This is a genomic window from Candidatus Lokiarchaeota archaeon (assembly GCA_014730275.1).
Classification (GTDB): domain Archaea; phylum Asgardarchaeota; class Thorarchaeia; order Thorarchaeales; family Thorarchaeaceae; genus WJIL01.
In genome coordinates this window covers 57,672-173,014 of sequence record WJIL01000132.1, presented here as the reverse complement: position 1 = coordinate 173,014, position 115,343 = coordinate 57,672, and the positions used below count along the sequence as shown (strand labels likewise).

Here is a 115,343-nt window from a genome sequence, read left to right as displayed (position 1 = left end):
CACTTATGACAGGCTTCTCCGCTAGGTGAAGAGCTGCAACCGCAGCTTTTGCCGCTTGTCTAGCTGAAGGAGTGGTTCTTTCGCCAATTAGATAGTCGAAAGCCTCTCCACGACCATGCGCTAACAGTCCGGCAGTTGCCACAATGTTATCATCATGACCTTCAATAATCCGTTCTCTGATATCAAGCGATTCTTTCCTGGGATGGTCATCTGGCACTACCTTGTCTGTGTTCATTGTAGATTTCCTCCTTCTGCTGAAATTGAAGTGACGACTATCTCCTCCTTCTTCCAATATTGGCGGAGAATATGTCTGGCCGTTTTCCAGTTTCCTTTACAGAGACAGAATACAGAATCTCCAAGCATGACCATGCCGCTCCAAGTAAAGCCCTGTGCCTTTAGGTCTGATAAGGCAGACTTCACACGAGAAGTTGCAAGACCAATAGCATCAGAGAACCGTTCTGAGCAAGACACAAACACATCCACTGTGGGATTAGACATTATTTCCTCCACTAGGCGCTGTCCTATTGCATTGATTCTCTTTCGATGCGTTGAGTCAGTAAGTATCTTCTCTGTTTCAAGACCGGGAGATCCTGCAAGAAGAACATGTATATCTTCAGGATATCCGATAGAAGCAGTCTGACCAATACCGGGAGCACCCGGTCTGGTTCTGATTTCGAAGCCACCGACTGTCTGGGCGATTACATCTCCAAGACCAGTGTGATTTCGGACTTCTGCCATATGAGCGTATCTCGCTGCCGAAATCCGTTCTTCAGATCCGAAAAGGATTTTCTGGAGAGCCATGGCTGTACCCAAAGCACCAGCGCCTGAAGCTCCAAAGCCAGCACCAACTGCTAAAGGCGATTGATGAGTCACATTGACTCTATATTTGCCACCTTTATCCGCCAGCATAGACATTACCACTTCCTTCGAAACGATTCCATTGATTGTATTTCCATTGTATTTGACACGCACACGCGAATCCGTTGACTTCAGAATGGATACGGTAGTGAGAGTCCCAGATTCCACAGAGAATCCAGCACCTAAAGAACCACACTGGAGCGGATCACTAGCATCGTCGTGTATGGTAAAGAACCCCGTTACATGCCCAGGAACAAAAGCTGAGGCCATGTTTGGGTTCGATTGTCCTTGTGTCAATTTCGCTTTCATTGCATCGTACGAGTATACCGTTATATAAATGACCATACAATTATGGTATCTGTATATAATGTATATATCCATCAGCTTTCAAACGGAACCAAGCTGGTGTACTTCTTGACACGTGGGTCATCAGAAGGTTCTGCAGGGTAAGCCCATCTCGCATCTATATCCCGGCCACTCAAGTCATACACATCGAAGCTGCCAGAAGACCATGTTAGTGGACTAAAACCGAGAAGTAGAGTTTGGGTGCGCCAGCTACTTACAACAAGATGGTTATGCATATTCGTCGTAGGAACAACAAGGAAGACATTTGACAATTCCATGAGAAGACTGGTGCTTATACGATAGAAGAAACTGTAAATTCGCCGATGCTCATCACTACCTCGTCTACGGAGGTCATCCAAATATCGAGAGATGGTCTCATCATGGACGTCGGGATCGATCACATCAGATAAATCGTCCACATCAACTACCACGGTAGTCTCGAAATAGTACGCTAACGGAAACTCAGTGATGTGAAAGACTAGAAACTTGTCCTGAGTAATAGTCTGATAGAGATGCTGAAAAATGGATTGCTTAGAGTAGAGCATACTGGGATCTAGATCAGCTGGCTCAAAATGGCCAGCCTCATCAGATACTGTGAGTCTGAACATATCATCTAGCATATCGCCATCATAACCGATTCTCACCAAATGATAGGGCTCTTCTCCGTTCTCGTCCATCATATCTTGTGAGACAAGCCATTTGTTGAAATCACGCTGAAAAGTATCAACTTCATCGTCATCGTCAACTACAAAGAGACTCTGACTAGGACTGCCAAAAGCCGAAACTGTCTTCTCATATGCCTGATAGCGAGCTCTCTTCTCTGGTGGTTCAGCCAATGAGAGTACACCTCCGGAATATCAAAAGCGAGTCCAGCAAGTCTTTAGCACCTACCAGCCACACATCACATCGGGCAAGCAACATTGCAATATTGCTGCTGCAATCAATCGATTTGTGCGATTCACTCACAGGCAACTCTAAATCAGATATATCTTGCACCAGCGATAACGTGGTGATTCAGTCCGCCTCATATATTCTTTGCCTTGGGAGGGGCAAGCTTCACCTCCCAGTCTAATCAGCAGTATGAAAAGAGACTGAGTTATGAAAAGAGACTGAGTTGAATGACCCAAGTCTGATACCGCTTGGGCGAATGCTTTGTAGCGGGTTTCCTTGTCCATTTGTTCAGTCACTAAGCCTGTCCCCCCTTAGTAGGAAAGCAAGTCAGCACGTGGTCAGCACCCACCAGTAAGAAGTCAATTAGACGAACTAGGACACATTGTGCTCTCTGCCGCAATCCCCCAATTCAATCAAATCCTCACTGATTTCTAGTCAAATGTATTTGCATGAAATATAAGACAATCCTCTCCATATATCTTCCTTGGGAGAATGAATGGGTGATAGCCCCGCTTTCTAATTCTAACGTGATTCATCTTTGTCACTCGGATGTGTCGCTCAGTTTATCAGTATGTAATTCATGGAAGTACACGGTTGCTGACCATGAAACACACTTCCAAAATGATTACAGGTAGCTATAGCAATGCCCTTGCAGGTAAGAAAATAGCTCTCTGTGTAACAGGTAGTGTTGCAGCAGTTACGACTACTTCTCTAGCTCGACTACTAATGCGTCATGGAGCAGACGTCTACTGTGTCATGACCGATGCATCCAGAGAAATTGTTCACCCATATTTGCTGGAGTGGGCTACCGGCAACGAGGTAGTTGCCCATCTGACAGGACAAATAGAACATGTCACGCTAGCAGGCAAGCACCCAGATAAGGTAGACTTGGTAATCATCTCTCCGTCTACTGCAAACACCATCGGCAAGGTAGCCAACGGTATTGACGATACACCAGTAACCACAACTGTTTCTTCTGCAATTGGAGCAAGCATACCGACATTAATAATTCCCGCAATGCATCAGTCGATGTATGATCATCCAGCTGTAGTAGAGAACATAGGAACACTGAGGAAAATGGGAATTAGGGTGTTATCGCCAAGAATCGAAGAGGGCAAGGCAAAAATCCCCACCACTAGAACGATACTAGAGCATGCAATTCAACTGGCCACTCCAAATGATATTGGCGACCGCAAGTTTGTCATAACTGCCGGTCCCACAAGAGCTTGGATTGATAGTGTCCGTTTTCTCACAAATCCCTCAACAGGGAAAATGGGAATTGCTTTGGCAGAAGAAGTGTGCTCACGAGGAGCAGAAGTTGATTTGATTATCGGACCCACGGATGAACCAACGCCGTCGCTTGCTAACGTAGTATCAGTTGAGACACCCGAGGAAATGCTGGACGAAGTTATGGAATCGCTTTCATCTGAAGACACGGATGTGTTCATCTCTGCTGCTGCTGTTTTAGATTATCAACCTAAACATAAGACGGAGGGGAAACTAAAATCCGAAAAGAAGCAACGGGAAGTCAAACTTGTTGCTACTCCAAAGATAATTGAGGAGGTCCGGAAGGCACATAGCAATCTATTCATTGTGGGATTCAAGGTTGAGGTTGGTCTTGAGGAGGAAAAACTAGAAGAAAGCGCCCGGGAGAAGATTAAGGCTGGCACCTGCAATCTCATGGTTGCAAATGATGCCGCTAAGAAAGGTGTTGCCTTTGGAACAGACACGAATCAAGTCATGCTGGTTGGAGAAAACGGTTTTACTCAGAAAACCCCCAAGAAGAGCAAAAGAGACATCGCTCGAATCATCATTGATGAAGTAATCAAAAGGCTTGAGTAGTACACCCAAGACCGTATTCAGTTCATGTGCTCATATATGCAACTACAGCACGTCAGCAAGGCTTTCAGCCATTCGTTGCATATCTACAAAGATGAGTCCAAGTTGGGCATCAGCCTTAGCTAGAACAAGTAATAGAGCACTATCGCCCACTGACGTCATCAAAGTGTAACCTTTGTCACCTTTCACATAAATCTCCATCAGATTTCCACGATCTAGTTCCCGTGTGGCTTTTTCACCTAGGGAAAGCATGGCAGCACTTATCGCCGCAACTCGTTCCTGTTCACTCTCGGGAAGTGCAGCTGATATCATGAGACCATCAAGTGATACAAGGGCAGCTCCTTGAATTCCTGGCGTAGTCTCGAAATCCTTTATGGCGTTATTGATTCTATCAACGCGGCTTGACAATGTTGGCTTACCTCTGTTATATATCAGCGCTAAGAATAGAAGATTCCACGGTCTATAAAATCTTGCTATGATTAAAGAGGGGTCATATTTAGCACGTTACTCAACCCCAAAGAACTCCTTGGGGTCAAATTCCTCGTCCTCTTCTTCCTTTTCTTTCTTAGTTTTATGATTTTTTGGCGGAGAATAGGTACTCCCACCGAAATCAACAATTTTTTCTCCCTTTCGACGTTTCCGGTAAGACCAAACAGCCAATATCACAAGAACAGCGATTCCAACAATGGTGATTGGTAGCCAAGGGGAAGGACGAATGTAGAGGTAGTCGTCGAAATGAAGGCTAAGAGTATCATAACCAAGTTTCCGAGCGGTCAAGACTAAATCATAGTAGCCGGTTCTATTACGAGTCCATTCTTCACCTAGCGTTATTTCGTAAAGTCCATCTCCTACATGTCCTACATCTACGGTGGTAGAATCAATCCTAGCTTGAATATCAGCATCTGAAATAGGGTTACCTTTCCTATCAGTAATAGAAATTGAGATGTCGACCCGGTCACCGCCCCAAATGATTTCCTGAGATAGGGCTATTTCTGTTAGCATCAACGACGGTTCGCGATACCACAGCGCAGAATTTTCGATGAATGCATCTTTGGAGTTTCCAGTAGGATCTAATGTCGTAAGAGCCACTTTCCCGAACCCGGATATGCCAGCAAGGAGGATAGGGGCACCATCTACACCAGCAAGTGGAGTAAAATTCGATCCGTAGCTCGTAAAAGCACCTAGGCAGGTGATGTTCTCGTCAATAGAGTTAGGTGTGGTTATCAGGGGATGCTGTTCCTCAGTGATGGAGAACTGCGAGCTAGCAAAACCATCAGAAAATGAGAAAGTCCACGGTAGCCAAGTTGCATTTGTATTTATGCCCATGATGATTAGTGAACCGCCATCTTGTACATATTCCTGGAAGTCTTGAGCATACTGGGTCATCCAATCATTGAATAACGACAAAGAAGCAGGCTCTATCAGAACAGCTCGGCGTAGATTGAGCAACCACATGAAATCGGAGCTATTAGAATCAGAGTAGAAATCGTACCCAATATCAGCAGTTTCGAGGCTGCTGGGCAAGTAATCTGTACTGCCTAGAGCCGCAATAGAAGCGACACCACGAGCCGGCGTATGAGTTCCATAGGTGTTAGAAGTAGGATCGCTGGAGGTAATCCGAGGCGTTGAATCTGGCTCATAGAGATTAATTTCGGGATCTCCAAACAAGATGTATTGATTGGCATAGTCTACAGGCTCATATCCAAGCGGATCAGAATAGTCCATAGAAACGGTATCAAGAGCAGATGTAAGGGCTTCTCCAGTAGCGGTGCCATTTGCTAGTGATTCTATGACAAGTGTTGATAACAGACCCGCTGCTCGAAAATAGACAGTTCTCGGCGAACCCATAACACCCACAGCACCGTGTTCCATCAGTTGAATTGGTAATTGGGAACCGCCTAACAAACAAGCGGTCAAAAAGACAATAGGTGATCCAATATTATCAACTGCACCTGACAAATCGTTGGTAGTTCTTATGACGTGGTGAGCATTTTCTGCGGTGAAGGCCACAGGGTTGACAAGTTGGTCCGCATCTTCACTACTCTCCCGATTTGATACACTTTCCTCAAATCCGTAAGGACTATCAACATCGCGGAATGAGAAATATCCGACACCATTGGGTCGGGCTGGAGGATCAGCGGGATATCTCGTGAGAGTTCCATGGGTACTGAATGCCCATAGAGATACCTGAGTGTCTAGGCTGTTGAAGACCTCGTTTACACCAACATGCATCAATGTATTGAATCCCATGTCCTGCAATGGGTCACGAGTATCTTCAATTTGGTAGATGTTGCGAACATTACCGAAATTGTCGAAATAGCTGGCTCCGTCCGTATATGCATAGAGCGAAAGCAGGGTATCATCTGAGGATTCTGCTGTACGGAACAAGAAACGGTGGAGAATAGCTTTTGAAATCATAACAGAAGCCAGTTCAGCATTTCTTGCGGGAATTCTCCCGGGTGAGAAATGGGTTTGCAATGATCTGTCAAAACTCGGTTTTATGAGATCGATTGGAGACAGTAATACCGTCGATTGGCCCGCTGATGAGTTGTAGGCACCTCGCGTATCTAGGAAACTCTCGAAAGTATCTACACTTTTGCGCATTGTGTACATATTCGGTATACGGTCGTCATACCAACCATTCTCAGTTCTTGTAGAATAACGACTGGTCACATAGATTTCGATTTCAGGACCTATTTTGTATGGAGCCCATGTGCTTTCGGCCATTGTGGTAACTTGGTTATCATCTCCGCAAAGTGAGAAGATTGGGGCTCCATGAAACGCTCCGGAAAGTGCAGCAGCGGGATAGAATTCATTGCTGGAAACCTGAGGTACCGTAGCAATAACATCATTCTGTCCTGAGAGGGTCTTAATCCAGTCAGTAACCATAGGATAGTTATCCAAAACGCTCAGGATGCCTGTGGTTTCCAGTTGGGACTCTACTTCAGTTGAGTGTATGTTATGAGGGTCGACAAGAATGACTACCTCAGCTCCTAACCGATTAGCAGCATCCAGTGTAACTGTCGGTACAGTTCTTTCGCCAGTATACAGTAGCGGCGCATTCATAAGAGATGCCAGTACCGCAGCGTTGGCACTGCTCTCGAAATATGAGTCCGGATTGGTTTCCATTCGCTGTATTTGCCAGCTCAATTCGACATTGTTCGTTTCGCCATTTGGATCCATCCAGGCCCCAACCGCTTTCCACGAACCAGGACTAGGATAAGGAACTTCAATGGAATCGCGACCAGCACCCGAAAGCAAGCTCCCAGCAGGTGCCCATTGAACCATTTTTCCCGAAGGGTCAATCAAAGCTAGGTTGATGTTAGTCCCTGCATTGTCCCAATTAGCCGTCAAATTGAGCCATTTAGCGTTCTCTGGAACATTGATTTCTTGCGAGAACCCAGGATAGTATGTAATATCACAATCCATGGAAACAGGCGCAGAAATGGGGGATCCAATCTCAACCTGCATCGTATATTCGCCTTCTAGCGTCTTAGGCAACCAGAAATGCAGTGGGACTAATTCATCAACGAAACTTGGATTCCGTTGATATCGAGTTTGACGCGCAAGAGAATAATCGACTGTATTGCCATTTGGATCAATCAATTTATGCGTGAAGTAATTTGTTCCACTCCAATCGAAAGAACCGTATAGCCACCCGGCATTGGTTGGTGGAGTAAATGGGATGGATGCACCACTACTGGGTTGAACTGTTGTAGATGTGTTGTAGGAAGCAGGACTTGAGCCATCCAATGAATGAATTGAATTTCCAGATGTTGTGTTGAGAGTGGATAAATCATCATTTGCCATCCCAATGACGACTGTATCTGAAGAAGCCCAGTCTGATATCGCAAGTTGCGCCGCAACTTCAGCTGATGAATCACCTTCTATATGGGGAAACACCTCCGTTCCAAAGGACTCTCGAAAAGCCATGCTTTCCTGAATCGAAAAATCCCCGATTGTCACCAGTTGTTCTAGGCCACCATCAACAGACAGATACTCTTTCCAGTCATCTATGAACCAATCTTCTGAATCTGAACTCGATGAAAGAACCACCGGGGATACATACTTCGTTCCATCATGACTGAACACACTAGTCGGTACGGCTGCCATGTAAGAAAATTCGTCAATGTATGAAGTTGAATCAGGGGACACGAACACGGAGCGACGCATTGCTGTGTAATTCTGTTCTTGTCCGTTCGCCATTTTGAACTGAACAGGATTCCTGGACTCTCTTACGGGCAAGGTTTGAGGAGAAAAAGCCGAAGGAAGAAAAAGGGTACCCAAAAGAAGAATCATCGCAATCAATGAATGAGGTGCCTTTTGTCGATCGAGCAATCTGGGGATTCTCCTGTCTTCAAGCAATCAGATTTGCCTGAGTACAAATAGCCTTTTCCCGGACCGGCCGGGGGAAGACGAAAGGCTAGGTGAAACAATCTACTGTTTCTTGTTGAAAATCTCTCAAATCTTAGATGCCGGGAATATCACCAAAATCGTCATCATCGTAATCCTCATCGTCATCTTCCTCTTCCTCAGGAAGCTGATCATAGATTGCATCAGTTATCTTTCTAAGTCGACGACGAGTGGCTTTTGGAATATCCCAATACTTGCTCTCGGCCCGCTCGATGACTTCTCGAGTAATCTCGAATAACTCTGCGTCGAAGTAGTTCTCTGCAGCTTCTGCGAAGTACTCGGCTGCCTTCTTCTGATCATTTTGCAGCTCGGAAATATCGCCTAACAACGACAGGGCATCACCAATGCCAGCTTTGTCATCGATGTCCTCGTAAATCTTCAGAGCTTTCTTGAACTCTCGCTCGGCTTTGTCCCATTCCTCTTGTTCTGCCTGAGCGTTGCCAATATCCATGCGTATGCTTGCCATACCCTGCATATTGTCCAAGTCTTTGTATATTCGCTTGGCTCGTCTAAATAGGCTAATAGCTTCATCAAACTCATCAAGCCCGAGCTTCGTGAGTGCAAGTGCATACATTGCATCTGCAGTTCCGCTGTCATCTGAAGCCTGTTCGAACATATCAATCGCAGACTGGAGGGTCTGCTCGGCTTCTTCCAGTTCTTCATTGTTCATCTGAGCTACGCCAAGATTGTACAAGGCATCGCCTCGACCTTCTGTATCTCCTAAACTCTTGAATAGTTCGAGAGCCTCTCCGAAGCTTTTGAGAGCCTCATCAAATTCGCCAATACTCATGTAGTAGTTACCGGCAGTATTGAAAGCACGAGCAGCCATTTCTTCTTCTCCGGCATCTTTAGCCGCTCTCGCCCGTTCCATCAGTTGTACCGGGTCGAAGTCCATTTCTTCTTCGCTCATGAGGCTCACCATTGAATTTCAGATTCTATCTTCTTTTGACTCTTTCTGCTTGTAACTAAGCCATTACAAGTACAGGGTTCTCTAACAACGGCATAACAGCATCCTTCACAAAGAACCGCCTGTCACCAACATCTACTTCTAGCAACTTCCTGAGCTCGAATCTGCGAAGGTGACCAACTGCTTGCTCACGAGAAATATTCAAATCAGACATGAGACCTTGTAGTCCGTCATCAGCACCGCTATACTCCGCGAATTTTGCGAAAACCTCACTCCATTGCATCATAGCCAAATAAAGCAAAGTCCTCAGAGTGTTTTCGACATTCTTACCTGTCTTGGCAGAACAAGGAATAACAGGAAGTCCAGCCAAGAATTTCATGCTTTCTCGAAGCTCATCCACTCTTCTAGCTTCTTCTAGGTCCTGCTTATTCGCAGCTACAACACAGGGAACACCAGGAAGAAAGAAAGCAATCTCTCTGAAGAAAAGCTTCGCTCGAGCATCAGCCTCTGGGTCAACGCTGTCCACCACAAATATTATTCCGTCTGCTCCGGAACTCAGAATCTTCCTCATTGTCCGAAACCGTAGCAGACCAGGTGTTCCAAAGAGGAAGACGTTTAATTCAGGAAGCTCGGCTACTCCATGATCCATGGCTATCGTGGTACCTTTACGCTCAATGTTGATGCAAGCACCATTGGTCAGACTGTGAATAATCTCGCTCTTCCCCGCGGAATGGCTTCCAGTGACGACAATTTTCATGAGTTTGCACCTATATGTGAAGCAAATTTCGTTCCAAGTTAGATGGAACGATGTTCACCGTTAGTTGAGTGGAACGGATTTCACATATTAAATGATTTGCCGTCGCTTACTTAATACGAAGACGAAAAATCCCGGGGAAATGAATGCTCTGTCGAAGGCAATTTCGATAATCGTCATACCTACTAACAAAGCAGTTATATCGTCAAAACACGTATTTTTACATAGAATATCATTTGGAGTGAAAATCTGAATGGCGCAAGTTAAGAAAAACCTGAAGCACGAATTCTGGCTGTTTCATGATGCCGAAGTTGCAGAAATCCTAGAGTTGCGGAAATTCATTCCACCTCAGGTCGATACTGAAGCACTTGAAGGTATCGATGAGCTCTTCGACAAGCTCAACCATCTTCTAGAGTGATTTGATTTCAGTTAATATATTCCGCCGCTTCAGAAACTGAGTGATAACCAGAAACGCGGTATCACATGAACCGATAGATATTGTTTCATAGTTATCGTGGTGAATTATTTAAACCGAACCCTCAATTTTTAATGCAAAAAAGGCATTGAGAAGTATACGAGCTTTATCTCGAAAAATGACGCTTCATAAGCCTTATAGCATGATTTACCTGAGCTTTAGATTGAATAGGTTTTGGTCACATTGAATGCGGAGAAAGTCGGTAATCTCACCTATGAAATTTCCAAGGGTACACAAGACTGCATGCGGGTTCCAGTACGAATCTACGCATCGAGCAAGCTAATCCAACAGATTCGTAGAGATAAAACACTTAACCAAGCCACAAATGTTGCCTGTCTCCCTGGAATCTACAAGCAGAGTACGGTGTTACCTGACGGACATCAAGGGTATGGATTTCCCATTGGCGGAGTGGCAGCAGTTGACTATGAGGAAGGTGTTGTATCCCCAGGAGGCGTTGGATATGACATCAACTGTGGTGTCCGCGTTCTGAGAACAAATATGGACGAAAAAGACGTTCGTCCGAAAATCAATGCACTCATCAATCGGCTCTATTCTGATGTTCCCACTGGTGTTGGCCGAAAAGGAAAGATCCGCTTAGATACAGATAGGGAAATCGACAATGTTCTTGAAGGTGGTTCGAAGTGGGCGGTAGAAAATGGCTTTGGTTGGGAAAGTGACCTTGAACATACAGAAGCTAATGGCAATCTCGAAATGGCTGATGCCAGCAAAGTTTCAGATCACGCGAAAGGCAGAGGCAAGCCCCAGGTTGGAACACTCGGTTCAGGCAACCACTTTCTCGAAATACAAAAAGTCGACCAAATCTACAATGAAAAAGCAGCTAAAGCTATGGGTATAACCCGAGAAGGGCAAGTAACCGTCATGATCCACAGTGGTTCAAGAGGATTCGGCCACCAAGTCTGTAGTGACTACATAAAGAACATGACCAGGGCCATGAAGAAATACAACATCGATGTTCCAGATAGACAACTTTGCAGCGCACCAGTAACCTCACCAGAAGGACAGGCCTATCTGGGCGCGATGGCTGCAGCGGCCAACTATGCTTGGGCGAATAGACAAGCAATGATGCATTGGACTCGAGAAGCTTTCTCCAAAGTCCTAGGTGAAGCCCCTGAAGATATGGATATGCAGCTCATATATGACGTTGCACACAACATGGCAAAAATCGAAGAGCATGAAATCGACGGTAAGAATCGCAAGGTAGTCGTACACAGAAAAGGTGCAACTCGGGCATTTCCACCGCATCATTCAGAGACACCGACCGCATACAAGGAAATCGGTCAACCAGTGCTCATTCCAGGAACCATGGGTACTGCATCCTATGTCCTCGTAGGAGATCATCGAGGTATGGAACTCAGCTTCGGTTCAACAGCCCACGGCGCAGGACGGATTATGAGCAGAACCCAGGCGAAACGCGACTTCTATGGCAGAGATGTGCAGCGTAGACTCGGCGGAGAAGGTGTCGTTGTTAAAGCTCAGAAAGGGGCGGTAATAGCAGAGGAAGCGCCGGGCGCATATAAGGATGTAGATGAGGTTGTGCGGGTCTCAGACGAGTTGGGTATAGCAACCAAGGTTCTAAGACTCACCCCGATGGGCGTCATCAAGGGCTAGAGTTCTGCCTTTGCTGAGCTTCCCTTGGTAGCAACTTCGAAGAGAACCAGTGCAACACCAATGAGAATGGTACAGAACCATAGGGCAGTGGTAGGATGGGGAATTTCATTCAAAAATATCATAGCAAGGATGGTAGCCCCAATGGGTTCACCAAGTACTGCAGCTGATACAACGTAGGCCGGAACAAGTGTCAGTAGATAGTTATTTACAGAATGGCCAAGAGCCGTTGGGAAAATAGCAAGGGCCAAGAAGATGATTACTTCTGTCGGTTCCAATATCATGACATTCACACCTGTGAGAAGGCAGAAACCAAGAGTCGCAATAGCTGCTGTGAAATACACCACTGAAGTATAGACAGAAACAGGTAATCCTTTGGCATATTTCCGTCCGCCTATGAAATAAAGAGCGAGAAAAACAGCACCTAGCAAAGCTAAAAGATCGCCAACAAGCGCCACCCCGCCTATTAGTTCGAGGTCGTTCCACGTCAACATGATTGCACCGACTACAGCTATGACTATGCCAATCCAGGATTTTTTCCCAAGCTTCTCGCCGAGAACAGAGGTAGAAAGCACAGCTGTGAAAATAGGGGACGAGTCAACAAGAACAACACTGGCAGCAACGGTAGTAAGGAACAGTGAAGTAAACCAAGTGGAGAAATGCAGGCTCAATACGATACCGATGAGAATGAGCCATTTCCAGTTTTTCTTCATGTGAGGACTCTGATATCGAGCAGTCTCACCTTTCAAAGCAGCTAAACCAGCCATGAGAATAGATCCGTAGAGTGTTCGCCAGAAAACAATAGCGAGAGGGGGGGAAGCGCTGAACCTAATGAGGATACTAGCACTTGACACCATGGAAACAGATAACACTAGAAGAAGGACAATTTGTGCAACATCACCTTCTTCCTTCAAACACTCACAACCCTACTCGGACAAATCTGCACCACATTGGACACAGTGAATCTTATTGTTTCTAGTGCTTGCGACGTCAGAAGGGCACGAGCTACACTGCTTGATTATGAGATTATGCAGATTCAGTCTCTCCAAAACACGGGTAATATCATCCAAATCTCCATACTCGAACAGAGCTTTGCCACTAGCACCAGACACCATGTACGAAAGCCGCTGAGCCTCGGCATGGCGGAATAGTAGGAGAGGCTTTCCAAATTCTATCGACAGCATGAGTTCCATACCGACTCCGTGAGATGCGTTAGAAACCTCAGCAATTACAAAATCCGCCGCCCGCACTTTTTGAGTATCTCTTTGAAAAATCTCAATAGGTTCAGAAGGACCAAGAAACTGTGGAGCAAAGACGTCTATCCCTTCATCACGTAGAAAATCGACAATATATTGGTAGAAATTGTCTTTTCGATTTTCTTTGTGGATAATTGGACCTGATAGATAGCATAGAGTCATTTCGCTCATTTCCAGGTTAGTTTTCCAATCAACTCTCATTGTTCTTGGTATTATTCAGGATTTCAGAAAGCTCTGGCAAGCCTGCATCGCCTTCCAACGTCTGGAACTCTCCAGACCTACCCAGCGAGAGCTGAATCTTTCCTTTGTACTCCTTTGCCCACCCGTCTGTAATTCGAAGCACTTGGCCAGCTTTGACATCAGAACCCGCTCCAAATCCCCATAGTGTGAAAACAGCCGTTCCAGTTTCATCACCCACGAGTACCTCCGTCAATTGTGTCTTCCTTCCGCTCCGAGTTCTAATGATACGAGCCGGTGCTACGGATACAACACGGACGGTCAATTCAGGTATGCCGCTATCGGGTTCGACGTCCTCAACTTTCAATGGAATCACTTGTCTTTATTCAGAGAGGTTCCTAAATCAGTCTTACGAGAGGCACATAAACGTACTTTTGAATAAAAATAATTAGTAGAAATGCGTCAAACTAATTCAAAGTTTCAAATTATGACTCTTCTACAGATCTATGATCATCGCCTGAATCGGATCGTTTTCTTACAGAATTAATATCATGCTGTAATTTCTTCTTTGAATCCATCTCGCCCAAGATTTGTTCCATCTCGCGGATGGCTTCTTTATCGGGTTCACTCGAGCTATCAGATTCCTTTTCACATTTAGGAGATCTGACAACGCATTCAATGTCTCCGAGTATTTCTTCAAGTTCTTCTTTCGTGTTTTCTTCAAGCTCGGCAGTGGTCTTTTCTTCTTCCTCTTCGGTGGGCAATGTTTCATCGCTGGAAAAGGCCTCGAGAGCCGCATCTAGTTCCTCACCGCTTGCTTTTTCTAAATCGGAGGCGACAAGATCGTCCGCATCCAGAGCTTCTGAAATAATCTCTTTTGCCATTTCACGACCGTTCTCGATGGCTTCTTTCTTTGTCTTCTGGTGATAATCGACTGCTCTAGTGTCCCACTCGGCTTTTTCTACAATGGAGGTTTCTCCAGTTTCTTCAGCTTCAACTATTTCACTCGTAGATTTCCATGATATGTCGACATGACCAGTTTCCGAATCTTCGGAATCAACCACTTCCTGTGTTGTTTCCAAGGAGAAAGCAATGGGCTCCTCGGTTCTGGAATGCCCATCTTGCACCGAAACAGCTTCTTGGTCATCAACGGTTTCATCCCCCATCTCAGAAACTTCGATTCCAGAAATTGCTTCAGATTCCGCGGACACTTCTGGGACAGGTTCTTCTGCCGGTTCTTCGTCCTCTACAACCTCGACGACCTCTTCGATAACTTCGTAATCTCCCTCAGCCTCATCAATGATTCGTCCCTCCTCATCAACAAGAACCGTCTCTACCACCTCAACCTCTTCTTCTTCGGCCTTAGTCTTTTCTTCTTCTTGTTCTTTGATTACTTCACTGGGTTCTGCATCTACGAAGGTAAGAACTTCTGAGGGTGGTAAATCAGGCACAGATACACCCACGTATTGGGCCGCAGCATTCATGAGAAGCCTCAGCATTTCCTCGCGGCGATCTTTGTCTATTGCAACCATTGGATATGTAGGCACACCAAGTATTTTCTGAACAACTTCAGGTTTCATCGCCTTGGGTTTGTCCTGTTTATTGGCTATAGCAAATACAGGAACCTTAGGAGCATCACGACGGATCATCTTCAGGATATCCTTGCTGATGATTACGTTCCGTAGTGTAGAATCACAAACAAGGAAGATTACATCGGCACCGTGGAAATAGAACTTCCATAGCTTCCTGAATCTCTCCTGTCCGGCAAAGTCCCACAAAACAAGGCTGTAGTTGCCGAAGCGAATGTTCTCAACCGTCTCCAAATTAAGAGCGATTGTTGGGACATATTGAAGCGGAGGTGAATCACCCAATAATAGGTGGAGCGTCGTGGTCTTTCCAACACCTCCTTCACCCACCAGAGCTATTTTGAGTCGCGTCGTGACTGCGTCCTCAATCAGATCTTGGTAGTTCTCGACAATGTAATCAATGCCTTTTTCCAAGTTATCGCTAAGGACCTTTTTGGCTTCATTCAAGCGATCGCGAATATTGCTTTCGTCTTCTGATTCGTCAGTTGCAAATATGAGAAGCAAATCTGATTCTATTTCAGTAGCCATAAATTTGTCATTACCAATACTGAGTGGCAGTTCTGGAGTTAGTTCATTCCCAGACTGTTCGCGAATCTCTTCTCGAGTCTCGATGAATTCGTCTACCTGTTCCTCTCTCACTTCTACTGGCCAATAGCTAGAATGGGCGATAATTTCGCCAGACGGATTCTTTACGAGATAGGTGTTATGAATCAAGCCTAATCACCGCTTGAGAGAGTTGCCTTTGCATGACATCAATATCATCTTTCTGAAGGCCAAATTAAATCTTCGTTGTCCATCGTAAACTTATTCGGTGGTGCTAATATTGCCTATGTAAGATTATAGGCAGAGGTAATCACCATGGTTGCTGACGGATTTATGATTCAAAGGCCCGTAGACAAATCCCTTAATCTAATCGCTGAAGAGATGGCAAATCTCTATAATGCAGTCGAAGGGCATGACAACCCTGACTTTCAACCTAAAGATGCAGCATTCTTTGAAAAGCTGTACGCGCCTCTCGATTTAGAAAAAGATCTTGTTCTTGCATGGAATCCTGAAGGTCATCTCGACGGAATGGCTCGAATATATCAAATGGATGCATCGGCCATCGGTATCTCGGTCAATGTGCGACCTAGTCGTAGAGCCGTAGGAATCGGCTCCAGACTTTTTGATGAAATACTGAAAGAAGCAATGTCTCGAGAGTATGCAAAAATCAAAACAATAGTTTCCAGCTATCGCCCATATATCATATCTCTGGCAAAGGAAAAAGGATTCGAGAGAGTGGACACGAAAATAAGAATGGAAACTGAAATCTCTGATGATCTTCTTGAGAACAAAGAAGACACAAGAATACAGATTACCGAAATGAAATCTGAAAACCATTTAGACCTCTGGAAGAAGTTGCAGGATTCGATATTCGCAGATTCCCCGACCTACGAGCCAATGTCTAGAGATACACTATACGCATTCCAGCAGAAATCTGGCTTCATTGGTCTTCTTACATACCAGAATGGCGAGCCTATTGGATATTGTGCAGGCTGGGAAACAAATCCAAACAATTTTTTCATTTTTGGAATAGGACTTCTTGAAGGGTATCATAACCAAGGCTACGGAACGGTGTTGCTTACCAAGGTTTTACACGAAGCCAAGAAACAAGGGATGTCGAAATCAAACCTCTTTGTTGAGGTGAATAATGATCCTGCAATCAACTTCTATAAGAAGAAATTCAAATATGAAGAGAAATACAGACGCATTTATTTTGAAATCGATAAATAGAACCGGGTACAAGCGACCAGAAAACAGCCGTCTCGTACCCGCAGGCCTTTTCCATCGTGGAGCGACCATTTTCTAAGATACGTGTGGTATGTTGCAGCTGAGAGTAATATCCCAACTGTGCAAGGGGACCAATGCAAGAAAACCTGTGCAAATTTTGGGACCGTGCGTGTTTCGCAACAGGTTTCTTCGTACGGGGAAAGCCACGTACCTCAGACAGCTACAGTTTCACATGGGTCAATAAGAACTTTACTGGTCGGTGGAGAGGCTACAGAAAAATTACCGGGGGAAATTGTCCCTGAGTAGCCGCAAATGCTGCTCTACAAGTTCCATTTGCCGGGTATCATCTGGATCTTTTTCCAATTCCTGTACTAGAGTCTGCAGGAAATATTCTGGGAAGAATAGTCGTACACGGATATCGTTGAGTAGGAATAACCAACGATCATATTCTCCAGACGGTTCCTTGCGGCGCTTTTCGGACACGACTCTGTACTTCTTCAGGGTCTGTATGGCTTGACGTAGTTCCTTCGGTGGGATTCCCAAGGTTGCTTCAAGCTCCGGAATGTTCACCGGTCGCTGCCGTAGAATGCTCAATATGTCATAACAGTCAGGATCCGACAGGATTTCGGCTATAGCGACTGTGTCTTCAGGCGTCTTTTGCCATTCCGTGAGAAACTCAAGCACTTCAGTCTTGTATTCAGCTGCAAGTTCGGGATCGAGTACTTCAGACGCAGTTTCCATAGCCAGTAGAGGTGGTGCCCGGAAAACTTCTAAGTCTTTAATCATGAAAACACAGGTTCTGCCAATCTCATCAACCCATTCGACTTTGGCTATTCCTAGCTCCTCAAACGGGGCAAGGATTGAATCGACACTTACACTTGGGAGGCCTGTTACCATCTTGAGCCATTCTTCAAGGTCTTCCTTTGAGATGCCGCCCTTCCAGAGTTTGGGGAATACAGCCCGTGAGACCTCGTCAGCAAAAAGACGAGCCAATCTTGACTCATCAGCCATTCCTGCGAGGCGAATAATCCGGCGGTAGGTGTTCTCAAGCTCTTCTTGCAGTTCCGCATCAGTCATTGAAACAACTGCATTCATCAACGGAGATACTACCGAAGTGATTGCTGCCTCGTATACCTTTGGATCTTCCGAAGGGCCAAGTAACAGCGAGATACAGTATTGTTCTTCCTCACGAACAATACCCGTATAATACGAAGCGACATTGTATTCTTCTCCGCCAATACGAACTGTCAGCGTAGAGAATCCAGCTGTAGCTTCTCCCATTGCGTGAGACGTGAAAATTCGCATGGCTTCAGTGTTAAGATCTTCTTGATAGTATTCCGCAAAATCCTCCGGCACCTTGGCCTTGAGAACTGCTCCTATTTTGCTATCCCAATCAATCAACAGCATGGCGACAGGCATTTTCTTCCCTCTTCGGACGTACGAACGGCTGGCCTGTTTAAACCTACGTTAGTACCAAACGTCAACTACGTTGCTATCGAACGTGAGCTACGATAAAAAGGTTGTCGATAATCACTTCGCATTATCTCAATCTCTTGGAATCCATTGTCATATCTAATAACACCAGACAATCAAAGCCCTTCTGTTGCAAATAGAGCGGCTCTACTATACGAATAATGGAAAAAGTTGTTCATATCAACAAGTAAGTTCCTGATTTTTCAGAGTAGAGCGGGCAGTTCTATGTTATGCTCGTTCTTGATTGTAAATCCGATATTCACAATTCCCTCTAATGGATTCCTGATTTGAAATATGAAATATGGCAAGTCTTATATTTTGGTCAATATCGTTGTAGGATAACATATCCTATAATTTGGTGAATTGCTATCATGAAACGGATGGTACTTGTCATTTGTTTAGTCCTAGTGATAGTAACTCCCCCTTCAACTACAGCGGATGGCAGTGCATCTAATCACGTGCCGGCTGCCAGTGGAATAACAGTGACCATCGAGTTTGGAAACGGAACAGAACAATCGTATTCTGAAGTAGAAGGACAAACTGTGCTCGAAGCAACTGAAAACGTAACATCCGTCGATGTCGACTGGTACGGGAATCAAGCCTTTGTAACGTCGATAGCAGGTGTGACTAACGATGCAGAATCAGGGTTATGGTGGCAATATTGGGTTAACAGTGAGTTGGGATCTGTGGCTGCAAACAGACACCAGCTCAATGACAACGATACGGTCGTCTGGCACCGAATTCCACCTGCATTTTCGACCCCAACGCAGAGTAGTAACGACCCGTCGACCCTAATCGCGTTGGCAATTCTACCAGTTATCGGAATACTTCTGATATCCATATTTTATCTCAGGAGAAAGAGAAAATGATCAATAAGACAATAATTGCACTAGTGATAACAAGCTTGGTATTCTCACCTCTGATGGCAAGCGCAGAATACCATACGAGTCTTGAACCCACACCTGACGGTAAGACCACTATTTCATGGAATATTGAAGAGAGCCCAGATGTACCATTTGAGTGGGGTTGGACTGGAGAAGGAGCCTGGATCGCAGAAGAAGGTTCTTCAATGACATTCAGCATCGACAACATCAGTGATGTCATCGAAGGAACATTGCATATTGGGAATCTCTCAGTAGATACGAACGATACCACTATTGCTAGAGAACTAGTAATAGGGGTTTGGGGCGTGACGCCATTCTTCCCAGGATTGGTTGTGCCAATCGGGGATGCGAATATGGAGAATCTCAATGAGACCGCCAGAGAATCTGCTGAAAGAGTGTCTGGAAATTACATGAACGGAACAATGAATTTATCCAAGAAGACTATTGAATCTCGTGGCTCGGAGTACGATTGTGTCACTTATGACTATCAACAAGACCCTACTGACTATGGTGAGCCACAAATTACGCACCTAGCATACGATTTAGAGACAGGAGTTCTTGTATGGGCAAACACCAGCTACTCATTCGGTACGCCTTACAATCTGTGTCTTTCCCTAGAAATGATAACGCCGCCATCTCCGAATTCGGTTCTTGCGCTGATAGGTATTGCAGTAGTCTCAGTCATTTCTCTAATCGTGATAATCAAAGTGCGAAAGTGAGTTCAGACATGAAACAGGAAGGGGAAACCCGGTATCGTATTCGGCGCACGCGGTATGTATCTATTGCCGCAATAATGACTGCATTGGCTCTGATAGGAATGTATGCTCTTGTAGGCATTCCCAATGTGGAACTTGGAACAGCCATTCTCTTCGTTACTGCGCTGCTATTCGGCCTTGAAATGGGACTGGGTTGTATGTTGACAACCGCAATTCTCTATGGATCCTTCAATCCATGGGGTGGCCTTATTCCACAGATATGGCTCAGTCAAGTGCTCGGTTGGTTGGTAGTTGTGATTGTCGGGAGCTTTATCGGACATCAAAGCCCGAAAACAGAAGAGTCCAGATACAACGGCGGAGTATTTTTCTCCCTCGGTGCTGTCTTAACAATCTATTTTGATGCCATGACCAATCTGGGTTATTCATTGGCAACAGGAATTCCCTATAGCACGGCGTTTATAGTGGGACTTCCCTTCATGATAATACACGTCATATCCAATACTCTCATCTTCGGATTTGCAGTCCCTCTTCTTGAGTCAATAATAAGAAGGGAATTTGGTAATGATATATGGGAACCCGTTACTAACAAAGACCGTGTGAATAGTTCAGGAACGGTAGAAGAATGCGTTTGATATAGGAGGAGATGAATTCGTGCATTGGAAGAAACAGGTTAGAAACTTGGTAAAACCAGCTGAGGGACGGGTGTCACCGTCTTTCGAGCCCCACCATGTTGCGGTTGCAATCGTAATGATTGGACGAAGACAGCCCCTCGGCCGATACGAACTGTGCGACAGTATGTCAATTGGTGAAGGAAGCACAAGAACTCTACTGAAACGTCTTGGAGAAGGAGACTACATCACCGCAGAGGGTAGGCAGGGACAGAAACTAACCGATGTTGGTCAGGAGCTCTTTGATGCAATATCAAATGATATTCCTAGGGGCCTCTATCTTGACCTCGAAGAGCTCACAACACATTCGAAATCCTACTGCAACTTGGTGAAAGGAAAAGCAAATGAAGTTACAGATGGCATCAGACAACGAGATGAGGCCATAATCAAAGGAGGTTATGGTGAAGCAGGGGCAACAACCCTAGTCTGTAGAAACGGGCTATTACTAATGCCTCCAGATGATTTTAACCCCCTTCTCAGATATGAAGATGAAACCCTCCTTATTATGGACAGCCTCCGACCTAAGGACAAGGATGTAGTCGTTATCGGTTCAGCAGACAATACCGGACTGGCTAGAGAAGTCGCGATGGCTGCTGCTATGACACTGATTGGTGAAGAGTAGTATGCAATCTGACATTTATGGGAACGTACCGGACGTCGTTATTGACGTTCATGAAACCAAAAGTAAGCGACAGAACTCTGTGAAACACTTGATTTCAATGCTTGAAGAGGAGGAAATCAACTACACGGTAGAGAAAATACCCATTGGTGACGTTCTGGGTACTGAAGGAATTGCCATAGAGCGCAAAACCGTGACTGATCTTGTTCATACACTAACTGGAAGTAAATCGGGTGTACCGCGCCTAAAGAAACAGATGGATGCCCTTCTCGAGTATGAACAACCGTATCTGCTCATCGAGAATTTACTCGCCATTCGTCGTGACCCTTTGAAAGGATGTATTTACGTTCCGTTTTCCTCGAAGAAAACTAAGAAGAAACATGGATATTATGTTACAATGGAACGAGCTAGTTTCATACATCCAAACTCACTGGATGGGTTAATTGATAGCATTCGTGATCGCGGAATTGAGATTCTAGAGGGTTTCAATGCACTGCATTCAGCGGGTCTTCTTTTTGGGATTCTTAAGGGTGAAGAAAACGATGATAGGGAAAGTACTAGGCTACCAGTAATCAGAACTCGAAAAGGTCTCGATTCCATGAGCGATGAGCAAGAGTTCTTTGTGGCTGGCTTTCCCAATATCAATGCCGTTAGAGCTAGAAGCCTGTTAGAGGAATTTGGAAGCCCATTTGAAGTCGTTACTCGTACGGACGAATGGCAGGAAGTTCACGGAATAGGGCCGAAAACCGTGGAGGGGGTACGTAAAATGCTCTTTTCCAACTACGAACCTGATAATAATGACAAGCCGTAGCATTTAATAAATGCCAACTATTTTATGACCAAAGAATAGTTGCAAATCAAGGATGATGAACATGGGCGATGATGTTAGAATTGCTATAGCTGGATTGGGCAATTGTGCCTCTGCACTCATTCAGGGTGTACATTACTACAAAGATGCCAAGGCGGATGAAGAGATTCCAGGTTTGATGCATGTTGATTTTGGCGGTTACTTCCCTAAGGATTTGAAATTTGTAGCTGCCTTTGAAGCAAATGAGCGAAAGATAGGCAAGGATATCTCCGAGGCTATTTGGGAGGAGCCTAATTGCTGTGCGAAATTCGCACCCGATCTACCCAAGACAGGTGTTGAAGTGTTACCGGGTCCCATTTCCGACGGTGTTGCGGACCATATGATGGACTCATTCTTCGCATATGACGATGATGTTGAACCCGTCGATGTGGCTGAAGAACTCAGAGAAGCAGAAGCTGATATGCTAATCAACTACCTGCCTGTCGGAAGCGCTGATGGTTCCCGGATATATGCAAAGGCTGCTCTCGAGGCTGGTGTGGGATTCGTCAATGCAATTCCCGAATTCATCGTTTCTGATCCAGAGGATCCAATCACCAAGAAGTTCAGAGAACGGGATATTCCTTGTGCTGGTGATGATATCAAAAGCCAGCTAGGTGCTACTATTCTTCACAGAGTGTTGGCACAACTATTCGATAAGCGTGGTCTGATTGTCAACAATACATATCAGCTAAATATCGGAGGGAATACCGACTTTGAGAATATGCAGGTTGAGGAACGGCTCAGCTCGAAAAGGGTCAGTAAGACAGAAGCAGTAACAAGCTGCGTTAAGTATCACCTGCCAACCAAGATTGGTCCTAGTGATTATGTCCCATTTCTTGACGATAATAAAGTATGCTACATTTCGATGAGAGCGAATTCTTTCGGAGACCTACCAGTTGATGTGGATTTGAAGTTGTCAGTCCAGGATTCGCCCAACAGCGCCGGAGTTATCATCGATGTGGCAAGGGCTATCAAAATCGCACTTGACCGAGGCATTGGTGGCGAGCTTTCCAGCATCAGCTCATATTCATTCAAGCATCCGCGCTATCAAATAGATGATTTCGAAGCACGGAAAAGAGTAGATGAGTTTATAGCTGGAGAAAGAGAGCGCTAGGGTACGCAAATCGTACCCCAGCCATTTTTTTCTATCACTAGTTATAGCTCGGTGAAGCTTTTCGCCGTTTTTTCATCAAGTCGTTGAATAACTTCAACAAGTAGCGTGACAGCATTTTCCACATCATTGAAGTCAAGCATACCATGATGTGAGTGAATATGCCTGGTCGGGATACCAATAAACAGAGAAGGTGCACCCATTCCAGTTATGTGGATTATACCGGCATCTGTACCGCCACTTCTCAAAAACGCTGGCTGATGTTTAACCCCAATTTCCTCAGCGATGTCTAACACAAACTTCCTGAATCGAGGATTGGGTATCATTGAACCATCGCCTGCTGAAATAGAGACACCATTCCCCATTTTCTGTACAAGATCCTTTGCACCAGGAACATCACCAGAAATGTCAACATCAAGGGCGAATCCTAAATCAGGCTTTATCATCTGTGCAGCAGTTCTAGCCCCCCGAAGACCCACTTCTTCCTGCGCGGTTGATACAGCATAGATGGTATTAGGATGACTTAGGTCATTAGTGCTAAGACGACGCAAGACCTCCAGTACAATGAAAACACCAATCCGATCATCAAAAGCCTTAGCGACCCCAACGGTAGTTTCATGGGTTCTTTCTTCCTCACCATCCTCATCCTTCTCCTTCCTGGTTCGTTCCATTGTGCGAAACCTTGCATGAGGGACAGCGGGATCACCTACTCTAACTCCTAATTCTTCCACTTCCTCCTTGGAACTGCAGCCAATATCCATATACATGTCCTTTAGTTTAACTGGCTTCTTTCGCGTCTCGGCGTCAAGTACATGCGGTGGAGGTGCCCCAATAACACCGATGATCTTTTCATCACCTTCAGACGGTTTGATGACAACCTCTTGAGTGAGGAGAGTCTGGTCCCACCAACCACCTAAGCTATGGAATTTCAAGAACCCGTTCTTCTTTATCTCGGTAACAACGAATCCTATCTCATCTACATGTCCGGCAAGCATGATTTTGGGTCCAGAATTCCCGCGTTTGAAAATGACAGATCCCATCCTGTCATACATGACCTCGTCCGCAAATTCTTGACCATAATCCCTAGCAATCCGTTGGGCTTCTTGTTCAAATCCGCTAGGTCCAAAAGCATTACAAAGCTTCTCTAGAAAGTCTATATCCAAGTCCATTGTTCAGCTTCATCCTTCGTGTAATATGACGCACAAACTCACGATAATTATGCTTATCGGCAGCACCAAACAGAGAATCACAGTTCAGATGAGCAAGTAATCAAGGTATCACATTTTCAGCAAGCATTTCGAAAGCTCTCTCAACATTCTCTCCGGAGAGGGCACTAGTCTCAAGATATCCAGCCAGTCCTTTTTCAGCAACATACTCACGGCCTTCATGAGTTCCAACAACTCGTTGATCCTCCAGGTCAATTTTGTTGGCTAAGACAATAATAGGAATAGAGGTGTTCAAAGCTTTCTTGGTTTCTGCAATCCAGTTGTCAAGTACTCGAAACGTACTTTGCCGAGTAGTATCGAATACGAGCAACGCTCCTTTTGCTCCCCTATAGTAACTGTGCCTGATAAAATCAAATCGCTTCTGACCAGCCAGATCCCATATGAGTAGTTTCACTCTTCTCTCATTGCCATTTGAGTCATTTACTGGTACAACTTTGACCGCAAATTGGCTTCCGATTGTAACTATATATTGGTCGGTAAATCGGTTCGTTAGAAAGCGGTTGACTAAAGCGGTTTTTCCGCTACCTCCAGCTCCAATCATCACAACTTTCCGTACGTAGTGGAAATCCTTGGCTGAACTTGACACTAAGGAGTACCCCATTTCAATCGTCCCATTAGGTTCCGTCTTGGACAATGCGTACTAGTCTAAGGGAAACGTTTTTGGTTTTCTTCTGGTACAACACATATAGCCTTTTTCGGGTCAGACTGTCATAAATCATTCAGAATGGCGCGGGTCTCATTCAAACCAGAAGATATTATATTCGCGCGTGAAGGTGAAAAGTCACGCCGGGAGGACCGCAAAGATGGACATAATTACAGTAAAGATGAACCAACTTTACATCAAATCGCTGGACAAACTCGTAGAAATGGGAATGTATCCCTCACGTAGTGAGGCTATACGAGTTGCGATTCGAGATTTGTTGCAGAAAGAGCTATGGCCTGAAGAAGGAATGCCAGCAAAACGAGAGCTACGGGCTGAAGCATCTGAATAGGATTTCCATCTGAAACAGTCAACACAATATACTTTAATCAATATGATACATAGACAGGAAACGGGGCAAGAGAATAATGAATCTAGGAATTCTTGTGAAGAGCATGAAACTGGCCTTTCGGTCGAAGAAGCGAGTCTTCTCATTCATTGTGATTTATGCAATCCTATTTGTGCTTGTAGCCAAAGGGATCCAAAGCTCAGCTGGGACCCTTCTTGAAATGTTCTTGTGGCCCCTCACCGCACTAGTCGTTGCAACGGTCTATGCCATACTAATCTCGCAGTTTCGTAAACGAGACGTAAGCATTCTGAAATGTGTCGGTTGGACAAATCATGATGTTATGCTCTTGGTTGTTGGCGAAGTAGTTGTTGTTTCAATAGCTGCCTTCTTTCTTGTTTTCCAAGCCAGCGTTGAAGTTCTCGGACTTGTTGCCTACTTCGAGGGGTTGGATACGGGGCTTCTACAAATGTTGGTGGACCTCATTGCTGTTGAATGGTGGCCAATGGTAGTTACTCTCATCTACATTGTTGTACTTCAGCTGCCAGGTGTCGGTCTTGCACACTATCGAATGATGAAGATACCACCCATGCAAGCATTGAGGGAGGAATAGAAAATGACGAATCCAATCTTGAGAGCGGAAGAAGTAAACAAAGAGTATGGGTCAGGCAAAAAGACAGTGGCCGCATTGAAAAATGTGAATATTGAAGTGACGCCTGGTGAATTTGTGGCTGTGCATGGACCATCAGGATGTGGTAAATCCACCCTATTGCATGTCATGGCCGGTTTAGAGCAACCAACTTCAGGACGTATTCTCATTGATGGCGTCGATGTCACATTGGTCAGTGAAAGGGATCTTCCACGCCTAAGAGCCCAAAAGATTGGTTTTGTCTTTCAATCATTTCTCCTCATCGAAGATTTAACCTCCTTTGAAAACGTACAATCAGTTCTCTGGCCTGATGAGGAAATGAATAAGAAAAACCAAGAATCCAAGGCGCTTCGAGTCTTACGAGAAGTAGATATGTTGGAACGCAAAGATCATTTCCCACGCCAACTGAGCGGTGGTGAACAGCAACGAGTAGCCATAGCTCGTGCACTTGTCAATAATCCACCGATTCTCTTCTGTGATGAACCAACAGGTAATCTCGACTCAGAAAGTGGCGAGAATATCATGAAGATTATTGCCAAGCTAAACAAGGAAAAGGAAATGACGGTGATTCTAGTTACACATGATAGAAGCTTGGCAAAATTCGCCGAGAGGATTCTCCATATGAAAGATGGCGTAATTACTTCTGACAAGTAGAGAAGCACATGTAGAAAACAGCTGATGCTTCGTAATAGCCAATACTTTAGAGCAGCAAAGAGAGTTCCTCTAAGAAAGAAGAGTGTGTAGAAATCCATGGCTATTGAGGATTGTAAGAAGGCTCAATCTATTGCAGAAGCAAAAGCAAACGAAGGCAACAATGAGCTAGCTATGGAATTGTTCTATAGAGCTGCTGAATGTTGGAACCGCTGGGAATCATTCGTTAAAGCTGCTAAAGCGTACGAAAGGGCATATGAGCACGGTATGCTCTGCCATGATTGCAATGCCGCAATTGACTATCTGTTGAAGGGAGCAATGGCATGGATCCGGCAAGGCGAATATGAGAAATTTGAGCTTGATTATCAAATAGCTGCAGAGGGACATATTATGGCTGCGGAAAAGGACAAGAATCCACATCATTTCATTGATGGAGCGTTCTGTGCTATAGTTGGAGGAGACATAGATCTCGCTAAAGAGCTCATTCATGCATCAGTAGAGACATTGAAGGGGACTGCAAAGGAGAAAACTAACCTTGCCTTGATGCTTCTCGAATATCAATTTGGAGATGCCCATAGATATATCCAATCTGCCTTAACAAGAGTACTTGATAGGGGCGGAGTTGAAGAAATCCAACAAATCTTTACACTAACTTTCGAGGGTTTTGTACGAACCTCTTTGGAATCCGAAGCAGCTGTTACTGTTGCTAGCCTTTCAGAAAGCACGGGATTATCAAAGGATAAGGTGGAATCACTAGTAAGGAGAGGCACGAGAAATGGACACATTCCTGCATTTCTTGATGAGGAAACCCTTGAGCTCATTGTTGATACGGACCGATTTGATTTATCGAGGTTAAGAAGAAGAAAGGGGCCAATTCAAAGCCGTGAACTAGAGGACCCAGGAGCATGGGACATGGATTTAGAGTGATTTTTCGAGAAAATGCCTGTTTTTCTGCGCTTTTTGGTCTTGTTAGAGTATGAAAACTAGAAAGATTTTTACTGTGCCTAAACCCGTTAAGACTGCAAATGGCAAACATGCAATAACGTTTTTAGTATGGATGTAGAATTGCGCAATAACTCGTCTGGTGATATAAATAATGCCTAGTGATTCCGGTGCAAAGTGGCTTCGATGTCCAGTTTGCAAGAAAACAATATACTGGAAGTTACCAAGTAAAGCCCTAAAAGAGGTCGAGCGCTTTCCAGCACCGATAGTAATCAAGCACGACGATCATTGCCTGATCATTTACGTTGATAGTCATTATCAACTAGCAGATACCGAAGTTGCGGTAGCTTTTATCGAAGGGAAAGGCGAAGAGGAATAGCTGAATATCGTTTCCTCCTTTGTAGCGTATTCTTAGATCAATATGCAAGAATCAGATAGCTAAATTTTGTCAAGACCGTTATCCAAAGCCCATTCAAGAACTTGTTGAGCTTGAGAGCTGGATAGTCTCCATCCCCGCAAATTAGACACCAGTTTTCGAATCCCACTAAGCCAGTCTCGAAGCACATTATTGACTCTAGCCCGAAGCGAATGGTCCTCAAGTTTCTCAATAATCGGCAGAAACTTGTCGACCAGACTTTGAGACAGAGCCAATATGGTTTCAACTCTTGCCAGCCATTCCTCCCTCGGAAGACCGTCAAGGGTTTGTGCCACAGCAAGATGATAGTCATATTGTGAGGTTAGGTATCGTAAACGCCAGCTTAAAGCTTCAATGAGTAAAGTGCGATGTGCATTGCTTGGAGCTGTTTTTACTACTAAATCGAGAAAACGTTGTGTCATGGCATCAGCAGACTGACTGGCATCGAAGTAAAGAGCCATCGCCTGTTGATATTCTTGGCTCGCCAGATAGCTTGCAGCTTCTTCAGAGGCATTCTTGAACCGCTGGATGACCTCCTTTGTTGGCTTACCTTCTGTGTATTCCATCTTGGTCACTCGCACTACTGCCGCTGTTGGTGAAGGTGATGAAGCTCGGTCTCCAAGACCATATCGAGCGTGTCCAACCAAGTTCGAAATTCGTTCATTTTATCCTCTGGAAATCCAGAGAAGTAACCTTCCCAGATACATCTATCACTGAGGGGACAGAATCCTGTTGAGTGTATGAGTTTCAGCTTGAGATTACGCATCCGTTTGAGTAGAAGATGGGAGGCGTCCTCAAATGAATCTATTGCGATACATACACGGAGTAAAGCAATCTCAGGATCTTCAATAGGAATCAATCGAATAAATTTGCTTCGTGTTCCAATCAGTAGGATACTCTCGCCTTCATTGATTCCCACATCATTTTGTAGCTCCCCGAGGTCGATTTTGCCATCCAGTACCGTAGTCAGGATGCCTTTCGTAAGCTCCTTCATTTATAGCACACTCCTTGCCCACCCTTTCGTAAATCAAATTCTCTACATCCATAGCCAATGTCACTCCGTTCAATGGGTTTCATTGTACCAACAGCGACATTCCTGTAATCAAGCAATTGCGCACTAACGAGCTCAGGTTCTCGATGTATACAAATACAATTCTATTCAACCTTAATAAATTGAATATGCTTATCCCTGCTTTTCAACCAATTGTTTAATCTAAGGAATCCTCCACATAAAGCGAGTCCAAATAAGTCAATGGTCGACTCTGGTCTATCGACGCCTTCAGAAAATCTACGGGCAATACGTAACTATGTTGTAGGAATAATACCTAGAGGGGTGGTTTGTTAAGACGCTTGTACTCGTCGGTTGCGTTCGTCCAGTTAAGAAAGTCTTGGCTTGGCGGCTTCTCTTCGTACAACTGCCTTCTGTGTGCTTCGAGGCAATTGACATTCTTTCCCGCGAGCTCAGCCATAGAAAGAACATCATGTCCCACTTCGTCTGCTGCATTCTTTACGGGCTTTAGCCAATGATTCCAGGTGAGCGACCGCATAAGATGATGATCCACAACAAGCTTTCGCGAATTATTCGCAAGCGCAACTAAACAGAAGAGAGCGGTGCTTCGGGCATCATCACCAAACAAATGCTTTGGCAAGTAAATCGGTGGACCACCAACTAACATTGCATCAGGTTCAAGAGACAACAGATGGGGCAAGCTTTTCTTGTTCGATGGTCCCTGGATATCCGGAGCAAATACGACCCTCACGTTGTCATACTCAACACAGGTAGCAACCACATAGCCTAACGGAGTTTCATCAGGTCCATGAGGCAGCGGCTCAGTGTATACCACAGTGGTATCACCAAAATCGAATTCTTTGCCATCTGTCCAGACCAGTTCCTCGGCAGTATCAGCCACATGTTTCCTGAAATAGTAGGCTCTTTTGCGTTGGGAGGGGTTAATATGGTCACGATGATCCTTAATTAGAACTCGCTTATCCTCAAACATGCGAATCGTTTCTTCTCGCGAGCTGAAATTATAGCGGTAGTTTGTATATGTTGGTCGAACATGGTCGTAATGATAGTGTGATATTGAAAGCACATCAGACTCTCTTGCCAATGAGACTATGTCTGCAAGAGATTTTTCTAATGCTTCATATTCTAGAGGGTGTGGCTCTAAACCAAAACGCATTGCCAAACCAGCTGACGGGTCAAATAGAATACTAACATCAGGAGTTGTAATATGGGTGCACAGCGATCGTACACCCATGCTCTCGGCCGCTACCGGATGAATTTTGATATCTCCTATTATCAAAACTATACCTTCCGAAAATACTCCAGTACATAGCCAGGTTCTAGGTTCACAAGCTCAGCCTCGTATGTTCGAGTCAATGAATTATCTAATTCAAATGCCATGAACATTTGCCAATCACTAGGCAAGAATTCATCTTTTTTCGCCCTAATATCATCCACACTAAAGAGAACCATCGTTCCTTCACGATGGTCTTCTTCAAAATCGTGAATCACTGCACTGCCAACGAAAATCAAAAAATGCTGTAGGAGAGTTCCCGCTGAATCAACAAGGCGTTCAGAAACGACTCCACGGTATTCGTATTTTTCTACAGATGTAGCCTTTGTCTCTTCTTTTACCTCTCTAATTGCCGCTTTCCTGATATGTTCACCAGGTTCGATTTTGCCACCAACAAAGCTGAACAGATTTTCATACGGAGCCTTGTTTCGTTTGATAAAGATATACGACGCATCGCATTTCAGAATCGTAATAGCAATGGGAGTAATGAGAGGCACCTTTCATCTTCTCCTATGTAACCATATGAATTCGACTACTTAGAAGGAGTGGACTGTGATTTAAACGTAAATGGTTTTTCACCTAACAAGTACTAGAAAGCATAAAGCTAAGATTCAAAGCGCATTGACTGTCTTCTTTTTGCTGGGTCGCAATAGTGGGTAATCTACTGGACAAAGACATCAGGCAAAGAATTCTAGAAGAAATCACACCCACAGAAGAAGAAATTCGTAATCAGAAGAAGATGATAGCCAAGCTATCAACGCAACTCAAAACGTATGGCAAAAGATTGGAAATCAACTACGAATCAATAGAAGCCCATGGTTCCACTGGAAAGAAACAAACACAGCTTAAGGGTTCATCAGACATTGATTTGTTCGTAACATTGAATCCGAAAGACTACCGCAAAATCATTTCCCTGCCCGAGGATAAGAGAGACAGAAAGCTTTCTGAAGTATTAGATGGATTTGTTGAGAAATGGTTTTATCCTGCATTACAAGAACTCGAGCCAACAAGAATTCAGAAAAGCTATTCGGAGCATCCGTATCTTTCGCTCCAGTTGGAGGAGCAGGAAATTGATGTTGTCTGCTGTTTCAAACTATCAAAAGATGAGATTGCCTCCAAAGGACCGATTACAGCAGTAGATAGAACACTTCATCATACAGAGTATGTGCTCAAGCATTTGAAAGGGACAATGCGTTCAGATATTCGGATACTCAAATCGTTCGTTAGAGCCGCGCATGTTTACGGAGACAAATGCGCTGTCGGAAGAATGGGTTTCACAGGATATGCACTTGAGCTCCTGGTCACAAATTTTGGCGATTTCGAAGGGGCACTAGATCGGATAATAACTCTGGAGAGAAATCCTGTTGACCCAGCAAATAGGTCACTCGATGAATTGAAAAAGAAACAGGAATTCCGTGATGACCACATATTCATCATCGATCCAACTGATCTTGATAGAAATGTAGCCTCAAGTTTCGATTCGAGAGGTTACAAGTGGCTTAGGCTTCGCTCTAGAAACCTAATCAATGCTGTAGAAAAGCAGAAAGATAAGGAACTAATACAATTCCTGCTTGAAGACGATATTCCTACGGACCCATTGCCAGATTGGTTCAAGCCACACGCAATCGCTGTCGAGTTTCAGTCTCAACAAATTGCCCACTACACGATTTTAAGAGACAAGCTGTATAAGCTAACAAAAAAGATTGTTGACCGAATGGAAAAAGAAAGGACGGGTGAGAAAAGATTCGGAAAAACAATAGGAGAAGTGTATTTCGAGGAAGATAGGTATGCCCTTGGCTTCCTTGTTGAAAGAGCCAGTATCTCGCCAGAATATGATCGAAGAGGACCACCAATAGAGATGGAAGAAGCTTGCAGGGAATTCTCCAAGGCAAACGCTAACGTTTTCGAGCAACATGGCCACTTGTGGTCCAAGGAAAGAAGAGAGTTCCAATCAGCAGATGCATTCTTGAATCACGTCATTAAAGAAGAAAACATAGAGGGATTGAGACCGGTGCAGCAATCTACTGTATCGGATAGAGTTTTGAATACGCTTTATCAGTACGTCATGAAGGTAGAGGATTTCCCAGTAGAAGAGAGGTGACCAAATTGACTGGAAAAGATTTGAGAATAGTAACCAACAGAGACATCAGCCTTCACCAAGCACCGTTCCCAAAGCCACATCTGGAGGCATTCGAAACACCGCTGAGGATAGATGTTATCGAGGACTACTTACTCAAGAGTGGTTTCATTACCGCTTCAGACATCGTAGAAGTACCCCGTGCGTCACCTCGAGATGTGCTTGAAGTTCATACATCCTATGTTCTGGACAGCGTCGCAGTCATGAGTGACCTTGGTAGCGGCGTACTAGGAGAATCAGCATATGCAAGTCCGGGGCTGTTGAGAAGTGCGCTTGGTGCAGTAGGAGGTGCTATTGGAGCAATGGAGAGGGTAACTCAGAGAGAGACGAATCATGCATTTGCACTCATAAGGCCACCAGGTCACCACGCTTCAACATCATCGCCGATGGGACTCTGTTTCTTCAATAACGCATCTATTGCCGTCGAGCAGGCCTTCCACCACGAGGAGATAGATAGGGTTTCTATACTTGATTTTGATAATCATCATGGTAATGGAACTTCGGAGATATTCTATTCCGAAGACAAAGTACAGTACATCTCCTTGCATGAATATGACTATGATATGTGCGGGACGGGCCACTACAATGAAGTAGGACATGGTGAAGCCGTAGGGACGAATGTAAACATCCCGCTGGTCGATGGATCCCCGGATGTTTCATACGAAGAAGCTATTGAAAGAATTGTCATACCATCCATCGAGAGATTTGAGCCATCGCTAATTGCGGTTTCAGCAGGCTATGATTCTCACTATGCAGATCCTGTCGGTAACATGAATGTCGATTCAAGCACCTTTTGGCGATTTGGAAAAAAGGTGGATTACCTTGTTGAAGAGACTAGTGCATTGGGCTCGTTCTGGGTCCTAGAAGGAGGTTATAACCCGCTTGTTCTTGGCCTCTCCGTTGAGGCGAGTTTACGTGGTCTCAAGGGAGAAAAAATGCCGGTCCGTCGAGACCAGATAGAAAGGACTGCAAATCAAGATGCAATCAAACGAAACAGGGACATCATAGATATTGTCCAAGAGACAGTTGAATTACACCGGTAACTAGCCTTTCAATTATCACACTAACTTAGCTGAAAGTCAAAGATTTTAAGAGGGCAACCGCAGAACAACGTAACAGAGGAACGTAATAGTGGCAAAGAAAAGACGATCCGGCGGAAGAAGTAAGAACAAGTCGGGCAGAACAGGAACAGTTCAATGTTCAAAATGTGGAGCAGTTGTTCCTGCTGATAAAGCGAAGAAGTATACAAGAACGGTATCTCCTGTAGATCCTCAGCTCGCTCGTGAGCTGCGTAAACAGGGAGCATACATACGGACAAGCAGAAGAACAGAATATTATTGTGTTAGTTGTGCTGTTCATTATGGCAAGGTGAATATCCGCTCTGAAGAGGATCGAAGAGATCTGAACGATAGATACCACAGGCGATAGATTTCAAATCCACAATGCTATTTGCGTCTGAACCAGCTTTAAACATATAATGCCCCCCATTGATAGTGGGTATGCCGTATGTTGAATGCTGTGTTCCTCAGGTTTCTCCTATATTTTCCGAACATGCCGACCAAAGGAGATTTCCTGCTTCGGGACCTTCCGGGTTCAGGCAATCGAGTGGATGTGCTCTGTAGGTGTCTTTCTGCTTGTTTTGGATGGGCACCAACAATAATCCCATCCAATGAAATAGAACTTCGTGCAGTTCTTTCAGATGAGCTGACTTTGCAGTTTCACAGGCCTGAAAGAGCAGAAGATATGGCAGAAACTGATTGGGCGAAAGACATCAGAGAAAGTCTCAATGGCAATCAACCAGAGTACATCTCCATTGATGATTTGGACTTCGAACAGAATATACAGCAGCTGGTCAATGATTCGTCAACAAATGTATGGCTTCTTCATGAGAAAAGTGAGAACAGCACCAAAACCTGGAATCCTGCTCTGCAGAACAGCTTCATCTTAGGTGACCACAAAGGTTTTGACTCACACTCACTCAAAATAATAAGAGAGTGTGGTATTCCCGACCTTTCAATCGGGCCGCTACCGTATCTGGGTAGCCATTGTATTGCTACGGTTATCGCAGAAGCAGAAAGGAGGAAGAATAGTGTCTGACGAAGAACTTATAGAAATGAAAGATTCACCAAAAGCAATTGATAGGCTCGTAGATTCAAATACGAAAGGAATGCTTTGGATCTATATACTTCGTCTATTGCAAGAAAGACCACATTACGGATATGAGATAAAGGAGCTTGTAACGGAGAGATTCGGATTCTCTCCTGCTACCGTAAGTGGATACGCGATTATCTACCGACTCAAAAGAGATGGACTAATTGAGGAGCAAGAAGGAAACGAAAGCACGCGGAAATACTATGGAATTACCAACAGGGGTAGTAAGGCCATGAAAGAAGCTAAGAGATTCTTTCAAACGACTCTTGACACTGTTTTTGATATGACATCCTTGGATGAAGAGTAGACTACATACACACATTCTGCCATGTAGTGCTACTCAGAATCTATCTACACTGTTTCTAATCCACCAAGCCCGGATTTACGAAGCCGCAATGCGTGCTTCGATTTGCTTCTTTGCATAGCTCAGTCTCTGTCCGACAGTGATATGAGAGAGAAGCCCAGCTACGACAACGAACAATGCCAAGATGTTTGGAATATCTAACGTTAGGATTACGAAATCAGCAATGGACGAGGGGAAAAATGTCATGAGTTGCACCCAGAGATTGGTTTCGGGTATAGCTAATAGGACTATTCCAAGCATTACTAGGATGAGCTTCTCTTGGCGCTCTGCAAGCCCAACAGCACAATCGTCCATGCCACCAACGGATTCTGCTTTAGCACGGGAAAAGCTTGCCATTATCATACCGAATAATGTGAAAAATCCCCAGAACCAAGGAACGTACTTTTCTGCTGAACCCACTGGACCCAACATAAGACCCAGAATGAAAAGAAACTCTGCATATCTATCCAATGTATGATCAAAGGTAGCTCCAAAGGGAGTAGCCAAATCAGCAGCCCTAGCAACGGCACCATCAAACATGTCAAGCACGACCGCGAAAATCATAATTGCCAAACCAATGAGCAGTGATCCCAGATAGAAGAAATATGTACTAATCAGGGCCACAAGAACAGTCAACCCGGTAATCATGTTTGGCGTGATACCAGTTCTTGCAAGGGCTCTTCCTACTGGCGTCATAGCTCGCTTATACTGTTCCCGAAGTTTTCCTAGTACCATTTGTTATTCCTGTCCTCTATCGTATGCGGCGCCATTTGAATAAGCAATATACATCTTACGGAGGGGTATTAGTTTCCCTTCAAAACCTCCTCTAGTCGTTCAACTACCCACTCTCGGCCCAGGAGATTTATGAACGGGCCCAGCCTAGGTCCATGTCTACGTGAAATCAGGAGTTTATAGAACACACCAAATGCTTTACCAACTTTGAGACCGATATCTCGTGCATTCTCAAAAACTGCACTCTGAATTTCTTCATCTTCCAGGGGGCCTCTCTGAAGCAAATCCAGCATTTCCTCCAAGAACTTTCTTTCTTCTGAAGATAGCTTCGCGCTGAATTCGTCTGGTACAGTTTCTCGGATTTTCAGCTTATCACGATCTGAACCAAATTGATTTACCCAATTCTTTGCTCGTTGTAGCCGGATTTGTATTTGCGAGATAGCTTTTTCAGACACACGGTCGATATCGTATTGCTTTTTGATAGCTTCTTTACATCGGCTTATAACAACCTCAGGACCTAGGAACTCTTCGAGTTGAGAGACTTCCTTTGCAAACTTGAACGGAAGTTTGGGGCAATAGCTATCCCGTACAGGATGAACTTGCGTTAGAGGATACACCAATTGAGCTACCTCCATTTCTTCTTCAGTCCCCTCTTCAAGCCCGTAGTACAGACGTTCAAATCTATCGTATTCATCAATGAGGTCAGGCAATCTCTCAGGTTCTATGTTTATTGCACGCCTTAAATCGGTCTTGAGCATAAGATATCTGTAGACCTCTGGGGGAGCGATTTCAGACCATGCTTTGGGAGTGAAAACAATACCTTCAGAAGTGGCCATATCGCGACCGCCAATTCTGACCCATTCATAAGCGACCTTCACGGGACCCTGCTCACGAAAGACCCTATGTGAGACCTCTAGGCCTGTATCATATGAACCACCTTTTACCGAATGGTCTTTTCCAGCCGGCTCACATGTGACATCGTAGATATGCCATTTGGCTGGCCAATCAACCCTCCATGTCAGTTTGACTTTGACTTCATCAAGAGGCAGTGTATCTGAATAGCCGCATTCCTGACACTCGAAGCTCACAAGATCCTGCTCTTCATCATAATCTGTTATTCTATTGGGTTCGATTGCACCCTTTGTGCCGGACTGAAGATGTCCACATTTGGGACACACGACCGAAGCAGGATACCATGATTTCATAGCTTCCAGATATTCCGCTCGCTGTTCTTCGTCAAAGTCACTGGCTACATATTCAACCATTATTTCCCGGATAGTGTCAGTATGACGAAGACATGTTCTAACAGCAGCCAGCATTTCCTCAGTTTCGTAGATTCTGCTTGTCCAAACAACATCTGGGTCCACCCCAAAATCGGAGAAAGACTCTATCAGTTCATTGGCATAATGGGCACCAAAGCTTTCGCAGCACCCAAATTCATCAGGGATCTGTGAATATGGAATACCGGACCATTCATCTATCGGAAGGGAAACCCCATCAGGAAAAGAGCGGATGGGATCATAGTCATCAACAACAAACATCATCCTTGCGTTTTTACCCAAATCTTGAAGTCTTCGCGTAATCACATTAGCGATGACCAATTCCCGCATGAAACCAATATGAATGCTACCGCTTGGACTCTTGCCCGTAGAGACTAGGTACTCATCAGTATCACGTTCTAACACTTCTGAAACAACGTCATCAATCCAGTGAATCGAGAATTCTTCTTCGGCTTGCGGGGGCATTCTTCATCCTCATGTTCGGGCTTTAAGATTCGCCTAAATACGTTCCTAAATAGAAAATTCGGATACTCTCAGATTTCGGGATTCAGAAGTAAATAGGAGATATACTGGAATAGCAGCCAGAACTACAACTAGACCCACCGCCAGTAACATTACTGCAACAGAGGTAGGAACATATAGAATCGTTGGAACTGCAGCTTCTGGGACAAGAAGGTAGATGCTGAAGAGAATTGCTCCAAATATGGCAGGAATTCCTGCTTTCATGCCAATTTCCAATCCTTCGGCAATCATCGTGCGAGCAATGAAACTTGGTTTTGCACCAATAGACCGCATGATGATATAATCTCTCAATCTGCCAAATACAGACACAAGCAAGTAGTTCACCAGACTCAAGAACGCGCTTGCTAGGGCCATTATTGCTAAGGGTTGTAGAAGACTCCAAAGACCAGCAACATAATCGATATTATCTTCAAGTGTTTCTTGTTGGTGATGAACAGCGAATCCATAATCAGAAGCGATGTCCTCGATTTGAGAGAGAATTGATGAATCATATTCATCAAGCTGCATCAAAAAGAGGTTGGGACCAGACACGTCCCAAATGTCCTGCATCTCCGAAAAAGAAATCATCGCTGCCATGCCCCCATTCAGTATGTCAAAGGCAATAGCCCCCACATCGAATGATGCGCCTGCAACACCTAAACTCTGAATCATAGGATCTTCAAATAGAGTATTCGCCATTCTCCCACCGATTGCAGTTTTCCTAGTTCCAGCGAATTCGTCAAGAGAAAGCTGTTCCTCTTCACCCTCGAAGTACCAGTCAGATATGCTGCTTTGCCAATCCACGCCCATTATTAGTGCAGAACCAGTTCTATCTTCGCCAATAAGTTCATACTCGTTCGTTTGAGGGTTCCAAATGTAAGCTGACCCCTCGGAGACACTAGTATAATCAACAAGCCGAGACTCTGATTGGATAACTCCGCTCATATTCTCAAGTTCAGTCACCAATTCATTCGGTATCAAATCGGCTTCATCCAAATAACTGAAAGAATCGTTCAGCGTACTACCAGAAAAGGAATATGCAGAATAATACCTATCTAGCAGCTCTTGATTTCCTATTGCAACAACATTAGTCCCCATTGCTCTTGATACATAGGCATCTGTAGTTGTTTGTACAACACCGCCGCCAACCCAGAGCAATGATGCAAGCGCAATACTCAAGCCAACAGCAACCAATGTTTTCTTTGATCCTGCAATTTTTCGACCAACACCTCGTGTTGCTACTCTGAAAGATAAACCAAAGGAATCAAAGAAGCCTCTGTTGTGAACGGTTGTAGCTGCGTTGGGATTCATCGCAGAAATAGGCGACTCATGTACAGCATCATAGATTGGTTTCTGGGCAGCAAAGTAGCCAGCACCAATGTAAATCAGTGCCAAGATCAGCAACTGAAGCCAAGGGAAGTTGAAAGTAAACTGAATACTAGGTACGACACTGCCAAGCCATATCATTCCAGCCAAGTAGAAAATGGTACCAAGGGAAAATCCGAGTACAAGACTACTAACTATCAGAATCATTGCCTGAGCCATGAAATGATCGAAAACAGTATCCATTAGGGTTCCAATTGACTTCATTAATCCAATATCTTTCCGTCTACTGCTCATTTCTAGTGAAACGGTACTGGTCACTACAACAGCACCAAGAAGAAGGACAAGTATCAATGAGGCCCATATGAATCCTTCAAAAAACACGGTTAGAGAAGAGGTTGAGGCTTCGGAAGTTATCAAAAAGGTGATATCTAGCAACACATTACCAAACAGGAACAAGAAGACGGTGGCTGCGACAACCGTGGTCATGGTTGCCATGACAAGAGCGGTACGGAGAGGCCTCCGCTTCAGATCCTGTGATGCATAGTCCTGCCTACTCATGCGGTCTCAGCGCCCCATTTTTCATTTCATATCTACGAGCGTCAGGAAGAGACAATAGCCGATGGTCATGAGTCATCGTAACTACTGTCTTACCTTCATGATTCAAGGCGGTTAGCAAGTCTCTTACCATCGTTGCACTTTCCGCATCAAGGTTCGCGGTAGGTTCATCCGCAAGAATCACAGGTGGATCATTAGCCATTGCCCGAGCTATAGCTACTCTCTGCTGTTCTCCTGAGCTCATCTGCCAAGGAAGGTGGTCTTCGCGCTCAGACAGTCCTACTCGCTTGAGAAGATTGGAGGCTTCAGAGCGTATGGTGCTGAGTTTTCGCTCAGACAACTGCATAGGAAACATCACATTTTCGAGTGCAGTTAGCGTTGAAATCAAGTTGTAGCTTTGGAAAATGAAGCCAGTATAAGTCAGCCTGAAGGTGGCTCTGAAGGCCTCATCATAATCGCCTATTGGCACATCCATCACGTATACTCTGCCAGAGGAGACACAGTCGATGCAGCCTATGATGTTGAGTAAGGTTGTTTTCCCCGAGCCTGAAGGTCCGCTAATTGCAACGAATTCACCCGGAGTAACTTCCATGGTCACATCCTGTACTGCTTGAATCTCGTGCCCATCGAGGTCGTAAATCCTGGATACATTATCTAGCCTAATAGCATAATTGGCACCCTCTAAGTCATCCAAGTCAAGCTCAGTATCCGCTTCATCGCTTCCTAGTATAGTGTCTTCATCCATGCTCTTCCGTCTCCACCGTCTGTGGTTTAACTGAAATCATCTATGTGTCATTATTGGATATAACTCAATACTACTCCAGAGCAAGGCCCAAATCGGCAATTGCTTTTACCGCCCATTCCTTAACAACCAAGGGCTTTTCTCTGCCGAATACCTTGAGCTTCTGAACGATATCCGCATCCAAGAGACTACTCACATAGTATGAAACCAAACTCTTGTCCAATGAAAGAACTCGACTGAGTTCTGCTTGTGTAATTTCAGATTCAGCCAAACACTGTTGGATAATAGAACGTACAGTTGCATTGCGAATCAAAGCTGCCAGTTCCATATTCCGTTCTTCGGACGTGAAACCATCAATAAAGAGATGGCGAGTGTTACCCATTCTGTGTGAGACTACCAATCCTGCTTCTTCTAAATTAGAAAGATGATATTGAAGTGCACCCATAGCACAATCTAGGTGGCGCCTCAATTCCCGAAGGTGAATACCGGGGAAATTCTCGATTTCATGGAGAATCCTAGCCCGCAGAGTATCATGTTTGTCTTCTCCTGCATCAACCGAAATAGTTCCAATAATCAATAGAGACGGGATGATGCTACCAAGAGTGTTGGTTATGGTATCTTCTAGTATTACTGATGTGCCCGTCTTCATCGATGAGAAACCGAAATCACAGTCAACGGTTGCCTGTTGCATGGTCGCAATCTCGCTAATTTCATTAGCTGAAATAGCTGTCGATCCATTCTGAACAGTAAAAATCAAGAAGACTGCAAGCCCCGACATCATGAGAGCCATTACTGTCGCAGCCAGAAGTCCTTTATTTCTTGTTCCAACACTCATTGCTTTTAACCAAGTAGCCAATAGGAGTATCTGCAATTAAGCGATATGTTTGTTACATTGCTGTACATATGGAGGCCTATCCTCGTGGAGGATAGCTCATCTTAATATGGAAAGTGCAGGCTTCATCACCCATTGCCATACACATTTCTTCTTCAATCTCCAGTGTCTCATACTCTATTCGATTGTAGTCCGTAAGGTATTCCATAATTGATTCAATGAAACCTCGTAAGTAATAACAAGCTGGTTCCTCTGAATCCATACCAGAAGCGTATGGGTTTTCCTTGATTTCGATTATAGCTTCTTCATCGAGAAATAGCTTGTAGAGTTTAGCTATCTCAATCTCTCCAAAAGGCACTATGAGACGTTCTAAGGCCATTTTGATGAATTCAATTATACCTTTGAAATCACCAGGAGGGGTTTGTTCTCCTATTTTGAAATACTCCCTTTGTGCCTCCAAGCCTGCTAGCCTTCCAGCGCTATAGTAAAGGTCCCTGACGCGATCAGGGAATAGAACCTCAATTCTCGCACCGAGCTTTGTCCAAGTTTTCGCGAAGAAGGCCTTCATGAGTTCATTAGAATCAAGTCGACCTTTCCACCATTCAATGACTTCATCTGACATCGGGAGCACTCCTTACTAAGTGATACTGCCATCTCATATGTGCTTTATTGTGATTACCACACTTAAGACATCACCAGACGAGACGCACATTCCATGTACAGCGATCAGAGCCCGTTGCTCGAGACATCTCTTGGAAGACTTTGGCATCGACGCCCTTGAGCTCCAAGATTGCCTCCAGAATACCGCTGAAAATCTCACCGTACCCAAATCCCCTCATCCCTTCAAGATGAACATCCTGACACCATACACATTCTTCGTCCGTGATTCGTACGCTTCCGCGGGCGGTATCCATATCAATCTCATCGGGCCTTCTATCATAAAGCTCTCTGAAAACTACCTCTACTAACTTTGACACGTCTTCCCTAGTCTGGATAGTCTCTTTTGTATTCTGAGCGACTTCGGTATTTAGATATAAATTGGTTGAGATGCTTCGGCCTACTTCTCGGAGTTCATCATTAGCTTCTTCAATACTGTCGGTCGTGGCCAAGACCTTGTCAACGATTCGAGAGTACAAAGTTACCAGTAAGGGATTTCTGACTCTAACCATTTTGGGATTACCTCAAACCTAATTGTAAATTACAGAGTCTTGCCAATCATGACAAGACCTTCTTTCCGGTATTTAGCAATTACTCGAATAACCTTGCTGAGAGGCTCTTCAGTTGCCTCAGCAATCTGTTCTGGTGTATGATTCCCATCACAGAGACTAATTATGTTCCGATCTTCTGTATCAACTTTCGATTCCTTGCCTTTGTAATGGGGACACTTGACAAACCGACCCATTGTGCGTTCGCCCCCTTCAGCTCTCTCTGCGCGAGGCAAATCAACAATCCGCTTTGCGGCAGCCCAACGCAACAATTCCATGATTCGTTCATGGGGTTGTAGCATAGCATCAGCGATATCCTCGACACTGGTTCTATCATCAACAAGCATCAAGACATCAAAACCGAAATTACGATACTTCTCTTTCATCTCTTTGTACAAGTCCGAGTCTAGAGACAATGCATGAGAGTATTTATCGTGACGCTCTGGTATAGTATCTGGCTTAACATTGAAATCTCCTGGTTTTAGCTCCTCTTCTGGCTCAGGTTCTGGTTCAGCTTCTTCTTCGAGTTCTTTTTCTACAGGTTCTGCCTGAGGAGCTGGTTGAGGTTGAGCTTCGGACGGGGCTGGTTCTGTTTCCGTGGAAGCTGCCTGTATTGCAATACTCTCCAAAACCTCCAAATTAGATTCCGCGGACTCCTCAAATTCATCAGGTGGAGGGGGGAGCTCAATGCCTTCTAGTAACCGAAGCACATTCTTTGTTTTAGCTATTGCAAGTCCAAGCTGCAGTTCCGGTTCATAGAGAACTGTAAGAATCCAGTTGCTATCAACCGGGGATAATACGACAAGCCCTCGTTCGGTATCAATAGTCATGAGACGCAAATCAGACTCGTAGAGAGCGATACTGTCCTTTACTCGTGGGAAAAGCTCATCAGGAAATGAGAAGCTAACAAATGGTCTGCCAACCTTCGTCATTAAGGAATAGCCAAGCACCTGTTCGTCGAATCTAAGCTTGGATAGAGCTCGCTCTAAATCACTAGCCATTTTATGTGCACCTCTTCGGGGGCAGTAGGACAGACATCAACCCGGATCTGCATTGCAATGCATCGGCGGCAATCTGAAAAGCATTGCGGTCAAGTCCTCGCCATGATAACAGTTTCAATCGGTCCTAATCAATGTAAAGGTGATATACCGGATATCAACATCAGTAAAACGGTAATGTCATACTGACAAAAGATTAAGAGGGGGCAATAATCACTCGGGTAGTACCAGAGAAGGTGGATATCACAGAATGAGAAACCTAATGGGGGCGATCACCTCAGTTGTGCTAGGATCGTATTTGGCAGTCGCACTCATGCAAGTAAGTGTTCCCGCATATCCGTCACCATTTGATACAATCGGGTTTCTTATTGCTGGAGGAGCTACACTCAATTCAGCGATATCGGTTATCCTGAATTCGAATGTAATCATAACCTACATTTCCATCTGGTTAATCGCTGGAATCATAGCAGGCATTTTTTCTGTATCAGAAGGCAATACTATCAGGACCGCTTTGTGGATAGGGGGGATTATCGGGGTGCTGTCAGTTTTATCGGTATTTTTGCAGAATCCGTCAATGTGGTTTGGTGACATGCTTGAACGAAATTCGTTTCTTTTATCTCAGTTCATTCAAGCTATGCCCACGGCAATTCTGTCAGTTCCAACTGCTGCACTTGTAGTCCATATCAAGGGAAGATTGGTAACTGAAGAAGAACCTGAGCCGCCTAAGCAAATCCGTACTGTATGCGAGTGTGGAGCCATCTACAAATCGAAACCTATGTTGTGTGCAGAATGTGGACGAGTTCTCCATGGTTCAGATACTGATATACCAAAACAAGAAGAAATCCATTCCTAACGTTTTCGAGTGATTGCTCCTCCCAAGACACCGCCAATAGTTGCTCCAATTATCGGGTAGATTGTTGCTTCTAAGAGGATCTGAAGAATGATTAGAGAAGCTGTACCAAAGATGGCGGCAAAATCAACACCTGGAGATATGAAGAAAACAAGCAACCAATTCAGAACAGCTCCTACAACAACAGCGAAAATTGATGCCATAACCGCATCTGGAATCCCGCGTGCTACAAGACCAGCCACCAATCCTGCAGTACCCCATGCCAGAAACATGAGAACACTGGCACCTTGAGCTCCGAAACCAAGATAAGAGCCCAAGCTGGTTGAGCCTAAAGCACTTGGAAAAAGAACGGTGCTTGTAATGGCAATTTTTAGCTCAAGGTCATTTCGTGTCAAGAAATCTGTGACTACTACTGAATCGATGACATCTTCTGGTACGAAGGTGCCGAAAGCAAGAATAGCAAACACAATTGCATAAGCTGTTACAAGACCAATGATGATGCCAAGTTTCTGTCCCAAAATTTAGGTCCTCCGTGCTTACAGAGATTCTTCCAACACCTACACATTTAGGGTTATTCTATACGGCCTTATTTGTAAAATGAAAGAGAACCGAAAATCATCCACCAAGGACAATTCCATTTATTAAATGGATTTGATTGTCCAAATACATGTTTCATCGCCCACAGCCTGACAAGACTCTTGATATGATTCACCCTTGAACCCGCGTAGATCAAGTACTGCCTGAAATACCCCACTCACGAGGTTGCAGTATTCCAAGCCAGGCATATCAGTTATTTCAACATCTTCACAGATTGGGCAATTGTTGTCCGTAAATTTAATCGTATTCTTGTCATCGCTAATCCAGATATCGGAGAAATCGTGGCCTGAATTAACCTTGTAGGCTAGATTAAGCGTCGATGCGAATTCATGAAATTCCCCTGCATGCTCACGTATTTTCTCCGCGTAGTCCATGAGCAAATGTTCACCTACACGAAAACCAATTTCCTTCAATTGGTGATTGATTACATCCACATTTTCGGATTGTTGAATTAGATGATTCATCAATTCTCTATACACCGATTGGAACAGTGGTTTAGCAACTTTATCAATTTTCAAGGCCCAAGCCAGTCTTCCTTTCAACCCCATAATATCAACCTCATTCATTTCTGTTGTATTCTATTCGTACGGACGAACTTCACGCTCTTGCCACGATAAGGAACGATAGCCTGCAAAGCCTGGAAGTACTGCAGGTTCAATTCTTCAGCGATTTCCTGAACTGTATGATTGCCATCACAAAGCTCAAGAACCTCTCGATGTTCCCGCTTTGCTTTTCCGAAATCGCCGCTGAAAACAGGGCATTCTACAATTTCTCTAGCTCCCGTCTCCTGTTCTGATGGACATTGTACCCAGACGACCTGTCTTGGCACAAGCCATTCAACTAAAGGAATAATCCTGTCAACTTGCTTGTCGAGCAATTCAGCTATCTGGAATATGGTCCGTTTCTCATCTACCATGAGAAGAACATCCAAGGCTAAATTGCCGAAATGGTCAGTCATGGCTTTTCGTAGTTCAGAATCGCTCATGGTAGCTTGACCATATTGCTCACCTTTGTGAACAATACAGCCGTGCCGAACCGTAATATCCTGAGGTTCCTCGGATTCCGAGACTTCACCCACCGGCTCCGAGGTTTTCTCGGTAGAATCTACAGAAGGTTGAGGTGGATCCGGAAGATCGGTTTCTTGTAAATCCTCAACTACATCCCTTGTGCTTTGAAGCGATGCACCGAGGGGATTTTCGGGCACAAATAGAACGCCAAGCACCCAATTTGGGTCAACTCTCGAAAGAACAACCGTACCAGCGCTTGTTAGAACATTCACCATTCTTAATGATGATGAATGGGCCTTCATAGTTCCCTTGAGCTGCGGGAGTATGGTCTCGGGCATCGAGAATGACAGGAATGGCTCACCATCATTGGTAAATAGCGAATATGCACTGACCGATTCATCGAATCGCAGCTTCCCAAAGACGTGATCCAAATCCAAAGTCGTTCCACTTCCATCCGGAAGAATAGACTACTATTGACTATATTCCGGTTCTTTGTTTAAGTAGCTTTTCTGATTGGCTCTTGCATAGGTGGAGGATTCTCAAGAAAGGAAATGACATCCTGAAGCAAAGGATGTTCAGTAGTGGATGAGTTCACATAAAGAGCTGCAACTGAATTTGCCAACAACAACCGCTGTTTCGCATCAAGACCTAACAGAGTTCCAAGAATGGATCCTGCATTCCAAGCATCTCCCGCCCCACAAACAACTCGGCTTTCCACCTCAAAGGCTGGCACACTAGTGACCGAATCGGATGTGACCGAAGCGCTGTAGAAAGGGGTGTGCAAATCAACCCGAATAGCACATCTAGAAGCCACCAATTCAGCAGCCTTCAGCCATTTGTTTGGATCGTGTCTAGCTTTCAGCCAGTCAACATCATTCGAAGGAAGATTGTTCGCAAAATAACAGATTTCATTCTCATTTGCGCTCAGAATATCTACGAGTCCCTTCAGTAATACGCGTTTGACAAGGGGTTCAACAATGGATGGATTGCTAGAGGGATCTCCCATATCCATGAAAGTAAGTGCATCCGAATGTTCGCGAATGGCACTATAGAGGTCTTCAGCAAGAACAGGTGCATTCCGATTGTGGTTCAGACAGAGGAGCGCCACAAGGGGGCTCGCGTAGATACACTCAAAATCACTCTTCGTCAAGTCACTAAATTGAAAATTAGCTGCTGCCCCACTATCGCTTACCATTAGATTGACATCTCGTTTGTCATAGGTTGTTTCTATTGATACCGTGTGTGAAAGCGAGCCGTCTGTATGAACATGATCTAATTTAAGGTCTGGATGAACAAGAGTTTTCATGAGTGCCTTTCCCCACTCACTTGTTTTCACAATAAGACAAGGTGGAACACCAAGTGCCAATAATGCAGAAGCAGTATTAACCGCATTTCCTCCCCGTCGGATGAACTGATCGGTACCCATGAGATTCCCCCCACCTTGAGCTGCTAAGCGGTTCAAGCCATCTACGAATCTATCGTATGATGGATAAACTACATAGTGATCCACAAAGAAGTCGGGCAATACAACTGGACGACCAAAATCGAACGATTGAGAGAGCGTGTACAGTAAAGAATCAAGTTCCAGCCTTATCACCGCCGAAATGCAAATTCAAAGCGGCTTGAATGACCTTAATTTTATCCTTCTATGTATTGTTTTATTTTTTCCACATTCTCAGAGTATTGAGTGCGACGCCTTAAATCAACAACGAGACCTATGGTGCGGGCTTGATGAACAGTAAGCCCTGCTTCGGAAATCTCCTTTCGGCTGAATCCCCGACCTGTTCTCAGAGATTTTGAATCCGGGGATTTCACAACTGGCCTAGTACTATCATCAAAACTCATTGTCTAAATCTCCTGATTTGTCATGGCACTGATGACTTGCCTATTATACTTTTCATTGTACTGAAAACAGGCTCAGAACTCGTCAATTGATGTCTGTTCTACTGAAGTATATTGAAGCATTCTTTCCAGTTTCATTTCTTGACGTTCAGTGATTCTTCCCAAGATTCTCAGCATCTGAAAAGCATTCAGAGGGGCATTGCCTGCGAAATGGTTGTTGAAATAACCTAAAACGGAATCCACTTTTTCTTGGAGATTATGAAGTCTAGGAACCCAATCCTTCAGCTCCTCAACCGAATAGAGATAATCGTACCAAGGATTCTGGCCATGACCATGCCATCGAATATACGTGAAGTCTGTGGTAGTACGAAGATCGATTGGTAGTTTTGGTTCATCTACTACAACATTCGCGATATTGTAGTCTTCCAGCAATGACCAAGTCTTCTTTTCTAACCAGCTTCTGTGCCGGAATTCTATGGCATACCGGTAGGATTCATCTAGTGCGGACAAGAAGGCTTCCAAATTGCCCATTGAGGACTTCTTCCAAGGGGGCAGCTGAATGAGCAATGCCTGCAGCTTGTTGCCTAATGGTTTCATCAATTTGAAGAAACGTTGCAGAACTTCACCAGCCGCACCATTGAGCCGCAATCGATGATCGTGTGTTACATCCCTGGGCAGTTTAGCAGTGAAAAACTTGCTCTCCGGGATTGCGTCTGCAAGGTATCGAATGAATGAAGGCTTGGGAAGAGCATAGAATGTAGAGTTGATTTCTGCAGTATCAAAATAGGAAAGATACTGCCTTAATAGCGCAGAGCCTGAATGATAGAATATACCCTTCCAGTCATCTTTGTAGGACCAACCACTTGTTCCAATATGAAGGCCGTCAATCATTGCATTCATCCTTATTCATGAAAGATTCCTAATCTTTCTTTTGAGCGAGCTTGTTACAGCACTGAAGGCGAAATTCATAAGGTCGTCTAGCAATGAAGGAATGTAAGGGGTTTTGAATGAAAGCTTCCAATATCAAGGTCAAGCTGGAGAATCTTGTCACACATCAGGGAGACTTCAGCGATTCCAGCTTCAAAATGAAATGCGATGCCTCATACGAGGATCTGATGCTCGTTTTGGAAGGCGATAAGCGAAGGGTAAGACTGCATGCCAGAAACATAAACAATGCACATCTTGAGAAGGATGCCCTTAGAATCAGTGGTATGAACTTCGAAGTTACGGAAGATGATAAACCAAGCGTTGTCAGTGGAGCAGTTCGCCTAGAACTGGGTGACGAAGCTGAGAAGTGGTACAACGAGATTTGGTGAAAGACAGTTTTATATCAACCATCAGTCCGACAAAGCACACAACTGGGAGCGTACCACTTTGCAGGATAGGATTGAATACGTAGAGTTCCGCTTAGCTGACATATATGGACAGCTCAAGGGTATGACTGTACCTTGTGAACCAGCAAAATCTGTTGAAGAACTCCTGAACGATCCAATAATGGAAAAGGGCACTAGTGTAGATGGCAGTTCCATTGCAGGGCTTTCAAGGGTAGAATCCTCTGATCTACGCCTGCAGCCAGAGCCTGCTACAGCTGTAGAACTACCCTATTCCGATGCTCGTACCGCAGCAGTAATGTGTTTTGTCAGAGAAAAAATGGGTCAGGGCAAAGAAGAGAAATACTACCCTAAAGATACCCGCGGTCGGCTTCATCAAGTTTGCGAGAATCGTTTGAAGGATAATATGCAACTCATGGTCAAGACCGAGCCTGAGTTCTACGCATTGACGCCAGAAGGACGACCTTTTGACGAAGGACAATATGCCGATATCTATCCAAAAAGCCCAACTCAATCGTATCTTCTTGGTCTTTCTAATGCGCTGAGATTCGTGGGCATGGACTTACGCGTCATTCATCACGAAGTTGGTTCTGCTCAACAAGAGATTGAAATCAACTACAGCGATGCAAGACATATGGCGGATACACTGCTTCTCTTCAAGAATCTCACCAGGGCTGTGGCACTAGAACAGGGAATCGATGTGACTTTCATGCCAAAACCATTTGAAGGGGAGGCAGGAAATGGATTACATTGTCACCTTCAGCTGTGGGAAGGCGGAGACAATCTATTTGGATCGGATGATTCAGGGAATCTTTCAGAAACAGCCAAGATGTTTGTCGCAGGTCTACTTGAGCATGCCCCAGCAATAACTGCGATTGCAAATCCAACTGTGAATTCGTACAAGCGACTTGTACCACATCAAGAAGCACCCGTGTATATCTCATGGGGCGACAGAAATCGTACAGCATTAATCAGAATTCCACTCTTCAGAGACAAGAATGATGCTGCCATAGAATTCAGATCTCCAGATCCCTCCACGAATCCGTATCTCCTGTTCTCAGCGCTCATTGCTGCGGGTATAGACGGTATAGAAAAGGAACTGGAAGCACCCACACCCGTATCAAAAGACGTATTCAGAATGTCTGACACAGAGCGAGAGAAAATGGGTATCGGTTCTCTACCTTCGACGCTGGGATCCGCACTTGGTCATCTGGAAGAGGATGAAGTTATTACGCAGGCAATTGGCGATGAAATTGCTGAAGAATTCATTGCCCTGAAGAGGAATGAGTGGCTGAATTACGTGAACCGTAGTGTGACCGATTTCGAGTGGCAACATTATAGAGATGTATAGAAAAATAGTCTTCGTTCAATGTTTGCTTGGCACAGACTCAATGTTAATATTGCTGAGCATACATATGTTCAAAGAGGTTCGCGAAGATGAGTGAGGAATGTGAAGCCAAGGCCCTAGGCGCACCCAGTGCAAAAATGGTACAGACTGAAGAACTCGATATGGAAGAACCACTCCTGGTATGTGGTTTTCCATCAGCAGGAGTCGTTGGGACTATAGCTGCAAATACCATAATGGATCAACTAGAAATGCAAGAAGTTGCCCATCTTCGTTCTAGACACCTTCCATCAGCAGCCGTATTTCTTGATGGTAGACTGAGACACCCATTCAGAGTATACGCAAGCAAGAATGAGAATCTACTTGTATTAACAACGGAGCTCCCAGTTGCCGAGGAAGGGATGTATGAAGTCAGCAGTGCAATTTTGGATTGGGCTGCGAGCGTCGGAGTAAGGGAAGCCGTAATACTGGATGGCATTCCTGTGCAGGGAATCCCATCGAAGCGGAAAGTATTGTATGCAACTGAAGAAGAGAAGCTTCAAGAACTTGAAGCCGATGATAACGTCGAAATGCTCCAAAAAGGCATTATAACAGGCATTGCAGGCTCCATCTTATCAGAAACGCTTTGCAGACCAATGGTTGGGTTCGCATTTCTAACTCCAGCTATCGCCGTTGTGCCAGATCCTGAAGGCGCGGCTTTGCTCCTAGAGACCCTTAACAGACATTATGACATAGATATCGATACAACGGACCTAAAAGAGAGCGCTGAAAATATCCGGAAGAAAATGAGGGAGATGGCTGAACAGGTAGAAGGTATGCGCAGAAAACAGCCAGGTGTTGAACACCCAGGCTTCGATAGGATTTACGCTTAATCAGCTCATTGCAAATCGTCTCCACACGTGAGCAAGGCAAGTTCAAGCATACACCTGAGCATGGGTTGCTAGAGATAGTATCCTAGCGCCCCCACTAAGCCATACTGTGAGATTGTGACATTTGAGATTATTCACTGCAATCTTCGTAGGCCAGTGCTGCTCCTTCGGCGTTACGCTTTCCTACTTTGCCGGGCCAATTCTCCTTGATTACTTCCTGTATGGTCTCAAGTTTGACCAACCCAGTGGCTTTTGAGAATGCACCAAGTGCAGGAGTGTTAACAACAGGGAGTCCAGACACCAACAACCCCAATTTCAGAGCAATACCTGTTCCGTCAAAAGTGTAAATTCTTCCACGCTTAATTCCGAGTTCGTCGGGTTCTTTCTGAGTGTTGACTATGACTTTTCCGTCTTTCTTCAAGCCTTCACTTACTTCTACCAAATCGATTATTGTCGGGTCAAGCACCGTAACTATATCAGGCTCGTATACTTGGCTTCGGACGTTAATCGGTTCGTCTGAAATCCGTGTGAAAGCCCGTACAGGAGCGCCTCTGCGTTCTGCGCCGAAGTGCGGAAACGCCATCACACCCTTGTACCCGTCTTTGTAAGCTGCTTTGGCAAGGAGCTCTGCTGAAGTAACGCCACCTTGGCCGCCTCGACCATGCCACCTGACTTCAATCATTTTTGAATCCCCAAAGGAGTCATGATGAGGGGGCCAAGGGTATAGTAAAACCTTTTCGCTGTGACACATGTTAAAAATCTTCGAGCAAAGCTTCTTTACCCCCTGTGCGGAGCGAGAAGCCTGCTAAAGGCCAAAACCAGTTCTGGCCATATTCCAACAAAGCAAATCAATCTGGGCTCGTAATGAAAGATTGCTTTTTGGCCTTGATACATACGACGTATGAATTGATTGTATTAAGGACACGAGATAGTTTCAAATGCATAGGAAGCGTAGAATGTTTCTTGGCAATAATATGGTGCATTGAGACTAAAAAGGCGGGAATTGCCATGATGGGGGAAAGACATAGTTTTCTAAAGTCAACTTTGCCGGTTATTCTCCTAGCTGCACTCCTTTCTTTACCATACATGTTTGAAATTAGGGGTCAATCAATCTACTCTGAATTGAGCTATTCCTTGATTGCTTACACATATACAATTGCAACCTGGGGCATTACACTTCTGGAACAACCTATTCGTCCATACGTCCTGTTCGGACATATTTATGATACAATCTTGTATTTCATCTTCATACTGGCAATTACTGCATACTACGATAGGAAGGTGACCTATAGAAACATCAAGATTCTTGGTGTTCTAACCATATTACCAAGATTGGTCCCTACTTGTGTTTATTCATTCTTCGTATTTGTCCTCTGGGGTGGCCACCATCTTCATCTCAGCTTTCCATTGCCTTTCGTCACCATAATTGGGCTCATAGCTGCCAGACGGAGACCTTCTATTACGGAAGAAGACACATGGTTAGAGGAGAACGAAAGGTAGCTGCGAAACAATGTCAAATGTCTTCAAGCAATGCTTCGGTAACACCACGGGCTGAACGTGCCGCCTGTTGGAGACCAACACCACTTCCAGCCGTGTCCGTGCCTACAATATAGAGCCCTTCGACGGGTGTTCTGGGGCCAGGTCGATCCAAATCGGTCTGTCCAGGAATAAGGGCTGCACGTGTTGCATATGAAGATTGCATATGTTCCATTTCTATGTGATCCAGAACATCTGGGAAATACTCAGCGAGAATGTCTGTTTTCACCCTTTCAACCAGTTCCTCGGGGGAATCATCAATCACAATGGTAGCCAATCCAAGGAGCTCTTTCCCTTCTGGGGCACACGAAGGGTCGAAACTGGATATCGAAACAATCCATGTCGCTGGCCGCGGATGAACAACAACCCGAGATTTGCGATCCCCAATCACTACTTCGTCAAGACCCAGCCATAGTGTCATTCCCTTGGTTACTCTGAAATCGCTCCACTGCTGGAAGAAGCTCTGTGTTTTTTCATCATTAGTTTCTACTACATCCGGCATAGACCACAAGGGAATATTACTCACAATTCGTTCGTGATCGATTTCCCTACCCCCTGCAATAATGCCTCTTACCCTTCCATCTTGAACACGAATCCGCTCTACAGGGGTATCAAGCACATAACTGCCGTTGATATTGTCTTTAACCCGCTGACGAATGCCAAGCATTCCTCCAATAACATATCCTTCGTCATATTCGTCCGAGCCAAAAAGGAGTTTCTTCAGCGATTCAAGTTTCGTGGTTTCTTTGTCTGTATCCTTCAATGTTCTAAGAGCTTCATAGGCAGATGCCTCTTCAACCGGAACACCAGCTGCCATGTAGATTGCACTCTCCATGACATCCAGTATCACCTGATTGTCAGCATTATGCTTCTCCATGAATTCCTGGAACGAGATATCCTTGTATTCCTTCATTTCCTCAAGGGTCATTGTCTTGATTTTTGCACCTATTCTGGCCAGAGTCAGACGGCCGCGAAGGGGGGTCAAGGGCCACCGTAGGGTTTCACCAACACTGGTTGGTATTGCTCCAACCTTGTCATGGACCCGGAAAAACCATCCGTCATGCAATACAAACTCGGGCGGCGGATCAAGATGCTCTCTGAGAAACTCTGTAAAAGCGCCTCTCTTGACACGAGTAATCACATGAAGACCATTGTCCACACGATAACCTTCAACATGATATCCGTGCCAAACTCCACCTAGGTGAGATTGCTTCTCGATAACAAGTACATTCATGTCTTCCGATGTCAATGAGAGTGCTGTCAGGAGACCACCTGCCCCGCCACCAGCGATAATAGCATCATACTTTGATGGGTTGACTTGGTCAATCGTTATTTCATCCATGGGTGGTCACTAGCATCCGCATAGTGCTCAGATTACTAAATATTTCCAATTTGCCATTGTGCTAGAGCGTAATCAAGCGGTCACTATCCGCTGATTTGTAGGCGGCATCAACGAGGCGATGTGCTTTGATGGCATCAATAAACGAAGGGTCTGCATCACCATTCTCCTGCACAGACTTGAGAAATGCATAGCTGAGAGCCGAATATCTCTCGGGGCCAACAGTAGTTATTGCTTGAATCTGATCGTTGTTTAGATCTTCTGATTTTAATTCTAGCTCATCTAGAAGGACACTGTTAGCCTCCTCCACAGAGACTCTAGTCGGACCTTCATCCTTCACGTGATACTTCAGAAAGCGTTCCCCCGAGCCAAGATGAATAGCAATGTAACCTTCTTGGAAGAAGAGTTCTATGAAACGCTCATTAGGACGGTCTACCCAGTGCCAGAGAGAATCCAAGGTGCTTACTGCACCGTTAGTATGCGTCAGAGTTACCGATGCATGATCCTCAACTTCCCTTTCAGAGAAGAAGTTCACACGAGCAAAAACATCCTGAACATCGCCCATCAGCCACAGCAACAAATCCAAATCATGGATACTGTGCTCAATCAGTGTTCCACCGCCGGCTATTGATTTATCTCCTCTCCACTGGCTGTAGTAGATGTAATTGATTGGAAAGCGTTGGTCATCACGAATATGAGCCAACATGGGCTTTCCGAGATTCTCATCTTCAATAAGCTGTTTTGCATAGAGAAGTAGCTGATCGTATCTTAAGACCAAACCAACACCGTTTCTGATATTGTGACCATTGACATGACCCAACAAATCCCTGGCCTGGGGGGCGCTATGGGCTAATGGTTTCTCACAGAACACATCTTTTTCCTGTTCCGCGACCGCTTTGACGATATCACGGTGGCGATTTGTGGGTGTACAGACATAGACCACATCTACATCATCATCAGAGACCAAATCATCATAATTCACGTAGGTGTTTGATACATCATAGAGAGTAGCAGCTCTATCTAAGGTCTCTTCATCAATATCGCAGAGTGCTGTAACATCCAAGTCAAGAAGTCGCGAATCTTTCAGGGCTGCTAGGCACATCAGATGAATATTGCCAATATTGCCTACGCCAACCAACCCCACGTTGATCTTTTGCAAGGCCAACTCAACACCAATCAAGATGTTGTAGTGATACAATATGAATCTTCTCTAGAACACACTATAACAAGTATTATGAGAACTGCTTGAACTAACGCAGCAAGGAAGTTGCATTCACCTCACGAGAGAGTGGATTCATGAAATCAGGCGAAGAAACAGTGAAGGCAGCAAGAGAAGCAATTCGGAATGGAAAGGCGATACATGCAGCCGAATTGCTTGAAAAAGCGGCCAACCAGCTTGTATCAAGCATGAAACCACAGTGGGCAAAGAATCTTTATATCGAAGCTAGTAACCTCTATAGTGAGGAGGGCGAAAAGCAGGCTTGTTTCAACCTTTTAGAAAAGGCGACACTAGCATTCATTCGGCAAGATTCTGATCCTGAAATACACGACGCAATTGTAGCATTGAATGAGAATGGTGGGATGATTGCTGAGAAACTAGAGGAATACCAGAAAGCCGCCGATTTCTATTTTCGAAGTAAGGATTTCGCGGCTGACGCCAAGGTGAAGGATAGACTTACCATAAGAGCAGCCGACGCCTTAGAAAATCTTGCAGATATTCATGAAGACAAAAATGAGTTTGATGAAGCAGTTGAACTTCTCAAGAAAGTGGGTCGTCTCTATTACACTGTAGATGATGAAGAGCTGGGGCATAGAATTCATGAGAGGGCAATTCGATTGGCGTCCCGATGGGCAGATATCTCAGAAGACAAGGGAGATTATCTTGCAGCAGGAAATGCTCTGGCAGAAGCTGCCCAAATCATGCAAAGTGAAGATGAGGCTGCTGAGGCTATTCCGCTGATGATGAAAGCTGGAAGGAAATATGAAAAGGCAGAGCTATTTGAAAAAGCAGGCAATATCTATGATGCAGCTCAAGAAGCATATGGATTTGAAAGGCTTTCAAGTGGTCAGAAAAAGGCAGCAACAAAAGCTGCAGAAGCATATACAAAAATGACTGGCGCCCCTAATGTTGTAGCACCTCTTTTGGTTAGAGCAGGTGAGCTCTTTCGGAAAGCTGGACGAGTTATGAAAGCAAGGTGGGCATACAAGCGTGCGGGTAACCTATTCGGTGAACTTGCTGATGCCGCAGCCCTCGAAGAGGACGACGAAACTGAGAACAAATATCGTCGCTATAGAGCTATGTGCTTAAGGGAATGGGGGCAGGAAGAGAAGGCCAATGAAATCTACGCGGAAGTCATTGATTTCTATCTCAAAAGGGCTCAGATAGAGAAGGAAAGAGGTAGGAAGGAAAGACAAGCCACATCATTCGAGGAAGCCGCCAAGGTAATGCGAGAAGCCAGCCAAGAAGAGAAAGCTAAGGAAACGCTATCTCAAGCACTTGGAATCTATGTCGAGCTTGCTGAGACAGCATCTGAAGCGGGTCAACCTGGTGAAGCTTCGGAGTATTTCAGTAAGGCTGCTGAGTGCTCAAATAGACTTGAATCTGAGAAAGATGCCTCTTCATTCCATGTGAAGGCCAGTGAAAAAGCAAAAGAAGCAGCAAATATGTATGAAGAGCTTGGCGTTTCTGAGCTCACCGCCATTTGGAACAGGACTGCGGGCAGAGAAGCACTTCGTTCCGGAAATTCGGAAACAATTGAACAAGGGATCCAATTATTGCAGGAATCTTCTTCAACTTTCAACCGCATCGGTGAGAAGGCTGACGCATTCGAGGATCTCTTTAGTGTCTTCGAGGGGCTTTTCCTTCATTTTCCCGAAAGGGAACAGGAGATCGAAAATATAGTACAAGCATTGGAGGAAATTGCACGAGCCGAAAATAAAGATGAGATTACAGCTCTGATTCCTGTGTTGAAGGCACTGAAAGAGAAGAACTTCACAACTGCTCTCTTGGCATTTCAAGAGAATGAGGACGATTTGATGGATAAATCTGAGCGAATACGACGATTGTTAGATAGTCTTCCGGGTGACAAGATGGGGCGCAGGACACCTGTGAAGAAATATGGGAGAATCGCGTAGTTCTTTAGGCCTGTTTTGCGGAATTCAATCTCGGTGAATATCTTGCCAACACAGCATGAAACAATCTCGTTTTCGACAGAAGGACACTGTGATATGATTGACATCACAAATGCAGTGAGCAAGAAGGTAGAATCCAGCGAACTTCACAATGGGATATGCACAGTTTTCTGCCCGGGATCAACCGGCTCTGTCATAACGATTGAGTACGAGGAGGGATTACTGGAAGACTTCCCTGCTACAATGGAACGGGTTGCTCCCAAGGATGAAGAATACAAACATCATTTACGATGGCATGATGGTAATGGCCATAGCCACTGTAGAGCCTCGACAGTTGGTCCATCGCTAACTATACCATTCGTGAACAAGAAGCTGACTTTGGGGACTTGGCAGCAAATAGCCTTTGTTGATTTTGACAACAAGGCCAGAAACAGAACTCTTGAGATAATGCTTATTGGTGAATGATTACGGCAATGCAGCATCGCTTGGTGGATCCCATTTCAATTCCCGCAAATCATGAGCTTCATCTGCTGAATCCAAAATCTTGGCTGCCAAGTACTTCATGCGAAGGGATCTGCGTAATCGATGAAGTTGGAAAGGTGCATTCCATCCAACAGGGCTATTACGATACTCGGTGCTTGCCATGAGTTCCCGTACGTTATCCAATTCCTTCTTTACCTGAGCCTTCACGTTTTCCAAATCTCGGCTTATCAAGAATCGCTCTCTATCTTTCATGATTTACTGCCCCGAGTACGTCGAGATAATCATGGTAGAAAAGAATAGAAAAGTGAGTAATACAGGGCAGACATAAGATTGCGCAAGTAGAAAGAGCAACGAATGGTTTTTTACTACTGAAGCAGAATACGCGTGGGTGTTTTTGCAAATGTCAGATAAATTCACCATGCCGCTAATCCGCAATTATGAGAAATTCAAGGCTTCTTGGGAGAAAAACGCAGCACAGCCAGAACAAACCATTTTACACTATCTAAATGCAGCGCTGCTAGCTGAAGAGAATCCCAAACTAGCCGATGCGATGATGAGCTTGATTGTCAGTAAAAATGAGTGTTATGATGACTCCTCCTCGCCCTCAGGCCTGAAATTGGGGAGGTCAGCAAAATACATGCTGGGTCAAATTCAGAAAAATCCAAACATCGCAAGGTCCTATGTTGGAGGTTCACCCGATAACAACTATGAATATGATGAGAATCGTCTTACGATGACTGTAGTGAGAAGGCAGAATCTGGCTGACAAAAAGAAGAAAATCTTCATCGATTCTGCAGGCAAGGATTTCGACACGCCAACACAGCTTGCGAAGAACAAACATGGCCAGTGGAAGCTAATCGAGTTTTCTTCCATTGCAACAGGTGTTCAAAAACCGAAATCAGAAGAAGGTGATTTCTAAGAAGCTCTTCAGCAGGTATAGTAGATTGCTAACAGCATAGAGAGAACCTCACTACGCTATGAGATACTATATCCGCTCTCTGTCTCTTGGAATCCGCTTCATTTTCGTACCACACACTGGGCATTGTCGTGATGCGGACAAGGAATTCTGATGTCCACATGCAGGACAGCGAAGCATCCATTTGATTTGATGGGTCATCTTCTTTCCGATTTCTTCTACAGACAAACCGATAGATTTCGCAGTATTGAGAAGAGCAAAATCGCTTGATACAATGGTAACATCAAATCCTTGGTCATCTTTCCAGATTCCCAGCGCAAGTAACTCTACGTCCGTATCTGATAAGACATCGAGATCACCAGTTCTAGAAGAAGCTGTTCGTACTTTCTTCAGATACTTAGGCAGAGGGTCCTGAACAGATAATCTGTTGATGTCTATGAGTCTTTGAGCTCTTGTCCTACTCGGCCGATTATGAAGCTCCTCAATTACACTATGAGTTGTGAGGAACTCTGCATCTTGTCGTGCTTCGGTCCATTTGCCCAGTAGGGCCCCAGTGTCGAGTACAAAAAGCCCCTCCATAGTGACCACCTGAGAGCTATAGCGTACGTGGTACGATTCTAGTATTGAGACGATCATAGTAGTTATCGGACATGCGTATGAATCGGGTAATCACGTCTGACTTTTTAATCCATACTGCTTCTCCAGGTTTGACATCCAACCTTCTCTGGCCATCAATTATAGCAAGCCCATGGGCCCCGGGTTTCACCAGTTCTAACTCAACCCTACTATCATCAGGCACAACAATTGATTTCAGTTCAAAACGAGGAGGGCAGACTGGAACAAATATCAAGCCATCCACATCAGGAGCTACGATAGAGCCTCCTGCAGCAAGTGCGTAGGCTGTTGAGCCCACAGGCGTAGATAGCATGGCCCCGTCAGCTCGTCCGTAATCTATTCGGACACCGTCTACGTACACCTGAAAAGTGAGTAGTCTCCCTGGTACTGATGAAGCAACATAGACCTCGTTCAGGGCATACCCGAATTCCCGTTCACCAACGCCAGAAACTAGATTGATGTTCTTGTCTATGACGCAATCATCATGCAGTATTTTCTTCAAAGAACTCACAGCTGTGGTCGTGCTGCTTTCTGTTAAGAAACCAACATTTCCACGATTCACACAGAACAGAGGAGTTTCGCGATCCTTCAGCTTAGAAAGTGTATAGAGGATGGTACCATCACCGCCAATCGTGATAACGAAATCCGCTTCAAATTCGGATATTGCACGCTCCTCCGCAACAGAATGTATGCCAACACATGAGCCCTCATCCACTTGAAGGGCAACATCTTGGGTTATTAAGAAGTCAGCAATTCGTTCGGCTATTTTCCGTGTATCAGGGCGACCAGGTTTGCAAACTATTCCCACAGCCGGTTGGTCACTCATTATCTGGGGATTTCGCTCTATCACTTTCGCTCCTTCCCGTCGTGGTCGATGGCATACTCGCCTCTTTATTCTTATTGTTAGTCGATGATATTGCAAAGCCAAAAGTTATTTGAATGCAGTTGTCCAACCCAGATAAGAAACGGTCTGCAAGATTTCATAGGAGTGAATTATGATGTCAATAAAGCGTACTGAAGTAAAGAGCTTGAAAGAAGGGTCATACATGCTGATTGATGATGAGCCATGTAGGATTGTAAGTATTGAAAAATCAAAACCAGGAAAACATGGTTCTGCAAAGGCAAACATAATGGCCGTTGGTTTCTTTGACAATAGGAAGCGAAATGTGGTTATGCCGGCAGACCGGATGGCGGAAGTACCGATTATCGATAAAAGAACGGCAACAGTAATTGCCGATCAAGGCGAAAGGTTGAACATAATGGACACTGAGAGCTACGAAACCTATGAAGTGTCCCGGCCAGATGATGAAGAGGTGTCATCTCAAATCGAGACCAACTGCACAGTCGAATACTGGGATGTCATGGGTACAAAAGTCATCATGCGCGTCAAGAGCTAATCAAACACATTTGTCGAGAGAGTCAAATAGCATTCTAGAAGGGGGAGTTCTGGGGCTGAAATGGTGCCGAATCACCCGGCCATCCTCAGCGTTTGACACTTCATGCAGTCTGCCCTTTGACTAGTAGAGATTAACACTGAAACCAATCAAACTATCCTGCCAAGGAGAGAGATAGCTCTTCTGTGTGAAGGTACTGTGAAAGGGTATCCAGTCGATATTCATTTATCAGATGCTGTTCTACCGGTACTCAATCAGTTACAAGGCAGGTGCCGTTCTGTCTCATGCACGATTTGGATTCTACAGACAAAAGAATCATCGAGATTCTCAAGAACAACGCGCGTAGCTCTTTAAGAGATATGGCGGATAAGAAGGGTATCAATCTTAGTGCCAGTTCGATTCGCAATAGGATGCTGAAGCTAGAACAAGAAGGCATCATCAAGAAATACACCGTTTCGGTTGACCATCGCAAAATGGGCTTTGATATCCAGATGATGATACTTGTTCAGGCGACACCAAAGAAAGTAGACTCAGTTCTATCAGAACTTGAGGAACACGAGAATGTACATGATACATATCGAACTAGTGGTTCTGTGAATGTGCTTTGTTTAGTGCGGGCAAGAAACATGAAATCACTCACTGACTTCCTAGAAAATAGCCTTCTGAAGATGGATGGAATCGAAAGTTACGAAAGCCTGCTTATTCTTGAGTAAGAAATGGTGCGGAGGGCGAGATTTGAACTCGCGAACTCCTACGAGATTTTCCCCTTTGCAGCGGAATTACGCTGGAAAGGCCTAGAGTCTGAGTCTAGCGCCGTTAACCGGGCTTGGCAACCTCCGCATGGTCAACCGACAATGGTCGTCTAGCCTTGGAGGCTCGCTCTTCTTTTTACGTTTTTGGATGATTGAAGATTTCGCCTTAGGAGAGAGTGCAATCGTGTAGATCGGCGATTCAAGAAAAGGGGGAAGCGCCGGATTGACGGCGCCTCAAATGCTAGACTATCAACGTTTTACTATCACTACCAGTAAGAGGATTACGACGATGCCTGCTGCAGCTAAGATAATCCATGTATCGATGCCAAAGATGGTCTCGGGGAGTCCGAAAGGCCCGGTACCGGTTGTCGGTGTCGTGGTTGTAGTTGTTCCCGTGGTGGTTTCGGTGGTAGTCGTGGTTGTAGTAGTTGTAGTGGTGGTACTCGGTATCGATACCGTGATATTCTCCACATTGCTCCAAGGTCCAGATACACCGAAGCTGTCCACCGCTCGTACCCGGAAGTAGTATGTCCCGTTTTCCAAATCGGTCAGGTCAACACTAAGGGAACCAGTAGACCATGAATCCAGGAGAGAACTGAAGGTTTCTTCGTTATCCATCTGCAAATCGTAATGATCAATGGTGCCCGTTGTATCAGCTGCTGCACTCCACTCAACAGTGAAATTGCCATCATCGTCAGTATCCCCAGGATCCGTGAGCGTGGAGGCCTCAGGAGCGTCATTATAGACATAGTCAATATCCAGACTGTAGATGTAGACACTATACAGGTGTGTGGCTGTCGTTAGATTAGCCTTCCATCTCAGGTCATTGCCGGTGTTGGTGAAGGCGTGTTCAACGCCAGGAGTAACTTCTTCCCAGTTTTCACCTCCATCAGCAGTTAACCAGTAGGTGAGATCACAATCTGTAGGCACCCAGCTCTCATCCGTGAGGGTCGCGCTGATTAGAGTCGCATTAGTGTCATCTACTTCCAAAGATTGGGCTGTGAAAGTGCCAATTTTAGCATTAGATGACGGGCTCTGGTAGATGCTATAAATCGACACGTGGTCGCCTGCCGCACAGTAGACATTATCGCCATGCATAGTAAGCCCTCTAACACCGACGTCCTCATGAGATGAGATGAGTTCGAGGGAGTTCGGATTCGTAGCATCGAATAGATGCAGCCCCTGGTCTGGTCGTGAGGCTGCTATATAAGGCCCGTCAACCCAGATGCCCCAGAAATCAGACATGAAAGCCAATCCGTCCAAGTAATCAACATCATTTGGCGGAGTCAGATTATAGGAAATCACAATTGTTGCATCCAGAGCATAGAGTATATCTCCATCTACAATTATCTCGTAGGTTTCTGCTGACAACTCGTGCGAATTCAACAGAACAGGATTTGCAATGTCGCGGATATCATATGTGTAGTAAGCTTCGCCATAGTCCTCACGGTATCTAGCAACATAGAGGTGAGGACCTTGCACCCAGAGAGTGGTGACATTGCCGATTCCACTGATAGAACTGATTTCGGATTGAGAGGAAGGATCACTGACGTTTATTATATAGACACCAAGAGTTCCATCAGCAACATAGGCAACCTCTCCTTTGACATCAACATCTGTTGCCTGTTGGAGCCCACCTCTGCCTATATGCTCGATTTCGGAAGGATTCTGCACATCGAATACTCTTAGGCCGCCGCCACTACCATAGTCAGCAACATATGCCAAATGACCCTGGACGTCGAGTTTCCTATAGTACTTTGTATCCCCAACAAGAATACTGTCCAGAAGAACAGGATTCAGTGGATCACTTATGTCCAGTGTATAGAGCCCATCATCTCCACCCACAACATATGCGATATCACCCTGAACTCGGATATCAAGAGCCTTCTTTCCGCTGTAGGTACCAAGTTCAAAGAAGTCGGTTTGATGCATAATCGTCAGAACTCGTACCCCATCGGAACTAGCGATTATCACGTGTTCTCCATAAATCTCCACGTCATAGGCATGGAACCCAATCCAATAGAAAGCGAAAATTGGCTCTGCGGGGTTTGAAACATCAAGAATTCTGATTCCCTGCTCACCGTCAGCAACAAACAACGAATTCCCTCGAACTGCCACGGTTTCAACGAATCCATCTGTATCATAATGACCGAGTACTGAGATATCGCTTGGATTGCTTGTATCCAGTATGTAGACTCCGTCATCACCAGCTGCCAAGTAGCCTCGATTCCCGTCAACTAGAATATCAGTCAAATTGGCTCCACTAAACGAGAGGTAGTCAATGGTTGTCGCACTGCTTGGATTCGATATATTTACAAGCCATAGGCCACCAGTGCCTTCAGCCAAGTATGCAACATCACCTTGGAGATCGATACCCCTTAATGTTTCTAGTGTCTGATATGGCGTGATTTCTACGGGGTTAGCTGGATCTTCTACATCATAGATTCTCATACCATCTGCATCAGCATCTCCATAGCTCGCAACATAGAGATGATGACCCTGTATCTCCATGTCCGTAACATTGCCTTTCGGCGCGAGGGAAGCCATGTTAACCGGTATATTGTGCGGGTCACTAACATTGTAGATTCCAATCCACGAAGATTCCCCTTCAGCTTTTCCAACAAAGGCTACATCGCCCCAGATTTCAACGCTTTGGAGGTATCTCGCACTGGGTCTTGTGTCGAGTGTGGCTATATTGTCTGTATCAGTAATGTTGAGAATCTGAAATGAGTCGGTAGCGACAGAACGGTACATTCCCACATAGGCTTTTCTGCCTTGAACATCAACGGACTTGATTGGATAGTCGGTCTCATATAGGTCAGTACCCCAAGAAAGGGACCAATTCTTTGGCGAACCGGCATAGCCGGAGCCCCAGCCAGCAGCTGTTGTATTGCCAGAATCTTGGAAAGCGCCACTCAGAAAATTCTCGGAGAAAGTATCCAAACTAGATAAGACTCTTCCCGGAGCAGAATGGTTTGATTCGGCAATCGATTTCATAGAGCTAGGTGTAGTTGCACATGGCAACAGCACTAGCATAAATAGTAAAATAGGAATTGCTATTTTTCTCATAGGAACCACCCATATTGGTTCAAGCGTGTCTATCCTTGTGCTAGGATAACGGGTTCCCATAAGCACGCGCTATCAATACAAAATGCTTGTCAATGAAAGCGGCTATGATGATGATTTCTTAGTAGGCGCACTGGGCCATGTTGGCCGTGAATACTAGCGTGCAAATGTGTATTCCCCACGCGGATTACTATTATGCAACACGTTTCTGAATTTAAATGTTGCAGGTAGATAATTTTTGCATGGAAGAAGCTAGTTTCGTTGCAACCTTGCGACATGTTTAGTAACGCGTCATCGCTAGATTGAAGAAGCACTACCTGTTCATTAACAAAACGGCTCCCGAGGGTGAAATTATGACACATGCAATTGAAGTGGAAGACCTCACGAAACGATTTGATGATTTTGCAGCTGTTGATCACATTAATTTCGAGGTGGAGGAGGGTGCTGTATTTGGTTTCTTAGGTCCGAATGGAGCTGGCAAAACAACTACAACGCGCATGCTCACAGGAATATCAACCCCAACGGAGGGAACTGCACGCATAATGGGGTACGATATACAGAAACAATCCTTTCGTGCTAAGGAGCAGATGGGCGTTGTAACTGATATCAGCAATGTATACAATGATCTTTCAGCATGGGAGAACCTCATTTTCACAGCCAAACTTTACGGCCTTCAGCGAAATGAGCGAGAAGAAAGGGCAAACGAATTGCTTGACATGTTTGGATTGGAGCAGGTTAAGGATGAGAATGTGCGTGAATTCTCGGGAGGCATGCGACGGCGACTCACCATCGCAATGGCGCTCATCAATAATGCCAATGTGCTTTTCTTGGATGAACCAACGACAGCATTGGATGTTCAGAGTGTGAGGACAATCAGGGAGCTGATAAGGGAACTAAATGAACAGGGCAAGACCATTTTCCTGACCACGCACAACATGGCAGAAGCCAATGAATTATGCACAAAGATTGCCATCATCAATCAAGGCCGAATTGGAACCATTGGCACCCCTGAGAAGCTGAAGCAAGCAATGGATAGGGTTCATTCAGTAGAGGTCGTATTTGAAGATCGCATTCCTGACCTCATTGAGGATTTGGGTGATTTGAACAGCGTAAGAGAAGCCGAAAAACGTGGTGATAAAATTCGGTTGTATACGACACAACCTTCAACTACTCTTTCTGAAGCTTTTAAGTTTGCAGAGCAACGGAATCTGAGACTGATAAGCGTCAACACCCTGAGCCCCACACTAGAGGATGTCTTTCTTGAGCTTACAGGAGAAAAAATTGTGAAAAGACAAGAAGGCAAAGGAAAAGGTCATGGAAGAGGACCACCCAAAAGGAGGAGATGATTAATGGAAAACAGAGATGGGTTACTAAATCGTATTAGAAAAGAAGCTTCACGAGCATGGGCGATAGGATGGAAGGATATTCGCGTCTACTACCTTTCACCACCAACCCTCATGTTCGGTGTGATGTTTCCATTCGCCTTGTTTTTCACATTCACAGTAGGAAGAAATCTCAGCATTGCACAAATGCTACCAGTTCTATTCTCGCAAACCGTTTTCTGGGCATCTTCCACGGTAGGGCCGGTAGTTATCCCGCTTGAACGGCGTATGAAAACCTTTGATCGCTATCTCTCAGCACCCATGTCCTTGCTTTCCGTTATTGTTGGCAAGTCCTTGGCAGGCATTGCATTCGGCCTTATGGTTTCGGTTGTACCCTTAGCAATTGGATTTCTATTCTTTTCGTTGCAAATTGCAGATATTCTCCTTTTCTCTTTGGGTATTTTGCTGTCATGCGTAGCATTTGCCGCCATGGGCATCATGTTTGCAAGCGTACCAACTGAGAATGTAGGCAACATCATGATGCCGATGAACTTCATCAGAATTCCTCTTCTCTTCATAAGCGGTATCTTCATTCCTATTGAGAGCCTACCAATTGCAGGTCAGATTTTATCTATGATTTCTCCTCTGACACATACGCTTGTGCTGGTTAGGCTTGGAATGGGTGTGCAGTCATTCCCTATTCCCCCCTCAGCAAGTGTACTGGCACTAGTACTAACTAGCCTAATATTCTTCGTAATCAGCAAACAATTCCATGAAATCAACAAGCGAAGAGAATAGCAGATACTGAGATGCAGTATGATGAATCTGTATCGACAGAGAAGCGAGGGGGTAAAGTGGGGGGGATATCACTCCAGCTTGCGTATTGTATCAAGCAGGGCGCTCATATCTGGACAGGCACCCTTCTCGCCTGAAAGCACTTCAATGTGCCTAAGGACTCCCTCTTTGTCGATTAGGAACACAACACGTTTTCCGTAACCCTTCTCTGGGACAAAGCAGTCGTACTTCAGGGTAACATCACCAAGGGGAACATAATCAGATAGGAGGGGGAAACCAAGTTCACCAATATCTTCGACCCACTCCTTGTTGGCATCCACTGAATCCATGTTGATAGCTAAAACTTGGGTGTCCAAGTTCTCAAATTGTTCGAGATGGGTTTTGTAGAAGCTTATGTAATCCTTACATGCTTCATTTAATTCACCTGGATGAAGCACAAGGAGAACGTTTTTCTCGTCCCTAAAATCAGATAGTTGAATTTCTTTACCGTTTTGATTAAGCAACGAAAAATCGGGCGCTGTTTCACCTTCATTCAAGCAAACATTCTGTTCACGCAATAGCAAATTAGTCACGTCCACATCAATTTGATATTATCATAAACACTGAACCCTTATGAATTTCACGATTGTTAATCAGTGTGTTGCATAGATTGCTTGGAATCTATTCAGGTATGGCCTAACGAAACCACAAAAAATCAGAATCAAACAAATATTCACTCAACAGAATCGTATTGTTACGACAATACGCCTTAAGTAACATAACGTGTTATTTAGTGATGGAAACATGGCAAGAGTAGAGGGATTAGGTGATTCTGAAACATGACAATTCAGAGATTTGGGGTTTCAGTACCCGAAGACTTACTGAAAGAATTCGATAAAATTGTTGAAAAGAGAGACTACGTAGGCAGATCGGAGGCAATTCGAGATGCAATGAGGCAGTTCATAGCACAATGGGAGTGGGAAAAAGAACAGGAAGGAAGAACAGCTGCGCTGAATATTGTTTACGAACATCAGCCCAGACTGATGGCAAAACTGATTGAGGTTCAGCACTCAGCAGAAGCACATGTGCTTTCAACTGTACACATACATCTGACAAAGAAATACTGCTTTGAGGTCCTCAGTATCGAAGGAAAGAAACATCATATACAACAATTGGCGGATAAGATAGCTGGGCTTCCAGGTATTGTGGCATCACAACTTTTCGTATATTCATTGGATGATGCAGAGGAGCACCACCATTAGGATAGTATTCGGAACAATCTAGTCCAAAAGTCGTTCTATCTTGAATACAACCGTGCCGCCTGGTGTGTATGGCTTACCCGGATCTAGACACTGAACGTAGTATGTATCAGTTTCATAAGAAAGACCAATTTCATGAGCAGGCACTCCAGAACGAATTGCTAGGATATAAGGCATCCATGAGGAGGAGGCCCATACACAGTATGCATCTGTCTGCTCAAGATTGAGTGAAGCACCTTCAATGATGATTTTGTCACCCTCCTCGAAGACAGGGCAGATGCCTTCTATCTCTTCAACTTCTATTTTGATTCCCTTCATGGCGATTATTAGTAATCACAATCACAAATAAACGACATGCTGGAAGTTGGGACCATGTACAAAGACTAAATACAGAAAAACGGGAGGGTTTATGGTGCATCACCAATGACCGACCCCCCGCCGCCCAAATGGATGAGCGAATCCAAGCAAATCATTGATGCAGCTCGAGATGCCGGGGCAACTCTACGTCTGATTGGTGGACTTGGTGTCCGTTCACACTGTAATGAGCTGAAATTCTGTGATCGTGAACACGGCGATATTGATTTGGCAGGCCTCAGCCGGGACTCAGGCAAAATCATCGAAATACTACAATCAATGGGGTATCGGGAAAGAAGAACGGTAACGTTCGCCTCGGGAGGGAATCGCCTCCTCTTCGAGAACAAGCAAATCGGTAATCATGTGGACATATTTTTGGACAAGCTTCGCATGGAACACGAAATAGATCTCAAGGAGCGACTAGAAACAAATGAGTATACAGTTTCAGTAAGCGATCTGCTTCTGGGTAAGCTGATTATTTACCACCTGACGGAGAAAGACTATCGGGATATTTTCACACTGCTGAAGGACCTCCAGGTTGGTGAAAGCGATGAAAAGAATATGCTCAATCTGAGATATCTTGCAAGCTTGTGTGCAAATGATTGGGGACTATACATAGATGTCCTTGCTTCCATCGAGAAATGCAAATCCTTCCTACCAAATTATGAGATGGACAAGAGAAATAGAGAAAACGTTGAGAAGAAGCTAAATCTGCTTGAAAAGCGGATAGAAACAGCTCCGAAATCTATCAGGTGGCGGATTAGGGCTTTCTTAGGTAACAAACTGCCGGTTAGGAGGAAAGTTGAGGAAGAAAATCTCAAATCAGAGTAATATTGACCGCCGGTCTATTCTTTCCAGTAGTACTCAAAATCACAGCAATCATCGCGTTCCATAAGAGTCTTTGAGCGTCTCAAACCAACATTAGGATGGATTGCAGAAGCCGCAGGAAAATCCTGTTTACAGTGAAGCAAATAGCCAATTTTCGTGGCATCAAGTTTTTCGAAAACAGTGGCATGTATGCACTGAGTAACCATGCATACCGATTTGGTGTTGTCTTCTTCTGTTATTTCAACTTCTTCAAGATTGTTCTCGTTGATATCATTAACCCATTGATGGAGTAATTTCTTTACATCTTCGAAGCTTTCAATGGGTTCTTCTAGCGATTCGACTATACTCCTAATATCCTGAACAGCTTGTTTTTCCGCCCAGTTAGAAACAATTTCATGAGCTCGTTCTTCACCAAGAGCATCTTCTAAAGCATGTACCAACGATACAAGTTTCGAGGCTATAGAGCTGAAATGCTCCTCAACAGTGATGTCCATTTTCCGTCGAAACCTGGAGTTGGCCATGTTCATCCCTCATGTGGTAATCTCTTGTATCATCTCATCAAACAAGTTGAGACCCTTCTCTAGAACTTCTCTCTCGCCACCAAAACCGATGCGCAAATACTTCTGGAAACCAAAATGTTCGCCAGGTACAATCAGTAAGTCCTTCTCTTTGCGTAGGCGCTCCACCAGCTCAAGTGAACTAAGTGGCAAATTGTGCTTCGGGAAGCATATACTTGCAGCCTCAGGCGTAACATAATCAAATACGTCACTATGAGCATCAAACCAATCCTGCATTGTTCCCCAGTTCTGACGAACAATTCGAGTAGCCCGCTTTAGAAGCCATTCTCTTTTATCGGGCTGTAATGCGATTGTTGCCAATGAATCACTAATCTTGCTTGGACAGATGGTTGTATAATCCGAGTAAGCCCATAATTCTTCAGCGTGTTCTTTATCGCAAGTAGCAACCCAGCCTAAGCGAAGGCCTGGGAGGCCATAGGCCTTTGACAGACTGTTTGTAACAAGCACTTTTTCATACTGATCGAAAAGCGTTGGTGTCAGTTCGCCATCCATCTCAGCTCCTTGGTATATTTCATCGGAAAGAATCCATATACCTGCATCCTTAGCAATATCAACGACGGGTTTCAAATCAGCCCGATTGAAAGTTGCACCCGTGGGATTATTCGGATTGCAAATAGTTATCGCCACGGTTTTAGAGCCCACTGCTTCTTTCAAAGCTTCAATGTCCAGATTCCATTGACCATTCTCCATCTTGAGATTCCACGATTTAACACGACCACCAAGAGTCCGAGTCACTCCATGAATTTGCATGTAGTTTGGTTGCATCATGATGATTTCATCAGCAGTATCAGACTCATTCAGAAAGTTCCAAATTGCAAGGAAATTGGCCTCTGCTCCACCATTTGTGACCAAAATATCTTCAGCATCTGCACCAGTGTACATTGAAGCTATTGCTTCTCTAAGTGGGATAGTACCGTTGGTCTGCGAATATCCCAAATCCATGCTAAGGAGTTTCTGTTGCTCCTTCTCAGAAATGAGCTCCTTGATACTCAGTGGTTCAACACCACTTTCAGTCAAGACAACGTCTACGATATGTTCCCACTTACTTTGAATCCTCTCAAGTTCAAATGGCTCCAGTTTCACAAGCGTCACCCGATTACTGACTATAACGTCTCGCGGTGGTATTAACCTCTTGTTATATGGAATTTCTAATGGACCAAATAACATTGGGAAAAGCAATCTACGAAATAATCTATGGCAGTGGATAAGAGGGTGAGTATGCTTGATGGGGCCGAGAGCGGGAATTGAACCCGCGGCTAGGGAGCCACAATCCCCAAGGTTGCCATAAGGCCTGCCCAATTGCAATGAGGCAGTCTACCCCATCTCGGCCATTACTAATTTTGAAAAATCTGGGAGGCTTATTATCTTATTCCTTCTTGGCAGCTGGACAGAATTCCTACCCTATTTCAACAACCATTCCATCGTAGGCGAGTTCAACATTCATTTCAGAAAATTGCTTCATTTTGCTCTTTCCCGCTTCAACATCCTCAAGCAACCATTTACCAAGATGAGTGAATATGATCCGCTCAGTGTATTCACTGAAAAAGTCTATCAAATCGGGGATACCCTTGTGACCCCACACATTACCTTTCTTGTCGCCAAATACTCGTCCACCTTCTCGAATGAAACTTCCGTCGGCAATTACAATATCCAAATCGCCGAACCTGTGATGATGCTTCTTCTCAATCCAAACCATGTCACCGGTGTAGAGAAAACGACTCTTGCCTTCTAGCAGATATGCTGTAGACTCAACAATCTTGCTGTGTATCGTTGGTATGGAGGTGACAGTAAAAGATCCAACAGTCTTTTCCTCAGAAATGACCTCAATATCGATTTCATCAGACTCCTCGGGAGCATAGATAGGTACATCAATTGAATCCACGGAGTTGTTGACAAAGAATGCATGGTCAGGATGAAGGTGAGTTATGAATATAGCTTGAGGATTCTTTTCCAAGAACTCGGATTCTCCAACATCGAGAAGGATACAACTATCAACTAGTACACCAGAATGTTTCGAATGTCTTGGAGTTTTTACGTCAGTATTCGCCCGCGTTCCTAGAAACTCTATTCTCGTCATTTTCGGCTACACCATTTAACACTCTATTCAGGTGATGGGTTTTTCGGAATACACACTGAGACGATATCAATATCAGAATAGTGGGTCCGATGGTAGTCAAACGAATTTGAAATAAACATGCTGTTCAGAGAGAGATAATCACTGCATTCCACAAGCATTATACCAAGCTATCTCCTTCGAAAAAGTGTGGTCTTCTACGGAGTAAAGAAAATGTTCGAAGAAGAAGGTCTGGATGCAAGACGGGTATTCAAGGAACTCGATGAGATACTCGAAGCAGATACAAGCTATGAAGCAGGGACCCCCATTGCTTCAATGTCATCAATTCCACATAGAATATCTTCAAGAATCATGGCCCAACATGTGCAAAGAAATCTCGGGCGCAAGCACACATTTCCGGGTTCAGCCAAAATTGAGAGAAAAGTTGTCCAGATGATTGGTGATTTGGTTCATCTTGCAAACCCGTGCGGGACCACAACCTCAGGAGGAACCGAATCAAACATTCTCGCAATGGTTGCTGCTAGGGAAACAGCCCAAGTGGACAATCCAGAAATCATTGCCCCAAAAACAGTGCATTCATCTGTGGACAAGGCTGCCTGGCTTCTGGGAATAGAACTGATCAAAACATCTGTCGATTCACAGTACAAAGCTGTACCCGAAGAAATCGAAGAATCTATCAATGAAAACACAGCGGGTATCTTCCTTACTGCTGGCACAACATATGTTGGTCAAATAGATCCAATTGATCGAATTGGGACAATTGCCATCGACAACGGACTACCACTTCACGTTGACGCAGCATTCGGAGGTTTTGTGATTCCGTTTCTCGATGATTTGGGCCTTGGAAAGTATCCTTTTGGGTTCGAAGTACCTGGTGTGACAAGTGTCAGTGTAGATCCGCACAAAACAGGGTTAGCTCCAATTCCATCCGGCTGTCTCTTATTTCGAGAAGAGAAACACCTCCAAGCCATAACAAGAAACGTTCCTTACATTCCCTTTGATTCTAAGATTCCCACTCTACTCGGTACACGTCCTGCCGCCCCAGTAATAGCAACTTGGGCAATAATGAAACACCTTGGCAGAAAAGGATACCAATCAATCGTAAAGGATTGCATGTCTGTAACAGAGCTAGCGCACGAAAGGACTAAGGAAAATCCCTATTTACAATGTGCAATCGAACCCGTGTTGAATATTCTCGGAATAACAAGCGAGAAGATAAGTATCGATGCGATTGTTAGAGAAATGGAGGAGCGAGGATGGAAAATGGGAAGTTCTCCACTCCCTGAGAGTTTTAGGATGGTTATTGTGCCGCATGTAGATGAGGAAACAGTTGATTCATTCTTCAAGGATCTAGAGGAAATCACTCAGTCCATCAACTAGATATCAACCTCATGTTTCATTTCCGTAATTTCATCCTCAAGATCGCTCACACGGTCGGACAGCTCAAGGATTTGGTTAAGTAGAACTGAGATTATGTAACCGTAATTTGCACTATAGCCTTCCTCACGGTTGATAATCCTAGCTTCTTCCAAACGCCTTGCAGCATTTGTAATAGATTGCTTGGAAAGATTTCTTTCCTTGAACCATTCGTTGACCTGGTCGCGCACATCCATTGGAGCCTGTGGTTCTCCTTGAAGAGGATCTAGAAGGCTATAGAGAACCATCAGTCCAGCACTCATCCTTGGATTCATTAACTTGGCAAATGCTAAGTCGAGATCTGACCTCAATACCACTCGCTTCCTTTAGTATTTGAGTTGCTTGCCAGAGGTAAACGCAGTACAAGTAAAAAGCTTCCTCAAATTGAAAAGAAGCCACAGGAGATTGACAATAGTAGACAAGAGGTTCCGAACGTTTACCTCGAAGGAGTTACCATAGGTCTAGGAAGCAGAAAGGTGAAAAGCCGTATCTTTCTTTCTATCAGTGAGGCTCACTCGGTGACTGATGAACTCGAGCGGATACATTTCCTGCCGGTAATCCACGTAGATAAAGCGAGTGTAGATGAGGCTCGTGAAATTGTGCATAGGGTTCAACCCGATGTTGTAGCTGTTGAGCTTGACAAACAGCGCTACAATCAGCTAATGGAGGAGAACGAGGAATTGCTTGATAAGGAAACCCCAAATCAGATGAACGTGGCAGAAGGGTTTCTGAACCAAATAGCTCTCCTTGAAAAGAGTCTAGGACAGATAACAGGATCCGGAGCAGGGGAGGAAATGAAAGCGGCTATTGAAGAAGGGAGGAAAATCGGTGCCAAGATAGCGCTGGTTGATAGACCGCTTGGGGCAATCATGAATTCCTTGGCAGAGGTACCACTTGATGAGATTTATCGCTTTGCTAGTATGGTACCAGACTTGGAGGAACTACAGTCAGAAGAAGGAGAATTTGACATCCTTGCCTTCCTAAAAGAAGAGGGTACTATTCCAGAGATGATGGAACAATTCCGGTCAGAGTTCCCGAGTTTAGCAGAAGTCTTAATCGATGAAAGGGATGAATATGTCGCCGAGGCGCTCGAATTCATCTTGAAAGATGTCGATGGTGAAATCGTGGCAGTTCTTGGGGCAGGACACATTGACGGGGTAAAAGAGAAGCTAATCGAGCTCTTGGAAAAGAAAGCTGCAGCGTGAGCTACAATTCGAGAGCCGGTATAACTTCTTGCACACCATCAGCATTCTTAGCACTTACCCGGAACACAGGAATGTTTGCATCAACTTCTCTAACATCTTTAACTAGTCCATCAACATCAAAGCCGATGGCATCAGCGAGGTCAACTTTGTTAATTACGACCATGTCAGCTCGTTTGATTGTTAGTGGATGTTTTTGAATCATATACGGTCCTTCCGTTATGCTGACAACGACTACTTTCTTCTCAACTCCAAGCGGATATCCGGCTGGACAAATCAGATTACCAACATTTTCGATGAAAATCACATCGTACTTGGACAAATCAACCTCGCGCAGGGCTACTCTAACCATTCTGGCATCAAGATGGCAAGCTGTTTCAGTATTGATTTGTACTGTATCAATACCATGAGAAGCTACTCTGTTTGCATCAATTCGTGTTGCGAGATCCCCCGCAACCATCAGAATCCTATATTTGTCAGATAGCTCATCACACAATGCCTCGATAAGCTGGGTCTTGCCAGTCCCAACCGACCCCATGATATCAAATGCTCGTACCCCGTGCTCTTCGAAAGTTCTCGTGTTTATTTCCGCTGCCTCTTCATTTGCCCCGAAGAGATCCTTGCGGATATTGATTGAAATTGTGCGTTCTTTCATCCCGTGTCATCTCGTATTTTGGACCCACTAATGTCCGTTTTAGCTTTCTCATAGATGTAATTGCCTATGATTTCGCGAATGATCTTCTCTACAAAAAGAGCAACAGCTGCCCATAATCCGGCTTGGAAAGCGTCTAGTAGAGCAAATATGATAGCCGCCTCGAATGATTCAGTGAAGAAGGCGAAAATCGTAACACTAGGAAGAAATCCACCAATAAGTGCACCACCCAAAATTACCATAATCCTATAGTGGATAGAATCCCTGTCTTGGGCTACTTGGATTACCCAACCAGTTCCAATACCAAGAAAAATATTCCCAATCATGGGCAGAAGGAATGGCTCGCCTCCAGCTATGGCACCCCCAATCCCAACAATTGCACCAACAAATACGCCTCCTGCAATACCACCTATGATGCCGCCCAGTTCTGAAAACATGAAGCCGGGAGTCAGCTCTAGAAGGCCAGCAATAACAGGTATTTTGACAAAAAGCCGGGTCCAAATACCCATTGCCGCAAGTATTGCAAGAGTTGTTAGCATAACCGTATTTGTGGTAACCTGATTTGAGGGCATTTTCCTGTTACTCTATGAGCTCGGGCCATTCGTTCAGCAAAAACCTTCTGGTCTGTTCATACCAGTTGTCCAACTGCTTCAGTATCTCATGCTTCACTGTTTCTTCAGAAACTGCACGATACAGGTAATAGTAACCACCACGTTCCAGGTGTTTTTCCTCGCGCATAACAAGCCCAGCATCAAGCAGCTTGGCCAATACCCTCTGAACAGTGCTTCTATCTCGGTCTATGCTCTCATCTGTTGCCAATTCCTCTACGCTCTTTGGTCCAGACAGGAGTGCAAAATAGACATCAATTTCATTTTCTCGTAAACCAAACGCACAACAGAGGAAATCCGAAGGGCGCTCAAAGGCTTCAGAGAAGAGACCTTCCAGCGATTTGTTCAAAGGCATAACATGGTAAATCTATAGTGAAACCAAGATAAGGGTTGTGCAACAACAAGCACAGCCGATTTGGAAAGCATAATACTGGCTTTCAAAAGAAAGGATTGAATTGCTGTCAGTGAGGTTGCATAATGGACTTTCGTAGTGTCGTAAATCCAGATAGCAGGAATCAAGAATACGAGACAAATCGAAAGGGAGAAAGCCAGAAGTGCATAAATTTGGCACCGCTCAAAGGCATGCTCGAATCAGATCCTGTACGGTCGAAAGTCCTGCGACTTCTCATCGAAGATGGAGGATGGGTCAGTACGACCGACTTGCTGAAGGCAGCTAGAAAAGCAAGACCACTCATAGGTGCAGTAACGATAGGAACAATTCTCACTAGCATAAATCAACTCGTTTCATCAAGACTTGTTCTAAGCCGTACATCACTCTCTTCAGGGATTGAGTGGGCCGAGTGGAGGTTGAACCCTGACTGGATACGGCCTACTAGGAAGCTCATTCAGATGTTGAGTAGACGTCAACGGAGACTGGATCAGGGAAAAAGAAATCAAAGAAGCCGATCTGACGACGATCATCAGTAATTGCCCTCCTTATAGACGCATTACGAAAAAGCAGTTATCAAATGTTTATCACATAGTACTCAAAAGTGAGTAGTTTATTTACATTGGGTAAACTATATATCTTGGGGGGTGGGTGCATGAAGCATGCAATCGCAGAGTCCGTCCGAGGAAAGAATTGAAGAGAATGAGGATTTTCTAGAAAGCAGCGATTTCACCCGCACAACCAAGAAGATAGCAGTTGCGGGGGTACTGGCTGCGCTTTCAGTAGCAGTAGCACCTATTGTTGCCTTCATTCCAAGAATACCTGGATGGGGAATAGCACTATTCGACCCAGTATCCATATTCTGGATTATCGCGTTTCTAATAGGTGGCTTTGCAGTAGGATTGACCAGCATGACAGTAGGAACAATTGCACTGTTTTTCTATGATCCCACCGGTCCAATCGGTACATTGCTCAAACTCATCGCGACTATTCCCATGATTGTCATACCTTGGTTAGGTGTGAAATTCGCTGGTGAGACAACTGCGGGAAAGGAACTAGGAGATGTCAAAAAATACGTCACCTTGATGCTACTTGCAACCATTGTACGGATAATCATAATGATACCACTTAATCTTATCATAGTGCCACTGTTCTTTGGGCTAGATGACACAGCCTTTCTGATTGCATATACGGTAATCCTCAACGCAGTTCAAGCATTCTGGGATGTCACCATTCCATATGTAGTAATCCATCCGACTTCCCTTTTTGATGAATTTGGCCTCTGGTAGATTGGATCCGAAAAATGATGGGCAACCCAATAATTGTTTAATAGGGAAACCTATCACTTCAAAATGACTTGGTATTCAATCAGGTATTGACGAGGTCATTTGCATGGTGAGAAGGTGTGAATTCTGTGATAGTCCCGTCCCGGCAGATGCTACTATTTGCCCAATATGCCACGAGGAAATCGCAGTAGAGACACTCGAAAGAGTTCTACCCATGCTAAAACGCCCCGAGCCATCCGACGTCAAGGCTATGGGTCCACTGAAACGCATATATGGAACAATGAGAAGACCTGCAACAACATTCAGAGACATAGCTCAAAGACCAGATACAGTTGGGCCATTCCTGATAATCATCATGAATGCACTCGTCATGGCAGGTTTCTTCTTAGCAGTATCATCCAAGTTTACAGTAAGCGTGGTTGTAAACCAGACAACGGGCAGAACTGCAGCAACCAGCATTTTGTTTACCGAAGCAGGTACGGCATTTCTAACTACAGCCCTGTTTTCAATACTACCGAATCTGTTGCTTGGAATGTTATTCCTTGTCCTTGGTTCGATTTTTGCCCATTTGGCTTTCAAGGTTACAGGAGGGACAGGTAGCAAAGGAAAGACCGTATCTATTGTTGGATACAGCATGTTTCCAGTGGTGCTCATCAGACTGATAGGGCTGATACTGGTACTGGTTTTCATACCCGCAATCAATGTAGAGAACCCGGGCGCTTGGGCTACTATCGTTCAACAGATCTACAATTCAGGGATATGGATGACCCTCGATTATCTGACCACTACATCATTTGTGTGGGTTGGATTCTTGCTAATTTTTGGAATTAGAGAAGCACATGAAACGTCTACGGTCTGGGCGTTCGTTGTAGCTGTTCTGTGCATGATTGTTCTTGGCTGGACCTTCTGGCAGGTCCATTAGGATTCATAATATGATACCGTACAGTGGAATCATCACAAATGCAATTAGACCAATAAGAGCTCCAATTTTGTCTAGAGTACTTCCTATGAGCAAGCGTCGATCATTGCTCGGACCTGTAAGAGGAGCAATTGCAGCCCCAGTAACAACTCCTGCACCCGCCAGAAGAAGGGGCCATAAATCCCAGCTAGCAAATCCTAAAAGCCAAATCAGAGAATAACAGAGAACGCCAATCATATTCAGTACTGCAGCTACCCCAGCAGCTACCCTATATCCATAAACTCTCGCAATTGTTCTAACATCCCGCAGCTTGTCACCCTCGACATCTTCAGAGCCTTTTATTGTCTCTCGGGCTTGAAGAATCATGAAAGCGGTCAGGAAGAAGAGCCATGAAGGAATCGGTATGAAGAGATGGCCTATTGTCTCACCATAGATAAAGGACCCGTAAATAACACCAAAAGCAAAAGAGAAAGCGACCATAAAATTGCCAGCCAGTCCGAGCTCTTTGACCTTCGATGCATATGCATAACCAATAATCTGGAAAACAATAACAATAATGGTACCAAGTGGGCCATTCAGCCATGCAAAAAATACACCAAGTGTACCAAGAAAGACTACATATGCCCAGGCTTGTCGTATCGTCATTCGTCCACTAGGTAATACTCGTTCAGGTCGATTTATCCGATCTACTTCCACATCAAAGATGTCATTAACAACATTCCCGGCCGCCGCTACGAAAAAGTACGTCAAATAACCGAAAAGAAACGCATCCGCAAACGAAGAAAGCGGGGTGCGAGCGGGCATCGAATTGTATCCCATGGCTATCCCGGCCAGAACTGTCAAACCTCCAATGATGCAGTTCTGGGGGCGAATAATCACCAGAAGCGCTAAAGGGTCAAATCGGTTTTCTGGATTTAGTTCGGTGGTGATACCGTCCTCAGTCATATCTGACAAGTTCTCCACTAATAGCCCGAAATTAGTTTCTGATTAAAGCTTATCGGCAGTAGGCTCTCACCCAACTGTTCTCAAGAAGATGTCAATCACTAGGCGCTTACTCCTTCCCCAGCCCCTGAATCAGGTTTTTGCCCATGTCTGTTAGTGATATCAATCCTTCTTGCAAAAGAGCAGTTAGTTTTCCCAGATTGAGACCATCACCAAGCGGTTGACCTAGTTGCAACAATCCAATCTGATTCATTTCCAGTAGTAGCTGTACTAATGCTCCCAATCGATACAGACCAAAAATACCAACGCACTTCGTCAAGGCCCGCTTAACACCCTCAACAACGCCTTTTCGAGGGTCCTCGAACTCTTTTAGTGCAGATTCTATTTCCAAGAAGGTACAGCACATCGTTTTGCTGTCCTCATCAGGCGATTCCAGGAAATGACCAGGTGCCTCAAGCAAGAAAGGGTTCGCCAAGTATCTACGAATCTTGAACTGGGCAGATTTCTCGGGAATTGAATACCATGCATCCAGATGTTGATCAGATAGAGGCTTAACCTCAAGCTTGGAATCCGCATTAGCAGGACGTAATTGGGGAGCAGGCAAGAAAGAATGCCAGCCCGGAATCATTCTCAAGCCAGGCCCATCTCTTTTGGAAGATCCTAGTTCAAGACGACGCGCACAATAATGGACAAGATCATAGATGGCATGTCTTTTAGTACCGTCAATATATACAAATATCGGCTCATAGTCGGCCTCGTGAGCTGGTACCGCCTGATAGTCCCATACATAGAGGTATTGTAGACAGGTACCGCCGCGCGGACCTGGGAGTTCTAGAACCCGCCCAAAGACATCGATAAATTCCGTTGAATTCAGAGCCTCGACAGTCGATTTCGGAATCACTTTTCCCAGTGTTTTGACCAAGGTCTGATCCCCGGTCATAACACCCTGTGTTAGAGGGAGGTGTTCTTGGAGAAGACCTTGATTGAACTCTGCCTTGATGCCGGCTTCATGATTGTTGAAAGTCATCTTGTGTGGTTTGGTTCTGACTCGGAGATGCTCACCAAATCGTTTCTCGACCATCTTTGTCATTTCCTGCGTAAATGCAATCTAGTGTGATTTCTCCTCACCCAATGACTCTTATGAGGGTTCGCTAGTCTCTTGGAAGTAGGTGGCGACCTTGGAATTTGAAGACCTCCCAAAAAAAGAGCTTCTAAAAATCATTGACGCTTATGCAAAGGCTTGGCAGGCAATGGACGGTGCCTATTTTCTAGCGCTGGAAGACAAATACGGAATGGATACAGCAATCGAAATGGACAAAGAAGCATGGAAAACATTCTCCCCTATCGAAGCAAGACGAATTATGAGAGAGTTTGATGTCGAGCCAAACGGGGGACTTGAATCGCTGAAAAAGGCCCTGGATTACAGGGTTTATGCTCGACTCAATAAGCAGTCTTCTGAATTCAAAGATGAGAATACACTTCTTTTCAAAATGCATGAGTGCAGAGTTCAAGTAGCACGAAAACGGAAAAATTTGCCTGAGTTTCCGTGCAAGCAAGTAGGCATTATCGAATATAGCTATTTTGCGGAGACTATAGATCCACGGATCAAAACTCGTTGTATTGCATGCCCACCGGATGATCATCCCGATGATTGGTATTGTGCATGGGAGTTTACGCTGGAAGAGTGATAGCGCTGAGTAGAATACGATTCGGACCTGCAGGCTATCCAGCTGAAGCCAAGGGAAAGCTCGATGAAGTGTTTCGAATCCTCACAGATGGAGGATTGAGCGCACTTGAATATGCAGCTACATACGGGCTTAGAATAGGAGAGAAGAAAGCGCTAAAGCTAGCGACTTTGGCAAGCAAACATGACATAGCAATGAGTATGCATGGAGCATATTACATCAACCTGGCATCCAAGAAAGAAGAAACACGCAAGCGATCGAAAGCTCGTTTAGTGAAAGCATTACAATTTGCACCTATGATGGGTGTGAAAAGAATAGTTTTCCACCCAGGTACCTATGGAGGATTATCTCCAGAAAAGGCATTCACCATCATTCGTGACGGAATGAAAGAAGCAATGGAGGAAGTAGGACATGAAGCTGGGGATACAGTATTAGCACCAGAGATAGCGGGTAAGAAGAACATGTACGGTTCTCCGGGACAAATCATCCGTTTATGTCAGGAATTGGATTCTACTATACCATGTATCGATTGGGCTCACCTCTATGCTCGTACTGGCGGAGATATTGGGGACAAGGACAGCTATTCGCGAGTGTTGGCAATATTCGAAGATGCACTTGGAGATACATTCACAGACAATATGCATTTCCATGTTAGTGGTATTGTCTTCGATGAAAAAGGCGAAAAAGCACACAGGCCTCTGGGAGGCGATTGGGGGCCAGACATAATGCCATTGATGGAGCTCGTACTGGAAAACGGTTACAGGCCGACTTTCATATCGGAAACACCAAACCCACTTAGGGGAGCCATGTATACAAAGATACTTCGCGATAAGTTGAGTGAGTGAAAAACAATGACCGATTACGCTTTTGTCCTCGGAAAGAATTGGACCCTTTCAATCGCAGAGCTGTTAGAGTACCTTACAGATAGAGCGATTGACTATGAAATCGTGGACTACTCACGAACCGCAATCATTCTCGACCTGCACAGGTATTTTGAACCACGTGAGCTAGGTGATATTCAGGAGGCCCTTGGGGGCTGCTATAAGATTGGCAAGGTAGTATCCAATTTCAACAAAGATCTCGCCGTCAGAGCATTTCCAGCAGAAGGGAATATCCATAGAGATGCAAGGGGTCGGCTTCGGGAATGTCCTTGGGTTGACAGGATATGGGGAAATGTCAAGGGGAAGAAAATCAAATTTGGCTTCAGCACATATCCCTTAGTGAACTATGAAAGTGACATAGATTTGAAGAAGCTCACATTAGGTCTCGATGAATGGACCAAAAGAACGTTGAGTGAGAAAGGGGCAAGAAGAGCAGTCTATTATGCGTACGATGATACAGACCCGGATAATCCCGATATGCCAAATATGGCGTTATGGCCCCAAACGGTTGCTGAACAGACGCTCTACAAGCCGCCCAACTCCGAGATACTCATCCTTCTCACAACAAACAGAATGTATATCGCAAATACAATTGTGCTCTATGACTCAATGCTTCAGAAATATCGTGATGAATCGCGGCCATATGTTGCAGCAGAAATCAGTACAAGCCCTAAGATTTGCAGGACATTGTTGAACTTGGCAGGGGCTCGTAGGGGTGATACCATACTGGATCCATTCTGTGGAACAGGCACTTTACTTATGGAGGGGGCTTTGTTAGGAATGCGGGTGATTGGAATTGAGCTGGATGGAAATACAGCACAAGGAGCACGATCGAATCTCAAGTGGCTTGGCAAGGATTTGGGAGAACACCTAGATTACAAGGTAGTCAAGGGTGACGCTAGAGACGCCAATAAGCTGATTCAAGAAACCGTAGATGCAGTCGCATTCGAACCAGAGCTCGGGCCGGTCTTCGATAATCCGCCACAACCAAAGAAGGCTAAATCTATTATTGATGACCTCATCAAGCTATACAAACAAACACTCAATGCCATCGCGACGCGACTAAGGCCCGGTGGGAGGGTAGGAATGACATTACCGGTTATCAACGCGGTAGGTAACCAAGTGAATGTTGATGTATACAGAATGACAGACGGGACACCATTTACTGTCAGAAAAATGCTTAGGCGAAGTCAGCTTGGTAGCCAAGAAAAAATCGATGACCGTGTTAAGCTCTATCCTAACAGGGAGACCCTGCCAGAACGAAAGAGGGGACAAGTAGTACAGCGAGATGTGTTGATGCTAAGCAAGAGCTAGAATTTCAGAAAAGATGCCTGATAACGTCATCAACAATGGCGTAAGTTTCCAATCGGTCTAAGTCTCGCTTTACATAGGGCATCGCATGGTCGAAAATCATCTGCTTGAATCGCTTCTCGCCCACCATTTCTCTGGTGGTGTTTGCAACCACTTGAAGGACTTCTTCGAGCGCCTTTCTAAGGGTACGATAGCCAATATTGTCTACATCTAGGCAGAATACGTCAATACCGCTCTTGTCAATCTTGATTTCTTCCAACACAGAACTACTTTCGCGCATTGGCTCGATTTCACGAATAATGCGCTCTAGCAGATTTTTTCTCTTCTCCTTGTCCTGTTCAGCTTTAAGAATCGAATGATACAAGTGACTATAGACAGATAGACAGTCCATTGCTTTCCCGGTCACCAGCCGCTCATCGCTTTGTTCATATTGGCTTACGAGTTCGTCAATGAAAGACCCGAATTCATCAAAATCTCTTGGAGTGCCATGCCAGTATTTCAATACTGTTGCAACATCTTTTCCGTCTTCTTTCATCCGGCGTTGAAACTCATCTAAAGCATACTTGAGAAGAAATCGCATGTGAGAGATCCTAGTTGATTTGGCCACAACCATGACGAACAACAGGTAATCATTCGCCACCCAAACATAGCGATTTCCTTCTGTATCGATGGTTTGCAGCTCCTCTGCAGATGCTCGATCGATGAAGGTATGAGTTGCTGAAAGAAACGGAGCAATAAGATCCATGTCAATTTCAATATCGGAGTATGCTCTGGCAACTAGATAGCGTCCGGTTTCACGTTCAAGAAGCCAAACGCCGTGTATGTCTCGTTTTGCAGGCAATATGGGCGAATCTCCGCAAGAAGCACTTCATCTTTTTCAGTCTTAAGATTATTCAGTTTGCATCTCTTCAAACTGTCATCTACTATTACCAAGAGATGAGATTTTCAGTTTTTCTACCATTTCCTTGTAGCGATTGCGGACTGTTACTTCGGTAACCCGAGCCGTTTCTGCGATTTCAAGTTGTGTTCGTCTGCTCTGTGTCAAAATGCCAGCCACATATAAAGCAGCGGCCGCCATGCCTTTCGGGTCTTTTCCTACTGTAAGATGCTTCTTCTTGGCCGCATTGAGAATGTCGATTGCTTTCTTTTGTGTTTTTCCTGGCAACCTCAAATCGGTCCCAAACCGGGAAACGTAATCATGCGGTTGGGTTATGATTTTGAGGTCTAGGTGCTGGAGAACAAGGCGAACGCAAAGACTCAACTCTTTCCTTGTTATGTGAATGTGATCGCAGACCTCTTCAAGTGGTCGTGGGACCTTATGCACTCGACAGGCTAAATATAATGATGCAGCAACCATGCCCAGAATGGTCCTGCCGCGGGTAAGGTGTTTGCGAAGGATTTTTCGGTAGATGACTGCCGAGGTTTCGCGTATAGAATACGGAATACTGAGCTGGCTACTTATCCTTGACAAGTCTGCCATAGCAACAGCAAGATTCCGCTTATTTGAGGAGTGAACCTTAGTCCGAATCTGCCACTTTCTCAATCGATGAATTTGTGCTCTTCGGGAAGAGCTAAGCTTCCTACCAGAAGCATCGATATTCTTGTGGCCAATCATTGTAGTAAGGCCCTGATCAAACTTGGTCAAGTCATTCGGGCTGCCTACACGACGACGAGCATCTCTTTCCTCCATACTGAATGCACGCCATTCAGGTCCCGTATCAATGGAATGATCGGATAGCACCACCCCACAGTTCGCACAAGTCACTTCGCCTCGTTGGTGGTCAATATGAACTTCCTTAGAATTACAGGAGGGGCAAATGTACTTGATGGCATCTGTTTTGTGGTCCAGTTCATTGGTTTTAGGGGTCACCAGTGCAATCCTCTCCCTGGCAGCCCAATATGTAGATATTGGGCTACTGCCAGAAATGCCGTTTTGTTGCAAGTGTATGTCTCAACGTATGTATCATGTAAACGCGTTCTTGATACATAGCTAATATGCGGAACCAACGACAAGCTATTCAGCTGTAATTCATAATAAACCTTTCCACAAATTATCTAGAATGATTAAAACATATCTAATTAAAATCGTTCGTAATGCAAATCAATCCATCAGAAAAATGAGAGGGTAGTTTTCAGTCAAATACTTGCAGCGCTTGATTTATCAGATAAACAGAGAAAGAAAAGCACGTGACCGAGATGAGTGTAAACCCGTGGAAATCCGCATTTGATGAAATCGTCGAAATACTCGTCAAAGTTACCCACTTGGAGGCAGAGGAAATCAGACTATCCATAGAAGTTCCTCCCAATCCGAAGATGGGGGATTTGGCTTCAACGGTTGCTTTTACTCTTGCCAAAAAGGAGAGGAATAACCCCGCAGAAATCGCGGCTAATCTTCGTAAGAAGCTCGAAGAGGAAGTTTCCAAGAATCCAATGATTCAGCGAGTTGAAACAGCTGGACCTTATACTAATTTCTTCCTTGATAACGGAGAATTCGCAAGACTGACACTAGACTCGGTTCGAACTACTGACAATCAGTATGGCATGTCCGACAAATACGAAGGAAAGCGTGCCATGATTGAGTCGCCTGCGGTGAATCCATCAAAACCCTGGCATATCGGGCACGCACGTAATGCAGTTCTGGGGGATACACTAGGAAGGGTATTAGAAGCAGTAGGGTATGATGTTGTCCAACTTGACTACATTAACGACCTCGGACTGCAAATCGCCCAGCTTACTTGGAAACTGCAGAAGATAGAAGAAAGTGAGACTGAAGAGAAATATGACCATTTCCTTGGAAAACTCTATGTAGAAGTCCAGAAGGAGTTTGAAGAGCGTGCAGATGTAGAGAAGGAGGTACGCGCCATCTCAAAACAGCTGGAGGATAGAGATTCCAAAGCATCTAAGGATAGCCTGGAGATGGTTCTTCGCTGTGTTAAGGCACAGAATGAAACGGCATACAGATTGGGGATTTACAAGGATTACAAGATTCTGGAGAGCACCATCGCCCACAGTGGATTGCTTGATGTTGCCAAGGAAATGATGCTCAAAAGCGATAGCATAATGAAGCTGGAGAAGGGAGACAAAGCAGGTTGTATTGTCGCTAAACTGGACACCATTGAAGAGTTCCAAGAGATGAAGGATCCATACAAGGTTCTCTTCCGTTCAGATGGTACAAGGACATATACGGGGGCTGACGTTGCATTCCAAATGTGGAAATTCGGTATTGTACATGACCCATTCAAATACGTGGTCTTAGAAGAGCAACCAAACGGAGAAATTGTCTACAGGACATCTTTTGAGGGAAAAGACAAGAACATGGGGAATGTGAATTTGGTTTTCAATGTCATCGGTTCAGCTCAATCACATCCTCAACGGCTGATATACACAATTCTACACCTTCTAGGCTATGACAGAGAAGCTAGTAACTCGCATCACGTTGCGTATGAGTTTGTCGGGTTAGAGGGTGCTGACTTTTCGGGACGTAAGGGAACATGGATTGGCTACACCTGTGACGATATCCTAGACAAAGCAACAAATCTTGCATTGGAAGAGGTTGAGAAACGGAACCCTGATGAAACTGAGGACTTCAAGCGAAAAGCTGCTGCACAGGTGGGAACTGGCGCTGTAAGATATCTCTTGCTAAAGGCCTCACCAGACAGGAGAATAACCTTCCGATATGAAGATGCTTTGGACTTCAATGGAGATGCAGCACCATATCTGCAATATTCACACGCACGAGCCAAGAGGATTCTTGAAAAAGCAAAACACAGACCCGCAGATGAACTGGATTACAGCAAGCTTGCATCTCCACATGAGCTGGCCTTGATCAAGAAAATAGCAAAATTGCCAGACGTTGTGCTAAACGTTGTAGAAGGGATGAAAAAGGAAGTCTGGGGTACCACATTTCAGACTAATGCGATTGCAACCTACGCCTTCGAACTAGCCAATAGATTCAGTAAGTTCTATGATGAATGTCCAGTTCTCCAAGCACCCAAACAGATGAGAAATGCACGGCTTGCACTTGTTTCAGCCTTCAAGATTACAATGGCTAATTCACTTAGACTACTTGGGATTCCAGTAGTTGATAAAATGTAACTAGCCGGAGGTGACTCGGACATCGTCTACGACAATTGAAGGAGATATCACGGACATAGTGGTTCTCACATCATTTCCAACACGAATCACCTGTGAGAGTAAATCGCGCATATTGATTCCGATAAGGGTATTCTTGAGGGGATGCTTGATTTCACCCTCTTCTACATAGAAACCCTCCATAATCATCGCGCTGAGCTCTCCAGTTGTCATATTAGGGCGATCAGCTGTATTCCTACATACAATTGCCGAGTTCATTTCTGAGATGAAATCATCGAGCGTATATCGATCCGGCTCAATTACGAAATTCGACGTTGCTATTGCTGGTGTCCCAGAGTAGGAGTCTCTGGAAGCATTCGCTGTGTTTTCTACACCTGCTCTATTGGCAGTATATGAATTATGCAACAAATTCTTCAATACACCCTCAGAAAGGACAACAGTCTTCCGGGAGGGGACACCTTCAGCATCGAAGGGGCGGCTGCTTATTCCCCCCGTGATTGTGGCATCATCAACTATCGAAAGCGTCTTTGATGCAATTTGATTTCCAATGTCATCACTAATGTAAGAACGCCCATCTTGTACTTCCTCTGCATCTATTGCTCCGCCAAAACCATATCCGATGACCCGTCCAACTGCTAACGGTGTGAAAATGACGGGCATGCGTCCTTCATCGACTGTCTTTCCACCCAACCCATCTAATGCCAATTTGCCTGCCGAGCTACCAACCCACTCAGGGTCTATATCATCTAGCGAGCGTGATATGTGATACTCATAGCTAGAATTCTGGTCGTTTTTGGCCCTAATAGTAGGAGAACTAAATAGAAAAACAGCAGTAGATTCCTCAAAGCCGGATATCCCCCAAGAATTGACAATTGCTCTTGATAGGGATGTTGCTGTAAAAGAAGCTTCAACTGCGGTCTTTGTGGATTTCGTTGTATCTAATGTAGCATCTACGGCTCTAAGGATGTATTCCGCTGCATCATCAGGCACTAGATTCTTGATTGATGGGTCGAAAGTACCATCAATACGAGGGTAGTCCTTGTCAGGAGAGGGGAGCGTTTCAAAATCGGAATCGGGTAAGGAAGCACGAGCAAGTGCTACGGATTCCTCTGCTATTTCCCGGACATCAGAAACCTCAAGATTAGTCACATAAGCAAATCCAACCTTCTTCCCAATCACTGAGCGAATACCACAACCCATGTCACGGTCATGACTTGCTGCTTTGACTGAGTTGTTTTCTACTTCAATGGAAACCGACTTAGAAGCTGCTGTATATGCCTCGGCCTGGTCGGCACCCTCTCGTTCAGCCAATTTTACCGTTTCTTCGGCGAGATGTAAAAGCTCATCCTTCTGCATTCACATTCCCCCAACTGGCACTTTCCTTATTCGAGCATGAGGTCCACCATTCATGTCTGGAACTTTCTGACCTGACTTCCCGCAAGTCCCAGCATCCATTTTGAAATCATTACCAATAGCATCAATTCTAGGGAGCATATCGAGAATTTGCCCCGCAATTGACACATCACGAACCATTGGTCCCACTTGCCCATCTGTAATCTCAAAACCATGACTTGCTTGAAACATGAATTGACCTTTTGCTGGATCAGTGTATCCGTAGTTGAAGCTACAGAGAAGTAGTCCGTTACCAGTATCTTCAATCATCTCGTCTACTTCCCACTCTCCAGATTCCATGAAGGTATTGCTCATTCGTGGAAGAGGACCATACATGAAAGACTGTGAGCGCGCGGCTCCATTCGGGTTCTTATCGAGACGAGATGCTGTCTCCAAACTATGCAGGAGTTCTGTTAGAATACCGTTCTTAACAAGCGTACGACGGGTTGCCTTAGTTCCTTCCCAATCATAATCAAACGATCCGCGCATTCCTGGTAGCGTGGGATCATCAACGATGTTTAGATTTTCAGGACCAAGCCGTTCACCTAATTTGTCTTCTAATACTGTAGTATGGGCCGGCCAATTATCTGCTTCACAGGCATGACCGAAAGCCTCGTGAATCATCACGCCATTGAGAATCGGGTCCAGAATAACATCGTAAATGCCACCCTGAACAGCTGTTGACCTTAGCATTCGTACGGCCAATTCAGCGGTTTCAGTTCCTAGAGTTTGTGGAAATTCACCCTTTAATTCTTCAAACCCTCCGCGGGCACCATATGACTTGAAAGCCGTCCTACGGTCGCCGTTTCCTTTAGCCGTTACAGAAGAGATTACTCGCGGCAAGCTGTTTTCTACGGTAACACTGGTACCAAATGAGTTTGCGACATGCAAAACACAGCTGAAATCTCCATATACCGCTCTTGAGTTTGAGATGCGGTCGTCGTAATCCTGAGCTTGCTTGTCGATACGCCGCGCAAGATCAACCTTTTCTTCGACAGGGACTTCTTGGACATCCTCAGATACATTCATCCTGCAAGTATCCTCATAGACCGGGGCATCCAGCTCGAATTTTTCCGAAGCTCGTTCCTCAATAGCTAGGGCAAGCTTGGCAACGCTTCTACCGCGCTCCTGCATTGCCTTGGGCATCAGCGTATTTACCTGGCCAAAAGCCCAAGCCCCGTTCTTGAATGCTCTAATACCAGCTCCCCGTAGCCGGGATGTGGCAGATTTTTTCGTAACGCCATTACTGATTTCGATGGTGGTCAGATGTGATTTTTCAACTCTGACATCCGCAAAATCAGCTCCGGCATGGAGAGCAGCCTCTATAGCTTCGCGGGCCAAGTCTTCCATACCGGTTTGTCATTTCTTTCGCGTTATAACTACTATGGCGCAGCAGCCTCACACCGGCTATTACTCTCGTGATACAACGGTATTTCTTGTATTCATCACCCAATAACAATGCTACATGACCATGGAGGCCATATATTGAATCTAAAAAGAGAATCAGATAGTTGCGAGAATTGCAGTACTGCAGAAGCCACTCACATGTGCAGGGATTGTGGAGAAGCTATCTGTGCTGATTGTATTGAAATTGATAGTGCAGAATACATGGTATGTAGCAATTGCCACCACACCACAGACAGCAACAATTTTGAAGAAAATCCTAGCGAGTGTCCAGAATGTGGCTCTGACAAGCTAAACAAGGGAACAAGAAAAATTGAGCGATGTCCCAACTGTCATTCAACCCGCCTTATTCTTATTGAGAAAAGGCGAGGTGAACTATCCAGAGAAATACGAAAATCGATTATGAGCCTACAGTATGGCCACACCAAACTCCGTGAATTCGGAAATGAACTGGACAAAATCAAGAGAGAACTTGTTTCTCTCCGCATGTCAAATTTCCTACATTACAAGTGGCTTGAAAGCAAAATTGAACAGATTCACGAGGAAATGCCTGCAATAAAAAAGAGAATCGGAAACAATGCTGAAATGGTTGCAAAACAGATAGCAGCAGAAACTAAGGGGTTGATGACATCAGAGAGATGGAATCCCTCCCAGTTCTCGTTTATCGATGGAGTGAGCAATAGAATCAGAGAGTTGGGATCGCGCTACAAGAACCGAGTAGACGAAGCTTTGGGCCAAGTAAGGAGTATATTGAATGACGTAAAGACACAAATAGACGGTCTTAACTATTACAGAAAGAGATTCAGCGGCTTCTATGAGAATGCAGAGTTTTCAGTCAAAGAATTACCAGTATGTGCACTTCCTGAAATCAAGTTAGCTGGTAGTGACTTTCTCAAGAATGACAAAGCATGTGGTACCCTATATATCACCAATAAGCGTCTTGTGTTCATTGCCGAGACTGGTCATATTCGTAAGAGTATGGAAGTCATTTTCGATTTTCCTCTTGTCTATCATACAGGCTTCTCTGAAGAGGGGCGAATAAGAAAAAGAATGGTGATGAAGTTCAAACAGGGTGATTTAAAGCTCGATTGTTCAGAGCAAACTGAGAAAGTCCTTCCGGACTATATTCAGATAGCAAAGCAATTTGACAAGTATGTACAAACGGACTTGGAACGCGTGCGGAAATTAGAGCAACAGAAAACCAATTCTGGCGAAGTGAGACTCCAGATTGAAAGGCTTGTATACCAGCTCCTTTCTGGGAGGAGAGAAAAACAGCGAAAAACTGGGGGTGAAAACAATCTGGGGAAAAGGACACATATTTCACCCGATATTCGTCCAAGCCGTGATAATTATCAGAAACGCCGAAATCCCGGCCCTATTGGTGGGAATGATTCAAGAGAAACCGATGGTTTGTTTAGAGACATACGGGACCATTATCATACACCTGGAAGGAATCAAGAAAGAGAAAGGTATGATACCAATCGTAAAAATTTCAATGAAGAAATACGCGAAACTATCAGAATGCTACGAAATGGCCAGATAGTTCCAGAGGACTTTATACGAAGATATCGCAGTCTCATGCGCCAAGCCTATGAGAATAGACATCGATTAAATTCCCGGGATTCACATAGAGACTTTTTCAATTGGTGAATCATACTCCGAGTTCATTTTCAAGTGAGCTGATGTCTCTCTCCAGCCGATCAAGCTCAGTTGCTTCCCTCGAAGTAGTGCTTGATCCTTCAATACCGGCCGCATGGTCTATTTCATCGAATGCCGCTGCCAATTCATCTGAACCCTCAGATCCCCCTACTGAAACAGCAAGGGCATCTTCAGAAATCTGCGCTTCAATTTCGTATTCCTCTATTCTTCTTGATATTTCATCCGCATGATCTATAACACTAGTTATGTCAGATGCATCTCCCAATACACTAAGCACCTTTGAAACATCAGCCAATGCATGATTGGCCTTTGCATTGGTCTGTGCTCGTGTAACGTGTGCAAGAAGACGGAGCATCTGCATTCGGGACTTCTCGATAGAGAGAATATATCGTCGAAAACGCACCATTTCTTTTGTATATGTTCTATAAGCTGGGGTTCTCCCTTCTTTCCGGGCTTTGATAGCTCTAGCTCTTGTCTCTCGTTCCTCTATCTCCAGTTTGTTTCTCTGTCGCTCAAGCTGTTTGGCCATCACCCGAAGATCACTTTTGACCTCTGCAATATTCGGCTTGTGCCGGCCCCACGATAATGCTTTCCTAAGTGAATCGAGAACTCTTACCATAGCTATCACAGAGGGGTGCGATTAATCATTTTTAGAACCATGTAACACCTCAAACGGCGGTGACAGCAAGAAAACACACACCTTCTTAATAGGTTCAAACTAATCACCCATTGAGTTCGTATGCCAAGTGCTGTAAGCAATATAGATGAGAATCTCAAGGAATTGCTTGAGACCGCAGTAGATCTAGATGCCAAAGGCATGGTCAAGGAAGCAAGTGAATACTACCTGAGCGGTAGCAAAATTCTTCTCAAGCTTGCGAAAGCAGCTTCTCTTCCTAGTATTCGTAAACACTACTACGAACGAGCTCAGGAATGTGTAAAACGGGTACGAGAGATTTCGGGTATTAGTGAGCCTTCCGGAGAGCAGGAAGTGCGGACCATATCACATCAGGAGAAGAACAGCGAGTTTGATAGTAGAAAGAGGGCAACAAGTGCATCCACAGAAGACGATCAGGAAAGGGCAAAACTTCAGGATATGATAAAGAGGACTATAACAACCAGAAAGCCCAACGTGAGAATGTCGGATGTCGCGGGTCTCGACGAAGTGAAAAATACCATTCACGATGCGGTTGTTACGCCAATAAAGCATCCTGAGCTATTCAAGGGAAAAGCAAGACAACCTTGGAAGGGAATTCTACTCTATGGACCTGCAGGATGTGGTAAGACCTTGATAGCCAAGGCGGTAGCAACAGAAGCCGAGGCCACTTTCTTCAATGTCTCTGCGGGAAATATGGTAAGCAAGTGGCTAGGAGAATCAGAACGCTTGGTAATGACGCTCTTCGAAATGGCCAGAGAACATCAACCTTCTGTCATCTTTCTCGACGAACTAGATTCCATAGGCGTGTCACGAAGCGCAAACGACTTGGGCGGAGAAAGAAGGCTCAAGACACAGTTGCTCACTGAATTGCAGGGGCTTTCCAGCGATATCAATGAACGTGTAACACTCATAGGTGCTACGAATCTTCCGTGGGAAATTGACTTTGCACTCCTATCAAGATTTGAAAAAAGAATACTAGTTCCACTTCCAGACGAACGAGCTAGAGAACGGATATTTCACGTTCACATGGAAGACATTGAAGTTGCATCAGATGTAGAATTCTCGGAATTAGCAGAATTAACAGATGGGTTCAGCGGTCGAGATATCAGTGTGGTCTGCAGAGAAGCCTCAATGGAGCCAATAAGAGATCTCAAACGCGAAGGCAAGCTTGAGCAGGAAGACGCCATAACCGAAATCCGGTGTGTAAAACGACAAGATTTCATCAAAGCGCTTGAAACAATTAAACCAACCGCAAAACAAAATCATCTCCAGAAATACTCCACATGGGCGGAGGATTACAGCCGGTGACTGTCAGAGAGAAAATAAGAGAGAGAAAAGAGGAAGAGGCTAAAAAGACAACTGTCAAAGAGAAGGAGCAAGAAACTACTGAATCCTCCCAGGTTTTGGATAAGAAAACCGAGAAGCAACAGAAAGAGACTGTAAGAGGTCAATCCCGTAAGGAACAGGAAATTAAGGTTAGTGAACAGATTCAAGTCCTGAGGACATTCATGCCCGAATGGGGGAGCTCTGAGCAATCTCCTTGGATGTATTTTGTGCCTGCAACCGAAGAAGGAATTAGAAAATGGACCAAAGAATGGCATGATTTTTTGATAGAGTGGGCATATCATAACAAACAGCATGTCTTCTCGTTCTCGACATTCATCAGAGAACCCCCATATTGCGAAATGCGTAACAAAAGAGAGGCATTCTCTGAGATAGCTGAAACAATGGTGCAACAAGGATTAGCTGAGTGGATAGATGAGCAAAGAAAGAAGCTAAGACTGATATGGAAATCCAAAATCGAAATGGCTGATGATCTTTATCAGTGGGCTTTGGAGAGAGGAACGAGATATCTGGACCTTAGGAGCTTGGTGATACAAGAAGAATTCGATTTTGGTGGCTTACCACAGGAAATCATCAGAGATATTCTAGAGCTAATAGTTCAAACCGGAAGAGCAGAATGGGTTGACAAAGAGCGCGCTACAATCAAGGTGAAAATCTAACCGGCTTTTCTGCCACTATCATGGTCGGAATCCGAGCGGAGTCCGGGAAAGTAGTACTTCCCGCCACTACTGAACTTGATATCTGCGACGGCAATTCCAGCCTCTACGAGACTACCCAGAACCTGACGTGCGTGGTCTTCCGACCATCGAAGCTCCATCATGACTTGCTCAAGGGTAACATAACCGTTTGCAGCAGCCAAATTGATGACCTCCGCTTGATCCCCTCGTAGCTCCAACGGACGCAGTTCCACAACCTTCACTCCACCGCGGAGTGTTCTAATTCCAGGAAGAAGACCGTGTTCAGCAACACGATTAACAGACTCAATAACATCATTATAGCTGACTGAATTCAGTTCTGGAAGTCTGCGGACAACCCGCACAATCAATTCTGCGAGGCCCATCAAACCTTTCGATGCATTTGCGGTGACCACATCAAGAACAGCTAAGCCTATTTGATCGTAGTATTCATCCTCCGTCATTCCCCCCGGGGGGCCATTCGAACCTTCGGAGAAGAACTGTAGTAGCTCGGCAGCATCTGGAAATCGATCCAGAATGCGTTCACCATACATGAAATCCTGCACATCTCGCCCTTGATGGCGCATGCGTTCTATGTTAGACTTGACATCCATCATTAAGGCCTCAGATTCGCGACGATAGGAACGCACACCCACCACACCCATATCATACATCTTCTTTAACTGATCGAGGGTAGCTATTGAAGCGTATAATTCTGATTCTACGTGGAACTCCATTGGCAAGCCATCACTATCCGGAATGTCTCAATGCATCTAACGAATACAGAGATAGAAACCCGCTCTTTAAGAGAGAGTATTACTTGAGTTATCTCTATGGTGTGAGACGATCGCGATCTCGAGGTAAGAGAGCGGCTTCTCGTATGTTATCCAAATCCAGAAGCTGCATGGTTAGCCGTTCAACACCAAGACCAAGGCCACCATGTGGAGGGGCACCGTACTTGAACGGCTCCATATAGAATTCAAATTCTTCAGGATTAAGTCCCTTTTCTTCGAATCTCTCCACCAGAAGGTCATAGATATGGATTCGCTGGCCACCTGTTGTAATTTCCATTCCTTTGTAGGTCAAATCAAAGCTTTCTGTGAGACCGGGTTCACTCATGCTTGGCATAGTGTATGCAGGTCGTAGCTCTGAGGGATAATGCGTTATGAAAACGAAGTTTGAGCCCAATCGCTTGGGAAAAATCTCCCCGAGCATCCGCTCGCTTTCAGGATCTAAGTCCTCCCCGAAGGGAAAATCCTTTCCTTCCTCATTGAGAATATTCACTACTTCCTCATACTTCACCCGCGGAAATGGGATTTTAGGCACGTGTAGATCTACGTCGAATGCCTTTTTATCCTCTAGAAACCGTTCACGAGCCTTAGCAAAGGCATAATGAAGCATACGTTCCTCTAATTTCATGATATCATCCATATCGCGAATCCATGCCATCTCAATGTCAAAGGAAGTGTATTCATTGATATGACGAATGGTATTGTGTTTCTCAGCCCGGAATACAGGACCAATCTCGAAGACCTTCCCAAACCCGGCAAGCAACATCAGTTGCTTGTAGAACTGAGGGCTTTGAGCTAGAAACGCAGGACGATCAAAATACTTGACTTCGAAAAGGGTGGCACCGCTTTCGGTTGCTGAAGCCACTATTTTTGGTGTGTGTATTTCCATGAAGTCATTTTTTTCGAGGTATTCACGACAGAATCTTACAATGCTATGCTGTAGCCTGAACATCGAGTTAAGACGGGGTTTCCGTAGGTCAAGTATGCGATTATTTAGCCGGGTATCCAAATCTATGTCTACTTTGCCTTCAACAACGTCTATGGGAATGCGTTCAGCTTTGTTGATAACACGGATTTCATTCGGGATGACTTCCACACCAGTTTCAACTTGGGGGGCTTCCACAACTTCCCCCTTGACAGCAATTGCATATTCGGACTTCAGGTCCTCGGAGAGCTTGAATACATCAGCTGGAACCTTCTTCTTTGGAAGCGTGACTTGAACAGTACCCTTCTCATCTCGGAGTATGAGAAACTTGATGCTACCCTTGTCACGTAGAATATGCACCCATCCAAAGAGGGTAACTTCTTTACCTTCGGTCCCGGGTTGTATCTCTTTTGAGAAATGGGTACGTTGCCAATCGTCAATGTCACTCACACCATACTTGCTGTAAATATCCATAGGGGGAGCTCCTTCTCAACAAGAGTTCTCGGTTCTCATAAGGTTATGAGGGTTTTGGAGCGGGAGATGCACTCCCGCCTGTTGTTTTCAGATTACATCGGGGCTGCAAGGAGCTCATATACTACCTTCCGCGCATCATCAGCATGCTCCTCGTCATCAACAAGCCCGAGCTGTTTGAGCCTATTCAGACCATAGTTAACAGTACGAGGGGGCAGAAAACTCTCTTCAATAATAGCCTGACGTGACATGCGTCGCTTGTTCTTTAGCAACACATAGAGAAGTTTAGCGGAAGGAGGTAGTTCTAAGAATGAGCGCCTGGCAAACGCGATCCCACCTGATTGCTGTTGCCATATACACTTTTGCCTCCGTTTTCTTTTGTCAAGCGTACCGAAGGACGCACATAAGGGTTATTATGACGACAGCGGGAAGCTGAAAACAGTTAGAGAGGAGTTCAACCAGAGAAGTTTTCCACCCGAGAATATTGCGTTAGTTCCGTTTCAGAATCACAAGGCTTTCTTCTGAACTACGGTTGTCCTTCATGTTTGTGGCTGGGTTTACGCCATATGAAAACATCCGTCTAGAGACGATAGTATCAACAAGAGTGCCTTCGTGTTTCCAGCCGAGTTCAGTGAAGTGTTCCTGTAATATGATATCGATTGGAACTGGGCGGCCTCGCATGCTGGGCCGACCCACAAAAAAGAACAGACAATGATCAACATCTTCAGACAGGCGTTGAAGGGCCTTCGTGATACCCCTGAAGTAATTATCATAGACTTCCTGAATATGATCTTCTTCAACACTCTTTCTCATTCGTCTATAAGTTTCAGAGTGGATTTCGGTTTTTGAAACATCGCGGTACGGAATCTCCATTCTACTGAGTGCTCGAACTTCTTCATCTGAGTAACCTAGCCAGAAGAGGTCCATCTTAGCCTGCCGCATGTATTCCTGGGATTGCATATACGGAGGAGATGTGACAAGAATATCGCGATTATCGCGAAGATCAGAAGTTAGAGAATCGATGCCGGCATGGATAGTAGAATCTACATCCTTGGGCCTAAGCGAATAGTATTCTTCTTGCCGTTCAAGTAAATCTGTTATTTCATCCTTCAGCATTGAATAGAAAAGAGTCTTCCAGTCCTTCTTGAGAATATCTCCAACTCGTTTCTCTGATTTTGGAGATTTGGACAGCTTCATTCGGCCCATGTCATCATAGGAAAAATGCCTGCTGACTTTCAATAGCGGAACAGCAAGCACGTTCCTTATTTCTTTTTCATCAATGGCATGATAGCTCCCCCAAACCTGCTGTAGGAATGCCTTGAATGGATCAGCAAACCAATAGTCATAATTGCCCCATTTCGGGTTGTACATGGCCTCATCAGCGGAAAGACGTTCCATCAAATCATCAACATCATAAGATTCGGGAGGTGCTATTGCGACTCTATGCAACAAGTCTAGAATTGGATTCAAATCCCATAGCTCATACTCAAGCCCATACAGACGCGCTACAAGCCCGGTTGTTCCACATCCTGCAAACGGATCAAACACAGTCATGTTCGATTGTGCATACCTTTCCAATACATATGCAGGTACTTGTGGAATGAATTTTGCCGGATAGTTGTATATACCAAAAGTTGCATACCCTGTTGAGGGAAAATCAACAAGATTTCTCAATGATACATCAAGTCTTTCTCCCGGTTCTAGATCATCTTCAGGAAACTCTGTTACGAATTCAGGTTTGTTTCCACTATTCCCTGCATCCTTCTTAGCCGGATGTTCTTCTCTCCCATCTGGCATGTCGTTCCTCATCTAAGAAACATCATCGCCATATACATATTCCTTGGCTTTTGGGCTTCTAGCTAGCTCTTCGGTTCGAATTGACGAAACAGTATGAAGAAAATGGGACTATTCCGTGATATGGAACAATCCCCTTTCTTCCTGCGTCATAGATAGAGTGAGGCCGGGTTTACGTTGATTCGGATATTGCCTTGTCTAGGCGATCCACCGCATCATCCATTTCATCTTCAGTGATTACATAGCTTGGAGTCAAGCGGATGCAGTTCTGGCCGGACCCCAAAATCCAAAGCTTCTGTTTCTTGACGGCGTTCTTGATAATCTGGTTTCTCAAACCTGGGGCCTTTTCCTTTGACCTTCTATCTTTTACAAATTCAAGCCCTACCATTAGACCAGCCCCACGAACATCTCCAACAACATCATGTTTGTCCTTCAGTTCGTGCAGACGTTCCAAAAGATACTCGCCTTTCTTGGCATTCTTCTCCAGGTAGTTATGTTCCTCTAAGTACTTCAGCAGCCATAGAGAAATCAATGCCATCTTTGGCTCTGCAGAGAATGTCTCAGAATGACGAGCCCGGCCTGAGTACATTGGTGAGGGTCCTACAGAGGCACCCATTGGGTATCCACCGCCAAGAGCCTTTGCAAGTGCTACGTAATCAGGAATAACATCATGGAGTTCGATTGCACACCAGTTGCCTGTTCTACCCATTCCAGCTTGGATTTCGTCAGAGATGAAGTACCCTCCATTCTCCTTGGTAACCTCAAACATTCCCTTGACAGCTTTAGCTGGTGGCAAAATCAGTCCACCTTCTCCGCAAAGGGGTTCCATCACTGTTGCTGCGATATCATTCCCCTCTACTTCCAGAGCATATCTAAGTGCTTCAACACATTCAACATTGCAATCCTCAACGTTTTGGCCATAAGGGCATCTGTAACAATAAGGATACGCTACTCGAATGACATCCACACCTTGTGGAAAGCCGCTCTTGTGGGTACTGTTGGATGCTGTCAATGACAAAGCATAACCGGTACGACCATGAAAAGCAGGCCTGAAGCCAACAAAGCGTTGTTTTCGTGATAAATCCATTGCTGATTTCATACAGCCCTCAACTGCGCGACCGCCTGAAGTTGTGAATACAACGCGTTTCTTACGTTTACCTGGCACCGTATCAGCAATAGCCTCGGCAAGAAGCGTTTGAGGGATAGCATCGAAATCCATCCCCGGTAGCTCATGAATCACATCGTTTATTCTCGCCTCAAAATCAAGAAGCGGCTTGAATCTGAGACCTAATGCCCTTACCGCAACTCCGCCTGTAACGTCAAGGTACTCTGTGCCTTCGATATCATAGATTTGTAGCCCACTGCCCCGAGTGTGATCGAGACAACCATATACGTCTCTTTGTTGAGTAGTCAGAGCAAGGCTTTTAGAAGCCCGTTGGGTCCAGTATTCATTCGTCATCTTCGATTCTTCGAGTTCTTCTAAGCCAAGTTCCTTCAATATTTGAAGGCCTTCCTTATTCATTTTAGTCCCGGCTCCACCTAATTCCATAGCCAAAAATCGATACATATACAGTTATCGATGGCGGCCCCTCGTGGGGTCAAACCATAACTAAAGGTCTACACCCTTCACGATACCAACCTAGAAGACAAGGAGAATTGCTCCAAGTATTACGAGAACTGCTGCAAGATTCCCGCGGAAGGCATACATGAGTACCCCTAGTATTAGGAGGACAACCCAGTTTCTCTTTAGACGTAGTGATTTTACCTTAATCGTACCATTTGTAGCGAGAACTACTAATGAAAGAACAATCAATACGATTCCCGAAATAAGAAGATCAAGACCTTGTAAAATCGGGAGGTCGGGCAATAATACCCATCTTGAACCTAGCAAAGCGAGTATACCAAAGAGGAGGCCAACAATACCTCCTAGACTGATGAGTATCTCTCCAACTTTCTGGGCATCCGATTTTCTTCCCATTTGAATGTAAACCCCCACTTCTAGACCATTAGCAGCAAGCCTGCTAGAAGTATCATTAGTCCAGCAAGCGTACCAGCATTGAGCAGCCAACCCAAGAAATCAAAGCTGAGATTTCGAAGTACAATCATGATTGCTATGAACCCGAATAGAGCCAGTAAGGCACCACTTTGTCGGATCTTCCAATAAACAAAACCACATGCATCAATCGATAGTATCACCATTAGAAACAATGCAACTGCAAGTACTACATCTATGACTGATTCGAAGTTGCCCGCTAGAGCACCGTCAATACCGCCAAGCAACATCTGAATGGCGAAGATGAATAGTACGGTGGATCCCAGAAGTGTATAGGCCTGCGCGGCTCCTTTTGCCTTAGTTCCCAAAATTATTCTCTCCAAGCTCTGGACTGAAACAATAGAAGAAATAGCTTTCGCTGATAGTGCGCCTACAGCACAATGTCGCTTGTGTTCTTCAAGTAATACACAGGATTGTATGTGTATGATAATCACCATTTGACAGAGACCAGACCAGCTATGAGATGGGCGTCATGAGATACCATGAAAGAACCTCGGCATCCGGAAGAAAAGAACCGCAGCGTCCGGTAAGACTAGATGAGACCGAAGGGATGGTCGTAATCGAAGGGAGAGCCTATCCGGCCAAAGAAGTAGTTGAAGCTCTTACAAACACAGGATATACTCAGCTTCGAACCGCTGGTAATTCATTGATTCTAGGTAAGAAACGAATTACACCCATTTTCAAGTCTCGACAAGAGAGAGCGATGGCATCTCTTTGCCATGGCAGTCTTGCGTTCTGTTGCCCTCTCTCGAAGAGATGTCCTCAAAGAGACAGGGCATTGGAAGTACTCGGTCTGACACCTGATCAATATAGAGAACTCAAGAAGAATGCTCATAGCTCCTTCATGGAAGCAGCAGTTGGCATTCCCGAGGTTTCTCGGTGGTATGGGCAAGAGCGAGAGAGATCCGTCAATAGACCAGCTATCGATAGAGGATATGGAGCAGATGATTATAGACGGGATTTTGATGAGCTGGATCGCGCGATTAGTTCTTCGGATGATTATGATAGAAAGGAATACTACCATTCCCGGGGAGAGGATGCAGATTATAGAAGAAGAGAGAATCGACAAACGGAACATGACAAGTTTGGAGCAAAGCGTTCCTACCAAGATGATGAACGTAGCGAGCGTTGCCAATGTAGTACTTCTTCTGGTTCAATTCAGAGAATAAGAGATGAAAGCGAGGAGTCTATTGACGGAATAGGGGCTCTATTTCAACAAGATGGCCTGAGTCCCTTCAAGGAAGAAGCACATAACGAGGCGACAAGCCCCGCATTTTGCTTTTCCTGTGGGCGTTCAGTTGAGCCTTCAACCAGTACATGTCCTTATTGCGGAGCTCGCCTGTAGTAATAGGCTATCTTCCTCTAGTAGCTAGGCATTGCATTCTCACGATAGTCCGAGTAGTTGGGAGGATATCCCAGGGTTGCTGCTACCCGATTTGCTCCAACTTCGTTGGCCAATGTCTTCAGAGCCTGGATTTCCTGTAAATCGTCTACTGCCCATCTGAACAAGGTTACAGTTCCACCCCGTCTATTAAAATCTCGAACGAAATACAGGGCCTCAACAAGTTTCTCGTATTCTTTGGATCCAATGGAATCAAGTCTAGGTGACCATGGATACAGATTCACAAGAATACTCCCGGTCAAATCTCTGATTCTTGAAAAATCATATCCGTTATGATTCTTAGAGCCTTCAACCAATCCTGTGCTAGGATCAATCAGTACCTCGATGGAAAGCCGTGGTGAAGAAACATCATCCTCAGTAGGTGCAGGTGCAGTATTAGCTTCATGCAGAGATGCGATTCCATCAACGAATTTCTCTCTTCGCCATTCACGCCACGCGTCAAGTTCTGACGGGTGATCTGCGAGGTACTTGTATGAAAGCTGTTCTGGATTTATCCCAACTTTGGATGAAAATTCCTTTCTACAAGTATCACAGAAGCAGAATTTCTCGCTCAGATAACCAGTACCGAGAACAAGAATCTCATCTATAGGAAGAGCGCTTAGTTCTTTCACCACACCAGCACCATATTCCCAAGTTTCTCGTCTGTTGGGACAGACATGATGTAGCGAAGCATTCCCACTCGAGTCCAAGGTTTGAACCTCTGGATTCTGGGCGTATTTGGAGTCGGCATAGTAATTCATAGCAACAACGGTATCTATTTCAAGCGCATTTGATAGCTCAATCCATTCCTCAAAGAATTCAGTCATAGAATCGTCTACCGGAGCTTCGTCACTCTCATAATACACATGACCACTAGCAGCTTTCGCAGTAATTGCTGCCTCCTCCATATATGAGGCATATTTGGACATGAATTCCCTCGCTCCTGTGTCGATTTCCTTTGGTTCGAACAGTATGAGAGCTTTCTCCATGAGCATCTCTCGGATAATGTCGTCAGCCATTTGCAATTCCACCTTTATGCAATATTAGGTACCAGCTTTATCTTTTGGCCGCTACGCTATAAGAATTTCCTAGCTCAACCGGAAGAAACAATCCATCGGGAGAATAGACTAAATGCGCATTTATCTGCACATATCACCAATTATGGAAAAGATAATAGATCAGAAGAACTGGTCAAGCGTAGTAAAACCAAGTAATTCCTCAAAATCGAGACCAACAGAATCCAATACCTGCTCAAAAACACTTCTCAGCGTATCGATGTACTTCTCCTGGTCCAACCAATATGCGGTGTCTTTAGCTAGTTGCACAGGCATGACTCCCTGTTCATCCTTCGTTTTGATATACTCAATTATCGTTCCTGACGATACTTCATATCCTGCATCTCTAAGCATCATGGCGGCACGAACGTGTTGGGGAGTAGTTTTTCCATAATCGTCGATTGACTTTGTCATCTGTACTCTGAACGCAAGTTCTTCTGGGCTATACTCTTCAGCCTTACCTTCCAGACGATCAATCACACAATTCACGATTTCTCTGATTTCGTCTTTTGCCTCTTCAAAACCTTCGGGATTCTCAACTTCGCTAAGAACATCAAGCATATCCCTAAATGCTTCTTGAACAAACGCCGGGGTATTCCGCTTCTTACCAGTAAGACCTTTGACATCAACATGTCCTGAAGGGTAGACGCCGATGTAGTTCTTCTTGCGATCAGACAATGCTACATACTTGTAGGTCTTCTCAACCTCAAGATCGATTCCCAGTTCCTCTTTGGACCATTGAACGAGCTCCCGCTGTTGTTCAGGTGATGGATTGTCCAGAAACACCGAGTCAGTATCACCGTAAATAACTTGGACTCCCATAGACTCGGCTTTTTCTTTGGTACGAATGATAGCGTCGCGGCCATAGGCGGTTACGCTTTCAGCCGCAGGCATACAGAAAAGCTCGAAATGCTGTGCTCCCGTTACTCCGTATGCTGCGTTAACAAAGACTTTGAGAGCCTTCTCGACCACGGTATACCAATTGCGTCGCTTTTCCGGGGTTTCATCAGATCTGCTCTTGGGTTTGAACCATTTGACACGCGTATCTCTGAAGAAACCGATAATCTGACTAATCATGCCTCGGCGCTTCTTGCATATCCAGTGATCAGTTTCTGGTACGCGGTTGTCATCAGCTACTCGGCATTCCTCGTGTGGGCAATCAACTGTCTCATAGCTGATGTTATACCGCTTCATAATGGAGGGGTATAGACTTGCAAAGTCAAGGACTGTGGCATTGAAATGAACACCGGCCACAGGTTCAATTACAATGGCACCCTTGAATCGTTTGTCCTTGATGACCGCTTCAGTATGGGCTACATTCTCTTTCATTTCTTCTATTTCGTCTTTTCGTGGAATAATGCATTCACGAGTTCGGTGCTCTTGTCGAAACAGCGATTGTATCCAAGTGGATATGTAGTAGCGGGTGAGGTCTTCCATCGAGAGCCTAGAAATACGCATAAGGAGAATAATAAGCCGCATTACCAAATCGTCTTGAAACGTAGTGATTCGCAGAGTTATGTTCGCGTCTCGCCAACAATAGTGAGCAAGCTCATAATATGATAGATCCGAAATCTCGTCTGATAACTCAAGCTTGCCGACACCAAGTAGACCCTGAGCTATAGTTTCCAGATTATTACGATCATAAGCTCCTGAGAGGGCATAGGACTGTATTGAGGGGTTCTTCAAAAATCGATAAAGATCTACATGAATACCTCCATCCAGCAAAGCAATTTCTCTTCCCAGGTGTATTGGACAGTATTTATCCATATCAATTCTAAAACGCTTGGCACGGTGATAGAGGTAATTCAGGTCAAATGCATCACCAACAAAAGTCAATACAACCGGATAGTCATCAATTACCTTGAATGCTTCAATGAGCATCTCAACTTCATTTTCAAAGTATACAAGCTGTAGATCCTTAGGATAGTTCTCTCGTTTCTCCCCCGATTGAATCACATCCCGCCGAAGTATGAAGCACTTCTCATTGCCTTCATTATCGGACAAACCTATGGCTGTAACCGGGTATTCTGCTGCTGAAGCATCGGGAACTCTGTTGGAAATCGGGGTATAAACTTCAATGTCTACGGCTAGTCGGCGGATATCAGGTACTTCAATGAAGAACATTGGTGCATATTCGTCCAAGATTCTATCCAAAGCCTCTTCTTCGAGGGTCTTTTCAAAGCCCTCCAATGTGGTTTCATCAAGAGATGGAGGGCTCGGAATCAAATCCCCGCCTTCTATCTTGTATACAAGACCGGGCACGAACTTAGTATCATATGTATAGGAGTTGTGATAGCGAATTCGAGCTTCCCAAGCATGATTCTCGTCATTTCGTTTCAGGTATTCTCGAATCGAATCGGAACGCCCACCAATACTGAGGGGATCGGTTGCTAGAATCTTGGTCATCTGGCAATCTTGGTCTCTTAACAAATCGTGCAAGGTCTCAGATTTCGCATCCACAAAGCCATGGTGGTTAACGATGCTACCGATGCGTTGGATTTCTTGGGGGGTATAGTCAGTATAGCAATATGGTTTATGACCCGTATTGTCGAACCAGAAGTACAGCTTCTCGTCTTCGGGGTTGTATAGCTTCAAAATAGCTTTGCCAGCATCACCTGCGTAATCAATCGATAGAAGATATGAAGGGGGTAATTCATCCGGGGCTTTTCGCTCACCAATATCAAGAGTTGAGATTAGGGTCTCATCTTCGTAGTCATCGCCATATTCATATTCATTGTCTTCGGTTGCCAGCGCAACAGCTTCTTCATCAAGCGCGGTAACAGGTTCTTTTTTCTGTTTCTTGGGCGATTTCCTTGATTCTTTCTCCGGTTTCTGACTCTCAGATGGTTCTTTCTCGTAGAAGTCATCAAGAGTTGACTGCTCATCCATCGGCTTCGTTTCCCCAAATATCCTTGTATGTTGAAATCGGTTCAGACTGATAAGCACTTCCCAACAACTAATAGCTGAGGGGGATTCGCGGTTTTCGAGTGGTTCATTAGTTGGTTGTATACTGCATTATTCAGCAGGGATAATCAATGGTTGGTTCGATTTCTACAGAGCTTGATCAGATTGTTGTTGCCAGACTAGAAACTGGTGAAGACATACTGGAGAAAATTGAGGAAGTAGTCCGCGAACATAACATCAAAGCTGGCGCTTTGAAACTCATTGGAGCAGTTTCAGAGGCTACGTTTGGTTACTTCGATCGCGAAAATAGGAAGTACAATTACTTCGAGGTTGGTGAAGGTGATTTAGAGGTTGTCTCTTGCATGGGAAACATCGCAAGACACGATGACGAAATCGTCATTCATGCCCACATGGTTGCCGCCGACCATGAAGGCAATTGTTATGGCGGTCATGTGGCAGAGGGCTGTAAAGCTGGCGCAACTATCGAGCTTATCATCTGGGCTTTTGATTCCGAGTTGTTCCGTGCCAAAGACAAATCCACAGGCCTACATCTTCTTGACATCCTCTAAGCGTTACCAATTTGTTCAGCGAGTTCGTTGAGTTGGTCCCGTGGCGTTGGCTCATCACGATAACCTTCCGGATACCGGAAACCAAATTCATCACCGTGTCTGCGTGGAATAATGTGGATATGCAAATGCGGGATTTCCTGACCCGCCCCTCTGCCATTTGCAATCACATTTAGAATTCCAGCTGGTTCAATAACACGGTTTACCTTTTGATTCAGTGCGATTAGTTTCTCGGATAGGTAAGACATCACCATAGGATCTGCATCCAGTGTATTCTCAAAATGCTTCTTCGGAATGAGCAGACAATGACCTTCCGCGACGGGGTATATGTCCATGAAAGCCATGCATATGTTATCTTCGTAAACAATGCTAGCAGGGATTTCACCGTCTACCATCTTACAAAATAGGCAATCAGTATCATTCATATGATTCCTGTTCAAAACAACCGAAATAAGCAATTCGAAAGACAACGGCACAAGTCTCATTAGCAAGCATGATACGTTAAGCAACTAAATATCTCAGCGAGTTGTTGCCTAGTGAGTCCAAGAAAGCTTGCCTTCTTCGATGAAACACAAAATGAACGCGGGAAGCTCGATTCCACCTATTCGGACCTCGGCAAGCTTCTGCGCGATAATGGTTTCGATGTTCAGCCATATACGGAATACATGATTCTGCCGGATGAAATAGAACGAGCGGATGTCATGGTATTCGGATGTCCAAATAGCTCAAAGTTAAGAAGAGAAGAAATCGCCGCATTAGAAAAATTCGTCGAAAATGGTGGTGGATTGATTCTGCTTTCGTTATCGGGCGGGGACAAAGGACTGATGAACAATCAGACAAAACTATCTCAGAAGTTTGGCATAGGCTTTCAGAACACGGCTGTCAAAGATTCCAGAAATAATGCTGGACTACCAACCATGGTCATAATTGACAATGTTGTAGATCATCCAATCACAAAAGATGTTAACGAACTCCTCTATCCGTCAGGGTGCAGTTTACAGACTGCAAGCGAAGCGATACCAATTGCAACGACGTCGGGTACAGGCGATCCGGCAAACGAACCAGTTGCTGCAGTAACAGAACATGGAGAAGGCAGAGTATTATGTATCGGCAGCTATGAGATTTGGAGAAATGGAGGGGGAATTCAGCATCAAGGGAACAAGGCTTTCGCTGTTAATGCGTTCAATTGGCTGACGGCTCAGGTACCGCTAAAGGCAGATGTAGCGAGAGAAGAACTGGAGGAGCCCATGAATAAAGCCAAATCAGAGCCAATTGGTGAGTACGGGAAAATTGCAAAAGATACCGAAAATGCACTTAGACGACTCATCTCAACTGTATTTGAATTACAGGATTCCATTGAAAAGACACAAGAAAGAGTTTCTGCTGTGAATGAAAACATCGAGAACCTGCGAGAGGAATTCAAGTCCTTTGCGGAGTCCACACAGTCTCAGCTTGGTTTGGTTATACCAACTGAGCAATTCAAGAGCCACGAAACAAGCACTAGAGAAACTATAGAAGACGAAATAAAATCAATCGAGAAGGAAATGGACTCTATAACTAAGCTGAAAGACCATCTAGAAAACAGGCATTCCTCCGGAGCAATCTCAAAAGAAGTATTTGAAGAACAAACAAAGAAACTGGCTAAAAGACTCGAAGGACTCGAAAAACGATTAGACAAGAAACAGAGGGAGCTTGAATCTTCAGAAGCAAATAGCAAGTAGAATCCAATTTTATTGTAACTAGCTGAATAAAGCGGATTCTTAACTATCTATGAATACGTATCAAAGAAGATAGACGATTCTTGAAAAAGCCATATAATTGGCCCAAAGGTCTATGAAACAGGTAAACCAAGAAAATCAAAAGAAGGAAGCTCAAGTAGACATTTCTGCTCGGAATCAGCAATAGTATAGTCATTAGCAACGGATTGATTATGCTCATTATTCTTGACTTCGAAATAGCAACATTGCTTGAGCACATATCTGATGCGGAGAAAATGCAGAGAAAGGGAATGACAACTATAAGATAGTACTTGTAAATCCCTCGAGGAGACCACAAGTGAAGCCAGATTATGAGTAACATCGTCAGGAAGAACATTCGCTTCCAGTAGGAGCGAAGACGATCATCATTCTTCTTCTCGAAAAGCATGAGAGCAAATAGTGGCAACAATCCTACGAGAAGGCCTATCGAGTAGTAATTCATCAGATTCACAATTTGTGTGATTTCAGGGGGAGCGCCTAGTACAATCAAAAGCACAGTGAAAGTGATGGGTTGATTTCCTGCAGGCGGTGAAGATAAATCCTCAAGGAGGGTAGCTCCTGCGCGCTGGAAAATATACTCAAGATAGGTGCCAGGATCAAGCAAATACGGAAAAGAAGCGATGGAAGCATAAGCAACTGCCAGAAGTGCAAGCTTCACAAAACCGAAGAGATCTAGCTCATCACCAGCCTCTTCATCATTCTCCTCAGTATTACTATCAGATTCTGGTTGTTCCAACCCTCTTTCAGGGGCGCGTTTCAGCAAGTATGCAATCAAAGGCAGTCCAAAGAAGAATGCTGTTTGTTTGAATAATGCGGCAGTTATTACAGCAAGAGTGCCAGAAAGACGATGCTGTTTCATCAACAAGTAGAATCCCAAGAATATGAAGAAAACAAAGGGAGCAGGATTGAGCCACTCGAATGTCGTATGGTAAAGCACTAGAGGATTAAACAAGTATGCCGCGGCAGAAAGCGCGGCCCGTGTTCTATTATTGGCCAAGTAGTTGGCGATACCATATACCGGAAATGCAGTAATGAATCCAAACAGGGAAATCAAGGCACCAATTCCATATGGATGAATTGGAAGTAGAGCCCCCACAACACAAAGGTACAGAAATAGCGGAGGAAAGAAGTAAGGAACCGCGTATTCTCTACTTCTCACCACAATAGTCTCGAAGCTTTCAGTATACGGCATGAGGCCCTTGAGAAACTGGTTCGCCCAAGTAGCATAGTAGTAGTCATAGTCGGCCCATCCTTCAAACTCATAATGAAGCGTATAACCAAAAATATCGATTGAGCCGGCACCGTTCCACGCTGCTCGAAATGGTCTAACACCTTGTTCGAAGTAGGGTATTGCCTGATTAAAGACCCAAGTCCAGACTATGGCGGCAATGACTAAGATTAGGATAAACAGCCTATGAGTTGAAATGAAATCGAAAACAGCATCAAGGACCCTCTGAAATCTACCTTTTTGAATGAAGTTTCGGGAAGAATTTGTAGCCATTTTCATGATCCCCTATTCACGAAAGCGGGATAATATTCGATCCGAAAAAGATTGCGGAACCAGTCTCTTGAAGGGTTTAGTGACCATCTGCCATAGCTTTCCAATAGGACCGGCAAATAGATAGCAAATAAACAATGCTAGAACAAAGATGAGGTAGATATTTCGCGGGGGAATCAGAATGAGCAAAGTTGCAACGAACGGAAACCACATCATGGAGAGTGATACATTGACTTGGTCGTCACATTGCTGAATCATAGATGCTGAAGAAAAAATCGAAAAGAATGGGATAAACAACGTGAAGTAGTACTTGAATACTCCCCTAGGTCCCATTAAATGCACCCAGAACAGCATGAGCATCATCAGGAACAGGATTCTCCCAAGATACTGTTGCACATGACCCTCTTCCTTGTCTTCAATCAGCATCAGACCAGCAAATATGACCACACCAAACCAGAGAAGAGCACCACTTGATATGATTTCATCGAGTATCATTGCAAGACCAGGTCTACCAGCTACGACGGGAAGAACCTGAAAGCGCATTGGCTGCCCATAATTTGGAGGTTCAGTAAATGATTCTAGTGGAAACCCACCAGCAGCAAGCAAGAGAAATTGAATCATCTGAGGCTGAGCCAAGTAGAAGGGCAATAGAACCATAGCAGCGTAAATACAGGCTAGCAATGCGTTTTTCGCAAAGCTAAGAATGTCAATTCTACTGATGAGATATTCCAACCAAGATTCTTCAGATTCATCGGGGGGTAATTCCAGTCCTTTCTCCTCCGATGCCGGGCGGGGCTTAACCAAAAGGTGCATAACAAGTGGGAAGGCAAAGAACCACGCCGTCTGTTTGAACAATGCAGCGGTTACAAGACAGAAAGTTCCCAAGGATTTGTGATTCCGCAGCAGGAGACAATAGCCCGTGAAGAAAGCCAATATGAAGGGGGCAGTATTGGTCCAGAGATAGGTGGTATGATACAGAGTAAGTGGATTGAGCAAGTATGTTAGAGCTGCAATCTCACCAACCCGCCTATTTGATGATAACTCCTTGGCTATTCCGTACACAGGAAATGCAGTAAGGTAGCCGCAGACGGCGATTAGTAGACCGATCCCCCAATCATCAACAGGAATCAGAATCCCAAGACCGTAGAATAGAGCCGTATATGGCGGAAACATGTAGAGTCCATTGTTATTCTCCACCCCATCAATCACAATATGACCGAATTCCTCGCCGTAGGGGAGGACACCCCGCAGGATATTGTGACCCCAATGAGCGTAGAAGAAACTGTAGTCTGTGTATCCTTCAAACTGGTACGGTATAGTGAAGCCGAATAATTGGAACTCACCTGGTTCAACACCTGGGCCCAGCCAGACACCCCGTCTATTCCAGATTGGCGTCTCCAAGTAATGAGCTACGGCAGTAGTGAACACCCGTACCCAGACAGCTAGCCCCACCAGTAGAATCAATACAAGAGGGCCGTATTTGAAGATGAGTTTCTTGGCCCGATTTCTGTAGCTCATGTACTCTACAGTTGGTATCAGCTACATTAACCTTTTTTCTCAAGTAACAAAAGAGAGAATTCTACATCTGGAGAGTTGCGGTACTCGTCTTACCGCTTTTTGTGATATCGATTGTGGGTACCCCTTCCCACTCCTGGACATCGGTATGGGTTATCAACATAATCTGCTCAAAGCTTTCATCATTGACCAGAGTCCGTACTACAGAGCTTCTTCGTTGCTCATCCAAACCACCAAGTGGTTCATCCAGCAGAACTGATCTCACCCGAGGAGCTATAGCAGGACTCTCTTTCAAGGGACGAATACCGCTCATTGTTCTACTGATGCCTAGTCTCAGACCTAGACTTATCGCAGTCCGATCTCCAAAACTAAGTTGAGATGCGTTCTTTCGAGCATTGTCGCGATCATCCCATAGAACCAGAGAAAGGCCAGGTCCAGACCTACCTCTTGCAGCAGTTGGCTCTAAGTCAACATTGGTGTACTGACCGCCAGTGAATGCCCGTACATACTGGTTTGTCGCACCTCGAATAATACCGATAAGTCGTTTTTGAAACACATAATCAGCGACGAATCCTTTGACCAATTTTCGCCGAACATATTTGGCATGAGTGTTGAGTTCTTTGAGGCGATCTATTTCTTTGCCGATATCTTTCATCTTAGACTTTTTCTGTTCAAGCTCAGATATGCGTTTGTGTTCTTCCGAAATATTATCCTCAATCTCATTGTAATTTCTCTCAAGGGATGAGACACTACTGCTGAGAACTGCGATTTTCCGTTGCAATTCAACAATACTTTCGACATCGTGCTTATCAAGCAGTTTGTCAATTTCATCAACGCCGATATCAGCAACAGCCTGCTCTAATTCCTCGGACAACTTTGTAACCACCTCTGAAGCTTCATCCACATCCTTCTGCTTCTCCTTTATTCCGGTTACTGCTTCAATTGCCTTTGTTACTTTTTCCAACCTTACATCAATATCTTCAACTTCTGATTTTAGACTAGATCGCTTTGCTTTCAGCTCTTTGTACCTCGACTTGCCCTCGTTGATTCGCTTATGATAGTCGCTCAGAATGTCTTCTTTCTCGTTCTCAGAGAGAGGCTTAGAACAGGTCGGGCACACGCTCTTTCCTTCTTCATCTGTTTCAGCAGACCCCTCAAGCGTATTGATTTTCTTTAGAAGGTCCTTTCTTGTTCCCAGTATCTCGCCCATCTCACGGTCAATTGAGGATATCTCATTCTCAAGCTCCTTCCGTCTAGAACGAATTCGCTTGGATTCTTTCTTCAGAGACTCGTATCTCGCTTTCACAACTTCTACTTCAGCACTCACTAGCCCTGCATTTTCCAAATACTCATCTCTATTGGTAACGGCACGTTCGTAATCGGTTTTCTTGTGCTCTAGTTCATCGATTGTGTTGCGGATATTGTCCAATTCACGCGATGAGGGTAATCGGGCCAATAGATTCTTTGTACTGGATATTTCATCCTGTTTCTCTTTGAGTGATTTCTGAAGACGTTCTTCCCGCTTTTGCGTTGCTTCTATTTGATCTTCAATATGAGATGGCTTGACATAATCTACCTCAAGACTTCGAAAGCGTGCTTCAAGATCTGACTCAAGATGATTTATGTGATCTGACATATCATTGAGTAACCCAATATTGTATATGTCAATGAGCAGGTCCCTGAGTTTGGCAGGAGTAGCATTGGCTATACGGGAAACCTCACCTTGACGTACCAGCAGTGTATCACGGGCTTGGCCCCAGTCCAAGTTCAATATTTTCTCAAGCCGGCGCTCGACAGATTTACTCTTATGTGCAAGACGCTTCCACTTTTTGCCTTTACGAGCAAAGATTGCTACATCCATGCCCGTCGCAGGGTCATACGACCGATCTATTTTGTATTCAGTGCCTGCAACTTCAAACAAAAGCTTGACTTTACAAAATGACGAGGTGAAACTGATTAGTTCTTCATTCGTCAAATTCACTGCACCAGGGCCCCAAAAACCCCAAAGAATAGCTTCGAAAAGGCTCGACTTCCCGCTAGAATTGCGACCCTGAATGAGAATTAGACCTTCAGGTAACTCCCCCCCTTGTTCGGGAAGCTTCAGATTCCTAAAGGGTTTGAAATTCTGTAGTTCAATAGAGAGGAGCTTCATTCTATTCCATCCTCCAGCAGGTCATCATAAACGAGTTTGTCTTTGTCAGGATTAACTGAAGTCCGTAGAGCTCGTACAGTAATTGCAACAAGAGTATCAACATCTAACGATTCATCAATCTCCAATGTTCCAAGGTAGTTCTTGAAATCGGTTTCTGGATCCTCAATAAGATACTCGCTTTGAATTTCAGGGTAAGCGGCCTTTACATGTTCCATGTCTTCTTGTTTTATACTCCACACCAGCTGAACGAGATTATAACCTGAGTCTTGGGATAGTAGCCTCATCCGCAATGTTTCCATTGCCATATTGAGCTCCATCGAGCTCAGCTTTGTTGATTTGCCTTCGAACACCAATCTCACTCGTGCAGCTGTGTCAGGATTCCAATTGCCACGAATTCCGTTATCTACTAGCCAACCTTCCACATGTTCAATTAGCGATTCGATGGTGGCGTCTTTCTCTATCCTGATTCTCTCATTGTATACAGGACGCGAAAACTCCAGCTGGTGGGGTTGAACATCGGGTATTTCTCCTGATTTCAAATCAACAACCAAGAAGCCTTTTTCATGCTTCGCCTCATCAAACCGCCATCTTTCAGTTGAACCTGCATACCAAGCTCTATCTGAGTACTTGCGTTGGTGATGGTCATGACCAAGAGCAAGATAATCATACCCTAAACTAAACATCTGTTCGTAAAGAGAGCGATCCAAAGTCATACCATGTGCAACTGCAATCGATAAGCGGTCACTAGCAGGTTTCTGGTGAGTGAGAATCCAGTCATTGAAATTGGCCACATTGTTACTCTTCTCAAGAACTGAATATTCCAGAAATGGATAGCAGTACACATCCACGTTTTCATAGGAATGAACCAACGGTTCTCCGTTGGCAAATGCCTTCTTCAAATCCATCTGAGTGGCTACATCTAAGCCCGGGATTGACATCTCTAACGAATCCAGAAGAGAAACATCCAACGTCCGATAAAGACCGTGGTTACCTTCTATGATGAGGATTGGTATTCCAGTATCTTCTGTGAATTTCTTCATAACGGATAAGGCGGTTTCTTGAGCAACTACTGGAGGTTGTGATGGATTGTTTTCCCATGGAGAATCGTACAAATCTCCAGCATGTACGACTATGTCGGGTAAAGGGTCCAAATTGGCGATTTTGGTGAAAACCTCTTCAAATTGATCATAGAAATCATGCTCTAAGAGACGGCTTCTCATCTCAACACGCCAAGCGTTGTGTTTGACGCCTTCTCGAAATCTTGCGCCAAGATGTGTATCAGAGATGTGTGCTATTCGCGCTTCCAACTTAGCCATCCTCAGATGATATACTCTTCGGGGTCATTTCCAGAGTTGCTTTTGTAATTTCCTTTATCACGCCTATAGATGTCATCGAAAAGCGGTATTTTTACAGGGATTGGCATTTCTCTGTAAGAAGCAGTGAGTATAGCTTCTCCTCGTGACATTACCCGGAACTCGTTTTCGAATCCAGCTATATTGACACTGGCATTCTCAATGCAGGAGGCTATTTCACGTTCGTTTCCCAATCTCAGGTTGATTTCCGTATTCATCTGGCTCAGTATCACATTATCTAGGACACTCACCTGTTGACTGATAACCAACAACCCAATATTGAACTTCCGGCCTTGTCTTGAGATGTCTTTGAAGACGGACCGACCGCGCATCAGCTCAGGGTTTAGAATAGACGGTGCCTCCTCCACAGTAACCTGAATTACAGGGAGATTCTTCGGATCCATAACCGGCGATTCATTGGTGGTTCCACTAACACCATAGAAGGATTTAGCTTTCTTCTTGACTTTACTGAAGAAACTAGCAGGTAGCCGTTTCTCACCCTGCTTTTCAAAGTCCCCAAGGTTTCCACTGCTTTTTAGTGCCCGTCGAAGATCTGAAAGGGTTCGAGTCACTACTGTAGTCAGAAGAAACTGTTCCATATCGCCCATAAGACTCGTATTGACAACCAGTATTTTTCCGGTTTCCATAGCTTCGAAAATATCAGCTAGAACGGAACTTCCAGATTTAGCAAAAACTGGAGAACGTTCAACAAAACGAAGCCGCCTCTTTACAGCACGGAATGTCGCTTTTGTTGTCCCCCCAGGCGGTTCATCCATACCAAGAATATCAGCTATCCAATCCTCTCCAGAGTTGGAATACTGGCCATCAATGAAGGCACCCATTTGATTCGTGAAATCCATTATGGAATACAAATCTCTTGGCTTGATCTCGCTCCATAAAATGCGTAGCTCCCTAGCGTACCGTCGTATTTCTCTGCTAGTAGCAGCTAGATGGGTTGTAAGATAGTAAAAATCACCAAAAACAGTTAACCGTGTCTGTTCATCCATATTCTCAACTATATCTTGTATTCCATAGTCATCTACCCCACTAGCAAATTCATCATGAGGATCTATACAAAAAGCCGAGAGCTTCGTAACATCATCGTTACCCCTCGATGCCTTAAGATTCGCATCAATGAATGATTTGATTAGGACCATCATAAGGTTGCTT

The 115,343-nt window shown here is 44.7% G+C and carries 120 protein-coding genes and 2 tRNA genes (2 of these 122 cut by a window edge); 49 read left to right on the top strand and 73 right to left on the bottom strand.

The window, feature by feature from the left end:
* From GF309_15105 to GF309_15090, 4 genes are all read right to left on the bottom strand, one after another.
* On the bottom strand, positions 1-235 hold the beginning of the coding sequence (locus GF309_15105) for a phosphopantothenate/pantothenate synthetase (GenBank protein ID MBD3160106.1). 578 nt of this gene lie to the left of the window's left edge; the window shows 235 of its 813 coding nt (coding positions 1-235); the start codon lies at positions 233-235; its stop codon lies off the left edge, out of view.
* A complete protein-coding gene (locus tag GF309_15100; GenBank protein ID MBD3160105.1) occupies positions 232-1,239 on the bottom strand; it encodes a hypothetical protein in 1,008 nt (335 codons plus the stop codon). The genes GF309_15105 and GF309_15100 overlap by 4 nt, the downstream gene beginning before the upstream one ends.
* The gene (locus tag GF309_15095; protein MBD3160104.1) at positions 1,239-2,039 is read right to left on the bottom strand and encodes a hypothetical protein; all 801 of its coding nucleotides are present in this window, start codon (positions 2,037-2,039) and stop codon (positions 1,239-1,241) included. The genes GF309_15100 and GF309_15095 overlap by 1 nt, the downstream gene beginning before the upstream one ends.
* A 138-nt stretch (positions 2,040-2,177) precedes the next feature.
* Positions 2,178-2,390: a hypothetical protein gene (locus GF309_15090; protein MBD3160103.1), complete on the bottom strand. Its 213-nt coding sequence runs from the start codon at positions 2,388-2,390 to the stop codon at positions 2,178-2,180.
* A 253-nt stretch (positions 2,391-2,643) separates the two neighbouring features.
* Here GF309_15090 and coaBC point away from each other — a divergent pair, with 253 nt between their 5' ends.
* Positions 2,644-3,936 (top strand): bifunctional phosphopantothenoylcysteine decarboxylase/phosphopantothenate--cysteine ligase CoaBC, encoded by a 1,293-nt coding sequence (gene coaBC, locus GF309_15085; GenBank protein ID MBD3160102.1) that lies wholly within the window; start codon positions 2,644-2,646, stop codon positions 3,934-3,936.
* Positions 3,937-3,978: 42 nt separating this feature from the next.
* Here coaBC and GF309_15080 read toward each other — a convergent pair whose 3' ends face one another.
* The 4 genes from GF309_15080 to GF309_15065 form a co-directional block, all read right to left on the bottom strand.
* Complete coding sequence (locus GF309_15080) at positions 3,979-4,320, bottom strand: hypothetical protein (protein ID MBD3160101.1); 342 nt, start codon at positions 4,318-4,320, stop codon at positions 3,979-3,981.
* 117 nt (positions 4,321-4,437) lie between these two features.
* On the bottom strand, positions 4,438-8,271 hold the full coding sequence (locus tag GF309_15075; GenBank protein ID MBD3160100.1) for a hypothetical protein: 3,834 nt from the start codon (positions 8,269-8,271) through the stop codon (positions 4,438-4,440).
* A 130-nt stretch (positions 8,272-8,401) separates the two neighbouring features.
* A complete protein-coding gene (locus GF309_15070) occupies positions 8,402-9,268 on the bottom strand; it encodes a tetratricopeptide repeat protein (protein ID MBD3160099.1) in 867 nt (288 codons plus the stop codon).
* 43 nt (positions 9,269-9,311) lie between these two features.
* Complete coding sequence (locus tag GF309_15065) at positions 9,312-10,010, bottom strand: GTP-binding protein (GenBank protein ID MBD3160098.1); 699 nt, start codon at positions 10,008-10,010, stop codon at positions 9,312-9,314.
* Positions 10,011-10,260: 250 nt separating this feature from the next.
* Here GF309_15065 and GF309_15060 point away from each other — a divergent pair, with 250 nt between their 5' ends.
* Both GF309_15060 and GF309_15055 read left to right on the top strand, forming a co-directional pair.
* Positions 10,261-10,425, top strand: a complete 165-nt coding sequence (locus GF309_15060) for a hypothetical protein (GenBank protein ID MBD3160097.1) — start codon at positions 10,261-10,263, stop codon at positions 10,423-10,425.
* Positions 10,426-10,725: 300 nt separating this feature from the next.
* Positions 10,726-12,111, top strand: a complete 1,386-nt coding sequence (locus GF309_15055; GenBank protein ID MBD3160096.1) for an RNA-splicing ligase RtcB — start codon at positions 10,726-10,728, stop codon at positions 12,109-12,111.
* On the opposite strand, the gene GF309_15050 is transcribed toward GF309_15055, so the two are convergent.
* From GF309_15050 to GF309_15035, 4 genes are all read right to left on the bottom strand, one after another.
* Positions 12,108-13,022: an EamA family transporter gene (locus GF309_15050; protein MBD3160095.1), complete on the bottom strand. Its 915-nt coding sequence runs from the start codon at positions 13,020-13,022 to the stop codon at positions 12,108-12,110. The genes GF309_15055 and GF309_15050 overlap by 4 nt on opposite strands.
* A 12-nt stretch (positions 13,023-13,034) precedes the next feature.
* Positions 13,035-13,565 (bottom strand): hypothetical protein, encoded by a 531-nt coding sequence (locus tag GF309_15045; GenBank protein ID MBD3160094.1) that lies wholly within the window; start codon positions 13,563-13,565, stop codon positions 13,035-13,037.
* Complete coding sequence (locus GF309_15040; GenBank protein ID MBD3160093.1) at positions 13,555-13,908, bottom strand: single-stranded DNA-binding protein; 354 nt, start codon at positions 13,906-13,908, stop codon at positions 13,555-13,557. Before GF309_15040 ends, GF309_15045 begins: the two co-directional genes overlap by 11 nt.
* A 118-nt stretch (positions 13,909-14,026) precedes the next feature.
* Positions 14,027-15,841: a GTP-binding protein gene (locus GF309_15035; GenBank protein ID MBD3160092.1), complete on the bottom strand. Its 1,815-nt coding sequence runs from the start codon at positions 15,839-15,841 to the stop codon at positions 14,027-14,029.
* A 144-nt stretch (positions 15,842-15,985) separates the two neighbouring features.
* On the opposite strand from GF309_15035, the gene GF309_15030 reads away from it, so the two are divergent.
* Positions 15,986-16,900, top strand: coding sequence for a GNAT family N-acetyltransferase (locus GF309_15030; protein MBD3160091.1), 915 nt, complete (start codon positions 15,986-15,988; stop codon positions 16,898-16,900).
* Between the two features lie 276 nt (positions 16,901-17,176).
* Here the strand turns inward: GF309_15030 and GF309_15025 are convergent, their stop codons facing one another.
* Positions 17,177-18,316, bottom strand: a complete 1,140-nt coding sequence (locus tag GF309_15025) for a hypothetical protein (protein MBD3160090.1) — start codon at positions 18,314-18,316, stop codon at positions 17,177-17,179.
* 425 nt (positions 18,317-18,741) lie between these two features.
* On the opposite strand from GF309_15025, the gene GF309_15020 reads away from it, so the two are divergent.
* The 6 genes from GF309_15020 to GF309_14995 all read left to right on the top strand — a co-directional run bounded on the left by GF309_15020 (position 18,742) and on the right by GF309_14995 (position 23,218).
* Positions 18,742-19,239, top strand: coding sequence for a DUF4430 domain-containing protein (locus GF309_15020; protein ID MBD3160089.1), 498 nt, complete (start codon positions 18,742-18,744; stop codon positions 19,237-19,239).
* Positions 19,236-19,973 (top strand): hypothetical protein, encoded by a 738-nt coding sequence (locus tag GF309_15015; GenBank protein MBD3160088.1) that lies wholly within the window; start codon positions 19,236-19,238, stop codon positions 19,971-19,973. The genes GF309_15020 and GF309_15015 overlap by 4 nt, the downstream gene beginning before the upstream one ends.
* Before the next feature lie 8 nt (positions 19,974-19,981).
* The gene (locus GF309_15010; protein ID MBD3160087.1) at positions 19,982-20,602 is read left to right on the top strand and encodes a hypothetical protein; all 621 of its coding nucleotides are present in this window, start codon (positions 19,982-19,984) and stop codon (positions 20,600-20,602) included.
* A 19-nt stretch (positions 20,603-20,621) separates the two neighbouring features.
* Positions 20,622-21,260 (top strand): hypothetical protein, encoded by a 639-nt coding sequence (locus tag GF309_15005; protein ID MBD3160086.1) that lies wholly within the window; start codon positions 20,622-20,624, stop codon positions 21,258-21,260.
* Position 21,261: 1 nt separating this feature from the next.
* On the top strand, positions 21,262-22,068 hold the full coding sequence (locus GF309_15000) for a hypothetical protein (GenBank protein MBD3160085.1): 807 nt from the start codon (positions 21,262-21,264) through the stop codon (positions 22,066-22,068).
* Between the two features lie 61 nt (positions 22,069-22,129).
* Entirely contained in the window at positions 22,130-23,218 is a 1,089-nt protein-coding gene (locus GF309_14995) for an inositol-3-phosphate synthase (protein MBD3160084.1), read from the top strand.
* A gap of 41 nt (positions 23,219-23,259) precedes the next feature.
* Here GF309_14995 and GF309_14990 read toward each other — a convergent pair whose 3' ends face one another.
* Together GF309_14990 and GF309_14985 are read right to left on the bottom strand one after the other, a co-directional pair.
* Positions 23,260-24,384, bottom strand: coding sequence for a M20/M25/M40 family metallo-hydrolase (locus tag GF309_14990; GenBank protein MBD3160083.1), 1,125 nt, complete (start codon positions 24,382-24,384; stop codon positions 23,260-23,262).
* 100 nt (positions 24,385-24,484) lie between these two features.
* Positions 24,485-25,075 carry a GTP-binding protein gene (locus tag GF309_14985; protein MBD3160082.1) on the bottom strand — a complete coding sequence of 197 codons (591 nt, stop codon included), beginning with the start codon at positions 25,073-25,075 and terminating at the stop codon, positions 24,485-24,487.
* A 169-nt stretch (positions 25,076-25,244) separates the two neighbouring features.
* Between GF309_14985 and GF309_14980 the strand changes: the two genes are divergently transcribed.
* The 5 genes from GF309_14980 (at position 25,245) to GF309_14960 (ending at position 28,048) form a co-directional block, all read left to right on the top strand.
* On the top strand, positions 25,245-25,433 hold the full coding sequence (locus GF309_14980) for a ribbon-helix-helix protein, CopG family (GenBank protein MBD3160081.1): 189 nt from the start codon (positions 25,245-25,247) through the stop codon (positions 25,431-25,433).
* Positions 25,434-25,509: 76 nt separating this feature from the next.
* The gene (locus tag GF309_14975; GenBank protein MBD3160080.1) at positions 25,510-26,040 is read left to right on the top strand and encodes a hypothetical protein; all 531 of its coding nucleotides are present in this window, start codon (positions 25,510-25,512) and stop codon (positions 26,038-26,040) included.
* A 3-nt stretch (positions 26,041-26,043) separates the two neighbouring features.
* The gene (locus tag GF309_14970; GenBank protein ID MBD3160079.1) at positions 26,044-26,730 is read left to right on the top strand and encodes an ATP-binding cassette domain-containing protein; all 687 of its coding nucleotides are present in this window, start codon (positions 26,044-26,046) and stop codon (positions 26,728-26,730) included.
* Positions 26,731-26,826: 96 nt separating this feature from the next.
* Positions 26,827-27,654, top strand: coding sequence for a hypothetical protein (locus GF309_14965; GenBank protein ID MBD3160078.1), 828 nt, complete (start codon positions 26,827-26,829; stop codon positions 27,652-27,654).
* 169 nt (positions 27,655-27,823) lie between these two features.
* Entirely contained in the window at positions 27,824-28,048 is a 225-nt protein-coding gene (locus GF309_14960; protein ID MBD3160077.1) for a hypothetical protein, read from the top strand.
* 59 nt (positions 28,049-28,107) lie between these two features.
* On the opposite strand, the gene GF309_14955 is transcribed toward GF309_14960, so the two are convergent.
* The 4 genes from GF309_14955 to GF309_14940 all read right to left on the bottom strand — a co-directional run bounded on the left by GF309_14955 (position 28,108) and on the right by GF309_14940 (position 30,881).
* A complete protein-coding gene (locus GF309_14955; GenBank protein MBD3160076.1) occupies positions 28,108-28,650 on the bottom strand; it encodes a hypothetical protein in 543 nt (180 codons plus the stop codon).
* A 14-nt stretch (positions 28,651-28,664) separates the two neighbouring features.
* On the bottom strand, positions 28,665-29,078 hold the full coding sequence (locus tag GF309_14950) for a hypothetical protein (protein MBD3160075.1): 414 nt from the start codon (positions 29,076-29,078) through the stop codon (positions 28,665-28,667).
* Between the two features lie 331 nt (positions 29,079-29,409).
* The gene (locus GF309_14945; GenBank protein ID MBD3160074.1) at positions 29,410-30,390 is read right to left on the bottom strand and encodes a hypothetical protein; all 981 of its coding nucleotides are present in this window, start codon (positions 30,388-30,390) and stop codon (positions 29,410-29,412) included.
* Between the two features lie 2 nt (positions 30,391-30,392).
* A complete protein-coding gene (locus GF309_14940) occupies positions 30,393-30,881 on the bottom strand; it encodes an NUDIX domain-containing protein (GenBank protein ID MBD3160073.1) in 489 nt (162 codons plus the stop codon).
* Between the two features lie 155 nt (positions 30,882-31,036).
* Here GF309_14940 and GF309_14935 point away from each other — a divergent pair, with 155 nt between their 5' ends.
* The 5 genes from GF309_14935 to GF309_14915 all read left to right on the top strand — a co-directional run bounded on the left by GF309_14935 (position 31,037) and on the right by GF309_14915 (position 34,979).
* Positions 31,037-32,485 carry a hypothetical protein gene (locus GF309_14935; protein MBD3160072.1) on the top strand — a complete coding sequence of 483 codons (1,449 nt, stop codon included), beginning with the start codon at positions 31,037-31,039 and terminating at the stop codon, positions 32,483-32,485.
* Complete coding sequence (locus GF309_14930) at positions 32,482-33,564, top strand: histone deacetylase (GenBank protein ID MBD3160071.1); 1,083 nt, start codon at positions 32,482-32,484, stop codon at positions 33,562-33,564. Before GF309_14935 ends, GF309_14930 begins: the two co-directional genes overlap by 4 nt.
* An 88-nt stretch (positions 33,565-33,652) precedes the next feature.
* Positions 33,653-33,949 carry a 30S ribosomal protein S26e gene (locus tag GF309_14925; GenBank protein MBD3160070.1) on the top strand — a complete coding sequence of 99 codons (297 nt, stop codon included), beginning with the start codon at positions 33,653-33,655 and terminating at the stop codon, positions 33,947-33,949.
* Between the two features lie 78 nt (positions 33,950-34,027).
* Complete coding sequence (locus GF309_14920; GenBank protein MBD3160069.1) at positions 34,028-34,618, top strand: hypothetical protein; 591 nt, start codon at positions 34,028-34,030, stop codon at positions 34,616-34,618.
* A gap of 16 nt (positions 34,619-34,634) precedes the next feature.
* On the top strand, positions 34,635-34,979 hold the full coding sequence (locus GF309_14915) for a PadR family transcriptional regulator (GenBank protein ID MBD3160068.1): 345 nt from the start codon (positions 34,635-34,637) through the stop codon (positions 34,977-34,979).
* Positions 34,980-35,054: 75 nt separating this feature from the next.
* On the opposite strand, the gene GF309_14910 is transcribed toward GF309_14915, so the two are convergent.
* The 8 genes from GF309_14910 to GF309_14875 all read right to left on the bottom strand — a co-directional run bounded on the left by GF309_14910 (position 35,055) and on the right by GF309_14875 (position 43,189).
* Complete coding sequence (locus tag GF309_14910) at positions 35,055-35,750, bottom strand: hypothetical protein (GenBank protein MBD3160067.1); 696 nt, start codon at positions 35,748-35,750, stop codon at positions 35,055-35,057.
* Between the two features lie 68 nt (positions 35,751-35,818).
* On the bottom strand, positions 35,819-37,492 hold the full coding sequence (lysS, locus tag GF309_14905) for a lysine--tRNA ligase (GenBank protein MBD3160066.1): 1,674 nt from the start codon (positions 37,490-37,492) through the stop codon (positions 35,819-35,821).
* Between the two features lie 45 nt (positions 37,493-37,537).
* Positions 37,538-39,412, bottom strand: coding sequence for an FtsX-like permease family protein (locus GF309_14900; GenBank protein ID MBD3160065.1), 1,875 nt, complete (start codon positions 39,410-39,412; stop codon positions 37,538-37,540).
* Complete coding sequence (locus tag GF309_14895) at positions 39,405-40,154, bottom strand: ATP-binding cassette domain-containing protein (protein MBD3160064.1); 750 nt, start codon at positions 40,152-40,154, stop codon at positions 39,405-39,407. Before GF309_14895 ends, GF309_14900 begins: the two co-directional genes overlap by 8 nt.
* A gap of 70 nt (positions 40,155-40,224) precedes the next feature.
* Positions 40,225-40,986 (bottom strand): winged helix-turn-helix transcriptional regulator, encoded by a 762-nt coding sequence (locus tag GF309_14890; protein MBD3160063.1) that lies wholly within the window; start codon positions 40,984-40,986, stop codon positions 40,225-40,227.
* A gap of 76 nt (positions 40,987-41,062) precedes the next feature.
* Complete coding sequence (locus GF309_14885) at positions 41,063-41,605, bottom strand: hypothetical protein (protein MBD3160062.1); 543 nt, start codon at positions 41,603-41,605, stop codon at positions 41,063-41,065.
* 70 nt (positions 41,606-41,675) lie between these two features.
* Positions 41,676-42,152: a hypothetical protein gene (locus GF309_14880; GenBank protein ID MBD3160061.1), complete on the bottom strand. Its 477-nt coding sequence runs from the start codon at positions 42,150-42,152 to the stop codon at positions 41,676-41,678.
* Between the two features lie 29 nt (positions 42,153-42,181).
* Entirely contained in the window at positions 42,182-43,189 is a 1,008-nt protein-coding gene (locus tag GF309_14875; GenBank protein ID MBD3160060.1) for a hypothetical protein, read from the bottom strand.
* Positions 43,190-43,436: 247 nt separating this feature from the next.
* Between GF309_14875 and GF309_14870 the strand changes: the two genes are divergently transcribed.
* Positions 43,437-44,039, top strand: a complete 603-nt coding sequence (locus GF309_14870; GenBank protein MBD3160059.1) for a hypothetical protein — start codon at positions 43,437-43,439, stop codon at positions 44,037-44,039.
* Here GF309_14870 and GF309_14865 read toward each other — a convergent pair.
* From GF309_14865 to GF309_14840, 6 genes are all read right to left on the bottom strand, one after another.
* On the bottom strand, positions 44,036-44,554 hold the full coding sequence (locus GF309_14865) for a hypothetical protein (GenBank protein ID MBD3160058.1): 519 nt from the start codon (positions 44,552-44,554) through the stop codon (positions 44,036-44,038). The genes GF309_14870 and GF309_14865 overlap by 4 nt on opposite strands.
* 123 nt (positions 44,555-44,677) lie before the next feature.
* A complete protein-coding gene (locus tag GF309_14860) occupies positions 44,678-45,199 on the bottom strand; it encodes a hypothetical protein (GenBank protein MBD3160057.1) in 522 nt (173 codons plus the stop codon).
* On the bottom strand, positions 45,196-46,077 hold the full coding sequence (locus GF309_14855; protein ID MBD3160056.1) for a hypothetical protein: 882 nt from the start codon (positions 46,075-46,077) through the stop codon (positions 45,196-45,198). The genes GF309_14860 and GF309_14855 overlap by 4 nt, the downstream gene beginning before the upstream one ends.
* Before the next feature lie 59 nt (positions 46,078-46,136).
* Positions 46,137-47,237 carry a hypothetical protein gene (locus tag GF309_14850; protein MBD3160055.1) on the bottom strand — a complete coding sequence of 367 codons (1,101 nt, stop codon included), beginning with the start codon at positions 47,235-47,237 and terminating at the stop codon, positions 46,137-46,139.
* 41 nt (positions 47,238-47,278) lie between these two features.
* A complete protein-coding gene (locus GF309_14845; GenBank protein ID MBD3160054.1) occupies positions 47,279-47,485 on the bottom strand; it encodes a 50S ribosomal protein L13e in 207 nt (68 codons plus the stop codon).
* 72 nt (positions 47,486-47,557) lie between these two features.
* Positions 47,558-48,382, bottom strand: coding sequence for a DUF72 domain-containing protein (locus GF309_14840; protein MBD3160053.1), 825 nt, complete (start codon positions 48,380-48,382; stop codon positions 47,558-47,560).
* A gap of 107 nt (positions 48,383-48,489) precedes the next feature.
* On the opposite strand from GF309_14840, the gene GF309_14835 reads away from it, so the two are divergent.
* From GF309_14835 to GF309_14825, 3 genes are all read left to right on the top strand, one after another.
* Positions 48,490-48,798, top strand: coding sequence for a hypothetical protein (locus GF309_14835; protein ID MBD3160052.1), 309 nt, complete (start codon positions 48,490-48,492; stop codon positions 48,796-48,798).
* Positions 48,761-50,164, top strand: a complete 1,404-nt coding sequence (locus GF309_14830) for a glutamine synthetase (protein MBD3160051.1) — start codon at positions 48,761-48,763, stop codon at positions 50,162-50,164. The genes GF309_14835 and GF309_14830 overlap by 38 nt, the downstream gene beginning before the upstream one ends.
* Positions 50,165-50,250: 86 nt before the next feature.
* The gene (locus tag GF309_14825) at positions 50,251-51,030 is read left to right on the top strand and encodes a proteasome assembly chaperone family protein (GenBank protein MBD3160050.1); all 780 of its coding nucleotides are present in this window, start codon (positions 50,251-50,253) and stop codon (positions 51,028-51,030) included.
* A gap of 127 nt (positions 51,031-51,157) precedes the next feature.
* On the opposite strand, the gene GF309_14820 is transcribed toward GF309_14825, so the two are convergent.
* Positions 51,158-51,709: a pyruvate ferredoxin oxidoreductase subunit gamma gene (locus GF309_14820; GenBank protein MBD3160049.1), complete on the bottom strand. Its 552-nt coding sequence runs from the start codon at positions 51,707-51,709 to the stop codon at positions 51,158-51,160.
* A gap of 326 nt (positions 51,710-52,035) precedes the next feature.
* Here GF309_14820 and GF309_14815 point away from each other — a divergent pair, with 326 nt between their 5' ends.
* Positions 52,036-52,527 (top strand): hypothetical protein, encoded by a 492-nt coding sequence (locus GF309_14815; GenBank protein MBD3160048.1) that lies wholly within the window; start codon positions 52,036-52,038, stop codon positions 52,525-52,527.
* Positions 52,528-52,540: 13 nt separating this feature from the next.
* Here the strand turns inward: GF309_14815 and GF309_14810 are convergent, their stop codons facing one another.
* Together GF309_14810 and GF309_14805 are read right to left on the bottom strand one after the other, a co-directional pair.
* On the bottom strand, positions 52,541-53,905 hold the full coding sequence (locus tag GF309_14810) for an NAD(P)-binding protein (GenBank protein MBD3160047.1): 1,365 nt from the start codon (positions 53,903-53,905) through the stop codon (positions 52,541-52,543).
* Positions 53,906-53,966: 61 nt separating this feature from the next.
* Positions 53,967-55,061: a hypothetical protein gene (locus GF309_14805; protein ID MBD3160046.1), complete on the bottom strand. Its 1,095-nt coding sequence runs from the start codon at positions 55,059-55,061 to the stop codon at positions 53,967-53,969.
* Positions 55,062-55,198: 137 nt separating this feature from the next.
* Here GF309_14805 and GF309_14800 point away from each other — a divergent pair, with 137 nt between their 5' ends.
* Together GF309_14800 and GF309_14795 are read left to right on the top strand one after the other, a co-directional pair.
* Complete coding sequence (locus GF309_14800; protein MBD3160045.1) at positions 55,199-57,037, top strand: hypothetical protein; 1,839 nt, start codon at positions 55,199-55,201, stop codon at positions 57,035-57,037.
* 33 nt (positions 57,038-57,070) lie between these two features.
* Positions 57,071-57,499 carry a YjbQ family protein gene (locus tag GF309_14795; protein MBD3160044.1) on the top strand — a complete coding sequence of 143 codons (429 nt, stop codon included), beginning with the start codon at positions 57,071-57,073 and terminating at the stop codon, positions 57,497-57,499.
* Here GF309_14795 and GF309_14790 read toward each other — a convergent pair whose 3' ends face one another.
* The gene (locus GF309_14790) at positions 57,500-57,769 is read right to left on the bottom strand and encodes a hypothetical protein (GenBank protein ID MBD3160043.1); all 270 of its coding nucleotides are present in this window, start codon (positions 57,767-57,769) and stop codon (positions 57,500-57,502) included.
* A 148-nt stretch (positions 57,770-57,917) separates the two neighbouring features.
* On the opposite strand from GF309_14790, the gene GF309_14785 reads away from it, so the two are divergent.
* Complete coding sequence (locus tag GF309_14785; GenBank protein ID MBD3160042.1) at positions 57,918-58,436, top strand: hypothetical protein; 519 nt, start codon at positions 57,918-57,920, stop codon at positions 58,434-58,436.
* 66 nt (positions 58,437-58,502) lie between these two features.
* Here the strand turns inward: GF309_14785 and GF309_14780 are convergent, their stop codons facing one another.
* Together GF309_14780 and GF309_14775 are read right to left on the bottom strand one after the other, a co-directional pair.
* Positions 58,503-59,069, bottom strand: a complete 567-nt coding sequence (locus GF309_14780) for a hypothetical protein (protein MBD3160041.1) — start codon at positions 59,067-59,069, stop codon at positions 58,503-58,505.
* Positions 59,029-59,898 (bottom strand): hypothetical protein, encoded by an 870-nt coding sequence (locus tag GF309_14775; GenBank protein MBD3160040.1) that lies wholly within the window; start codon positions 59,896-59,898, stop codon positions 59,029-59,031. The genes GF309_14780 and GF309_14775 overlap by 41 nt, the downstream gene beginning before the upstream one ends.
* A gap of 148 nt (positions 59,899-60,046) precedes the next feature.
* Between GF309_14775 and GF309_14770 the strand changes: the two genes are divergently transcribed.
* On the top strand, positions 60,047-60,445 hold the full coding sequence (locus GF309_14770; GenBank protein MBD3160039.1) for a translation initiation factor IF-5A: 399 nt from the start codon (positions 60,047-60,049) through the stop codon (positions 60,443-60,445).
* Between the two features lie 281 nt (positions 60,446-60,726).
* Positions 60,727-61,155: an AsnC family transcriptional regulator gene (locus GF309_14765; protein ID MBD3160038.1), complete on the top strand. Its 429-nt coding sequence runs from the start codon at positions 60,727-60,729 to the stop codon at positions 61,153-61,155.
* Between the two features lie 4 nt (positions 61,156-61,159).
* Here GF309_14765 and GF309_14760 read toward each other — a convergent pair.
* Together GF309_14760 and GF309_14755 are read right to left on the bottom strand one after the other, a co-directional pair.
* Positions 61,160-61,282 (bottom strand) — tRNA-Leu (locus GF309_14760).
* 161 nt (positions 61,283-61,443) lie between these two features.
* Complete coding sequence (locus GF309_14755) at positions 61,444-64,323, bottom strand: hypothetical protein (protein ID MBD3160037.1); 2,880 nt, start codon at positions 64,321-64,323, stop codon at positions 61,444-61,446.
* Between the two features lie 290 nt (positions 64,324-64,613).
* Between GF309_14755 and GF309_14750 the strand changes: the two genes are divergently transcribed.
* Both GF309_14750 and GF309_14745 read left to right on the top strand, forming a co-directional pair.
* The gene (locus GF309_14750) at positions 64,614-65,606 is read left to right on the top strand and encodes an ATP-binding cassette domain-containing protein (protein ID MBD3160036.1); all 993 of its coding nucleotides are present in this window, start codon (positions 64,614-64,616) and stop codon (positions 65,604-65,606) included.
* Positions 65,607-65,609: 3 nt separating this feature from the next.
* Complete coding sequence (locus GF309_14745; protein ID MBD3160035.1) at positions 65,610-66,380, top strand: ABC transporter permease; 771 nt, start codon at positions 65,610-65,612, stop codon at positions 66,378-66,380.
* A gap of 68 nt (positions 66,381-66,448) precedes the next feature.
* On the opposite strand, the gene GF309_14740 is transcribed toward GF309_14745, so the two are convergent.
* Positions 66,449-66,961, bottom strand: coding sequence for a redoxin domain-containing protein (locus GF309_14740; GenBank protein ID MBD3160034.1), 513 nt, complete (start codon positions 66,959-66,961; stop codon positions 66,449-66,451).
* A gap of 234 nt (positions 66,962-67,195) precedes the next feature.
* Between GF309_14740 and nikR the strand changes: the two genes are divergently transcribed.
* Positions 67,196-67,618, top strand: coding sequence for a nickel-responsive transcriptional regulator NikR (gene nikR / locus GF309_14735; GenBank protein MBD3160033.1), 423 nt, complete (start codon positions 67,196-67,198; stop codon positions 67,616-67,618).
* Positions 67,619-67,636: 18 nt separating this feature from the next.
* Here the strand turns inward: nikR and GF309_14730 are convergent, their stop codons facing one another.
* The gene (locus GF309_14730; protein ID MBD3160032.1) at positions 67,637-67,933 is read right to left on the bottom strand and encodes a TIGR04076 family protein; all 297 of its coding nucleotides are present in this window, start codon (positions 67,931-67,933) and stop codon (positions 67,637-67,639) included.
* A gap of 105 nt (positions 67,934-68,038) precedes the next feature.
* On the opposite strand from GF309_14730, the gene GF309_14725 reads away from it, so the two are divergent.
* Positions 68,039-68,800 carry a hypothetical protein gene (locus tag GF309_14725; GenBank protein MBD3160031.1) on the top strand — a complete coding sequence of 254 codons (762 nt, stop codon included), beginning with the start codon at positions 68,039-68,041 and terminating at the stop codon, positions 68,798-68,800.
* Between the two features lie 14 nt (positions 68,801-68,814).
* On the opposite strand, the gene GF309_14720 is transcribed toward GF309_14725, so the two are convergent.
* The 4 genes from GF309_14720 to GF309_14705 form a co-directional block, all read right to left on the bottom strand.
* Positions 68,815-69,324 carry a hypothetical protein gene (locus GF309_14720; GenBank protein ID MBD3160030.1) on the bottom strand — a complete coding sequence of 170 codons (510 nt, stop codon included), beginning with the start codon at positions 69,322-69,324 and terminating at the stop codon, positions 68,815-68,817.
* 3 nt (positions 69,325-69,327) lie between these two features.
* Positions 69,328-70,542 carry an aminotransferase class I/II-fold pyridoxal phosphate-dependent enzyme gene (locus tag GF309_14715; GenBank protein MBD3160029.1) on the bottom strand — a complete coding sequence of 405 codons (1,215 nt, stop codon included), beginning with the start codon at positions 70,540-70,542 and terminating at the stop codon, positions 69,328-69,330.
* Positions 70,543-70,601: 59 nt separating this feature from the next.
* Positions 70,602-70,704 (bottom strand) — tRNA-His (locus tag GF309_14710).
* Between the two features lie 67 nt (positions 70,705-70,771).
* The gene (locus GF309_14705; GenBank protein ID MBD3160028.1) at positions 70,772-71,452 is read right to left on the bottom strand and encodes an MBL fold metallo-hydrolase; all 681 of its coding nucleotides are present in this window, start codon (positions 71,450-71,452) and stop codon (positions 70,772-70,774) included.
* A gap of 210 nt (positions 71,453-71,662) precedes the next feature.
* Here GF309_14705 and mfnA point away from each other — a divergent pair, with 210 nt between their 5' ends.
* On the top strand, positions 71,663-72,829 hold the full coding sequence (mfnA, locus tag GF309_14700; protein MBD3160027.1) for a tyrosine decarboxylase MfnA: 1,167 nt from the start codon (positions 71,663-71,665) through the stop codon (positions 72,827-72,829).
* Here mfnA and GF309_14695 read toward each other — a convergent pair.
* Entirely contained in the window at positions 72,826-73,176 is a 351-nt protein-coding gene (locus GF309_14695) for a hypothetical protein (GenBank protein MBD3160026.1), read from the bottom strand. The two genes, mfnA and GF309_14695, sit on opposite strands and share 4 nt — an antisense overlap.
* Before the next feature lie 27 nt (positions 73,177-73,203).
* Between GF309_14695 and GF309_14690 the strand changes: the two genes are divergently transcribed.
* Complete coding sequence (locus tag GF309_14690) at positions 73,204-74,070, top strand: hypothetical protein (protein ID MBD3160025.1); 867 nt, start codon at positions 73,204-73,206, stop codon at positions 74,068-74,070.
* A gap of 1 nt (position 74,071) precedes the next feature.
* On the opposite strand, the gene hypB is transcribed toward GF309_14690, so the two are convergent.
* Genes hypB through GF309_14675 form a run of 3 tightly spaced genes read right to left on the bottom strand, consistent with a single transcriptional unit; the run spans position 74,072 to position 75,682 of the window.
* Positions 74,072-74,722 (bottom strand): hydrogenase nickel incorporation protein HypB, encoded by a 651-nt coding sequence (hypB, locus tag GF309_14685; GenBank protein MBD3160024.1) that lies wholly within the window; start codon positions 74,720-74,722, stop codon positions 74,072-74,074.
* On the bottom strand, positions 74,719-75,291 hold the full coding sequence (locus GF309_14680) for a hypothetical protein (GenBank protein ID MBD3160023.1): 573 nt from the start codon (positions 75,289-75,291) through the stop codon (positions 74,719-74,721). Before GF309_14680 ends, hypB begins: the two co-directional genes overlap by 4 nt.
* 7 nt (positions 75,292-75,298) lie before the next feature.
* Positions 75,299-75,682 (bottom strand): hypothetical protein, encoded by a 384-nt coding sequence (locus tag GF309_14675; GenBank protein ID MBD3160022.1) that lies wholly within the window; start codon positions 75,680-75,682, stop codon positions 75,299-75,301.
* Positions 75,683-75,804: 122 nt separating this feature from the next.
* Between GF309_14675 and GF309_14670 the strand changes: the two genes are divergently transcribed.
* The 3 genes from GF309_14670 (at position 75,805) to GF309_14660 (ending at position 77,923) form a co-directional block, all read left to right on the top strand.
* Positions 75,805-76,254, top strand: a complete 450-nt coding sequence (locus GF309_14670; protein ID MBD3160021.1) for a hypothetical protein — start codon at positions 75,805-75,807, stop codon at positions 76,252-76,254.
* Between the two features lie 123 nt (positions 76,255-76,377).
* Positions 76,378-77,004 (top strand): hypothetical protein, encoded by a 627-nt coding sequence (locus GF309_14665; protein MBD3160020.1) that lies wholly within the window; start codon positions 76,378-76,380, stop codon positions 77,002-77,004.
* Positions 77,005-77,107: 103 nt separating this feature from the next.
* The gene (locus GF309_14660) at positions 77,108-77,923 is read left to right on the top strand and encodes a DUF1282 domain-containing protein (protein ID MBD3160019.1); all 816 of its coding nucleotides are present in this window, start codon (positions 77,108-77,110) and stop codon (positions 77,921-77,923) included.
* Between the two features lie 3 nt (positions 77,924-77,926).
* On the opposite strand, the gene GF309_14655 is transcribed toward GF309_14660, so the two are convergent.
* Positions 77,927-78,865, bottom strand: coding sequence for a hypothetical protein (locus GF309_14655; protein MBD3160018.1), 939 nt, complete (start codon positions 78,863-78,865; stop codon positions 77,927-77,929).
* 106 nt (positions 78,866-78,971) lie between these two features.
* Positions 78,972-79,943, bottom strand: coding sequence for a hypothetical protein (locus tag GF309_14650; GenBank protein ID MBD3160017.1), 972 nt, complete (start codon positions 79,941-79,943; stop codon positions 78,972-78,974).
* Between the two features lie 97 nt (positions 79,944-80,040).
* On the opposite strand from GF309_14650, the gene GF309_14645 reads away from it, so the two are divergent.
* From GF309_14645 to GF309_14635, 3 genes are read left to right on the top strand one after another with little or no spacing between them, the layout of a single operon-like run.
* Complete coding sequence (locus GF309_14645; GenBank protein MBD3160016.1) at positions 80,041-80,550, top strand: hypothetical protein; 510 nt, start codon at positions 80,041-80,043, stop codon at positions 80,548-80,550.
* Positions 80,520-81,392 (top strand): TIM barrel protein, encoded by an 873-nt coding sequence (locus GF309_14640; GenBank protein ID MBD3160015.1) that lies wholly within the window; start codon positions 80,520-80,522, stop codon positions 81,390-81,392. Before GF309_14645 ends, GF309_14640 begins: the two co-directional genes overlap by 31 nt.
* Before the next feature lie 6 nt (positions 81,393-81,398).
* Positions 81,399-82,742, top strand: a complete 1,344-nt coding sequence (locus tag GF309_14635) for a hypothetical protein (GenBank protein MBD3160014.1) — start codon at positions 81,399-81,401, stop codon at positions 82,740-82,742.
* 4 nt (positions 82,743-82,746) lie between these two features.
* Here GF309_14635 and GF309_14630 read toward each other — a convergent pair whose 3' ends face one another.
* Positions 82,747-83,580 (bottom strand): hypothetical protein, encoded by an 834-nt coding sequence (locus GF309_14630; GenBank protein MBD3160013.1) that lies wholly within the window; start codon positions 83,578-83,580, stop codon positions 82,747-82,749.
* Between the two features lie 75 nt (positions 83,581-83,655).
* Positions 83,656-84,687 (bottom strand): transcription initiation factor IIB, encoded by a 1,032-nt coding sequence (locus GF309_14625; GenBank protein MBD3160012.1) that lies wholly within the window; start codon positions 84,685-84,687, stop codon positions 83,656-83,658.
* A gap of 248 nt (positions 84,688-84,935) precedes the next feature.
* Between GF309_14625 and GF309_14620 the strand changes: the two genes are divergently transcribed.
* Positions 84,936-86,834 (top strand): arginine--tRNA ligase, encoded by a 1,899-nt coding sequence (locus GF309_14620; GenBank protein MBD3160011.1) that lies wholly within the window; start codon positions 84,936-84,938, stop codon positions 86,832-86,834.
* Here GF309_14620 and GF309_14615 read toward each other — a convergent pair whose 3' ends face one another.
* Both GF309_14615 and GF309_14610 read right to left on the bottom strand, forming a co-directional pair.
* Positions 86,835-88,187, bottom strand: a complete 1,353-nt coding sequence (locus GF309_14615; GenBank protein ID MBD3160010.1) for a hypothetical protein — start codon at positions 88,185-88,187, stop codon at positions 86,835-86,837.
* Positions 88,188-89,573 carry a hypothetical protein gene (locus tag GF309_14610; protein ID MBD3160009.1) on the bottom strand — a complete coding sequence of 462 codons (1,386 nt, stop codon included), beginning with the start codon at positions 89,571-89,573 and terminating at the stop codon, positions 88,188-88,190. It abuts the gene before it with no gap.
* Between the two features lie 135 nt (positions 89,574-89,708).
* On the opposite strand from GF309_14610, the gene GF309_14605 reads away from it, so the two are divergent.
* Positions 89,709-91,277: a hypothetical protein gene (locus GF309_14605; GenBank protein ID MBD3160008.1), complete on the top strand. Its 1,569-nt coding sequence runs from the start codon at positions 89,709-89,711 to the stop codon at positions 91,275-91,277.
* Position 91,278: 1 nt separating this feature from the next.
* Here the strand turns inward: GF309_14605 and GF309_14600 are convergent, their stop codons facing one another.
* The gene (locus tag GF309_14600) at positions 91,279-91,905 is read right to left on the bottom strand and encodes a hypothetical protein (GenBank protein ID MBD3160007.1); all 627 of its coding nucleotides are present in this window, start codon (positions 91,903-91,905) and stop codon (positions 91,279-91,281) included.
* A gap of 120 nt (positions 91,906-92,025) precedes the next feature.
* On the opposite strand from GF309_14600, the gene GF309_14595 reads away from it, so the two are divergent.
* Positions 92,026-93,249 (top strand): AAA family ATPase, encoded by a 1,224-nt coding sequence (locus GF309_14595; protein MBD3160006.1) that lies wholly within the window; start codon positions 92,026-92,028, stop codon positions 93,247-93,249.
* The gene (locus tag GF309_14590; GenBank protein MBD3160005.1) at positions 93,225-93,944 is read left to right on the top strand and encodes a hypothetical protein; all 720 of its coding nucleotides are present in this window, start codon (positions 93,225-93,227) and stop codon (positions 93,942-93,944) included. Before GF309_14595 ends, GF309_14590 begins: the two co-directional genes overlap by 25 nt.
* Here GF309_14590 and GF309_14585 read toward each other — a convergent pair.
* From GF309_14585 to GF309_14555, 7 genes are all read right to left on the bottom strand, one after another.
* Positions 93,941-94,696 (bottom strand): hypothetical protein, encoded by a 756-nt coding sequence (locus GF309_14585; protein MBD3160004.1) that lies wholly within the window; start codon positions 94,694-94,696, stop codon positions 93,941-93,943. The genes GF309_14590 and GF309_14585 overlap by 4 nt on opposite strands.
* A 94-nt stretch (positions 94,697-94,790) precedes the next feature.
* Positions 94,791-96,149: an aspartate--tRNA(Asn) ligase gene (gene aspS, locus GF309_14580; protein MBD3160003.1), complete on the bottom strand. Its 1,359-nt coding sequence runs from the start codon at positions 96,147-96,149 to the stop codon at positions 94,791-94,793.
* 92 nt (positions 96,150-96,241) lie between these two features.
* Positions 96,242-96,397, bottom strand: coding sequence for a hypothetical protein (locus GF309_14575; GenBank protein MBD3160002.1), 156 nt, complete (start codon positions 96,395-96,397; stop codon positions 96,242-96,244).
* A 238-nt stretch (positions 96,398-96,635) separates the two neighbouring features.
* Positions 96,636-97,955 carry a hypothetical protein gene (locus GF309_14570; GenBank protein MBD3160001.1) on the bottom strand — a complete coding sequence of 440 codons (1,320 nt, stop codon included), beginning with the start codon at positions 97,953-97,955 and terminating at the stop codon, positions 96,636-96,638.
* Positions 97,956-98,112: 157 nt separating this feature from the next.
* Positions 98,113-99,507 (bottom strand): aminotransferase class III-fold pyridoxal phosphate-dependent enzyme, encoded by a 1,395-nt coding sequence (locus GF309_14565; protein ID MBD3160000.1) that lies wholly within the window; start codon positions 99,505-99,507, stop codon positions 98,113-98,115.
* Positions 99,508-99,579: 72 nt separating this feature from the next.
* Complete coding sequence (locus GF309_14560; protein MBD3159999.1) at positions 99,580-99,918, bottom strand: hypothetical protein; 339 nt, start codon at positions 99,916-99,918, stop codon at positions 99,580-99,582.
* A gap of 20 nt (positions 99,919-99,938) precedes the next feature.
* Positions 99,939-100,301 (bottom strand): hypothetical protein, encoded by a 363-nt coding sequence (locus tag GF309_14555; protein ID MBD3159998.1) that lies wholly within the window; start codon positions 100,299-100,301, stop codon positions 99,939-99,941.
* A 164-nt stretch (positions 100,302-100,465) separates the two neighbouring features.
* Here GF309_14555 and GF309_14550 point away from each other — a divergent pair, with 164 nt between their 5' ends.
* On the top strand, positions 100,466-101,338 hold the full coding sequence (locus tag GF309_14550) for a hypothetical protein (GenBank protein MBD3159997.1): 873 nt from the start codon (positions 100,466-100,468) through the stop codon (positions 101,336-101,338).
* A gap of 17 nt (positions 101,339-101,355) precedes the next feature.
* Here the strand turns inward: GF309_14550 and GF309_14545 are convergent, their stop codons facing one another.
* Complete coding sequence (locus GF309_14545) at positions 101,356-102,393, bottom strand: hypothetical protein (protein ID MBD3159996.1); 1,038 nt, start codon at positions 102,391-102,393, stop codon at positions 101,356-101,358.
* A gap of 159 nt (positions 102,394-102,552) precedes the next feature.
* On the bottom strand, positions 102,553-105,318 hold the full coding sequence (locus GF309_14540) for a DNA-directed DNA polymerase I (protein MBD3159995.1): 2,766 nt from the start codon (positions 105,316-105,318) through the stop codon (positions 102,553-102,555).
* A 146-nt stretch (positions 105,319-105,464) separates the two neighbouring features.
* Here GF309_14540 and GF309_14535 point away from each other — a divergent pair, with 146 nt between their 5' ends.
* Positions 105,465-105,902: a DUF296 domain-containing protein gene (locus GF309_14535; protein ID MBD3159994.1), complete on the top strand. Its 438-nt coding sequence runs from the start codon at positions 105,465-105,467 to the stop codon at positions 105,900-105,902.
* Here GF309_14535 and GF309_14530 read toward each other — a convergent pair.
* A complete protein-coding gene (locus GF309_14530) occupies positions 105,899-106,384 on the bottom strand; it encodes an HIT domain-containing protein (protein MBD3159993.1) in 486 nt (161 codons plus the stop codon). The genes GF309_14535 and GF309_14530 overlap by 4 nt on opposite strands.
* Before the next feature lie 51 nt (positions 106,385-106,435).
* Between GF309_14530 and GF309_14525 the strand changes: the two genes are divergently transcribed.
* Positions 106,436-107,620, top strand: coding sequence for a hypothetical protein (locus GF309_14525; GenBank protein MBD3159992.1), 1,185 nt, complete (start codon positions 106,436-106,438; stop codon positions 107,618-107,620).
* A 43-nt stretch (positions 107,621-107,663) separates the two neighbouring features.
* Here GF309_14525 and GF309_14520 read toward each other — a convergent pair whose 3' ends face one another.
* The 5 genes from GF309_14520 to GF309_14500 form a co-directional block, all read right to left on the bottom strand.
* Positions 107,664-109,157 (bottom strand): hypothetical protein, encoded by a 1,494-nt coding sequence (locus GF309_14520; protein ID MBD3159991.1) that lies wholly within the window; start codon positions 109,155-109,157, stop codon positions 107,664-107,666.
* A 12-nt stretch (positions 109,158-109,169) separates the two neighbouring features.
* Positions 109,170-110,672, bottom strand: coding sequence for a hypothetical protein (locus GF309_14515; GenBank protein ID MBD3159990.1), 1,503 nt, complete (start codon positions 110,670-110,672; stop codon positions 109,170-109,172).
* Positions 110,673-110,733: 61 nt separating this feature from the next.
* Positions 110,734-112,821 carry an AAA family ATPase gene (locus GF309_14510; protein MBD3159989.1) on the bottom strand — a complete coding sequence of 696 codons (2,088 nt, stop codon included), beginning with the start codon at positions 112,819-112,821 and terminating at the stop codon, positions 110,734-110,736.
* A complete protein-coding gene (locus tag GF309_14505; GenBank protein ID MBD3159988.1) occupies positions 112,818-114,137 on the bottom strand; it encodes a hypothetical protein in 1,320 nt (439 codons plus the stop codon). Before GF309_14505 ends, GF309_14510 begins: the two co-directional genes overlap by 4 nt.
* Before the next feature lie 2 nt (positions 114,138-114,139).
* Positions 114,140-115,343: the 3' portion of a DUF87 domain-containing protein gene (locus GF309_14500; protein ID MBD3159987.1), read on the bottom strand. Its footprint extends 554 nt past the window's final position; 1,204 of the gene's 1,758 nt are visible here — the last part of the coding sequence; its start codon lies beyond the right edge, outside the window — the gene reads right to left on this strand; its stop codon occupies positions 114,140-114,142.

Excerpts from the sequence above, each read along its gene's own strand:
- GF309_15100 (MBD3160105.1), bottom strand. The coding sequence starts at position 1,239 with ATGGATATATACATTATATACAGATACCATAATTGTATGGTCATTTAT.
- coaBC (MBD3160102.1), top strand. The coding sequence starts at position 2,644 with ATGTGTCGCTCAGTTTATCAGTATGTAATTCATGGAAGTACACGGTTG.
- GF309_15070 (MBD3160099.1), bottom strand. The coding sequence starts at position 9,268 with ATGGTGAGCCTCATGAGCGAAGAAGAAATGGACTTCGACCCGGTACAA.
- GF309_15065 (MBD3160098.1), bottom strand. The coding sequence starts at position 10,010 with ATGAAAATTGTCGTCACTGGAAGCCATTCCGCGGGGAAGAGCGAGATT.
- GF309_15060 (MBD3160097.1), top strand. The coding sequence starts at position 10,261 with ATGGCGCAAGTTAAGAAAAACCTGAAGCACGAATTCTGGCTGTTTCAT.
- GF309_15055 (MBD3160096.1), top strand. The coding sequence starts at position 10,726 with ATGCGGGTTCCAGTACGAATCTACGCATCGAGCAAGCTAATCCAACAG.
- GF309_15045 (MBD3160094.1), bottom strand. The coding sequence starts at position 13,565 with ATGAGAGTTGATTGGAAAACTAACCTGGAAATGAGCGAAATGACTCTA.
- GF309_15030 (MBD3160091.1), top strand. The coding sequence starts at position 15,986 with ATGGTTGCTGACGGATTTATGATTCAAAGGCCCGTAGACAAATCCCTT.
- GF309_15025 (MBD3160090.1), bottom strand. The coding sequence starts at position 18,316 with ATGCCTGTCGCCATGCTGTTGATTGATTGGGATAGCAAAATAGGAGCA.
- GF309_15020 (MBD3160089.1), top strand. The coding sequence starts at position 18,742 with ATGAAACGGATGGTACTTGTCATTTGTTTAGTCCTAGTGATAGTAACT.
- GF309_15015 (MBD3160088.1), top strand. The coding sequence starts at position 19,236 with ATGATCAATAAGACAATAATTGCACTAGTGATAACAAGCTTGGTATTC.
- GF309_15010 (MBD3160087.1), top strand. The coding sequence starts at position 19,982 with ATGAAACAGGAAGGGGAAACCCGGTATCGTATTCGGCGCACGCGGTAT.
- GF309_15000 (MBD3160085.1), top strand. The coding sequence starts at position 21,262 with ATGCAATCTGACATTTATGGGAACGTACCGGACGTCGTTATTGACGTT.
- GF309_14995 (MBD3160084.1), top strand. The coding sequence starts at position 22,130 with ATGGGCGATGATGTTAGAATTGCTATAGCTGGATTGGGCAATTGTGCC.
- GF309_14990 (MBD3160083.1), bottom strand. The coding sequence starts at position 24,384 with ATGGACTTGGATATAGACTTTCTAGAGAAGCTTTGTAATGCTTTTGGA.
- GF309_14980 (MBD3160081.1), top strand. The coding sequence starts at position 25,245 with ATGGACATAATTACAGTAAAGATGAACCAACTTTACATCAAATCGCTG.
- GF309_14975 (MBD3160080.1), top strand. The coding sequence starts at position 25,510 with ATGAATCTAGGAATTCTTGTGAAGAGCATGAAACTGGCCTTTCGGTCG.
- GF309_14970 (MBD3160079.1), top strand. The coding sequence starts at position 26,044 with ATGACGAATCCAATCTTGAGAGCGGAAGAAGTAAACAAAGAGTATGGG.
- GF309_14965 (MBD3160078.1), top strand. The coding sequence starts at position 26,827 with ATGGCTATTGAGGATTGTAAGAAGGCTCAATCTATTGCAGAAGCAAAA.
- GF309_14960 (MBD3160077.1), top strand. The coding sequence starts at position 27,824 with ATGCCTAGTGATTCCGGTGCAAAGTGGCTTCGATGTCCAGTTTGCAAG.
- GF309_14955 (MBD3160076.1), bottom strand. The coding sequence starts at position 28,650 with ATGGAATACACAGAAGGTAAGCCAACAAAGGAGGTCATCCAGCGGTTC.
- GF309_14950 (MBD3160075.1), bottom strand. The coding sequence starts at position 29,078 with ATGAAGGAGCTTACGAAAGGCATCCTGACTACGGTACTGGATGGCAAA.
- GF309_14920 (MBD3160069.1), top strand. The coding sequence starts at position 34,028 with ATGTTGAATGCTGTGTTCCTCAGGTTTCTCCTATATTTTCCGAACATG.
- GF309_14915 (MBD3160068.1), top strand. The coding sequence starts at position 34,635 with ATGAAAGATTCACCAAAAGCAATTGATAGGCTCGTAGATTCAAATACG.
- GF309_14910 (MBD3160067.1), bottom strand. The coding sequence starts at position 35,750 with ATGGTACTAGGAAAACTTCGGGAACAGTATAAGCGAGCTATGACGCCA.
- lysS (MBD3160066.1), bottom strand. The coding sequence starts at position 37,492 with ATGCCCCCGCAAGCCGAAGAAGAATTCTCGATTCACTGGATTGATGAC.
- GF309_14900 (MBD3160065.1), bottom strand. The coding sequence starts at position 39,412 with ATGAGTAGGCAGGACTATGCATCACAGGATCTGAAGCGGAGGCCTCTC.
- GF309_14895 (MBD3160064.1), bottom strand. The coding sequence starts at position 40,154 with ATGGATGAAGACACTATACTAGGAAGCGATGAAGCGGATACTGAGCTT.
- GF309_14890 (MBD3160063.1), bottom strand. The coding sequence starts at position 40,986 with ATGAGTGTTGGAACAAGAAATAAAGGACTTCTGGCTGCGACAGTAATG.
- GF309_14885 (MBD3160062.1), bottom strand. The coding sequence starts at position 41,605 with ATGTCAGATGAAGTCATTGAATGGTGGAAAGGTCGACTTGATTCTAAT.
- GF309_14880 (MBD3160061.1), bottom strand. The coding sequence starts at position 42,152 with ATGGTTAGAGTCAGAAATCCCTTACTGGTAACTTTGTACTCTCGAATC.
- GF309_14875 (MBD3160060.1), bottom strand. The coding sequence starts at position 43,189 with ATGGCTAGTGATTTAGAGCGAGCTCTATCCAAGCTTAGATTCGACGAA.
- GF309_14870 (MBD3160059.1), top strand. The coding sequence starts at position 43,437 with ATGAGAAACCTAATGGGGGCGATCACCTCAGTTGTGCTAGGATCGTAT.
- GF309_14860 (MBD3160057.1), bottom strand. The coding sequence starts at position 45,199 with ATGAATGAGGTTGATATTATGGGGTTGAAAGGAAGACTGGCTTGGGCC.
- GF309_14845 (MBD3160054.1), bottom strand. The coding sequence starts at position 47,485 with ATGAGTTTTGATGATAGTACTAGGCCAGTTGTGAAATCCCCGGATTCA.
- GF309_14840 (MBD3160053.1), bottom strand. The coding sequence starts at position 48,382 with ATGAATGCAATGATTGACGGCCTTCATATTGGAACAAGTGGTTGGTCC.
- GF309_14835 (MBD3160052.1), top strand. The coding sequence starts at position 48,490 with ATGAAAGCTTCCAATATCAAGGTCAAGCTGGAGAATCTTGTCACACAT.
- GF309_14825 (MBD3160050.1), top strand. The coding sequence starts at position 50,251 with ATGAGTGAGGAATGTGAAGCCAAGGCCCTAGGCGCACCCAGTGCAAAA.
- GF309_14820 (MBD3160049.1), bottom strand. The coding sequence starts at position 51,709 with ATGATTGAAGTCAGGTGGCATGGTCGAGGCGGCCAAGGTGGCGTTACT.
- GF309_14815 (MBD3160048.1), top strand. The coding sequence starts at position 52,036 with ATGATGGGGGAAAGACATAGTTTTCTAAAGTCAACTTTGCCGGTTATT.
- GF309_14810 (MBD3160047.1), bottom strand. The coding sequence starts at position 53,905 with ATGGATGAAATAACGATTGACCAAGTCAACCCATCAAAGTATGATGCT.
- GF309_14800 (MBD3160045.1), top strand. The coding sequence starts at position 55,199 with ATGAAATCAGGCGAAGAAACAGTGAAGGCAGCAAGAGAAGCAATTCGG.
- GF309_14790 (MBD3160043.1), bottom strand. The coding sequence starts at position 57,769 with ATGAAAGATAGAGAGCGATTCTTGATAAGCCGAGATTTGGAAAACGTG.
- GF309_14785 (MBD3160042.1), top strand. The coding sequence starts at position 57,918 with ATGTCAGATAAATTCACCATGCCGCTAATCCGCAATTATGAGAAATTC.
- GF309_14780 (MBD3160041.1), bottom strand. The coding sequence starts at position 59,069 with ATGATCGTCTCAATACTAGAATCGTACCACGTACGCTATAGCTCTCAG.
- GF309_14770 (MBD3160039.1), top strand. The coding sequence starts at position 60,047 with ATGTCAATAAAGCGTACTGAAGTAAAGAGCTTGAAAGAAGGGTCATAC.
- GF309_14765 (MBD3160038.1), top strand. The coding sequence starts at position 60,727 with ATGCACGATTTGGATTCTACAGACAAAAGAATCATCGAGATTCTCAAG.
- GF309_14755 (MBD3160037.1), bottom strand. The coding sequence starts at position 64,323 with ATGGGAACCCGTTATCCTAGCACAAGGATAGACACGCTTGAACCAATA.
- GF309_14750 (MBD3160036.1), top strand. The coding sequence starts at position 64,614 with ATGACACATGCAATTGAAGTGGAAGACCTCACGAAACGATTTGATGAT.
- GF309_14745 (MBD3160035.1), top strand. The coding sequence starts at position 65,610 with ATGGAAAACAGAGATGGGTTACTAAATCGTATTAGAAAAGAAGCTTCA.
- nikR (MBD3160033.1), top strand. The coding sequence starts at position 67,196 with ATGACAATTCAGAGATTTGGGGTTTCAGTACCCGAAGACTTACTGAAA.
- GF309_14730 (MBD3160032.1), bottom strand. The coding sequence starts at position 67,933 with ATGAAGGGAATCAAAATAGAAGTTGAAGAGATAGAAGGCATCTGCCCT.
- GF309_14725 (MBD3160031.1), top strand. The coding sequence starts at position 68,039 with ATGACCGACCCCCCGCCGCCCAAATGGATGAGCGAATCCAAGCAAATC.
- GF309_14720 (MBD3160030.1), bottom strand. The coding sequence starts at position 69,324 with ATGAACATGGCCAACTCCAGGTTTCGACGGAAAATGGACATCACTGTT.
- GF309_14715 (MBD3160029.1), bottom strand. The coding sequence starts at position 70,542 with ATGTTATTTGGTCCATTAGAAATTCCATATAACAAGAGGTTAATACCA.
- GF309_14705 (MBD3160028.1), bottom strand. The coding sequence starts at position 71,452 with ATGACGAGAATAGAGTTTCTAGGAACGCGGGCGAATACTGACGTAAAA.
- mfnA (MBD3160027.1), top strand. The coding sequence starts at position 71,663 with ATGTTCGAAGAAGAAGGTCTGGATGCAAGACGGGTATTCAAGGAACTC.
- hypB (MBD3160024.1), bottom strand. The coding sequence starts at position 74,722 with ATGAAAGAACGCACAATTTCAATCAATATCCGCAAGGATCTCTTCGGG.
- GF309_14680 (MBD3160023.1), bottom strand. The coding sequence starts at position 75,291 with ATGCCCTCAAATCAGGTTACCACAAATACGGTTATGCTAACAACTCTT.
- GF309_14675 (MBD3160022.1), bottom strand. The coding sequence starts at position 75,682 with ATGCCTTTGAACAAATCGCTGGAAGGTCTCTTCTCTGAAGCCTTTGAG.
- GF309_14670 (MBD3160021.1), top strand. The coding sequence starts at position 75,805 with ATGGACTTTCGTAGTGTCGTAAATCCAGATAGCAGGAATCAAGAATAC.
- GF309_14665 (MBD3160020.1), top strand. The coding sequence starts at position 76,378 with ATGCAATCGCAGAGTCCGTCCGAGGAAAGAATTGAAGAGAATGAGGAT.
- GF309_14660 (MBD3160019.1), top strand. The coding sequence starts at position 77,108 with ATGGTGAGAAGGTGTGAATTCTGTGATAGTCCCGTCCCGGCAGATGCT.
- GF309_14655 (MBD3160018.1), bottom strand. The coding sequence starts at position 78,865 with ATGACTGAGGACGGTATCACCACCGAACTAAATCCAGAAAACCGATTT.
- GF309_14650 (MBD3160017.1), bottom strand. The coding sequence starts at position 79,943 with ATGGTCGAGAAACGATTTGGTGAGCATCTCCGAGTCAGAACCAAACCA.
- GF309_14635 (MBD3160014.1), top strand. The coding sequence starts at position 81,399 with ATGACCGATTACGCTTTTGTCCTCGGAAAGAATTGGACCCTTTCAATC.
- GF309_14620 (MBD3160011.1), top strand. The coding sequence starts at position 84,936 with ATGAGTGTAAACCCGTGGAAATCCGCATTTGATGAAATCGTCGAAATA.
- GF309_14615 (MBD3160010.1), bottom strand. The coding sequence starts at position 88,187 with ATGCAGAAGGATGAGCTTTTACATCTCGCCGAAGAAACGGTAAAATTG.
- GF309_14610 (MBD3160009.1), bottom strand. The coding sequence starts at position 89,573 with ATGGAAGACTTGGCCCGCGAAGCTATAGAGGCTGCTCTCCATGCCGGA.
- GF309_14600 (MBD3160007.1), bottom strand. The coding sequence starts at position 91,905 with ATGGTAAGAGTTCTCGATTCACTTAGGAAAGCATTATCGTGGGGCCGG.
- GF309_14595 (MBD3160006.1), top strand. The coding sequence starts at position 92,026 with ATGCCAAGTGCTGTAAGCAATATAGATGAGAATCTCAAGGAATTGCTT.
- GF309_14590 (MBD3160005.1), top strand. The coding sequence starts at position 93,225 with ATGGGCGGAGGATTACAGCCGGTGACTGTCAGAGAGAAAATAAGAGAG.
- GF309_14585 (MBD3160004.1), bottom strand. The coding sequence starts at position 94,696 with ATGGAGTTCCACGTAGAATCAGAATTATACGCTTCAATAGCTACCCTC.
- aspS (MBD3160003.1), bottom strand. The coding sequence starts at position 96,149 with ATGGATATTTACAGCAAGTATGGTGTGAGTGACATTGACGATTGGCAA.
- GF309_14575 (MBD3160002.1), bottom strand. The coding sequence starts at position 96,397 with ATGTCACGTCAGGCTATTATTGAAGAGAGTTTTCTGCCCCCTCGTACT.
- GF309_14570 (MBD3160001.1), bottom strand. The coding sequence starts at position 97,955 with ATGAGGAACGACATGCCAGATGGGAGAGAAGAACATCCGGCTAAGAAG.
- GF309_14565 (MBD3160000.1), bottom strand. The coding sequence starts at position 99,507 with ATGTATCGATTTTTGGCTATGGAATTAGGTGGAGCCGGGACTAAAATG.
- GF309_14560 (MBD3159999.1), bottom strand. The coding sequence starts at position 99,918 with ATGGGAAGAAAATCGGATGCCCAGAAAGTTGGAGAGATACTCATCAGT.
- GF309_14550 (MBD3159997.1), top strand. The coding sequence starts at position 100,466 with ATGAGATACCATGAAAGAACCTCGGCATCCGGAAGAAAAGAACCGCAG.
- GF309_14545 (MBD3159996.1), bottom strand. The coding sequence starts at position 102,393 with ATGGCTGACGACATTATCCGAGAGATGCTCATGGAGAAAGCTCTCATA.
- GF309_14540 (MBD3159995.1), bottom strand. The coding sequence starts at position 105,318 with ATGGATGAGCAGTCAACTCTTGATGACTTCTACGAGAAAGAACCATCT.
- GF309_14535 (MBD3159994.1), top strand. The coding sequence starts at position 105,465 with ATGGTTGGTTCGATTTCTACAGAGCTTGATCAGATTGTTGTTGCCAGA.
- GF309_14530 (MBD3159993.1), bottom strand. The coding sequence starts at position 106,384 with ATGAGACTTGTGCCGTTGTCTTTCGAATTGCTTATTTCGGTTGTTTTG.
- GF309_14520 (MBD3159991.1), bottom strand. The coding sequence starts at position 109,157 with ATGGCTACAAATTCTTCCCGAAACTTCATTCAAAAAGGTAGATTTCAG.
- GF309_14515 (MBD3159990.1), bottom strand. The coding sequence starts at position 110,672 with ATGAGCTACAGAAATCGGGCCAAGAAACTCATCTTCAAATACGGCCCT.
- GF309_14510 (MBD3159989.1), bottom strand. The coding sequence starts at position 112,821 with ATGAAGCTCCTCTCTATTGAACTACAGAATTTCAAACCCTTTAGGAAT.
- GF309_14505 (MBD3159988.1), bottom strand. The coding sequence starts at position 114,137 with ATGGCTAAGTTGGAAGCGCGAATAGCACACATCTCTGATACACATCTT.